This window comes from Aeromonas sp. 603757 (genome assembly GCF_049171255.1).
Taxonomy (GTDB): domain Bacteria; phylum Pseudomonadota; class Gammaproteobacteria; order Enterobacterales; family Aeromonadaceae; genus Aeromonas; species Aeromonas veronii_A.
This window is the reverse complement of the sequence record NZ_JAAKOE010000010.1, coordinates 56,670-158,463: the sequence shown is the minus strand read 5'-3', so window position 1 is coordinate 158,463 and position 101,794 is coordinate 56,670. Positions and strand designations below refer to the sequence as shown.

Sequence of the window (101,794 nt, the reverse complement as noted above, 5' to 3'; positions counted from 1 at the left end):
TTAGAATACCGGCCTGTCACGCCGGGGGTCGCGGGTTCGAGTCCCGTCCGCTCCGCCACTAATTTGAAGGCCTTCCCTGATGGGAAGGCCTTTTTGCTATGGGTGGTTTTGTCCAGTGGCCACAGATTTGTACGCAAGAATCAACACAAAGCCCGGTTTCATAACCGGGCTTTGGTGTTTTTAGCGCCTTAAACCACCAATATCTGGCTTTTCTCTGCCAAGTAAGAGTGCCAGATAGCCGGTTATTCCCGCCATTTTCGGGCTATATCCGGGCCTTATCAGCCATTTGAACGAGTCTACAAGGGGTCAAATCAGGCTTCTGCCGCTTGCTGACTAAAGGGCAGTCCCATATTTACCACCTCCGCTTCCATCTGCACATCGATCTTGAAGCCAAGCCGTTTGGCTAGGTTGGGAATACCGAGATTGCCGGATTCATCAGGTACAGTTCAAGCAAAGAGACCTTCCCGACGGGAAGGCCTCTTTGCTTTATCTATCAACTGATTACCATCACTCGGTTGATTTATCAGGGCTTCTCTTTGTTGCCAATGCTCAGGCCGAGCTTGATGGAGAGGGCCGCCAGTAACAGCAGCATCATGATCAGGGAAAAGAAGTTGCTGCCAAGCTCCGGGTATTGCACCTTGAGCAGAGCGGAGTGACCGAAGACACCGATAAAGAAGCAGAGCAGGGTACAGATGGGGGTGTTGCCCACCATGGGTTCATGGCGATAGTGCTGGAACAGCTGATAGGCCGCCAGCCAGAGGGCAATCAGCGGGAAGAAGGAGAAAGGCACGACCGAGTTGGTCAGCACGGCCAGAGAGGCATCGCCACAGATACCAATCAGCATGGCCATGGCAAGCGGTTTTTTCGGGATCATAAGCTGTTCAGGCATGTCGTTCTCCATCCTGTGGTCATGGGTGAGGTTCACGGCGCTTCTGGTTTTGTACCTCGGCGCCCATGGCGATCATCCGCAGTTGGCGAATTGTTCGGTCGGAGAGTGCACGGCACTCTTCGCTGGTCATGTCGAGTGCATCGGCACCGGCACTGAAGACGATGGTGACCATGGCTTCTGCCTGGATGTAGGCATCTTCCCGTGGTGCTTCTGTGGTGGCTTCCAGATAATCGGTCAGCTCTGCGATAAAGTGCTGGATTTCGCGAGCTACCGCCTGGCGAAAGGCGGCCGAGGTGCCGGAGCGTTCCCGCAGCAGCAGCCGAAAGATGTTGGGGTTGTTCTCGACAAACTCCATAAAGGTCTGCACCGAGGTGCTGATGACACTGCCACCACCGGCAATGCGCTGGCGTGCCTGGCGCATCAGTTGGCGCAGGGTGAGACCTCCTTCGTCAACCAAGGTCAGGCCCAGTTCCTCCATATCGCGAAAGTGGCGATAGAAAGAGGTGGGCGCGATACCCGCTTCGCGAGCGACTTCCCGCAGGCTGAGATTGGAGAAACTTCGGTTGGCGCACAGTTGGCTGAATGCAGCATCAATCAATGTACGCCGTGTTTTTTCTTTTTGTTGAGCGCGAATACCCACGAAATCAGTCACCTTCAGCTTAACGAGGCCAAATGATAACCCGAAGGCGCCTTCGGATCAGGTTTGTATCCTACTTTTTTACCATTGACCATGGCGAAGTTGCCATGGAAAATGGCTAACAGCTGTTCGCTGAAAGGATGCAAGAAGATGGCTAAACCCCCGATTATTATCACCAATACCCTGTTGTTCTCCCTCTCCGGACTGGTCGCTCTGGTTGCCGTGCCTTGGTATGGCATGAGCCACGGTTACGATATCTGGCAGTGGGTCACTTTCCTGCTGCTGTTCTGTTTGAGTGGTTTATCCATCACTGCGGGTTATCACCGCCTCTGGTCACACAAGACTTATAAGGCGCATCCTGCGTTGCAGTGGCTGTTTGCGATTGGTGGTGCGCTGGCGCTGCAGAATTCGGCCCTGCACTGGTCGGCCGATCACCGCCGTCACCATCGTCATGTGGATGACAACGATAAAGATCCCTACAGCGCGGGGCGCGGTTTCTGGTATTCGCACATCGGCTGGATGTTGCGAGAGCATCAGGGAGATCGCTATGGTGATTACAGCAATGTGCGAGACCTGCAAAACAACCCGGTGGTCGCGTTTCAGCATCGTCACTATCTGACGCTGGCACTGGCGGCTAATCTGGGGCTGCCGCTGCTGCTTGGCCTGTGGCACGGGGACTTGCTCGGCATGTTGCTGTTGGCGGGCGTGCTGAGGATGGTGATGACTCACCACACCACCTTCTTCATCAACTCTCTGGCCCACATCTGGGGCAGTCAGCCCTATACCGATCGCAATACTGCTCGCGATAACGGCATCCTGGCTTTTTTCACCTTTGGCGAGGGGTACCACAACTTTCACCATCTGTTCGAGCATGATTACCGCAATGGCATTCACTGGTGGCAGTTCGATCCGACCAAGTGGTTGATCCGGTTCGCCTCCTGGTGTGGCTTGGCGGCAGACCTTCGTTCCGTGCCGGAAGAGCGGATTGAACAGGCGAGGCTGGAGATGCAGTTGAAACTGGCCCAGGCGCAACTCTGCAAGCAGGATGACCGCGAGTTGTGGCAGGCACTGTTGCAGGAGGAGTATTCGAAGCTGAGCCAGCAGCTGCAGCATTACTACGCTAGTCGAAAGCGTCTGCTGGAGCAGCGCAAGCGCAAAGCGCTGGCGCGCTATGACCGTCTCAAGCTGCAATTGGAGTACCGTGCCCTGCGGGACAGCTTCATCACTGGTAAGCGCAACTGGAGCCGCCTGCTGGCAGGCATTGCATGATGCCTTGCCGGGGTATCACACAGACTAAAAGAGAAGACCGCCTGCTGGCGGTCTTCTCTTTGGTATGCATGTTTGAACGGGCTAGTTGGTTTGGCTCTGCTGTTGCTGCAACTGATCCAGTGCCTGCTGCTCCTGCTGGCTGAGACCCAGCTGTTCACAGGCCTGCTCAAAGCTGATCCCCAGATAGCGCATCATGATATCCAATAACGGGAGGGCTTAGTTGGCTTGGCTCTGCTGTTGCTGCAACTGATCCAGTGCCTGCTGCTCCTGCTGGCTGAGACCCAGTTGTTCGCAGGCCTGCTCAAAGCTGATCCCCGGATGGCACATCATGATATCCAATAACGGGAGGGCTTAGTTGGCTTGGCTCTGCTGTTGCTGCAACTGATCCAGTGCCTGTTGCTCCTGCTGGCTGAGACCCAGCTGTTCGCAGGCCTGCTCAAAGCTGATCCCCAGATGGCACATCATGATATCGATGGCGGGCAGATAGTTTTTCATAGCTTCTTCCATGGTGATCCTCCAGACCCGTCACTTATGCCCTGAACCACTCGGGGCGGCAATTAGACTTTAGGCTTAGTCTGCCCATTTGCTAAGCACCCCTGCCACTGGGGGAGGGAATTTGTTACCCTGTACCATGATAAAAACGGTTGCCGTATGACTGCGAGCAACAGGTGAGGAGCAGGGCATGTTATTGAGTTTCTTGGTCATCGCTTCAGGTTGGTGGCACATCCGTGCTGCCTACGGTTCAGACAGCCGCCAGTTCTATATCAGCAAGCCGCTGACCATGCTGTTTATCATCGCGTTGGCGTTCGGCTACCAGAGTTATGACCACGACGGTTCCCACGCCTGGATCCTGCTCGGCCTCTGCCTCTCGCTGGCGGGCGATGTGCTGCTGATGCTGCCAAGCGATCGCTTCATTCAGGGGTTGGCGGCATTTCTTGTCGCGCATCTCTGCTATATCGTCGGTTTTGCCCAAGGGCCGTTGTTGCTCAATCTGGTGGATGGTTTGCTGCTGTTGCTGATCGCTGGCATGGTTTTTGGCCTGCTGTGGGGCAAGCTGGGGGAGATGCGGATCCCGGTCTTCTGCTACATGCTGGTGATCATCGGCATGGCCTGGGTGGCCGCCGGTGCCTGGCACGCCTCTCTCACTGCCGGTTCTGCCGCCGCTCTGGTGGGGGCGCTGATGTTCCTCTTCTCCGACAGCATGCTGGCGCTCGATCGCTTCCGCCGCCCCTTTCCCCACGCCCGCGCCTGGGTGATGAGCAGCTACTTCGCGGCGCAATTCCTGATTGCAGGGTCGCTGGCGGGATAACGTCTTCTGGTTGAGTGCAGGTAACAGATAACGAAAAACGGGCATTGGCCCGTTTTTCGTTTTATGCCCGGCGTTTTTCACGCCTCTAGCGGTTCGGCATCCGCAGCCCGTGGGGCGGGGGATTTGAGCAACAGCATCAGTGCGCTGGCGATCAGCAGGAAGATCCCCATGATGTAGAACACCTGGTTGTAGGCCATGATGGCCGCCTCCCGGTTGATGGTATTGGCCAGCATGGCCCGTGCTTGCTGCTGGGCAATCTCGGGGCCTGAACCCTGCGCCATCATGCTCTGGGCCAGTTGCAGCAGATAGTTTTGCCCCTCGATACTGCTGGCGGCCAGAGTGCCGCCAATTTGCAGCACATGGGTGCGGGTATCGTTATCGAGCATGGTCGCGATGATGGCGATACCGAACGCACCACCCAGGTTGCGCAGCACGTTGAGCAGGGTCGAGGAGGAGGGGATCTCGTCGTGGCTCAGGCTGGCGGTGGCGACCAGGGAGAGCGGCACCATGATGAAGGGCTGCCCCAGCGCCCGCACGATAAGCGACTGGATCAGCTGCGGCCCGGCGTAGTCGGCACTCATGTTGACGTTCATAAAGCAGCTGACGGCGAAGATCAGGAAGCCGAAACTCACCAGATAGCGCGGGTCTATCTTGTGGGTCAGTTTGGGCACCAGCGGCAGCACCAGCAGTTGCGGTAGTCCCATCCACATCAGGACTTCGCCGATTTCCAGAGCGTTGTAGTTGTGGATCTGGGTCATGTAGAGCGGCAGCACATAGATAGATCCCATCAGCGCCATGCCGAGGATCAGATAGGCGAAGCAGGCCAGCGCGAAGCGCGGGTTGTGCAGCAGCCGCAGATTGACCAGCGGGTGACGGCGGATCAGCTGGCTGATGACGAAGAACACCAGCGCCACTGCCGAGATGACCGCCAGTCGCACGATGAAGCTTGAGCCGAACCAGTCTTCCCTGTTGCCCTCTTCCAGTACCACCTCCAGCAGGCCGAGGCCAAGTGCCATGGTGACAATCCCGATGAGGTCTACCCGCTTGATCACGGCCCAGTCCACCGGTTTTTTATCCAGCCCGTGGGCCAGCATGGCCATCACCAGCAGTCCCGGCGGCACGTTGAGATAGAAGATGTAGTGCCACGACATCTGCTCGGTGAGCCAGCCGCCGAGGGTCGGACCGATGGCGGGGGCGAAGGTGGCACAGAGGCCAAACAGCGCCATGCCGGTGGCCCGCTTTTGTAGCGGCAACAGGGTGACGATGAGGGAGAAGGCCATCGGGATCAGCGCCCCGCCGGTGAAGCCCTGCAGCGCCCGGAAGACGATCATGCTGGTGAGGTTCCAGCTGAACGAGCAGAGCACGGAGGCGGCGATAAACGCACTGGTGGTCCAGAGTAGGTAGCGGCGCACGCTCAGCCCCCGGCTCAGCCAGCCGCTCAGGGGGATGGCGATCATCTCCGCCACCAGATAGGAGGTGGAGATCCAGGAGCTTTCGCTCAGGGTGGCCGACAGGGCCCCCTGAATATCCTTCAGGGAGGCATTGGTGATCTGGATATCGAGGATGGCCATGAAGGCGCCGATAAGCCCCCCCATGACCGCGATCCAGTTGCGACGTGGAATGGGTTCCATCAGTTGGCAGCCACCACGGGCTCAGGAGTGCGGGTATCCACGATCACTTCGGTGGAGAGACCCGGCAGCAGCTTGCCTGCCAGCGGGCCTGGCTCGGGGATGCGGATCTTCACCGGTACCCGCTGCACGATTTTGGTGAAGTTGCCGGTAGCATTCTCCGGTGGCAGCAGGGCGAACTTGGCACCGGTGGCCGGGGCCAGGCTGTCGATGATCCCCTCGACCGGTTGATCCGGGTAGGCATCGAGCACCACTTCGACCTTCTGGCCCGGCTGCATATGGGCGAGCTGGGTCTCCTTGAAGTTGGCCTCGACCCACACCTGCTGTAGCGGCACCAGGCTGGCGACCTGCATACCGGACTGGACGTAGAGGCCTTCCCGCAGGCTGCGCTTGCCGATGATGCCATCGGCCGGTGCCCGCAGTTCGGTGTAGCCGAGCTCCAGCTTGGCCTGCTCCAGTTGCGCTTCGCTCAACGCCAGCTTGGCCAGATTCTGTTTACGTTCGGCATCCAGTACCAGCAGTCGTTCACGGGCCGCTTGCAGGGCTGCTTGGGCCTCCCGGGCTTGCGCCTGATTGACCTGCAGGCCGGCACGCACCTCGTCCAGACTGTCTTGCGAGCTGTAGTGGCGCTGGTTGAGCTGACTGATCCGGTTGACCTGCTGGCTGGCACGCAGCTGTTCGGCATTGGCGGAGGCGACCTTGGCCTCGGCCTGCTGGATCAGGCTCAGTTGTTGGGTGCGGGTGGCGGCCAGATTTTCGGCCGTCGCCTGATTGAGGCGCAGGTCGGCTTCGGCCTCCGCGACCCTGGTCTTGTATTCGCGATCATCGAGACGGGCGATCAGTTGGCCCGCTTTGACCGGCTGGTTGTCGGTGACCAGCACTTCGCGGATATAGCCGGGCAGCTTGGAGCTGATCCCGGTCACTTCACTTTGCAGATAGGCGTTGTCGGTGCTTTCAAAATAGCGGCCGTGAAGATACCAGTAACCGGCGAACAGCAGACCGAGCAGCGCCAATATCATGGCTGCCAGCAGGGGAATTTTTTTGTGTTGACTCATTTTTGTGATTCCTGAACTTAAGGGGCGCAGGCTAACACTGGTCAACTGTTTCGATTAGTATTGGTTCACGAGATATACAGTTTCACTGGTGCAACAATGGATCTCAATGCCGCGTTAATTCTGGTGCGTATCGTCGACAAGGGCTCGTTTACGGGGGCTGCCCGCGAGCTGGGGATGACCAAGGCGATGGTCAGCCGCCGCATCGCCGAGCTGGAACAGCGGCTCGGAGTGCGTCTGCTTTATCGCTCCACCCGTCAGCTCACGTTGACCGAGGAGGGGGAGAAGTACTACCTGCACTGCAGCAAGGCGGTCGATGCCCTGACCGAAGCCGAGCTGATGCTGAGCGCCAGCCAGCAGGAGGTAACCGGCACCCTCAAACTGGCGGTGCCTATCGAGACGGGGCAACTGGTGGTCGGGCGCCTGGTCGCCAAGTTTTTGCAGGCCTATCCCGCCTTGCAGGTGGAGCTGGAGCTGACCAACCGGGTGGTGGACCCCATCAGCGAAGGGCTGGATGCGGTGGTGCGGATTGGCGACATGAGCGACTCCAATCTGGCGGCGCGCCGACTCTGGAGCACTGGAAGGCTGCTCTGTGCCAGCCCGGACTATCTGGCCCGTAGTCCGGTCATCGAGCGGCCAGAGGATCTGGCCAACCACGAGCGGGTGACGGTGAGCAGCGGATTTCTCGCCTCTCACTGGTGCTTCGAGCTGGATGGCAGAGAGGTGTTGGTTGACCCCCCATCCCGTTTCCGGGTCAATAATATTACCTGTGCCCGGGAGGCGGCGAAGGCGGGGCTGGGGTTGGCCTCGTTACCCGCTATGCTCTGTCAGGATGAGCTGGCCAGCGGCGAATTGGTGATCCTGCTGCCAGAGTGGCAGCAGCCCAGGGTGCCGATTTATTTGCTGTTTCCGGAGCGGCAACTGATGCCGCGCAAGTTGCGGGCCTTCATCGATTTCATGATTGAGAACGGCGCCGAGTTTGGCATCGACAAGCTGTTGTAAGGGGGAGCTATGGATAACTGGATCAATCTCTATCGCGCCTCACACACCCTGGAGGCGCACGCGTTGAAAGGGGCGCTGGAGGCGGAAGGGGTGCTGGTGCGCCTCAATGGCGAGGGGCTGTCTGGCGCCCTTGGCGAGCTGCCGGTCGACATGTTGCAGGTGACCCTGATGGTGCGGGCCGAGGATCGCAGCAAGGCAGGACGGGTCATCGAGCGTTACCAGCAGCGTCAGGGAAACGGCTGGCTGTGCGGCCAGTGCGGGGAGGAGAACGGCGCCAACTTCGACGTCTGCTGGCGCTGTCACCACGATCCCCACGACAGCTGATCTTTCTTCCGCTAGCGCGGCGGGAACTCGATATCTTCCCCTGCGCTGGCATCGTGATAGGTCGCCAGATCCAGCTCGTTTTCGCTGCGGGCGATCAGCACCGATACCAGAATATCCCCCGATACATTGACCGTGGTGCGCGCCATGTCGAGGATCCGGTCAATGCCTGCAATCAGTGCCACCCCTTCCAGCGGCAAGCCCACCGCCGTCAGGGTCAGGGTCAGCAGCATCAACCCGGTGCCAGGGGTACCTGCCGTACCGATACTGGCCAGGGTGGCGATGCTGATGATGGTCAGATAATCGACCATGTGCAGATCCACTCCGAATGCCTGAGCCACGAACAGCGCAGTCACTCCCTGATAGAGGGCGGTGCCATCCATGTTGATGGTGGCGCCGATGGGCAGCACCTTGGCGGTGATGGCGGGGGAGACTCCCAGCCGCTTCTCGGCGCATGCCAGACTGATGGGCAGGGTGGAGTTGCTGGAACTGCTGGTAAACGCAACCGCCTGTGCATCAACGATGCTCTTGAAGTAGTGCAGCGGATTGAGCCGTGCCAGCAGGAGCAGCAGGCCGCTGTAGACCCCGAGCACGTGCAGCAGGCAGCCGAGGTAGACGGCGCCGATCACCTTGAGCAGTGGCAGCAGCAGATCGAGGCCGTACTTGCCGGTCATCCAGGCCATCAGGGCGCAGACACCATAAGGGGCGAGCGCCATCACCATCTGGGTCAGCTTGAACATCCCCTCGGCCAGCGAGGTGAAGAAGAGGATGGCGGGGCGGCCACGGCGACCGCTGGCATTGAGGGCGACCGCCAGCGCCACCGCAAAGACGATCACTTGCAGGATCTTGCCATCCACCATCGCCTGTACCGGGTTACTCGGCACCAGATGGCTCAGCACGCTGGCCAGGGTGGGTGGTTCCGACATGCCGACCCGCTCATAGGGGCCCATGTCGGCGCCCATGCCGGGCTCCAGCAGCCAGCCCATCATCAGGCCTATGCAGATGGCGATGGCGGTCGAGCAGAAGTAAAGGCAGATCGCCTTGCTGCCGATGCGATCGAGGGCCTTGCCCTTGAGCAGCGAGGTGAGGCCGGCGATGACCGAGCAGAAAATGAGGGGCACCATCAGCATCTGGATGGTGTTGACAAACAGGACGCCAAGGGGCTTGAGCAGCAGGGCTTGCTCTTCAAAGCCGACGCCCAGACCCACCCCTGTCAGCATGCCGATCAGGGTCTTGAGCCAGAGTGGTCGGCGGGTCCAGATCTGCCAGGGCTTGAGAGCCTCTCCATGGAACAGCATGACGCCAATATCCTTATACATTGTCTGCGATGGCCAAAAAGGGGCGCCAGTGTAGCGATCCCTGACGCGGGTTGCCACATTATCGACAAAGCGGTGGCGGTGACCACTCCCCTGACCAGGTAATGCGCAATTTATTGGCCTATATCAAGATCCCTCCGGGCGGGGAGATGTTTAATTGGCATTAAATATGTTCATTATTGAGGTGAGAGATGTCGCAATCGGTTCATGGTCACGAAGTGATGGAGATGATGTTGGCACAAGGGGGGCAATTTACCCGTGCCAGCCTGAAACAGGCGATGGCCGAGCGGTTCGGTGCCGAGGCCCGTTTTCATACCTGCCGCGCCAGCGAGATGGATGCGGAAGCGCTGATCGACTTTCTGGCTGCCCGCGGCAAATTCATCGACTCGGTCGAGGGTTTCCAGACCCGCGCCGACAAGATCTGCAACCACGGTTAATCCCGCTGCGAGCGCATCATGGCGCTCGCTCAATTCTTCGCCCTTTGCTATATTTCGCCCCTTCTCTTTTCCCTATTCAGGGCGTAGCCCGGGCGTTGTATGGATACTTTCTCTGCCGCAGTCATGCTGTTTCTGATCATGGACCCGCTGGGCAACCTGCCGGTCTTCCTCTCTATCCTGCGTCATATCGATCCCAAGCGACGTCGCAAGGTGATGGTGCGCGAGCTGCTCTTCTCGCTGGCCATCATGATGCTGTTCCTGTTCGTCGGTCAGCAGATCCTCGGCTTCCTCAACCTGCGGCAGGAGGCGGTCAGCATTGCTGGGGGCATTATCCTGTTCCTGATCGCCATCAAGATGATCTTCCCGAGTGAAGGGGGCGTGACCGGGCTGGCGGCGGGCGAGGAGCCCTTCCTGGTGCCGATGGCGATCCCGATGATCGCCGGTCCCTCGATCCTCGCCTCCTTGATGCTGCTGGCCAATCAGGAGCCCAGCCGGATGGTGGACTGGTCGCTGGCGCTCTTTATGGCCTGGGCTGCCAGCGCGGTGATCCTGATGTTCTACGAGGTATTCAACAAGCTGCTGGGTGAGCGGGGACTCACTGCGGTGGAGCGGTTGATGGGTATGCTGTTGGTGATGATCTCGGTCCAGATGCTGCTGGACGGGGTACATCACTATCTGGCAGTGACCGGCCAAGGCTGAGCGGTTTACATCTTGAAGTGAATGAAACGGGGCTACGCAGAGCCCCGTTCTTTTCTTCCTGCCGAGAGGGCGTGTCGTCACTCGTGAGTGGTCGCTGCGGGTTCCAGTTTGCTCATGATGAGGGAGAGCAGCAATTCCCGCAGCCAGCGGTGGCCCGGATCCTCGCTGTGACGCTGATGCCAGATGAGCAGATGGGAGATGCTGTCCAACCCGATGGGCAGCGGAAGCTGCAACAGCGGATAGACCTGGGTAGCGTGGCGAGCGTAGAGCCTGGAGAGGGTCACTATCATGTCGGAGTGCATCCCCATCCGCAGCGCCGCCTCGAAGGAGGGCACGGTTGCCTCGATACGCCGGTAGAGATCCTGCTCTGCCAGCTTGTGATCCAGCATCCAGCGGTCCCGTCCCTCGCAGTAAGTCTGCACATGGGGATAACTGAGGTAGTGCTCCAGATTCCAGTTGGGCTCTCGCAGCGCGGGGTGGTGCTGCTGCACCAGACAGGTGAGGTCATCGACCGCCAGCACTCGCTGACAGATGCTGTCGGGCAGGGTATCGAGCCGATAATCGGAGCTGATGCAGTTCTCCCGCACCGCGAAGGCGATGTCCACCTGTCCCTGACTCATCTCGGTCAGACTGTTCTCGGTCCACTCCTCGTAACGCAAGCGGATCCTTGGTGCCTGCCGCTTCAGCTCGCTCAGGTAGAGCGGGGCAAACAGGGTAAAGGCGCTGTCCATGCTGGCGATGACGAACTCTCGCTCCGAGCTGGCGGGGTCGAACTCGGGCGGCTGGATCAGGTTATCCAGCGACAGCAGGATGGGTTGCAACTGCTGCTGCAGTGCAAGGGCACGGCCGGTGGGTTCCAGCCCGTAGGCAGATCGGATGAAGAGGGGATCATTGAAGGTATCGCGCAGACGGCCGAGGGCTTTACTGACCGCGGACTGGCTCAGATGAAGGCGGCGTGCCGCCTTGCTGCCGTTGCGCTCTTCCAGCAATACCTGCAGGATAATCAGCAAATTGAGGTCGATGCGACCCAGTTGTTCCAGCAGCATGATATGAATCCTCTTCAATTCTAAGATGAATTTATACCATTTGTTTTCATATCTTGGCGATCTTATCCTCGAATGGTCTCAGGTTCGCATGAACCACTGGTACAGGATGTAGCGGTTGAGGGGACATGTAGCACAATCAATATGGCGACCTCAGGGTCGCCCTATTTTTTGGCTATGATTTATTTGCTCACTTGCACCTGCCTTGATTTTGCCCAACAATCCCTGCGCTCTATTTTGATACAAGTAACAGATATCTCTTTGTGAGGGAGTATCCCTATGGGACTCGGTGGAATTCATATCTGGCATATGCTGATCCTCTTGCTGGTCGTTGTGCTGGTCTTCGGCAGCAAGCGTCTTGCCAGTGCAGGTGAGGATCTGGGGACCGCCATCAAAGATTTTCGCAAGGCGATGCGTGACGACGCAAATCATCCGAAATAAGCAGTAGGAGTAGAAAATGTCTGTAGACGAGAAAGTTGAACTGAACGAAACCTGTGACAGCTGCGGCTGTTTTGCCGAGATCGGCACCATCATCGGCGAAGGCGACGATGTGATGGAGCTGGTTATTGAAGCCGCGGCCGAGGCGGATGCCCGCGCCAAGCTGGCTGCCTATGAAGCACTTGCCAAACAGGTCACCGCCGAAGCTCAAGTGAGCAGCGAACTGACCCAGGGCGCCAACGGCGTGATCCTGAAAGCCCGCCTGCAATTCACCTGCACCGCCGAAAAACTGATTTTCGAAATGCGGGCCCGCTCTATCTGAGTTGTCTGATAACGCGGCAGGTTTGCCTGCCGTGTTGACCCTTCTGCTGTGGGTCGGCGTTCTATAGTTACTCTATCCCACAGACGTTTTGCCCGGCGCGAGTCGGCCAACAGAAGGCGTAAATATCATGACGCAGCGATGGATCTCTGCCCCCAATCCCACCCTCTATCGTGATCCGTGCTGCCAACAGGCAGCAGGCGTGACCTCAGCACAGGGGCAGCCATCGTGATGCGACGCTGGATTTGGGCTCTGCTGGCCCTCTGCTGTTTTTCCCTGCTGGCGGCTGAGCTCAAGCCGGTGCGTTTGCCCCAACCCGGGGACCTCGAAAGCATTCTGCAAAAGCGCGAACTCAGGGCTCTGGTGGTCTATGAGCGCGGTTTCTATTTTCTCGATCGCGGCACCCAGTACGGCATTCTGGTCAATCAGCTGCAAGGATTCGAGCGCTGGCTGAACAACACCTATCTCGCTAAAGAGAAGGTCAAACTCAAGGTGGTCTACATCCCGGTGCGGCAGGACAAGCTGCTGGACTATCTGACCGAGGGGCGTGGGGATCTGGTGGCGGCGACCATGACGGTGACCCCGACCCGGCGTGAACAGGTGGCCTTCTCCCGGCCGCTCATCTCTTCCATCGAGGAGTGGGTGGTTAGCCAGAACAGCCTGCCCGCCTTCAGCCGCATTACCCAGCTCTCCGGCAGGCGGGTCTGGGTGCGGGCCAGCTCCAGCTACTACGAGAGCTTGCGCCAGCTCAACTGGTTGTTTCGCGAGTTGGGGCTGCCCCCCGTCTATATCGAGACGGTGCCCGAATATCTACAGGATGGCGATCTGCTGGAGATGGTGGCCGCCGGCATTATTCCCCTGACGGTGACCGACAGCTACAAGGGGCGGATCTGGCTGAGTGGCATGATCTCCGGTCTCAAGGCTCACAAGTTGATCCCCCTGCGCAGCAACGGCACCAGTGGCTGGGCGCTGCGCAAGAACAGCCCCGAGCTGCTGAAAGCGGTCAATGGCTATCTGGCGAGCGTCAGCCGCAACAGCCTCTACAGCGACATGACCCTGCGCCGCTTGCTGGTTCGCAGCGATCAGATGAGCAATATCCTGGCGCCGGATCCTATGGGGCGCCTCGCGACCATTCGCAAGGTGCTGGAGAAGTACGCCAATCAATACGATCTCGACTGGCTGATGCTGGCGGCGCTTGGCTACAAGGAGTCCGGCCTCAATCCCAAGGCGCGCTCGCCCAAGGGGGCCGTGGGCCTCATGCAGTTGCTGCCCAGTACGGGGCGGGAAGTCGGCATCAACGGCGCCAGACTCACCACGCTGGAGGGAAATGTGGAGGCCGCCTGCCGCTACATGCGGTTGATCCTCGATACCTACTTCAATGATCCCAAGCTGGATCGGCTCAACCGCCACCTGTTTGCCCTCGCCGCCTACAACGCTGGGCCGAACCGGGTGCAGGCGCTGCGAGGCAAGGCGGAGAAACTGGGACTCGATCCCAACGTCTGGTTCGGTAACGTGGATCAGCTGGTGGCCAACGAAGTCGGACAGGGGCCGATCAACTATGTCGGCACCATCTACAAGTACTACGTGGCCTATCGTTTCAGCCTGCCCCAGATCGAGGGCAAGGCTGCCGCTATCGAAGCGGCTCAGCCCTGAGCCGGTTGACCGGCAGGGTCGCCTGCACGGTCGGCAATTGCCAGCCACCGTCCCTGTGTTGCAAAAACCAGTGAGCAGGGCCGGTGGCCGGGATGAGATCTGGCTGGCTGAGCTGGCCCAGATAGCGCAACATCGGGGTATCATGCAGTTCCATCAGCAACTCCTTTTGAATATGTGAAGAGGCTCGCCAGCGTTATGACACCCGGCCATGACAGCAGGATGACACCATGATCCCCGGATCCTTTGCCCTGATCGACGATCCCCAGCTGGCGCTCAAGGTGCGTTGTCACTGGATCCGCCATGCCCGCGAGCGGATCCAGGCGCAGTACTACAGCTGGGAGGAGGACAGCAGCGGCAAGCTGCTGCTGAGCGAGCTGCTTCACGCCGCCCGGCGTGGCGTCAAGGTACAGCTGCTGGTGGATGATCTCTATGCCGGTGACAACCGCTTTCTGGAGATGGTGGCTCACTACCCCGGGATCGAAGTGCGGCTGTTCAACCCCTTCTGGCTGCGGGGCTGGCGCCCGCTGGCACTGCTGCTGGAGGGGCTGCTCAGCTTTCGCCGCATCAACCACCGGATGCACAACAAGCTGCTGCTGGTGGATGGCAAGCTGGCGCTGATCGGCGGGCGCAACATCGGTGATCGCTACTTCGGTCTGGATCCGCAAGCCCCCTTCGTGGATCTCGATCTCGCCTGTCAGGGGGGGCTGTGCCAGCAGATGGCGCAGGGGTTCGAGCAGTTCTGGCACAGCCGCTGGAGTCACCCCATCCGCCATCTGCTGCGCCGCGAGCTGCTGCCCGCCGAAATAGAGGTGGTCAACGACTTCCTGTTCACCATGACGGATCCGGCGGTGGCGACGGTCTATGATCTGCCCGCGGCGCTGTTTGACGAGAGCGATGTGCCGCTGCAATGGCATGAGGGGCGGGCCGAGGTGTGGTTCGACCGTCCCGGCAAGGGGCTCATCTCCCGTCCCACCACCGCCCGTCAGCTCTGGCGCCAGCTGGCTGACAATCCCGGCTCGCTGGGGTTGGTGACCCCTTACCTCATCCTTACTCGCGGGTTTCGGCACCGTCTGGCGCGGCTACGCCAGCAGGGGGTCGCCATCGACATTCTCACCAACTCGCTGGCCAGCACCGATGTGCCGCTGGTCTATGGCGCCTATCAGCGCTATCTCGGCTGGTTGCTGCGCCGCGGGATCCGGGTCGCCGAGTTTGATCATGGTCACGGCAGCCTGCACGCCAAGCTGATCCTGCTGGGGAAGGAGCGGGCGCTGTTTGGCAGCCTTAATCTCGATCCCCGCTCGCTGTTTCTCAATACCGAACTGATGCTGCATCTGCACTGCCTGCCGATCTGCGAGGCGCTGCGAACGTGGCTGGCTCGCTGGCAGGAGCAGGCCGGTGGATTGCCGCGCAAACCCGAGGGGTGGCCAAGGCGACTGATAGCTCGCCTGAGTGACTGGTTGCCCCTGCGCCGTTGGCTGTAAGGCAGCCATTTTTTGTGCGAGATCTCGCAAAGCCTTGTAAGCCATTGCTGATGCCCTTTGCGGGTGAATAACCATGCATGAATCTATCTTTCTGTTTTATAACAATTTAGTGGTGATGATAAGGCTGTTTTTTGTACTCTGATGTGAATGGAATTAGCATAAAAACGTTTTTTATTTTGTTTTTATGCGTAATATTTCAGTTGCAAGGACAAACACGGCGGCTTGTCTGCCGTGTGGACGAAGGTTGTAACGGGTAGCTGGCCGGTTGCATTGCTGCAATTGGCGCGCACTTAAGATGGGTCGCGAACTATCGGAAAGTGAAACAGAGACCTGGCGTGGCCGGACTCCAATATGGAACATGCTATTTGCGAGGGGGTGACATGGACATGTCACCCCACTTTTTTGGTTCTTTGGCGAGTCTCGAGCCAATGAACGTTGGCCGCCAGGGGGCTGGTAAATAGCCTGACACGATATGGACCACTCTCGACCGCATTGAATCTCGGCAGCCCAGATGAATGTAAAAAGGCCCCCTTGCATTAGCGAGGGGGCCTTTTTATCGGCCTGCGATCAGTGGGCTATCAGCCCTTGATGCGCTCGATGCGGCCGCCCAGACCCTGCAGCTTTTGCTCGATGTCTTCGTAGCCACGGTCGATGTGATAGATACGGTCGACGATGGTGGAGCCTTCGGCCACGAAGCCGGCCAGCACCAGACTGGCGGAGGCGCGCAGATCGGTCGCCATCACCTGGGCACCCTTGAGCTGCTCGGTGTCACGGCAGATCGCCACATTGCCCTGCAGTTCGATGTCTGCACCCATCCGTACCAGTTCGGGAACGTGCATGAAGCGGTTCTCGAAGATGGTCTCGGTGACCATGCCGGTGCCTTTGGCAACGGCGTTCAGCACGGTGAACTGTGCCTGCATGTCGGTCGGGAAGGCCGGGTAGGGGGCAGTCTTGATGGTGACCGGCTTGAGGGTGCGGCCAGTCATGTCGAGGGTGATCCAGTCTTCACCCTTCTCAATCAGTGCACCAGCCTCTTCCAGCTTGACCAGTACCGCTTCCAGCAGGGTCGGATCGGTCTTGCGGCAGGTGATCTTGCCGCCGGTGACCGCTGCGCCCACCAGGAAGGTACCGGTTTCGATGCGGTCAGGCTGCACGCTGTAGTTGCCGCCGTGCAGACGCTCGACACCGTCGATGGTCAGGGTGTCGGTGCCCGCACCCTGAATCTTGGCACCCAGGGTATTGAGGAAGTTAGCCAGATCGACCACTTCCGGCTCGCGCGCGGCGTTTTCAATCACGGTGCGGCCATCTGCCAGGGTCGCAGCCATCATCAGGTTTTCGGTACCGGTCACGGAGACCATGTCCATCAGGATGTGGGCGCCTTTCAGGCGACCATCGACACGGGCCTTGATGTAACCATCTTCGATGGTGATCTTGGCACCCATCAGCTCCAGGCCGTGGACGTGCAGGTTGACCGGACGGGCACCGATAGCGCAACCGCCTGGCAGGGAGACGTCAGCTGCGCCGAAACGGGCAGCCAGCGGGCCCAGCGCCAGAATGGAGGCGCGCATGGTCTTCACCAGCTCGTAGGGGGCGACATGGTTGTTCACCGCACCGGTCAGCACGGTGACGTTGCCGTTGACCTTGGTGGTCGCGCCCAGCATCTCCAGCAGCTTGATGGTGGTGCCCACATCTTTCAGGCGCGGCACGTTGGAGAGGTGAACCTCTTCATCACAGAGCAGGGTCGCGAACAGGATCGGCAGCGCGGCGTTTTTGGCGCCGGAGATGGTCACTTCGCCGTTGAGAGTACAACGACCATCGATTTTGAATTTGTCCATTTTTACTTCGTTACCAAATCAGGAGGGCAATAGGAATTTACGTTCGCGTTTCCACTCGGCGTCGGTGAACGCCTTGATGGAGAGGGCGTGAATGGCGTTGCTGGCGATCTTGTCCATCAGCGGGGCATAGATGGCCTGCTGCTTCTTGACCCGGCTCATGCCGTCAAACATGTCACCGACGGCGATCACTTGGTAGTGACTACCGTCCCCTTTGACATGGACTTCGGACAATGGCAGAGCCTCAAGGAGTATCGCTTCAATTTCAGAGACTTGCATTATGCGTCCTCAGTTGTGAGCGGGGTTGACTGAAACAGCCCGGCCACCCCGTAGAGGTTGGCCAGGGTATAGAAATCACTGGAGGCGCCCACCAGTTGCGGTGTGGCGCCTCGCGCTAATACGGCTTTGGCCCATTTGACCAGCAGGGCCAGTCCGGCAGAGTCGAGGGTGGTGACGCCGCCGAGCTCAAGCTGGTCGTCCTGCCACCATTCAGCGCGGCGTTGCCACAGGTCATTGACCTGTGGCGCCTGCAGCTCACCGCTGAGGGTCATGGTTTGAGTACCAGCGGCTTGGCGTTGTGCTCGCGCAACTGGGCGATCACCGCATCGATGCCGTTCTGGCGGATCAAACCGCCCAGCTCGCTCTGCTTGGCGGAGAGCAGGCTGATCCCCTCTGCCACCATGTCGAAGGCTTTCCACTCGCCGGTCTTGTTGTTCTTGCGCAGCTTGAACTCGAGGAAGATGTCCGGCTTGCCGGCCTCTTTCACGCTGACGTTGACGGCGGTGATATTGCCGCTGGGGGCTTTGCCCGGCTCGACCTTGACGGTCTGCTTGTCAAAATGGGCCAGCGCATCGGCGTAGGAGCTCACCATGTACTCGGTGAACACCTCGACGAAGGCATTGCGCTGCGCTTCGGTGGTCTCTTTAATCTGGTTGCCAAGCACCTTGTAGGCGGCGAAGCGGTTGTCCACATAGGGCAGCAGCTCTTCGCGGATGATCACCCGCAGGTGATCCGGATTGCTTTTCACCTGGGCCTGATCGGCCTTCAGGCGGGCAAAGGTCTGCTTGGCAGCCTGATCCACCAGTGCGTTGGGGTCGGTGGCATCGACTGCGGCCTGGGCAGACAGGGAAAAGAGCATGCTGGTCATCAGACCCAGCAGCAGAGCGATTTTCTTGAACATGGTTACTCCTTCTTGCTGTCTGATTTGCTGTCGGAGGATTGGCTGTAGAGGAACTTGCCAATCAGATCTTCCAGCACGATGGCGGATTTGGTGTCTTCAATCAGGTCGCCATCCTTGAGCATCTCGGTGCCCATCTCCTCGTCGGTAAAGCCGGGGGCCAGACCGATGTACTGCTCGCCGAGCAGACCGGAGGTGAGGATGGAGAGGGAGCTGGTATCGGCAAACTCGCCAGCGCTCTTTTGCATCATCAGGGTGACTTCGGGCACCTGGGTTTTCGGGTCCAGTACGATGTCGCTGACCCGACCAACCACCACGCCGCCGACCTTGACCGGCGACCGGACTTTCAGGCCGCCGATATTATCGAAATGCGCGCGCAGGGTATAGGTTTCTCCTTCCGGTTTGAAGCTCAAACCGGCCACTTGCAGGGCCAGTGCCAGAATGGCACCGATGCCAGCCAGCATGAAGGTGCCGACCAGGAATTCTACTTTGCTGAACTTCATCTTTACCTTATCCAAACATGACTGCAGTGAGTATAAAATCCAGGCCGAGCACGGCGAGGGATGAGTGGACCACGGTTCGGGTCGTGGCCTGACTGATCCCGGCCGAGGTCGGCTTGGCATCATAGCCGTTAAAGAGCGCAATCCAGGTGACCACCAGGGCGAAAATCAGGCTCTTGATGGCGCCCTGCATGATGTCTTCATGCCAGTCGACGGAGGCCTGCATGGCAGACCAGAAGCCCCCTTCGTCCACGCCGAGCCAGTCCACACCAACCAGCTTGCCGCCGAAGATGCCGATCAGGCTGAACATAAAGGCCAGCAGCGGCATGCTGATGACGCCAGCCCAGAAGCGGGGGGCAACCACCCGGCGCAGCGGGTCGACCGCCATCATCTCGAGGCTTGAAAGCTGCTCGGTGGCCTTCATCAGGCCGATTTCAGCGGTCAGGGCCGAACCGGCACGGCCGGCAAACAGTAGCGCCGTGACTACAGGACCCAGCTCCCGCAGCAGGGAGAGGGAGACCAGCGGTCCCAGACTCTGCTCGGCGCCGAAATCCTTCAATACGTTGTAACCCTGCAGCGAGAGCACCATGCCGATGAACAGGCCGGAGACCAGAATGATGGCCACCGACTGCACACCCACCACATAGAGCTGCTGGACAAGCAGCGGGAAGTGCTTGCGCGGCTCGGGTTTGCCCGCCAGCGCATGGAACAACATGATGGTGGCGCGACCGACGGAGCTGATAAACCGCACTCCGACCCGCCCCAGCTTGCTTATTTGACTTATCAACATCACAGATCCTGTAGCAGATCGCCTGCCGGAAAATGAAACGGAACAGGACCATCGGGCAATCCTTTGAGGAATTGCTCGACTTCGGGATTGTGCTCCTCGCGCAGTTGGTCCGGCGTGCCGTGTGCCACCACCTTGCGATTGGCAATGATGTAGGCGTAATCGGCGATGCTCAGCACCTCTTTCACGTCGTGGGTGACGATGACGGAGGTGATACCGAGGGCATCGTTCAGCTCCTTGATCAGCTTGACCAGCACCGCCATGGTGATGGGGTCCTGCCCGACGAATGGCTCGTCATACATGATGAGGTCAGGATCGAGCGCAATTGCCCGTGCCAGCGCCGCCCGGCGCGCCATGCCGCCGGAGAGCTCGGAGGGCATCAGTTTCGCCGCGCCGCGCAAGCCCACCGCCTGCAGCTTCATCATGACGATGGTGTGGATCAGCTCCTCCGGCAGGCCGGAGTGCTCTCGCAGCGGGAAGGCCACGTTGTCGTAGACCGTCATGCCGGTAAACAGGGCGCCGCTCTGGAACAGCATGCTCATCCGCTTGCGCACTTCATAGAGGCGCGAACGGGAGAGGGTGGGGATGTCTTCCCCGTCAAACAGAATGTGACCGGACTCCGGCTTGAGCTGGCCACCGATCAGCCGCAGCAGGGTGGTTTTACCGATGCCGCTCGGGCCCATGACGGCGGTCACCTTGCCACGAGGAATGGTCAGGTTGATCCCGTCATACAACAGCCGATCTCCGTGACTGAAGGTCAGGTCGGAGATGGTGATCAGGTCATTGTTCAAACAATTGTCCATCCGGTGTAAATGAGGTGCGAATTTTATGGGGTAGTCTAGGTCTAAGCAACAGCAAGGAACAACTATTGAACAGGCTGCAAGCCCATTTGCACGACAGTTTTCTGTAACAAAGTGCGTCATCGAGAGCGGGACTTGCCATCCGATTCGCTTATCCGGGCAGACTTTTTTATAATCCCGCAGCTAATTTCGGCCCGGAGCTGTGTCTTTATGTCTGTAAAGCCTGAGAAAGTGTCTGAACTGTTCGATTTTCGTCGCAGTGCCCGCGCGGTGCTGGACACAGAAAAGCAAGCCATTGATGGACTCTATCAGTATCTGAACGACGCCTTCGACAAGGCGTGCGAAATGGTGCTGCGCTGCGGTGGCAAGATAGTGGTCACCGGCATGGGCAAATCGGGCCATATCGGCAGCAAGATCGCCGCCACCCTCGCCAGCACCGGCACACCGGCCTTCTTCCTTCACCCGGGAGAAGCGAGTCACGGCGATCTGGGGATGATCTCCAGTGGCGACCTTATCATCGCTATCTCCAACTCCGGCGAGAGCGACGAAATCCTGGCTCTGCTGCCTGTGCTCAAGCGCCGCGGCATTCCGCTCATCTGTATGACCGGTAATCCCGCCTCTACCATGGCCAAAGAGGCCAATGTGCACCTGTGCATCAAGGTGGAGAAAGAGGCCTGCCCGCTGGGTCTGGCGCCCACCTCCAGCACCACGGCAACCCTGGTGATGGGCGATGCCCTGGCGGTCGCCCTGCTGGAAGCGCGCGGTTTTACCGCCGATGACTTCGCGCTTTCGCACCCGGGCGGTTCCCTTGGCAAGCGTCTGTTGCTGCGGGTTGGCGACCTGATGCACAGCGGTGAGCTGTTGCCCCGGGTAGGGATAGATGCCACCATCAGCCAGGCGCTGCTGGAAGTGAGCCGCAAAGGACTCGGTATGACGGCTGTGGTCGATGGCAATGGCCTGCTGGCCGGGCTCTTTACCGATGGCGACCTGCGCCGCATTCTTGACCAGCAGATCGATATCCATCACACCCCCATCAGCCGTGTGATGACGGGCAACTGTGTTACCGTAGGTCCAGAGATGATGGCTGCAGAAGCCGTCAAGCTGATGGAAACGAGAAAAATCAACGGATTACTGGTCGTGGATGAAGAGAAACGCCCGCTCGGCGCCTTCAACATGCACGACCTGCTGAAAGCCGGAGTAATTTGATGCAAAACGTACCGACCCTCTATGGTCCGGTGACGCGCAGCCAGTTCGACAAGGCGGCGCAAATCCGCCTGCTGGTGTGCGATGTGGACGGGGTGCTCTCCAACGGCCTCATCTACATGGGAAACAACGGCGAAGAGCTGAAAACCTTCTGTACCCGCGATGGTGCGGGCATGCGAGCACTGCTCAATGCCGGGATCGAGATCGCCATCATCACCGGGCGCAACTCCCGTATCGTCAGCGATCGGATGAAAAGCCTGGGGGTGGCTCATGTGGTGCAGGGGGCTGATAAAAAGCTGCCTCACTTCGAAGCGCTGCTGGCTAAGCTGGGGCTGACTGCTGAACAGGCCGCCTATATGGGCGATGACACCATCGATCTGCCGGTGATGGCCGCCTGCGGCCTGGGTATCGCGGTGGCCGATGCCCATCCGCTGGTGCTGAATCGTGCCGATATGGTGACCCGGCTTGGCGGTGGCATGGGCGCGGTGCGCGAGGTGTGTGACCTCATTTTGCAGGCGCAGGGCCACGACGATTATCAGCCCGAGGCCTCGGTATGAGCAGACAGACCCTGTTGTTTGCCCTGCTGTTTCTGGTCGCGCTGGTTGCCTGGCAGTTGGGCAAGGTTGAGCTGGTGCCTGAGAGCGCCGTCAAAATCGAAAACTATCAGCCGGATTTTGTCGCCAAAGATCTGGTGACCACCCGTTTTGATATCAACGGCAAGCGCACCGAGCGGCTGGAGTCGACCTACGCCGAGTATTATCAAATCCTCGAGCAGGCCACTTTCGACAAGCCGGTGGTCTACATGTATGACGATCAGGGTGCCGCCGAGTGGAAGGTGACCGCCGAAACCGGCGTGCTCAACACCGGCGACAACGTCATCCTGCGGGACAAAGTGCATCTGGATGGTCTGCTGCCCACCTCTTTCATCTCCACACTGGATACCCCCTATCTGGAGCTGGATCTGGTGACACAGGATGTGCGCAGCAACCGAGAAGTGAACATTCTGGGTCGGGATTTCCAGACCCAAGGGGTTGGCCTCAAGGGCCATCTGGACCGCAAATATTTTGAGTTACTGGATCAAGGCCATGCCATCTATTTCAATGAAAAACGCTAATCTGGCCCTCGCAGCCCTGTTGTTGTGTGGTGCGGTGACTGCCAAAGAGTCCGACTTTGCCGAGAAGGTCTACGTCGATGCCGTCAAACAGGTGGCCGAGATGCAGGACAACCGCATCACCTTCGAAGAGGATGTGACCATCAATCAGGGCACCATCCGGATCAAGGCTGACAAGGTGGTAGTGACCCGTTCCGGCGAGAAAGGGGCCGAGGTGATGACTGCCTACGGCAAGCCCGCCACCTTCTTCCAGATCCTGGATAACGGCAAGCCGGTCAATGCCCACGGCAATACCATCCGCTACGAGCTGAAGAACCGTCTGGTGACCATCACCGGCAACGGTCAGCTCAAGCAGGAAGATAGCCAGGTCAATGGCGATCTGATCCGCTACGACATCGTCAAACAGAAGATGATTGCCGAGAGCAAGAGCCCGAGCCAGCGGGTCAAAACTGTATTCCTGCCGGATCAGGTAGAGAATTTCGATAAGCCCGCCGACCAGAAGAAGCAGGGAAAATAAGCCATGGCAGTGTTAAAAGCAGTGGGTCTGCAGAAGAGCTACAAGCGCCGCATGGTGGTGAGTGACGTCAGCCTGGAAGTGGGCACCGGCCAGATTGTCGGCCTGCTCGGCCCCAACGGGGCGGGCAAGACCACCTCCTTCTACATGATCGTGGGGCTGGTGCAGCGCGATGCCGGTCTCATCACCATCGACGATCAGGACATCAGCCTGCAGCCCATGCATGTGCGGGCGCGTAACGGCATCGGTTACCTGCCGCAGGAGGCCTCCATCTTCCGTCGCCTGTCGGTGTTCGACAACCTGATGGGCGTGATGCAGACCCGCAAGGGGTTGAGCCGTGAAGAGCGTGAAGACAAGGTTCAGCAACTGCTGGAAGAGTTCAATATCACCCACATTCGCGACAACCTGGGGCAGAGCCTCTCCGGCGGTGAGCGCCGTCGGGTCGAGATCGCCCGTGCGCTGGCGGCCGAGCCGCGTTTTATTCTGCTGGATGAACCCTTTGCAGGGGTTGACCCGATTTCTGTGATAGACATCAAGAAGATCATTCAGCATCTGAAAGATAGAGGCCTTGGCGTCTTGATTACCGACCACAACGTCAGAGAGACTCTGGACGTATGTGAGAAGGCCTATATCGTCAGCCACGGCAAGATGATTGCCGAAGGTGCACCGGCTGACATCCTTGCCGATGAGCAGGTCAAGCGCGTCTATTTGGGCGATCAATTCAGTCTATAGTAAGGGGGCATGCCTTCATTTCCTTTGACGAGTGCCTCGCTGAACATAAGGATATCCCGACGTAGATGAAGCCGACATTACAGTTGCGTCTCGGTCAGTCCCTGACCATGACGCCGCAATTACAACAAGCGATTCGTCTGCTCCAGCTCTCCACTCTGGAACTTCAGCAGGAAATTCAGCAAGCGCTCGAAAACAACCCTCTGCTGGAGCAGGAAGAGAGCGAGGCGCAAGAGACCAGTCCGGAAGCGCCGGTCGATGCCAGCCAGCTGGATTCCAGCGATGCCATGGCTCAGGAGCAGATGCCGGATGAGTTGCCGGTGGATACCACCTGGGACGAGGTTTACTCTGCCGGCACCGCCCAGAGCGCGGGCCCCATCCACGATGGGGAAGATAGCGTCTATCAGGGTGAAACCACCGAAAACCTGCAGGATTATCTGCTGTGGCAGATGCGACTCACACCGTTTAGCGATGTGGATGCCGCCATCGCGCTCGCCATCATCGATGCCATCGACGAATCAGGTTATCTGACCGTTGCGCTGGAGGATATCCAGGCTGCCGTCACCAGCGATGACGTAGAGGTGGAGCTCGATGAGGTCGAGGCGGTACTCAAGCGGGTGCAGCACTTCGATCCGGTCGGTATTGCTGCCCGTTCTGTGCAGGAGTGTTTGCTGATCCAGCTGGATCAGTATGACCCGCAGACCCCCTGGCTCAACGAGGCCAAGGAGGTGATCCTCGAGCACATGGAGCTGCTCGGCAACCGGGATTACCGCACCCTCGCCCGCAAGACAAAACTCAAGGAGAGCGACCTCAAGGAGGTGCTGGATTTGATCCAGCTGCTGGAGCCGCGCCCCGGCAATGGCATCATCCAGAGCGACTCCCAGTACGTGATCCCCGACGTCTCCGTGGTCAAGAAGGGCAGCAAGTGGGTGGTCGAGCTCAATCCCGACTCTGCCCCCCGCATCCGGGTCAACGAGACCTATGCCGCCATGGCCCGCAACGCCCGCAGCAGCACCGACACCCAGTTTATCCGCTCCCATTTGCAGGAAGCCAAGTGGTTCATCAAGAGCCTGGAAAGTCGCAATGACACCCTGCTGAAAGTGGCCAGTTGCATTGTCGAGCAGCAACAGGGCTTTTTCGAGTATGGTGAAGAGGCGATGAAGCCGATGGTGCTCAATGACATCGCCGAAGCGGTAGAGATGCATGAGTCGACCATCTCCCGGGTGACGACCCAGAAGTACATGCATACCCCCCGTGGTATCTTCGAATTGAAGTTTTTTTTCTCCAGCCATGTGAACACCGAAGGAGGAGGAGAGTGCTCATCGACCGCAATTCGCGCGCTCATCAAGAAGCTGGTCACGGCAGAGAATCCTGCCAAGCCGTTAAGTGATAGCAAGATCGCGGATTTGCTGGCCGAACAGGGTATTATGGTGGCGAGACGCACGATCGCTAAGTATCGCGAATCCTTGTTTATCCCACCTTCCAATCAGCGCAAACGCCTGGTTTAGGCAAACAAAAGGATGATGTTATGCAAATTAACCTGACCGGACACCATGTCGAGATCACCGAAGCTCTGCGTGATTATGTGAATAACAAATTTGCCAAACTCGAGCGTCACTTCGACCACATCAACAATGTTCATGTGGTGCTTAGCGTGGAAAAACTGAACCAGATAGCGGAAGCCAAATTGCACGTCAGCGGTGGCGAAGTGTTTGCCAACTCTGAACATGCCGATATGTATGCTGCGATAGACACCTTGCTCGACAAGCTGGACAGGCAGATCATCAAGCACAAAGATAAGTTAAACAAAAAATAACCATGCAACTTGAACACATACTGAGTCGGGACTGCACCAAGAGTGCAGTCCCTTGTACCAGCAAGAAACGCGCCCTCGAAATCATCAGCGAGCTGGCCGCCGAACGCCTTGGCACCTCCCGTCAGGCGCTGTTTGAATGCTTGCTGGCCCGCGAAAAAATGGGTAGTACCGGGATCGGTGCCGGTATTGCGATCCCCCACGGTCGCATTGACGATGAGTTCCCGCCAACCGCGATCCTGATGACCTTTGCCGACCCTATTCCTTTCGACTCCATCGACAATCAACCGGTTGACCTGCTGTTTGCCTTGCTGGTGCCGGAAAGCGAGTGCAAGCAGCATCTCAAGACCCTTTCTCTGATGGCTTCCAAGCTGGGTGACAAGGCGGTTTGCCGCCAGTTGCGTCAGGCAACCAGCGACGAAGAGCTCTATCAGATCATGACCTCGGCCTGACAGCAGGCCAAGGATGAGACACCCGTTTTGGCGTGAGGGAACAAGATGCAGTTAATCGTGGTAAGTGGACGTTCGGGCTCCGGTAAAACGGTAGCCCTGCGAGTGCTGGAAGATCTGGGTTACTACTGTGTGGATAACCTGCCGGTCAATTTGCTGCCCCAGCTGATTGTCTCGGTGGAGAGCCAGTACGACAAGCTGGCGGTCAGTATCGATGTGCGCAACCTGCCGAGCGATCCGGAGAAACTGGAAAATCTGCTGGCTCAGGTGCGCAATGAGGGGCGGGTTGAGTTCTCCAGCTTCTTCTTCGACGCCGACAACGGCACCCTGCTCAAGCGCTATGGCGAGAGCCGCCGTTTGCACCCCCTCTCACGCAACAAGCTGTCGCTGGATGAGGCGATTCGGGAGGAGACCCACCTGCTGGCGCCACTCTCCTCGACCGCTGACCTGCGCATCGACACCACCACCCTCAGCATTCATGACCTGAGCGAGCTCATCAAGACCCGGGTACTCGGCAAGAAAGAGAACGAGCTGGTGCTGGTGTTCGAGTCGTTCGGCTTCAAGTACGGCATTCCCAAGGATGCTGACTTCGTGTTCGATGCCCGCTTCCTGCCCAATCCGCACTGGATCCCCGAGCTCAAGCCGTTCACTGGTAAGGATGAGCCGGTCGCCAACTACCTCTCGGCGCAGGCTGACGTAATGCTGTTTACCCAGCAGATCGAGAACATGCTGGTGACCTGGTTGCCCCATCTGGAGCGCAACAATCGCAGCTACCTCACGGTCGGCATCGGTTGCACCGGCGGTCAGCACCGCTCGGTCTTTATTGCAGAACGGCTGGCCAGTGCATTCCGTTTGCTTGGCAAGAACGTGCAGATCCGCCACCGCACTCTTGACAAGAGTGCCCCCCAATCCTGACGGACCAATAGGACGACCCGATGACTGTTTCCGCCTCGGTTGAAGTGAAAAACAAGCTGGGTATTCATGCCAGACCTGCCATGATGCTGTTCGAGTTGGTGCAGGGTTTCGATGCTCACGTGCTGCTGCGCAATGAAGATGGTGTGGAGGCCGATGCTGACAGCATCATCGGCCTGCTGATGCTGGATTCCGCGCAAGGGCGGCAGGTGGAAGTACAGGTTGAGGGCCCCGAAGAGGTCGAGGCCCTGGCCGCCGTGGTGGAGCTGTTCACCTCTGGCTTTAATGAGGAGTAGTCACTCCTCGTTCTTCTTCTATTCCTTTCACTTGTATTCGGTCGCGCTATTGCGGCATGACATGGCTGACTATGTAGTTCCATGGAGAAATGAGAGTTAGGCGCAGCCTAACAGGCTGCAGGCTGATGCAATAGACCTTTGCCGCGTTAGCTGGCCGATGAGACATTGCTGACTCCAGCCCGGTTCTGATAGCGCACATCCTCTTCAATGGTGACCACCACTTCCAGCGGCTTGCCGGAGCGTAACACCGATATGGTCAGCTTGGTGCCGGGGCGGCTCTCGGCGATCTTGTCCAAGGCGGCTCTGGGACCGCTGATGGCTTCGCCGTTGATCTTGAGCAGCACATCCCCTCGTTGCAGACCGCCTTTGGCTGCTGGACCGTAGGGATCCAGACTCTTCACTACCAGACCACGCAGATCGCCGAGATTCATCATCCGCGCGATTATCGGGTTGATCTCGACGCTGGATATCCCAAGGTAGCCGCGAATGACCCTGCCATTGGTGATCAGCTCATCCATGATCCGCTTCGCCAGCCGGTAGGGGATGGCAAAGCTGATGCCGTAGCTCTCCTGATTGCCGTTGAGGTGATAAGTGGCGGTGTTGATGCCCACCAGATCGCCACGGCCGTTGACCAGCGCGCCACCCGAGTTGCCCTCGTTGATGGCGGCATCGGTCTGCAGCAGATCCTGCCGGCCATTGCTGTCCGGCCCCATGCTGGAGAGACCGGTGCGGCCAGTCGCGCTGATGATGCCCTGGGTGATGGTCTGGCCGACGTTGTAGGGATTGCCGATGGCGAGTACTACATCGCCCACTTCTGGCAACCGCTCCGGATCTTGCGGGATTACCGGCAGGTTATCTGACTCGATATAGAGCACGGCAAGGTCGGTAAGCGGGTCTGTGCCGACCAGCTCGGCACTGAAAACCCGGCCATCCTGCAGGGCTACGATGATCTGGTCGGCGTCAGCGATGACGTGGTAGTTGGTCAGCACGTAGCCGCGCTGGGTCATGATGACGCCGGAGCCCAGTCCTTGTGGACGCAGTTCCCCCTGATTGCCCTGGTTGGGAGCAAAGCTGCGGGTGTAGATGTTGACGACGGCGGGGCCGGCCCGATGAGCGGCATAGGAGAAACTCAGTTCTCGGGCATTGGTGATGAGCCCCGGGAGTTGGGCGCCACCGCGAAAATTGGGAAACAGCAGCAACAGCAGCACCGCGACGGTCAAACCGAAACCGACAGACTTGCCCAAGTAACTGACTAAAGGGGAAATTTTCATGTCATTCTCATCCGTACAGGCTGCGGGCAGAGAATAACACTATCGATGGATAAAAATCACCCGCGGCGAAGGCCGCGGGTGATAGAGAGGTTGTTGAACCATCAGGGGGTTAGCGGATCACCAGATAGAGCGAGGAGTCGCCGCGCTGGATATTGAGCGCCAGTACGTCAGGCTTGTTCTTGAGCGCCTTGCTCAGCTCGCCCAAGGTGTTGATGCGCAGACGGTTGACCCCGATGATGATGTCCCCCTTCTGCAGGCCGGAAGCGGCTGCCGGAGAACGGGGATCAATGTCGGCCACGGCGACGCCGGAGACCGGATCGGTAGTGGTGCTCAGCTTGGCCCCTTCCAGTGCCGGATGCAGCGCGCTGGCGCGCACTTCGCTGTCATCGGCCTGCTTCAGGGTCACTTTGGCCGTTTGTGACTTGCCATCGCGGATCAGTCCCAGCTCGACCTGCTTGCCAGCGCCCATGGTGGCGATCTTGGCACGTAGCTCGCCGAAGGAGCGAACCGGCTTGCCATCGATGCTGACGATGATATCGCCCGCCTTGATGCCCGCCTTGTCTGCGGCGGAGTCAGGCATGACCTGGTTGACGAAGGCGCCATCCTTCTTGTTGTAGCCGAAGGTCTTGGCGATGTCTGAGGTGAGTTCGGTACCGGTAATGCCCAGCTGACCGCGACGCACTTCACCGTACTTGACGATCTGCTCGGTCAGATCCCGCACCATGTTGGAGGGGATGGCAAAGCCGATGCCGATGTTGCCGCCGTTCGGGCCCAGAATCGCGGTGTTGATACCGATCAGCTCGCCACGCAGATTGAGCAGGGCACCGCCCGAGTTACCTGAGTTGATGGCCGCATCGGTCTGGATGAAGTTTTCCAGATTCTCGATGTTGAGGCCGCTGCGACCGAGCGCGCTGACGATACCTGAGGTAACGGTCTGACCCAGACCAAACGGGTTGCCGATTGCCAACGCATAGTCACCCACCCGCAGCTCGTCGGAGTCGGCGAACTTGATCTGCACCAGATCCTCGGCCTTGATTTGCAGCAGGGCGATGTCGGACTGCTTATCTTCACCGATCTTCTTGGCCGCATATTCACGACCATCCTTCAGAGTGACCTTGATCTCGTCCGCCTCGTGAACCACGTGGGCGTTGGTGATCACGTAACCCTTCTTGGCATCGACGATGACACCGGAGCCGAGTGCCTGGAACGGCTGCTCACTCACCTGTTCATCGGGCATATTGGGACCGAAGAAGAAACGGAATTGTTCCGGCAGACGCTGGCGGGTGATCTTCTTGCCGGAGACAGAGATATTAACTACGGCAGGAGTGACCTGTTCGAGAACGGGGGCCAGACTTGGCATCTCCTGATTAGAGCCTAACAGGGAAGGCAGTGCGGCCTGAGCAGGGGCCGCAGACATGGCGATACCGACGCTGAGGGCTAGCACACTGAGCATGGAAAGAGGTTTACGCATATGAAAAACAGCTCCCAGAAAAAGTTGCATTGCAATCGTCAAGGTCAGACCACAGGGCTGGCCAATTAGTTCCGCGAGGAACTAATTTGGTTGTTTGAGCAGTCCGGAAGAGGCGCCGGCATAGTCGCGAGGCGGTACGCCCGGCTCATCTGCTTCTTTGGTTGGGGCTTCTTCTACCAATGATTCACGGAACAGCGGTTCCTGTGCCTTGGCCAGGAATTTGCTCTGCTCGGCCATGTGGCGATAGAGGGTCTGATACTGCTCGGCCAGTTGCTCCATCAGCGCGGCGCTGTCGGCGAAGTGGGTATTGATTTGGCCCTGATAGCTTTCAAGCTCCTTGTGGGCCTTTTTCAGTTCCTGTTCCAGACGGCCGGCATCGCGGCTGCGTACCGAAAAACGGCCGAGAACGATACCGATAATCAAGGCCGCGACAGCCAGCAGGATCCCAGTTAACAGACTCATAGATGCTCCTTGTTACAGCTAAAACAGAGTGGGTTTATGCGGTCGTCATAACCGCCATGCCTTGATGGCACTATACCGTGCGTCCTGAGGCCGTGATACCATTTTGTCCTCGATTCAGGGACTTGGAGAGGCGCTCAAGGATGACACCGCAGCAAAAATACCAGCAGGATCTGCTGCGCCCCGGCTTTGTGGCCGACCCCGCGCAGGGGATGGCCATTAGCAGGCTGGAGCGACTGTATCAGGATTTGCTACGGCGCCCGACTCCGACCAGATCTCGAGGGTTGCTGGGTTGGCTGCAAAAGCCCAAGCAGCCGGAGCCCGTCCTCGGTATCTATATGTGGGGCGGAGTGGGCCGAGGCAAGACCTGGCTGATGGATACCTTTTTTGACAGCCTGCCGGGGACGCGCAAGATGCGCAGCCATTTCCACCGTTTCATGCACCGCATTCACGATGAATTGCAGGGGTTGAGCGGGCAGTCCGATCCCCTCAAACTGGTGGCCAGCAAGCTTGCCAGCGAGACAGACATCATCTGTTTCGACGAATTTTTTGTCTCCGACATCACCGATGCCATGTTGCTGGGCACGCTGTTTCAGGAGCTGTTTGGTCACGGTGTTGTGCTGGTCGCCACTTCAAATATTCCGCCGCAGGATCTTTATCGCAACGGGCTGCAGCGAGCCCGTTTTCTGCCAGCTATCGAGCTGATCGAGCGTCATTGCGAGGTACTTAACGTAGATGGCGGTATCGACTATCGCCTGCGTACGCTGGAACAAGCGGAGATTTATCACTGCCCGCTGGACTTGCAGGCAAAAGCCAATCTTGACCGCTATTTTCAGCAATTAACCGGTGGGCACACGGCTTGCGAGGGGACGTTCGAGGTCAATCATCGTCAGCTGACGTCGCTCGGAATGGGGGAAGGGGTGCTCTATATGGAATTTGAGCAACTTTGCTGTACTCCCCGCTCCCAGAGCGACTATATCGAGCTGGCCAGACTGTTCCATACTGTTCTGCTGGCCAATGTGCAGCCAATGGGCACAGGCACGGATGACGCGGCTCGCCGCTTCATTGCCATGGTCGATGAGTTTTATGAACGGCACGTCAAGCTCATCATGTCGGCGGCGGTTCCCATGGCAGAACTCTACGGTGAAGGGCTGCTGAATTTCGAATTCCAACGCTGTCTTTCACGGCTTCAGGAAATGCAATCGCACGAATACCTTGCCAGAGTGCACCTTCCTTAGTCACAATACCGCGCCTGCCAGTCGGATGGGCATCTGCGGCAGGTAGGGCCGGGCGACATTTGCTGGTTTCATGGCAGTGAAATTAGCAGGTGATATTTAAGGCAACTTCACTTATAATCGCCCGGCCCACGTTACAGCTGTCGATAAGACAGCAACACTTTAAGCTTTACTTGTATTCGAAGGGGTACAGGTAGGCCATCGTTTGTTGTTTGTGGGAGAGCCCCCATAAACAATTGGGTCTGTAACAGGTAATTGGGTTTAACTTAATGAAAACTTTCGTTGCCAAGCCAGAAACCGTAAAACGTGACTGGTACATTGTGGACGCAGAAGGTAAAACTCTGGGTCGTATCGCAACCGAGATCGCTGCTCGTCTGCGTGGTAAGCACAAAGCTGAATACACTCCGCACGTTGACACCGGTGATTACATCATCGTTGTAAACGCTGAGAAGGTACGTGTTACCGGTAAGAAAACTACCGACAAAATGTACCACGCTCACTCCGGTTTCCCGGGTGGTATCAAGTCAATCAGCTTCGACAAGCTGATTCAGCGTAAACCGGAAATGGTAATCGAAGCTGCTGTTAAAGGCATGCTGCCGAAAGGTCCTCTGGGCCGTGCCATGTTCCGTAAACTGAAAGTTTACGCAGGCGCCGAGCACGCTCACGCTGCTCAGCAACCTCAAGTACTGGATATCTAATCGGGAACTGGCAACATGGCAGAAAATCAATACTACGGTACCGGCCGTCGCAAAAGCTCCACTGCTCGCGTATTTATCAAAGCGGGTAGCGGTAAGATCGTAATCAACCAGCGCTCCCTGGAGCAGTACTTCGGTCGTCCGACTGCCCGCATGGTAGTTCGTCAGCCGCTGGAACTGGTTGAGATGACCGAGAAACTGGATCTGTACATCACCGTTAACGGTGGTGGCATCTCCGGTCAAGCTGGTGCGATCCGCCACGGTATCACTCGTGCTCTGATGCAGTACGATGAAACCCTGCGTTCCGAACTGCGTAAAGCAGGCTTTGTTACTCGCGATGCCCGTAAGGTTGAGCGTAAGAAAGTCGGTCTGCACAAAGCTCGTAAGCGTCCGCAGTACTCCAAGCGTTAATTCGCTTTCGGTGCTCACTCTTTCGAGTGTCAAAAAAGCCTGGCAACCGCCAGGCTTTTTTTATTAGTAATATTACCGACATCAATGCTAACCACGCGTCACAAAAGACAAAAAATTGTTTCTTTATTGTTTTTATTGCTCACCGCTCTTTCTTGTCAAGTTGTTATCTTTTCTTTAAAATTTCCCCTGTTTTCTGTGGCAATTGTAAATCCAGCTTCCGCCGCTGTTGTCACGGGAAAAATGGGGAACAGGGACACTATAAGAATGTGCGGAGTCCACATGGGAGAGTTTTTGGATGAGCAATGCGCCAGTTGATACCGGTCGCCGCAGATTTCTTACCTGGTCAACGGTTGCCGTTGGTGGGGTAGGAGCTGCGTTTACCGCAGTGCCGTTTATAAAGTCATGGAATCCGAGTGCCAAGGCCAAAGCAGCCGGTGCACCGGTTGAAGTCGATATCAGCAAGTTGGAACCGGGTCAGCTCATCCGTGTCGAGTGGCGTGGCAAACCCGTCTGGGTGGTGAAACGCACCAAGCAGACGCTGGATGCCCTGGCAGCACATGATGACAAGTTGCGGGATCCCTCATCAGAAGAGCCGCAGCAGCCTGACTATGCCCATAACGGGTACAGATCGATCAAGCCCGAAATTTTTGTCGCGGTCGGTATCTGCACCCATCTCGGGTGTTCACCTTCTTATCTGCCTGACAGTTTTGGTGAGCAGGTGCAGGGGGTTGCGTCCGGCTTCTTCTGCCCGTGTCATGGCTCCAAGTTCGATATGGCTGGCCGTGTGTTCCAGGGGGTGCCTGCACCACTGAACCTGGTTATTCCGCCGTATCAATTCATTAACGACACCACCATTCTGGTCGGTGCCGATGGCAAGGAGGCCTGATCATGTTGAGCAAACTGATGGGCTGGATTGACGATCGCTTTCCGCTTACGGCCATGTACAACGACCACATGGCCAAGTATCCGGCTCCGAAGAACCTGAACTTCTGGTATTTCTTCGGTTCGCTGGCCATGTTGGTGCTGGTTAACCAGATCATCACCGGCATCTGGCTGACCATGAACTACAACCCCTCTGCGGAAGGTGCGTTTGCCTCCGTCGAGTACATCATGCGGGATGTGGAGTATGGCTGGCTGCTACGTTACATGCACTCTACCGGTGCCTCTGCCTTCTTCGTGGTGGTCTACCTGCACATGTTCCGAGGTATGATTTACGGCTCTTACCAGAAGCCGCGCGAGCTGCTGTGGATTTTCGGCATGCTGATCTTCCTGGTGCTGATGGCGGAAGCCTTTATGGGCTACTTGCTGCCCTGGGGACAGATGTCATTCTGGGGGGCCCAGGTCATCATCTCGCTGTTTGGTGCCATTCCGGTCATCGGTGACGATCTTACCCTGTGGATCCGTGGTGACTACGTTATCTCTGGTGCGACCCTGAACCGCTTCTTCGCGCTGCACGTCATCGCGTTGCCGCTGGTTTTGGTGATGCTGGTTGCCATGCATATCCTGGCGCTGCACGAAGTCGGCTCCAACAACCCGGATGGCATCGATATCAAGAAGCACAAGGACGAGAACGGCTGGCCGCTGGATGCGGTGGCGTTCCACCCTTACTTCACCGTCAAGGATATGATCGGTGTGGCCGGCTTCCTGTTCTTCTTCTGCGCCATCATCTTCTTCAAGCCGGATATGTGGGGTTACTTCCTCGAGAAGCCGAACTTTGAAGTGGCCAACGGCCTGAAGACTCCGGCTCACATCGCGCCTGTGTGGTACTTCACCCCCTTCTACGCGATTCTGCGTGCGGTACCTGACAAGCTGCTTGGCGTCATCATGATGGGCCTCTCTATTGTGGTGTTGTTCCTGCTGCCCTGGCTGGATCGCTGCAAGGTGCGTTCAGTACGCTATCGCAGCAAGCTGCACAAGCTGAACATCGCCCAGTTTGTGGTCTGCTTCATCATTCTGGGGGTGCTGGGTGTACTGCCGTCGACGCCGACTCTGACGCTGGTTGCCCAGATCTGTACCTTGGGTTATTTCGGTTTCTTCGTGCTGTTGTTCTTCTACAGCAAAAACGAACGCACCAAGCCGCTGCCGGAGAGGGTGACATTTAAATGAAAAAAATAATATTTGCAGTGCTGACCCTGCTGCCCTCTCTGGTGTTTGCCGCTGGAGGTGCGGTTGCACTGGACAAGGCCAATTACGATCTGAGTGACAAGGCATCCCTGCAACGCGGAGCGGCCACCTTCATGAATTATTGTGCCGGCTGCCACTCTACCCAGTACCAACGTTACAACCGGGTTGCTGCCGATCTGGAGATCCCTGAGGATCTGATGAAGGAGAACCTCATTTTCACCGACGCCAAAGTGGGTGATCTGATGAAGAGTGCCATGTCCGAGAAGGATGCCGCTAAGTGGTTTGGTGCACCGCCTCCCGACCTGACTCTGGTAGCCCGAGTACGTGGTGCGGACTGGATTTACACTTATCTGCGTTCTTTTTACGTGGATCCGACCCGTCCGTTTGGTGTGAATAACGTGGTGTTCCCGTCAGTGGGCATGCCCCATGTGCTGGAGCCGCTGCAGGGGACTCCCCGTGCCGAGTTCGCGACTCACATGGTCGATGGCGTCGAGACCCAGCAGGTTGTCAGCATCAAATCTGACGGCAACGGTGAAATGGATGACGAAGAGTATGATAAGACGGTACTGGATCTGGTAAACTTCTTGGTCTACTCGGCTGAACCGGTACAACAGGAGCGTGAACGCATGGGCTTCTGGGTGCTTGGTTTCATCGTGATCTTCTTCATCTTCACTGTGCTGTTGAAGAAGGAATTCTGGCGCGACGTTCACTAAGCGACCAGATCCGGGTAATATAATGCACGGCAATGAAGACCAAGATGCTTCATTGCCGTTTCTGCTTTTTTATGACGGGAGGGTTCAATGGCTGTAGCTGCCAATAAGCGTTCGGTAATGACGCTGTTTTCCGGTGCCAACGATATGTTCAGCCATCAGGTGCGTATTGTCCTGGCGGAGAAGGGTGTTAGTGTGGATATCTGTCAGGTTGACCCAGCCAATCTGCCGGATGAGCTGGCCGAGCTGAACCCGTACAACTCTGTACCGACCCTGGTTGATCGTGAGCTGGCACTCTACACCTCACGCATCATCATGGAGTATCTGGACGAACGCTTCCCGCATCCACCCCTGATGCCTGTTTATCCGGTTGCGCGTGGTAACAGCCGCCTGATGATGCACCGCATCGAGCTGGACTGGTATTCCCTGGCTGACAAGATCATGGCCGGTACCGATGCAGAAGCAGCACGCAACGAACTGCGTGACAATTTGCTCGCTATTGCACCGATCTTCGGTGAAATGCCCTATTTCATGAGCGAAGAGTTTGGTCTGGTAGATTGCTATATGGCTCCGTTGTTGTGGCGTCTGCCGAGCCTGGGTATCGACTTGACCGGTCGTGGCGCCAAAGAGCTGAAGGCCTACATGGTTCGTCTGTTCGAGCGTGAGTCCTTCCAGGCATCCCTGACCGAAGCCGAACGCGAGATCCGTGCTGGCGTATGAGCATGGAACCGACAATGACGCCGAGTCGCCCGTACCTGTTACGGGCGTTCTTTGACTGGTTGCTGGATAACGATCTGACTCCCCATCTGGTGGTCAACGTCAACATTCCCCATGTGATGGTGCCGATGCAGTTTGCTCAGGACGGGCAGATTGTGCTGAATATCGCGCCCCGTGCCGTGATGCAATTTCACATGGATAATGAGGCAATCAGCTTCAGCGCCCGCTTTGGCGGGGTATCCCAACAGGTCTATATCCCGATGGCGGCCGTGCTGGCTATCCATGCTAGGGAGAACGGCGTGGGAACCCTGTTCCCCCCCGAGCCTGGTTACGATATCTGGCTGGAGCAGGCCGAAGCACCGGTGGAGCCAGAGCCGGAACCGCCGCGTCCAAGCGGTCGTCCGACCCTGAAAGTCATCAAATAAAAAAACGCAGCCAATTGGCTGCGTTTTTCATATCCGTAATTATCAGTTCTGGGCGTATTCGAATGCCTTGATGACTCGCTTCACACCGCTAACGTGGCGAGCGATGTTGACCGCCTGCTCTCCCTCCTGACGGGTGACAAGACCAATCAGGAATACTTCGCCGTTTTCGGTGACCACCTTGACCTTGGCGCTATCGAAGTTTTTGGTGCCGAACATGTCGGCTTTCACCTTGGAGGTGAGCCAGGTGTCATTGCTGCGTGTGGTCAGGCTGACTGGCTGACCAAGGCGTAACTCGTTGTAGACGTGGCGGACCCCCTCGATGCGGCCAACAATCTTGCCTGCTTCCAGCTTGTAAACGTCAGAAGGTGTCTGACCGACCAGCAGCACGCGGCCATTGTTGCTGTAGACGCTGATCTTGCTGGCTGCGCTGAGCGGTTTGTTGTCGGCCAGCAGATTGGCTGCTTTCAGCTCGATGCTCTGGTCATCCCACTGGGCGCTCATGGTACGGCGGTCGCCAGAAACCTTGGCGGTACCAGCTGCTCCGCCAACCACCACGGCAGCACAGCCCTGCAATAGCAAGGCGCTGGCTAGCAGGCCAAGGATGAGTATCTGCTTGTTCATGGTTTCAATCTTCCTGTTGCGGGAAAAGAGTCTGGTCGATGAGATCACACAGACAGTGCAGGGTCAACAGGTTGACCTCAAGAATACGGGGGCGGCGGGCAGAGGGTACTCGGATCTCCACATCGTTTGGCCCCAGCAAGCCAGCCATTTCGCCACCGTCGCCGCCGCTCAGCACCACTATGGTCATGTCGCGGGAGAGAGCTGCCTCGGCCGCCTTGATCAGGCTTCGGCTGTTGCCCGTGGTGGTGATGACCACCAGAATGTCGCCAGGCTGGCCCAGCGCGCGGATCTGCTTGGCGTAGACCTCTTCAAAACCATGGTCGGTGGCGATGGCGCTGATGGTCGCCATGTCCGGGGTCAGAGCCATGCCGGGAAGAGAGGGGCGCTGGGTCTCGTAGCAGTTGACCAGCTCGGAGATGAACAGTTGCGCCAGTGCGGCAGAAGGACCGTTACCGCATGCCAGCACCTTGTGGCCATTGAGCAGGCAGATGGTGATCATCTGGGCTGCAGTATGGATGGCATCCGGCAGCGCCTCGGCGGCGGCTATTTTGGTCTGGATGCTTTCGGTGTAGTTCTCTTTGATGCGGTCAGTCATAGGGTCCTCTTAAAATGCGTTCTGGATCCAGGCTGGCTGGTCACCCTCGAACGCAATCACATCGAATCGGCAGGCCTGATTGGCCTCGTTGATGGCATGTTGCTTCAAATAGTGGCGCGCTGCCAGCATGATCTTGCGCTGTTTGCTATGGGTGACCGAGCTGGCGGCCCCGCCATGGCTGCCGGTGGCCCGGTAGCGCACCTCAACAAACACCAGGGTCTTGCCCTGGTGCATGATGAGATCTATTTCACCGCCACGACAGCGGTAGTTGCGAGCTACCGGTTGCAGGCCCTGGGCCTGCAACCAGCGTTCAGCGACTTGTTCAAAGTGCTGTCCCTTGCTCGTTGGTGAGGGGAACAGGCTCGGCAACTGCTGGCGCACCCGTTTCCATAGTTCCTTCATTGGAGGGCTCCTCCAGTTGCTGAACGGCGTTCTCGTCGACCAGTTTGCCGTTCTGGTAAGTACCCCAGCTCAGCATCCGCACGATATTGCCCTGGGCATCCACGCTCAGCTGACCACTCATGCCGGCCTGCTGCATGCCACCCACCTTGCGCATCTGCTGCAGGTTCTCAGCCAGGCTGACGGCATCGTAGCCCATGGCAAACAGACGCAGCAGGTCACCCTGGGTCTGCGGCCAGAGCAGGGCGATCTGCTCGCGCTGTTTCTCGTAGCCGCCCAGCAGCAGCGGCATATCGGCGATATGCATGCCGTTGAGCTCGGAGGCGACCTCGGTGGCTGCGCTGTCGTAGCCGCGGGAGCTGGTGTAGATGGGCAGGCTGCCCATCGGATTGACCGAGACATCCACGTAGGGCTTGATCATCCGGGTTTCCAGGCTGTTGGCCACCACATAAACGGCATCGATGCTGCGCGGTGCGGCATCAGAGAGTTGCACTACTTCGCCAGCACGGGCGGTAGAGCGGCCGCTCAGGGCATTCTTGACCATCCCCTGTACTTCGTTGCGGGCACCGAAGGTGGCAACCACCGGCTTATCCTGGCTCAGGGTGGCCCAGCTCTGCTCGAACGCCTTGATACTGCTGTAACCGATCCGCCCCTGAGCGGCGATCAGCAGCGGTTTGCGGTAGCCCTGGGTGTAGAGGTACTGGGCTGCCTGCGCGGCATCTGCGGCGGCAGAGAGGGAGAAGTAGTAGGTGGTGTCGTTGACGATCGGCTTGTCCAGCTCGTTGAGCGCCAGTACCGGCACGGTCGGATTTGCCTTTAGCAGCTCCTCGACCCGGTCTTTCAGCAGCGGGCCGATGATCATGTCTGCCCCTTCCTGAATCGCCTGCTTATAAAGGTCGCCGGTCGACTTGCTCTGGGTGTCGTAGAAGTTCAGGGTGAATTGCCCCTGATTTTCCTTATAAGACATCAGCATACCGTTACGGATGGCGGCGCCCTGCGGCTCCAGATTGCCGGAGAGGGGCAGCAGCACGGCGATCTGTTGCACCGAGGTGCTGGCAGTGGCCGCCAGATCGCCCAATCCTGCCGGCATATCCTTCTGGGCTGGATGGTTGGGGAAGTCGCGCTTCCAGCCTGCCAGCTGGCGGGCCAGCAGGTTCGGTTGGGCGCCAAACTCGTTGACCAGTGCCGCCAGTCGCAACCAGCCGGTGGTCACATCAGGGGCCGGAGCCTCTTCCAGCGCTTGCAGGGTGGAGGGGGTCATGCTTTTGAGCAACGACCAGATTTGCTGATGGTTGGTCGCCTGCTCGCTCTGATTGAGGTAGGGCTCCAGTGCAATCAACGACTTGGCTGCGCCAAACTTGTTGTTGATGTCGAGTTGCAGCACTACGCGCTGGCGATACCAATCCTTTTGGGTATCGGCATCCAGCAGCACCTCGGGTTTGCCTTCCAGCAGGATCAGCGCCTGATTGGCGTGGCCTTGCGCCAGCAACAGATGGGCTTGCAGCAGTTGCAACTGCGCCTTCTGGGCGGGGTCCTTGGCCTGCTTCTGCAATTGCTGGAACAGTGCCGAGGCTGGTTTGGTCTGGCCCAGTGCCAGATAGCTGCGTGCCGCCAGCATTTGCCAGGTAAAGGCTTCGGCCGGCTTGGCGGGGTCCACCTGCTCAAGATACCACTGGGCATTCTTGGTCAGATTGGAAAACGCAGAGGGCATGCCTGACTGCCCTGACGGTTGATTGGGCTCCGACGCACAGGCTGCGAGCAGTACTGCCGCGAGTATGATGCCGAAGAGTCGTGATACACTTAGCTGCTTTGTAACCCGGTTCAAGTTCATTCCCCGACCAGTGTTGAAGTTCCCCATAGTGTAAACGGGCCAATATGGCGACACAATTGTCGGGGCACTCGGAGATCCCATGAGTGACATCCCAACCCTGTATATAGTCCCCACTCCGATCGGCAATCTGGCGGACATCACCCAGCGTGCATTGGATATTTTACGCAGTGTCGATCTGGTGGCAGCCGAAGATACCCGTCATACCGGTATCCTGCTCAGCCACTACCAAATCTCGGTGCCGACCTTCGCCCTGCACGATCACAACGAGCAGCAGAAAGCCGATGTGCTGATCGGCCGGATCAAAGAGGGCAAGAGTGTTGCGCTGGTCTCCGATGCTGGCACCCCGCTCATCAGCGACCCCGGTTATCACTTGGTCACCCGCTGTCGTGAAGCTGGGGTCAAGGTGGTGCCGCTGCCCGGTCCCTGTGCTGCCATCACGGCTCTGAGCGCGGCCGGTCTGCCCACCGATCGCTTTGCCTTTGAGGGCTTCCTGCCCGCCAAGAGCAAGGGGCGTGACGATCGCCTGCAAGCCGTTATTGAAGACACCCGCTCGCTGGTGTTCTACGAATCCCCGCGCCGTGTGCAGGATACAGTGGAAGCGATTGCTCGCATTCTCGGTGAGCGTCAGGTGGTGGTGTGCCGCGAGCTGACCAAGACCTTCGAGTCGATCCACGGTCTGCCAGCCTCTGAAATGCTGACCTGGCTTGGTGAGGATGACAACCGCTGCCGCGGCGAGATCGTGCTGGTCGTGGCTGGCGCCTCCAAAGAAGAAGAGGATCTGCCCGCCGAGGCGATCCGTACTCTGGGTCTGCTGGTGACCGAACTGCCACTGAAAAAAGCGGCCGCCCTGACCGCCGAGATCCACGGCGTGAAGAAGAATGCCCTCTATAAATACGGTCTCGAGCACTATTGAGTCGGTCAATAGGTCATCAGACTGTTTTTTGACCTGCGCAATCCCCTGTATCGACAATCAGTCAGCCTGTAAACGGGGGCCAAGCGCGATAAATGGCTGTAAACGGGAATTGCCGGTTTACCCCGTACGTATCGCAAGGGTATAATCCGCGCCTCGGAGTTGGCTGGGCAATCGCTGCTTCGTCGTTGTGTCCCTCGGGACAGACGGGCGGAGGGGAGGAAAGTCCGGGCTTCACAGGGCAGGGTGCCAGGTAACGCCTGGGGGGCGCGAGCCTACGACCAGTGCAACAGAGAGCAGACCGCCGATGGCCCGCAAGGGATCAGGTAAGGGTGAAAGGGTGCGGTAAGAGCGCACCGCGCGACTGGCAACAGTTCGTGGCACGGTAAACTCCACCCGAAGCAAGACCAAATAGGCCCCTATTGGCGCGGCCCGCGTTGGGGGCGGGTAGGTTGCTTGAGCCAGCGAGCGATTGCTGGCCTAGAGGAATGATTGCTACCCGGGGCAACCCGGTACAGAACCCGGCTTACAGGCCGACTCCGACCTCATTCCGTAGAGCCCCGCGATTTATCGCGGGGCTCTTTTTTATGCATGAGAAAATATGGCTTCGTTGGCAGGATATTTTCGGCCTTGTCATTTTGAATGAAATTATATGTTTTAAATCAATCGAATAGTTTCGTATTTGGCACGATGGCAGCGATAGATGGTGATAGAACCCAGGATGATTGTTCGCACCCGCATATTGTGTGTGTTCTCAGTTCATTCACTTATTTCAATTAATCACCAGAGCCTAAAGCCAAATAACTTGTGGAAAATCAACCCACTCAATCTGCGGTATGCAAATGCTGCGTCAATATGTTCCCTCTGCCCCATCTCCTTGCTTGAAAAGCCCCCTGCACGTCCTTAAACTTCAAGGTGGGGAAAAGTGGATCAAAGTGGTTTTTAGAGGGGCAATCAGCCTCCTCATTCACCTTCAGGGACAGCAATTTGTTGCGTGGCGCTCATGCCATCAGCCTGGACAGTAAAGGGCGGTTGGCGATTCCGACCAAATTCCGTGACTGGCTGCGCGACGAAAGCGACGGCCAGCTGGTCTGCACCATCGATATTGCCCATCCCTGTCTGCTGCTTTATCCCCTGAACGAGTGGGAAGAGGTCGAGCGCAAGCTAAAGACCCTCTCCAGCATGAATCCTCAAGAGCGCCGTTTGCAGCGGCTGCTGCTGGGTCATGCAACCGAATGCGAGCTGGATGGCAATGGCCGTCTGCTGCTCAGCCAGCCACTGCGTAACCATGCGGGGCTGGACAAGAAGATCATGTTGGTGGGCCAGCTCAACAAATTCGAGCTGTGGGATGAAGCCCGCTGGCAGCAACAGGTCAATGACGACATCTTGGGTCTGCCCGGGGACGATTGGGCAAGCTCACCACGACTACAGGATTTCTCTTTATAAATGACCCAAGCCGCTGAACACATCACAGTGCTGCTGCACGAAGCCGTCGAAGGTCTGGCCATCAAGCCGGACGGTGTCTATGTCGACGGTACTTTTGGCCGTGGTGGTCATTCTCGTCTGATCCTGCAGCATCTTGGCCCCAATGGTCGGTTGATCGCTATCGACCGCGATCCCCAGGCGATCGCCGAGGCCGCCAAGATCCAGGATCCCCGCTTCGAGATCGTCCATGGCCCCTTCTCCGGTATCACTCGCTATCTGAGCGATCGTGGTTTGCTTGGCAAGGTGGATGGCTTTCTGCTGGATCTGGGGGTCTCCTCACCCCAGCTGGATGATGCCGAGCGCGGATTCAGTTTTATGAAAGATGGTCCGCTCGATATGCGGATGGACCCCACTTCCGGCCAGAGCGCCGCCGAGTGGCTTGCCAAGGCCGATGTGGATGATATCGCCTGGGTGCTGAAGACCTTCGGTGAGGAGCGCTTTGCCAAGAAGATCGCCCGCGCCATCGTCCACGACCGGGTGACCGAGCCTTACGTGCGTACCCGTCAGCTGGCTGAGATGATTGCCCGGGTCAATCCGAGCAAGGAGAAGGGCAAGCATGCGGCAACCCGCAGTTTCCAGGCCATCCGCATCTATATCAACAGCGAGCTGGACGAGATCGAAACCGCGCTCAACGGTGCATTGGACGTGCTGGCACCACATGGCCGTCTGTCTGTGATCAGCTTCCACTCGCTGGAAGACCGGCTGGTGAAACACTTCATTCGCAAGCACGAGAAGGGGCCTGAAGTGCCCTACGGCATTCCCTTGACCGAGGCCCAGCTGGCTGGCGGTCGCAAATTGAAGTCGGTCGGCAAGGCGCTCAAGCCTTCTGATCATGAGGTCTCTGAAAACACCCGTTCGCGCAGCTCGGTGCTGCGGGTCGCCGAGCGGCTGGCGGAGTAAGCGATGAGCGAAGTACGTGTCCACCTAGCCAAGGAGATCGTTGCCGATCTCTGGCGGCACAAGCTGCAGATTTTTCTGTCGGTTGCCGTACTGGTGACCGCGTTTGCCGTGATCCTGGTGACCAACATGACCCGTGGCCTCACCGCCAAACAGAATGACCTGATGGCGGAAGAGGATCGCCTCAATATCGAATGGCGCCACCTCTTGCTGGAGCAGGGCACTCTGGCGGAACACTCCCGGGTCGCCACGCTGGCCATGGACAAGTTGCAAATGGGTCGCCCTCTGGTGACCACCGAGAAGGTAATTACTCTGCCATGAAACGGAAGGCTACAGCCAAAACCGCTAAAGCGAACGTTAAAGCGCCATCTATCTATCCGTGGCGCTTCCGCACGCTGGTCGTATTCATCGGCATCGCCTTTGTCGGGCTGATCCTCCGTCTGGCCTGGATCCAGGTGATCAATCCGGATCGTCTGCGTCAGGAGGGGGACATGCGCTCTCTGCGAACAACCTCCACCCAAGCGGTGCGCGGCATGATCACCGATCGCAATGGTGAACAGCTGGCTGTTTCCGTTCCGGTCGAGGCGGTCTGGGCCGATCCCAAGACGGTGCACGAGTCCGGCGCTATCCACAATGAGCGGGCCTGGATGGCGCTCTCAGCAGTCCTCAAAATCGATATCAATACTCTCAAGCAACGTATCGCCAACCCCAGCAAGCGCTTCGTCTATCTGCAGCGTCAGGTAACGCCCGCTGTCTCTGAATACATCAAGGGGCTCAAGCTGGGTGGTGTCTATCTGCGTCCCGAGTCGCGCCGCTTCTATCCGACTGGCGAAATCAGTGCCCACCTGGTGGGGGTAACCAACATCGATGGCAACGGGATCGAGGGGATCGAGCGCAGCTACAACGAGTGGCTGACGGCGACACCGGGCGAGATGCGGGTGCGCAAGGACCGGCAGGGCAGGGTCATCGAGCGTCTTGGTATCGTCAAAGAGGGCAAGAACGCCAACGATCTGCAGCTCAGCATCGATCAGCGGGTACAGGCTCTGGCCTATCGGGCGCTCAAGCGAGCAACCGACGAGAACAAGGCAACGTCCGGCTCCATGGTGATGCTGGATATCAAGACCGGCGAAGTGCTCGCCATGGTCAATACCCCCTCCTATAACCCGAACAACCGCGGCCAGTATCAGAGTTTCCGGGTACGCAACCGGGTGGTGACCGATACCTACGAGCCGGGCTCCACAGTCAAGCCGCTGATTTTGCTAAGTGCTTTGCAGGCGGGTGTCACCAGCTGGAAGGATTTCATTCCCGGTGGTCCGCTCTTTATCGGTGCCAAGCAGATCAAGGACGTCAGTATTCACAAGGCGACCAACCTTTACGATATCCTGCGCTACTCCTCCAACATCGGCATGTCGCGCATTGCCCTGCGGATGCCGGCCCAAGAGATGATCAACACCCTCAGTATGTTCGGTTTCGGTATGGATACCGGCAGCGGACTGATGGGCGAGAGCGGTGGTATGTTGCCTCAGCGTCGGCGCTGGTCCGATATCGAGCGGGCGACCCTTTCGTTTGGTTATGGTCTGCGGGTTACCCCGCTGCAACTGGCTTCCGCCTACGCCACCCTGGCCAACAAGGGCAAGCGAGTGCCCATCTCCATCGTCAAGGTGACCACGCCGCCCAAGGGTGAGCAGGTGATCGATCACAACAACGCCTCCGCCATGCTGCAGGCGCTGGAGTACGTAGTCGACAACGCTATTCCCAAGGCCAAGATTCCGGGTTATCGGGTCGGTGGCAAGAGTGGTACCGCCAAGGTCGCAGTTGCCGGAGGCTACGGCAAGGATTACATGGCCTGGTTTGCCGGTTTTGCCCCTGCCAGTAATCCCCGTTTCGTCATGGTGGTGGTGATTAACGAGCCAAAAGGTAGTGCCTACTATGGCGGTGCCGTGGCGACCCCGCCGTTTGCAGAGGCCATGGGCGGGGTACTGCAACTCTTCAATATTCGTCCTGATGCGGTGCCCACAGCGGTGCCCGCCAAACTTGCCCGTACGGAGGCTCCTCTTGTCCCGCGCACTTGATGCATTACTGCGCCCCTTCGGTATTCAGGCGCCGGCGCTCACTCTGACCGATATCCAGCTGGATAGTCGGCGGGTCAGGCCCGGCACGCTCTTCGTGGCCATTTGCGGTCATCAGGTGGATGGCAGACGGTTTATCGAGCAGGCGGTGGCTCAGGGAGCGACCGCTGTTGTGTTTGAGGAGGATGGTGAATTTATCCCACCATCGACTCCGGTTCCCTGTATCGGGATGCGGGATCTGCCCGCTCACCTCTCTGCTCTTGCGGGCTATTTCTACGATCAGCCAGCCCAAAAATTGGATCTGGTCGGGGTCACCGGCACCAACGGCAAGAGCACTACGGCACTGCTGGTCGCCAACTGGCGCACCCTGCTGGGTGGCAAGGCGGGTGTGATGGGGACCATCGGCAACGGCCTGTTTGGCAATTTGATCGAAGCGGAAAATACCACCGGCAGCGCCGTGCAGGTGCAAGCCAATCTGGCTGCGCTGCAAGCGCAGGAGGCGGATCTGGTGGCGATGGAGGTCTCCAGCCATGGTCTGGTGCAGCATCGTGTTGCCGCACTGCCTTTTGCCGCTGCCGTTTTCACCAACCTGAGCCGGGATCACCTCGATTATCACGGCACCATGGAAGCCTATGGTGCGGCCAAAGAGCAGTTGCTGCAGCTGGTCGATGAGTCGAATGCGGTGATCAACCGCGATGACGAGTTGGGTGCCAAGTGGCTCGGAAAATACCCGGCAGCGGTGGCGTTTAGCGTTAATGGCCCGATTGAACACCATTCTGGCCGTCAATTAACGGCGCAGCAGCTCGATTTTCACCAGCAAGGTTTTCGCGCGCAGATTAACTCCAGCTGGGGGAATGGTGTATTATCCGCCCCCTTGCTCGGGCGCTTCAACGTCAGCAATGTGCTGGCCGCGATGGGCGTGATGCTGGTGCTCGGTTACGACTTCCACGAGCTGCTGGCAACGGCCCCGAAATTGCAGCCGGTAACCGGTCGCATGGAGTGCTTTGGCGGTGGTGATACGCCGCTGGCGGTGGTCGATTACGCCCACACCCCGGACGCTCTGGAGAAGGCATTGCAGGCCCTGCGGGTGCACTGCACAGGGCAGCTCTGGTGTCTGGTTGGTTGTGGTGGCGACCGCGATCGCGGCAAGCGCCCCATGATGGCCGCCATGGCCGAGCAGTATGCGGATCGCGTGATCCTGACCGACGACAATCCCCGTACCGAGGAGCCGGCCCGGATCATGGCCGACATGGTGGCGGGTCTTCGCGATCCTGCTGCGGTGCAGGTGGAGCACGACCGGGTCAAGGCGATTGCGCTGGCCATCGGTCAGGCGAGCAAACAGGACATCATCCTGGTGGCCGGTAAGGGTCACGAGGATTATCAGATCATTGGAACCGACAAGCGGCACTACAGCGACCGGGAAACCGTTGCGGCCGCCTTGCACACATTATTGGAGTCATTCAAATGATGACCCTCAGGCTTGCCGAGCTGGCTCAGGTACTCGATGCCCGTCTGATTGGTAACGATGGCGAGATCAGCGTCGTCAGTACCGACACCCGTACTCTGGGCGCGGGTGCCCTGTTCGTTGCCCTGCGCGGCGAGCGCTTCGATGCCCACGATTTTTGCGAGCAGGCCGTTCAGGCAGGGGCCTCTGCCCTGCTGGTCGAGCGTGAGCTGCCGCTGGCCATCCCCCAGCTGGTGGTGACCGACAGTCTGAAAGGACTGGGCCGACTCGGCAAGCTGGTACGCGAGCGCATCAACCCGAAAGTGCTGGCCATTACCGGCAGCTGCGGCAAGACCACGGTGAAGGAGATGGCAACCGCCATCCTGCGCAACGAAGGGGAAGTGCTGGCCACCGCTGGCAACTTCAACAACGAGGTGGGCGTGCCGCTCACCCTGCTGCGCCTCGAGCCGCAACACCGGTTTGCAGTGATGGAGCTGGGTGCCAACCATCCGGGCGAGATCGCCTGGACTACCTCGCTGGCCAAACCCGATGCCGCCATCATCAACAACGTGGCGGCGGCCCATCTGGAGGGCTTCGGCTCGCTGGAAGGTGTGTTCCACGCCAAGAGCGAAATTTTTGAGGGGCTGAGCGAGGGCGGCACGGCCATCGTCAACGCCGACAACGAATTCTGGCCGAAGTGGCGGGAACGCGGCATTCAGTGCGCCTTCTCCATCGACGATCAGAGCCAGCCGTTCCACGCGCGCAACCTTGTGCTCAACGAACAAGGCTGCGCCGAGTTCGTGATGGTGACCCCGCAGGGTGAGCTGAGCCTGACTCTGGCGATCCCGGGTCGCCACAACGTGGCCAATGCGCTGGCTGCTGCTGCCGGTACCCTGGCACTCGGTGCTTCTCTGGCCTCGGTCAAAGCCGGTCTGGAGCAGATGGCTCCGGTCAAGGGACGCTTCTGTGTTCAGCACTGGGGCGGTCTGACCCTGGTGGATGATACCTACAACGCCAGCGTGGAGTCCGTGCTGGCGGGCATCGATGCCTTGACCGCCATGAGCGGCTTTAAGGTGCTGGTGTTTGGCGACATGCGGGAACTGGGTGAGGAGTCTGCCGAGCAACATGCCCGGGTTGGCCGTCATGCCCGCGAGTGCGGTCTGGATGCCGTGCTGACAGTAGGGGAACATAGTCGCTATACCGCAGATGCCGCGGCTGGCCGACATTTCGATAACAAGGCGTCGTTGTTTGAAGTGCTTGCGCAAATGATAAATACACATCAGGAAATTTCGATTCTGGTCAAGGGTGCCCGTGGCTCCCGCATGGAAGATATCGTCGAGATGGTCAAAGGCCATCAGGAGTCAGCCACATGCTAGTCTGGCTGGCCGAACTGCTCACCCCGCACTTCACCTTCTTCAACGTCTTCTCCTACCTGACGTTTCGCGCCATCCTGTCGATCATTACCGGTCTGGGAGTTGCGCTCTGGATGGGGCCGCGCCTCATTCGTCGCCTGCAGATCCTGAAGTTCGGTCAGGTGATCCGCAACGATGGTCCCGAGTCCCACCTCAGCAAGCGGGGCACTCCGACCATGGGTGGTCTGATGATCATTGCTGCGATTTTCACGTCTGTGCTGCTCTGGTGCCGCCTCGACAACCCCTATGTCTGGCTGGTGCTGTTTGTGCTGGGTGCCTATGGCGCCATCGGCTTTGCCGACGACTACCTTAAGGTGGTGCGCAAGAATACCGACGGCCTGATCGCCCGCTGGAAGTACTTCTGGCAATCCGCCGTTGCGCTGGGAGTGGCTGTATTCCTCTACGCCACGGCCACCCATGATGGTCAGACCCAGCTGGTGGTGCCCTTCCTCAAGGATGTGATGCCGCAACTTGGCCTGATGTTTATCCTGCTCACCTATTTCGTCATTGTTGGTACCTCCAACGCGGTCAACCTGACCGATGGTCTGGATGGCTTGGCCATCATGCCGACCGTGATGGTGGCGGGCGGCTTTGCGTTTATCGCCTGGGCAACCGGCAACGTCAACTTCGCCAGTTACCTGCATATTCCCTATGTTCCCTATACCTCCGAGCTAGTGATCGTCTGTACTGCCATCGTCGGGGCAGGTCTGGGCTTTCTCTGGTTCAACACCTATCCGGCACAGGTCTTCATGGGGGACGTCGGTTCCCTGGCATTGGGCGGCGCGCTCGGCACCATCGCCGTGCTGGTACGCCAGGAGTTCCTGCTGGTGATCATGGGCGGTGTCTTCGTGATGGAGACTGTCTCGGTGATCCTGCAGGTGGGGTCTTACAAGCTGCGCGGCGTGCGGATCTTCCGCATGGCGCCGATCCATCACCACTACGAGAAGAAGGGCTGGCCGGAGCCGCGCGTTATCGTGCGTTTCTGGATCATCACCCTCGTGCTGGTGCTGCTGGGTCTTGCCACCCTGAAGGTGAGGTAAGGCCATGGTCATCGTTATCGGACTCGGCAAAACCGGACTCTCCTGCGTCGACTACTTCCTCGGCCGTGGTGTCACCCCACTGGTGATGGACACTCGCGCCAACCCGCCCGGCAAGGATCAACTACCTGCCGAGGTGGAACTCATTTACGGGCTGGATGGTGAGCGACTCAAACAGGCGCATATGATCGTCGCGAGCCCGGGCATTGCCCTGGCTACCCCTGAATTGAAAGCGGCTGCCGAATGTGGTGTGCAGATCGTCGGCGATATCGAGTTGTTCGTTCGCGAGACCGAGACACCGGTCATCGCCATCACAGGTTCCAATGGCAAGAGCACTGTCACGACCCTGGTGGGTGAGATGATTGCCGAAGCCGGGCTCAAGGTGGGCGTGGGCGGCAATATCGGTACGCCTGCGCTGGAGCTGCTCAAGCAGCCGATGGATCTCTGCGTACTGGAGCTCTCCAGCTTCCAGCTGGAGACCACTCACAGTTTGCGTGCTGCTGCCTCTGTGGTGCTGAACCTCTCTGAAGATCACATGGATCGCTATCAGGGTATGGCCGACTACCGCGCCGCCAAGATGGAGATCCATCAGCACTCCAAACACATTCTGGTCAATCGCGACGATCCCCAGACTTTGCCCGATGTGGGTCAGGTGTGGCAGAGCTTCGGTCTTGACTGCAATGGCTATGGCCGCTGCCTGCTGGATGGCCGCTACTGGTTGACCCTGCACGGCGAGCCGCTGCTGGCGGTGGACGAGATGAAGATCGTCGGTGCCCACAATCAGGCCAACGCGCTGGCCGCCATGGCGCTGTGCGATGCGGTCGGCATTCCCCGCGCTGCCCAGCTCACCGTGCTGCGCCGCTTTGAAGGCTTGCCCCACCGTGCCCGTTTCGTGCGCGAAGTGAACGGGGTGCGCTGGATCAACGACTCCAAAGCCACCAACGTGGGAGCTACGCTAGCTGCCGTTGCCGGTGTGCGCGAGTCGGTCAAGGGGCGCCTGTTGCTGCTGGCCGGTGGTCAGGGCAAGGGGCAGGATTTTGGCCCGATCCAGGCGCTGCTGGGCAACCAGATCGATCACATGTACTGCTTCGGTCAGGATGCCGAGGTGCTGCTGGCGCTGGGCGAGCAGACCGAACGGGTGGCCGACCTGGCCACTGCGGTTGCCAAGGCGGCTGCCGATGCCAAGCCCGGTGACTGGGTGCTGCTGGCGCCAGCCTGTGCCAGCCTCGATCAGTTCAAGTCGTTCGAGGTGCGTGGCGATCGCTTTACCGAGATGGTGATGGCGCTATGAATGTCCTTCGCGCAGCCGCAGGTCTGTTCCAGCGCTGGCTATTGCCGGCGCGCCCTGCCGGCCTCTATGACCGGCAGTTGGTGTTGCTGGCGCTCTCCCTGATGGCGGTCGGGGTGGTGATCGTGGCATCAGCCTCGATCCCGGAGGGGATCTCCCTGGGGGATGATCCCTTCATGTTTGTGAAGCGTCACGCCATGTTTCTGGTGATGGCGCTCGGTATCTCCTGGTTTGTGTTGCAGGTGCCGATGGCGCGCTGGCAGGAGTACAACGGACCCATGCTGTTGCTGGCCATTCTGCTGCTGGTACTGGTGCTGGTGGTCGGGCGCAATGTCAACGGTGCGGTGCGCTGGCTGCCACTGGGCCCCTTCAACCTGCAGCCGGCCGAGTTTGGCAAGCTGGCCCTATTCGTCTATCTAGCCGGTTATCTGGTGCGGCGTCAGAACGAGGTGCGTGAAGCCTGGCTTGGCTTCCTGAAGCCCTTGGCAGTATTCGGGGTGTTGGCGATCCTGTTGCTGCTGCAACCGGATCTGGGGTCGACCGTGGTGATGTTCGTCACCTCGTTCGGCATGCTGTTTCTGGCTGGCGCCAAACTGTGGCAGTTCATGATCCTTATCGGTGGCGGTCTTGGTGGGGTGATCATGCTGATCATCGTCGAGCCATACCGGATGCGTCGGGTGACCTCTTTTATGGATCCCTGGGCCGATCCGTTTGGCAGTGGCTACCAGTTGACCCAGTCGCTGATGGCGTTTGGCCGTGGCAGCTGGTTTGGCGAAGGGCTCGGCAACTCCATCCAGAAGATGGAGTACCTGCCGGAAGCGCATACCGACTTCGTGTTTGCGATCCTCGGCGAAGAGCTGGGTTACGTCGGGGTACTGGGCGCCCTGTGTCTCATCTTTGCGTTGGCGATCAAGGCGTTGAAGCTGGGGCATCGCGCCCTGCAAGCCGACCGCCTCTATGATGGCTATCTGGCTATCGGTATCGGCATCTGGTTCAGTTTCCAGACTTTCGTCAACGTTGGCGCAGCCAGCGGCATGATGCCGACCAAGGGGTTGACCCTGCCGCTGGTCAGTTACGGTGGCTCGAGTCTCATCATCATGACAGTGGCGGTGAGCATGTTGATTCGAATCGATTTTGAGTTGCGTCAGGCGACTGCCCAGGCGCGCGTGCGGGAGGTTTAGTGAGCAAGACTCTGTTGGTGATGGCAGGTGGTACCGGGGGGCATGTCTTTCCCGGTCTGGCCGTGGCCGATCGCCTGAAGGCCCAGGGCTGGACTGTCCACTGGCTCGGCACTGCCGACCGGATGGAGGCGGAACTGGTGCCAGCCCACGGTTATCCCATCTCCTTCATCGATATTCAGGGGGTGCGTGGCAACGGCATCAAGCGACTGCTGGTGGCGCCCTATCGCATCGTCAAATCGATCCTGCAGGCGCGTCAGGTACTCAAGACCGTTCGTCCTGATGTGGTGCTCGGCATGGGCGGTTTTGCTTCCGGCCCGGGTGGCGTGGCTGCCTGGTTCTCCGGCATCCCGCTGCTGCTCCATGAGCAGAATGCCGCTGCCGGCATGACCAACAAGCTGCTGGCCCGTATCGCCAGGCGGGTGTTGATGGCATTTCCGGGCGCCTTCGCGCCGAGCCGCCGTACCGCCGTGGTAGGCAATCCGGTGCGTCCCGAAGTGGTCGCCCTGCCGGATCCGCAGCTTCGCAGCGAAGCCGAGCCGCTGCATCTGCTGATCGTCGGTGGCAGCCTGGGTGCCCGGGTGCTCAACCAGCAGGTACCCGCTGCGGTGGCGGCGGCTGGTGTGCCTATCGAGGTGCGTCACCAGTGTGGCAAGGGCAATGCCGAGACGGTGTCTGCTGCCTATGCCCAGCACGGCATCAATGCCGAGGTGAGTGAATTTATCAAGGATATGGCCAGCGCCTACGCCTGGGCCGACCTGGTGGTCTGCCGTGCCGGTGCCCTGACCGTTTCCGAAGTGGCTGCCGCCGGTGTGGCCGCCATTTTCGTGCCATTGCCCCATGCGGTGGATGATCACCAGACCCGTAACGCCTTGACCCTGGTCGACGGCGGTGCAGCCGAGTTTCTGCCCCAGTCCGAGCTGAATACCGCATCGCTGGCGGCGCGCCTGACCTGGTTGGCTGGTCGCCGGGAGACCCTGTTTAACATGGCGAAAGCGGCTCGCCGCGTCGCTATCACCGATGCGGCCGAGCGGGTTGCAGATGAGTGCAAACAGCTCGCAACCGGGCAGCGTGGTAAAGATTAATGAGCAAGGTTGCAGTGGTGACACCGTGCAACCTTGTACCTGTATGTATTGATGCCGCTGTGCAGCCGAGCTTTGACGGTACATGGCCTGCGGCAGACTAAAGAGACGATTATGACCAAGGTTGAACTGGCAAAACTGCGTACTGTGATCCCCGAAATGCGCCGCGTGCGTCGCATCCACTTTATCGGCATCGGTGGTGCCGGTATGGGCGGGATCGCCGAAGTGCTTGCCAACGAAGGGTATCAGGTAACGGGTTCGGATCTGGCTCGCAATGCTGTGACTGAACGGTTGGCCGGACTGGGCGCTCACATCTTCGTCGGTCACAGTGCCGAACACGTTGAGGGTGCCAGCGTGGTGGTGGTCTCTACCGCCATCAAGCAGGACAACCCGGAGCTGCTGGCCGCCCGCGAGCTACGTATTCCGGTGGTTCGTCGCGCCGAGATGCTGGCCGAGCTGATGCGTTTCCGCCACGGTATCGCCATCGCCGGTACCCACGGCAAGACCACCACCACCAGTCTGGTGGCGAGTATCTATGCCGAAGCCGACCGCGACCCGACCTTCGTCATCGGTGGCCTGCTCAACAGTGCTGGCACCAATGCCCGCCTGGGCAGCAGCCGCTACCTGATTGCCGAGGCGGACGAGAGCGACGCCTCTTTCCTGCATCTGCAGCCGATGGTCTCTATCGTGACCAACATCGAAGCGGATCACATGGACACCTACGGCGGTGACTTCTCCAAGCTGAAGGCCACCTTCATCGAGTTTCTGCACAATCTGCCCTTCTACGGACTGGCGGTGGTCTGCATCGATGATCCGGTGATCCGTGGCATGTTGCCCGAGATTGCCCGTCCGACCCTGACCTATGGCCTCTCCGACGATGCCGATGTGCAGGTGCTGGATTTTGTCCAGACCACCAACCACAGCTGCTTCCGTGTTCGCCGCAAAGAGGCGGGCGAGCTGCAGGTGACCCTCAATTTGCCGGGTATTCACAACGCATTGAACGCTGCAGCGGCGATAGCTGTCGCGACAGAGGACGGTGTTAGCGACGAGGCCATCATCTCTGCACTGGCCAAATTTGAAGGGGTCGGTCGTCGCTTCCAGCAGTATGGCGAGTTTGAAACCGGTCGCGGCAAGGCGATGCTGGTGGACGATTACGGACACCACCCGAGTGAAGTGAAGGTCACCATCAATGCCGCCCGTGCCGGTTGGCCCGAGAAGCGTCTGGTGATGGTGTTCCAGCCCCACCGTTATACCCGCACCCGCGACCTCTACGAGGACTTCGCCGATGTGCTCTCCAAGGTTGACGTGCTGGTGATGCTGGAGGTTTATGCTGCCGGTGAGGAGCCGATCCCGGGCGCTGATGGACGGGCACTGTGCCGCTCCATTCGCTCGCGTGGCAACCTGGAACCCATCTTCGTCGCTACACCGGATGACGTGCCAGCCGTGCTGGCCGACCTGATCGGCGAGGGGGATTTGGTGCTGACTCAAGGCGCCGGGAACGTCGGGGCACTGGCCCGTCGTCTCGGAGAGATGAAATTGAGCATAGATAGCATGAAATCTGGCGCCTGAGGGCCCAATGAGTATTTTGACCGCCAAGCCGGGGCCTATATAATGGCGAACCGGTCTGTCAAAGGCCGGTTTAGCGCGTTACACGGGGATCGATCGGGTGGAGGCAAGGGCACAGGGGCGCACCAAGGGTGGCTTCATCGCAGGGGTAGCGTTTTTCCTGCTGGTGATATGGGGCTGCTACCGGACGGCGCTGGATGTTAAAGGTTGGCTGACAGATGCCAACCGGTTGCCCATGAGCGAGCTGTTGCTGCAGGGGCAACACCAGTATTTGCAAACTGAAGAGCTGCGGATGGCCGTGCTGGATGGCGCCGAGCTGCGCAACTTCTTCGAATTGGACGTCAATGAATTGCAGGCAAGGCTCAATGCCTTGCCATGGGTGGCCTCGGTATCGGTACGCAAGAAGTGGCCGAACAAGATCAAGGTCTACCTGACGGAACAGGACGTAGCGGCGCGCTGGAACGGCAACCGCTTCGTCAACACCAAGGGCAAGGTGTTCAGCGCCCCGGATCGGGTCAAGACGCCGCTGATGCAGTTGTCGGGGCCGGATGATCAGGCCGCCCGGGTGTTGAAAGAGAGTCGGCAGTACGAGTCGCAACTGGCTGCCAAGGGATACAAGTTGCTGGGGGTGAATCTGACCCCCCGCCATGCCTGGGAACTGACCCTGGATGGCAATATCAAGCTGTTCCTGGGACGCAATGACATTGCGCTCCGGTTGCAGCGGTTTATCGATGCCTTCCCGGTTATCGAACCCCGTGCGCAAGTCGCCTACGTGGATCTTCGATACGACACCGGAATGGCAGTTGGCTGGAAGAAGAGCGAAGAGAAAGTGCATGACCAACACCGCAGATAGGAATTTGATTGTCGGACTGGATATCGGCACAACCAAGGTGGCGGTTCTGGTCGGGGAAGTATTGCCGGACGGTGAACTGAACGTCATCGGTATGGGCAGTCACGCTTCTCGCGGAATGGAGAAGGGCGGGGTCAATGACCTCGACTCCGTGGTCAAGTCACTGCGCCGCGCGGTGGAAGAGGCCGAGATGATGGCAGATTGCCAGATCAGCTCGGTCTATCTGGGGTTGTCCGGCAAGCATATCGACTGCCGCAACGAGACCGGTATGGTGCCCATCTCTGATGAAGAGGTGACGCAGGAGGATGTGGACAACGTGATCCACACCGCCAAGTCAGTTCGCCTCTCCGACGAGCTGCGCGTGCTGCATGTCCTGCCTCAGGAGTTTGCGATCGATTATCAGGAAGGGATCAAGAATCCGGTCGGCCTCTCCGGTGTGCGGATGGCGGCCAAGGTTCACCTGATCACCTGCCACAACGACATGGCTCGCAACATTGAGAAGTGTGTGGAGAAGGTCGGTTTGCGTGTGGATCAACTGATCTTCTCCGCGCTGGCCTCCAGCTATGCCGTGTTGACCGAAGACGAGAAAGAGCTGGGTGTCTGCGTGGTGGACATCGGTGGCGGCACCATGGACATGTCGCTGTTTACCGGCGGTGCCCTGCGCCACACCAAGGTGATCCCGTACGCTGGCAGCACTGTGACCAGCGACATCGCCTATGCCTTCGGCACGCCGCCGCTCGACGCGGAAGCGATCAAGGTGCGCTACGGTTGCGCCCTCGGTCGTCTGGTCAGCAAGGAAGACAATATTGAAGTACCCAGTGTCGGCGGTCGCCCGGCGCGCAGCCTGCAACGGCAGACACTGGCTGAAGTGATTGAGCCCCGTTACACCGAGTTGCTCTCCATGGTGAATGATGAGCTGGTGCGGGTACAAAGCGAGTTGAAAGCGCAGGGGGTCAAGCATCAGCTGGCAGCCGGTGTGGTCTTGACCGGCGGCGCTGCCCAGATTGAAGGCATTGTGGAGTGTGCAGAGCAGATCTTCCAGAGCCAGGTCCGGGTGGGAGAGCCCATGAACATACGTGGTTTGAGTGATTACGTGCAGGCACCGGTGTACTCGACTGCGGTCGGGTTGCTGCAGTACGGCCGCACCCATCAAGCCACAGGTAGCAACAAAGAATATGCCGCCAAGGCAAGCGTCGGTGGCCTGGTCAAACGGGTTAGCAACTGGCTGCGTGGCGAGTTCTAAGAATTTTGCTGAGTCAGGCAAATAAAGCGGAGAGACAACATGTTTGAATTTATGGATAGCCACACTGACGAAGCCGTCATTAAAGTGATCGGTGTAGGTGGCGGCGGCGGTAACGCTGTCGAGCACATGGTTCGTCAAAATATTGAGGGTGTTGAGTTTATTACCGTCAACACCGATGCCCAGGCACTGCGTAACTCCAGCGCCAACACTACCCTGCAGATCGGCGGTGGCATCACCAAGGGTCTGGGTGCCGGAGCCAATCCGGAAGTGGGTCGTGATGCGGCCATGGAAGATCGCGAAGCACTGCGTGAGCTGCTGACCGGTTCCGACATGGTGTTCATCGCCGCCGGTATGGGTGGTGGTACCGGTACCGGTGCTGCGCCGATCGTGGCCGAAGTGGCCCGCGAGATGGGCATCCTGACCGTTGCTGTGGTGACCAAGCCGTTCTCCTTTGAAGGGAAGAAGCGGATGGGCTTCGCTGCGCACGGTATCGAAGAGCTCTCCAAAAATGTTGACTCCCTGATCACCATCCCCAACGACAAGTTGCTGAAGGTGCTGGGTCGCGGTATCTCCCTGCTGGACGCCTTCAAGGCTGCCAACGATGTACTGCTTGGTGCGGTACAGGGCATTGCCGAGCTGATCACCCGTCCGGGCTTGATCAACGTCGACTTCGCGGACGTGCGTACCGTAATGCGCGAAATGGGTACCGCCATGATGGGTACCGGTTCCGCCTCCGGTGATGACCGTGCCGAAGAAGCGGCCGAGAAAGCCATCTCCAGCCCGCTGCTGGAAGACGTGGATCTGGCCGGTGCCCGTGGCATCCTGGTCAACATCACCGCCGGTATGGACATGACCATCGAAGAGTTCGAAACCGTGGGTAACGCGGTCAAGGCCTTCGCTTCCGAGAACGCCACTGTAGTTGTGGGTACCGTAATCGATCCGGAAATGCACGACGAGCTGCGTGTGACCGTGGTTGCTACCGGTATCGGTGCCGAGCGCAAGCCGGACATCACTCTGGTTAAGAGCAGCCAGGTGCAAGAGCGTCCGGTGCGTCAGCCGCTGGTTAGCGACATGATGCAAGGCCGCGTGATGGACGAAGCCCCGGCCAAGGTGGTCAACGCCGAACCGCAAGCCCGTCGTGAACCGGATTACCTGGATATTCCGGCGTTCCTGCGCAAGCAGGCAGACTAAGCCTCTTATGGCTCTTGTTTGTTTGTTGTTCAAGGAATGTGCTAAGATGGCCTGCCAACGACCATCTGGTCCGGATTTTAAGCTGTTTAGGGTACACCCATGATTAGACAAAGAACCTTGAAAACGAGTGTACAGGCGACTGGTGTCGGCCTGCATTCGGGCCGGAAAGTCACCATGACGTTCCGTCCGGCGCCTGTGAACACAGGAATCGTTTACTTGCGTACCGACCTGAATCCTGTGGTGGAGCTGCCAGCCAATGCCGATCAGGTGCGCGATACCGTGCTCTGTACCGCTCTGGTCAACGAAGCCGGTGTCCGTGTCTCTACCATTGAGCACCTCTCCGCCGCGCTGGCCGGGATGGGGATCGACAACCTCTATGTCGAGGTTGACGCGCCCGAGATCCCGGTGATGGACGGCAGTGCGCATCCCTTTATCTACCTGCTGCAGGAAGTCGGGATCCGTGAGCAGAATGCTGCCAAGCAGTTTGTGCGGATCAAGAAGAGCATCCGGGTTGAAGACGGCGACAAGTGGGCGGAATTCCACCCCTATCGCAACGGCTTCAAGATGGATCTCGAGATCGATTTCCAGCATCCGGTCTTTGAAGGTCGCAATCAGCGTTGCGTACTGGATTTCTCCGGTGCCTCCTTCGTGAAAGAGATCAGCCGTGCCCGTACCTTCGGGTTCATGCGTGATATCGAGTACCTGCGTTCCCAGAACCTGGCGCTGGGCGGAAGCCTGGAAAACGCCGTGGTACTGGACGACTATCGGGTGCTGAACGAAGACGGTTTGCGTTATGAGGACGAGTTCGTCAAGCACAAGATGCTGGACGCGATCGGTGACCTCTACATGTGTAACCGCAGCATCATCGGTGAGTTCCGTGCCTACAAGACCGGACATGCCCTGAACAACAAGCTGCTGCGTGCCTTGCTGGCCGAGCAGGAGGCTTGGGAACTGGTGACCTTCGAGGGTGAGGGCGACAAAGCGCCTATCGCTTACTACGATAACGGTCTGGTTCTGGCCTGATAGCTGTGCAACGGAACGTCGGTCCTCTCTCCGCACCGACGTTCCGTCATTTGTTTACTCCATCCTTTAATACCGATTATCTCCCGGTTTTATTTCCCGTGCAGGCTCCTGGCCGCACCTGACCGAGCAGACTGATTTCTATGAGCATTACCCTGATCCTCCACGGCAAGCAGCGACGCAAGTTGCACCTGCCCAAACAACGTCTGGCCTGGGTCGGCGGTATTCTCTTCTCCCTGTTGGCCCTTGGTGGTGGTTGGCTCTGGCAGAGCTGGCACCAGAAAATGGAGGCGCTGGAAGTGGCGCTTGCCGTTGCCGAGCAACAGTCCGTTGACCAGAGTGGTGACGAAGCCCGTGAACAGTTGGCGATGCTGGCTGCTCAGGTGGGCACCATGCAGGGTCAGCTTGGCCGTCTCAATGCCCTCGGTGAACGATTGACCGAGCAGGCCGATCTCGATCCGGACGAGTTCAATTTCAAAGAGCTGCCCCCCATGGGCGGCCCTTCTTATGATGAAGAGCTGGAAGTGAGCCTCAACGAGCTGCAAGCCTCGATGAAACACCTCAGTCAGCAGCTCAGCAGCCGTGAAGAGCAGCTGTCGGTACTTGAATCTTTCATCATGAATCACCATATCACCGATGCCGGTTTTATTTCCGGCACGCCAGTCAAACAGGAGCGAGTTTGGGTCTCGTCCGGGTTTGGTGGACGGGTCGACCCGTTCAACGGGCGTGCCAAGATGCACAAAGGGGTCGATTTCCGTGGCAAACCGGGAACCCCGATTCTGGCCACCGGGCCCGGCATTGTCAGCTGGGCGGGCCGTCATCCGGAATTTGGCAATATGGTGGAGATTAATCACGGCAATGGCCTGGTCACCCGCTATGCCCACAACTCCAAGTTGCTGGTCGAGGTGGGCACCCTGGTTGATCAGGGTCAGAAGATTGCCTTGATGGGACGCACCGGTCGCGCGACCGGGGTTCATCTGCATTACGAAGTGTTGAAAGATGGTCGTCAGGTCAACCCCGCACGCTTTCTCAGTGCCAGCCGGGGTTAGGTTTTTTTCTTCAGGTTCCAGTGACGGAACGCTTTTATAACCAGAAATAGTTGGTACCCATGATTAGCACACTGCTTACCAAGATTATCGGCAGCCGGAACGACAGAACGCTCAAGGCTTTGCGCAAAATTGTAAAACAGATCAATGCCATGGAGCCGCAGTTCGAGGCTCTCTCCGATGCCGAGTTGCAGGCCAAAACGGCTGAATATCGTCAGCGTATCGAGCAGGGTGAGACCCTGGAGCAGTTGCTGCCGGAAGCGTTCGCGACCGTGCGTGAAGCCTCCAAGCGGGTGTTTGGCATGCGCCACTTCGACGTGCAGCTGATCGGCGGCATGGTGCTGAACTCCAACCGCATCGCGGAAATGAAAACCGGTGAAGGTAAGACTCTTACTGCGACTCTGCCAGCTTACCTGAACGCCCTGAGTGGCCGTGGTGTGCACGTGGTGACGGTGAACGACTATCTGGCCAAACGTGACGCTGAGGCAAACCGCCCGCTGTTTGCCTTCCTCGGCATGACCGTCGACTGCAACGTGCCCGGTATGGATGCGTCCCAGAAGCGTGACGCCTATGCCGCAGACATCACCTACGGTACCAACAACGAATTCGGTTTCGACTACCTGCGCGACAACATGGCGTTCTCGCCGGAGCAGCGTGTACAGCGTCCGCTCAACTATGCGCTGGTGGATGAAGTTGACTCGGTGCTTATCGATGAAGCCCGGACTCCGCTGATCATCTCCGGTCCGGCCGAAGATAGCTCCGAGCTCTATATTCGCGTCAACAAGCTGATCCCGCTGCTGGTCAAGCAGGACAAGGAAGACACCGAAGAGTACACCGGCGACGGTCACTACACGGTGGACGAGAAGAACCGCCAGGCGCTGCTGACCGAAAACGGTCAGATCTTCGTGGAAGAGCTGCTCAAGAAAGAGGGGCTGCTGGACGAGAACGACTCCCTGTTCTCCGCCTCCAACATCAGCCTGCTGCACCACGTCAATGCGGGTCTGCGCGCTCACACCTTGTTCGAACGCAACGTCGACTACATCGTCCAGAAAGACGAGATCGTCATCGTCGACGAGCACACCGGCCGTACCATGCCGGGTCGTCGCTGGTCCGATGGTCTGCATCAGGCCGTTGAAGCGAAGGAAGGGGTGAAGATCCAGAACGAGAACCAGACGCTGGCATCCATCACCTTCCAGAACTACTTCCGTCTCTATAACAAGCTGGCGGGCATGACCGGTACTGCAGATACCGAAGCCTTTGAATTTCAGCAGATTTATGGCCTGGATACCGTTGTTATCCCGACCAACAAGCCAATGGTGCGTAAAGACATGGGCGATCTGGTCTACCTGACCGCCAATGAGAAGTATGCCGCCATCATCGAAGATATCCGTCAGTGTGTGGCCAAGGGCCAGCCTGTACTGGTTGGTACTGTCTCTATCGAGAACTCCGAGCTGCTCTCCGGCATCCTGACCAAGGAGAAGATCCCGCACAAAGTGCTGAACGCCAAGTTCCACGCCATGGAAGCGGAGATCGTCGCCCAGGCCGGTCAGACTGGCGCGGTCACTATCGCCACCAACATGGCCGGTCGTGGTACCGACATCGTGTTGGGCGGCAACTGGCAGGCAGAGATTGCCAAGCTGGAGAACCCGACCAGCGAGCAGATTGCAGAGCTGAAAGCCGCCTGGCAGGTGCGTCACGATGCGGTGCTGGCCGCCGGTGGTCTGCACATTATCGGCACCGAGCGTCACGAATCCCGTCGTATCGACAACCAGCTGCGCGGCCGTTCCGGTCGTCAGGGCGACCCGGGTTCCTCCCGCTTCTACCTCTCCATGGAAGATACTCTGATGCGGATCTTCGCCTCCGATCGCGTCACCGGCATGATGAAGAAGCTGGGTATGGAAGAGGGCGAAGCCATCGAACACCCCTGGGTCACCAAGGCGATCGAAAATGCCCAGCGCAAGGTGGAAGGTCGCAACTTCGACATCCGCAAGAGCTTGCTGGAGTTTGACGATGTGGCCAACGACCAGCGCAAAGTGGTTTACGAGCAGCGTAACGAGCTGCTGGATACCAACGATATCTCCGAGACCATCCACGTTATCCGTGATGATGTCTACGGCAGCGTGATTGACGAGTACATCCCGCCCCAGTCTCTGGAGGAGATGTGGGATGTGCCGGGTCTGGAAGCACGCCTGAAGGCCGACTTCGCGCTGGATCTGCCGCTGCAGCAGTGGCTGGCGGAAGATGACAAGCTGTATGAAGAGAAGCTGCGCGAGCGCATTCTGGACGAAGCCACCAAGCTCTATGCCCACAAGGAAGAGCTGGTCGGCAAAGAGGTGCTGCGCAACTTCGAGAAAGCGGTGATGTTGCAAACTCTGGATGGCCTCTGGAAAGAGCATCTGGCGGCCATGGATCACCTGCGTCAGGGCATCCATCTGCGCGGCTACGCCCAGAAGAACCCCAAGCAGGAGTACAAGCGCGAATCCTTTGATCTGTTCACCCAGATGCTGGAAACTCTCAAGCGCGACGTGGTCAGCATCCTGAGCCGTGTTCAGGTGCAGGAGCGCGATGTGGAAGCGATGGAAGAGCAGCAGCGCCAGCAGGCGGAAGCCGCTCCCCGCACCTATACCCACGCCGCTGCCGAGAGCCAGCTGGCCGATGAACAGGCTGCGGGCGAAGAGGGTCACACCACCTTCGTACGCGACGAGCAGAAGGTCGGTCGAAACGATCCCTGCCCGTGTGGTTCCGGCAAGAAGTACAAGCACTGCCACGGTCAGTTGACCTGATCGACGCTATGCCATAACAGGCGGGCCAAGAGCCCGCCTTGTTATTGGTGGCAACAAGCGAACAGAGGTAATTGATGGAACAGAAAAAACGGATCTGGGTGGCGGTTGGTGTCATCGAGAATGAACGGGGCGATATCTTCATCGCCAGACGCTCCTCCGATCGCCATCAGGGGGATCGCTGGGAGTTTCCCGGTGGCAAGGTGGAGTCCGGTGAGGATCTGCTGACTGCGCTGGATCGGGAGCTGTGGGAAGAGATCGGCATCCGGGTATTGGATTGTGCCCCCTTTATGGAACTGCAGCACGACTACCCCGAGAAGCAGGTGTTGCTGGATATCTGGAAGGTGACCCGTTTCAGCGGCGAGCCGTTCGGCAAGGAGGGGCAGGAGTGTCTGTGGGTGCCGGTGGCCGAGCTGCACAACTACCACTTTCCCGATGCCAACGGTCCGATTGTCGCGCGGCTTCAAGGCCTGCTGGTTTGAACCGGTTGCAAAAACAAGCATCAAAAAAGGGCCCATCGGCCCTTTTTTATTTTATAGCGGAGAGTGACCAGGGGCTTATAGCCACTGATCGCCCTCTTCCTGCTCTGGCAGCAGATCCGGGTTGATCTCCCCGGGTATCCGTTTCTCTTCATCAGCCCACTCGCCGAGATCGATCAACTGGCAGCGTTTGCTGCAGAAAGGTCGGAACGGACTCTGCGAGCCCCACTCCACTTCGCTCTGACAGGTCGGACACTTTACCTTGGTGACCATAAGCCCTCCTTAGCAGCAGGCGAGCTGGAATGGCACGTCGCCAATCGGCTGTTCTGCGGTGGGCAGAAAGCGCAGGGCGAAGCGGTTCTTGTGGCCGCTCAGGGTTGGGTAGCAGAACAGATTGCCCGGCAGCTTGATGCGGATCAGCTCGGCGCTCTCGGCGGTGTCCTGGAAGAAACCGTTGCTGGCAACCTGCTCGCTGAAGCTGCCCGATTCACGCCACAGACGCAGCAACAGGGTGATGGCGTTCATCAGCAGGGTGATGTCGCTAAGCCAGCCCTGCATCTGCTGGTGACGGGTGATGGCCGGGGTTCCGAGCCAGTGGTGCAGCTGGGGCACGTCGAAGGCACACAGACCACCCGGGATGGAGAAGCGCTGGCGAATGGAACCGAGCAGACGATCCTCTTTCAGGCGGGCTCCCGGGCGTGGCGAGTTGAGCAGGTTGCGGGAGAGCTGGCTGCTCTCTTGCTGCATCTGTTTGATCTGCTCCAGATCGACGTCGGGCAGGCTGGCCCAGTGGCTCAGACGTTGGCCGAGACGCTCCAGATCCTTGATAAGGTCAGCGCGCAAGTCACCACGCTCCAGCAGCTCCTGCAGATCGAACAGCCCTTTGAAGAAGGCGATATGGGCCCAGGATTGCTCGCTCTCCAGATTGTCGCGAATTTGGGAAAACAGGGACTCCAGACGCAGGTAGGTCCGGCTTTTTTCATTGAGGGGAAAATCGTAAATCATGCCTAATCCTGGCCAGCCATAAACCGGCCTAGTGTACTCACTGTTGACGGGGTTGTTGAGAGGCAAATGCCAGATATGTCTCGTGCAGTGCCAAAATCCGCGTTTTTATCGCCATTTCGCTGCCATTGGCGTTCTCGATGACATCATCCGCCGCAGCTAGCCGTTCTTTCCGGCTGGCCTGTGCTGCGATGATGGCTCTGGCCTGCTCGGTGCTGACGCCATCACGACGGCAGGTGCGCTCAATCTGGGTCGCTTCGTCCACATCGATCACCAGCACCCGGTCGGCGAGGCCGGTGAGTTTGTTCTCCACCAGCAGCGGCACCACCAGCAGGCAGTAAGGAGAACTGGCTGCGGCACACTGGCGCAGCATTTCACTGCGAATCAGCGGATGGAGCAGAGCATTGAGCCACTCCTTGGCCTGTGGGTCGCTGAAGACCCGCTCGCGCAGGGGGCGACGGTCGAGTTGACCGCTCGGATCAATAACATCCGGGCCAAAATGGTCGGCGATGGTGGCAAGGGCCGGGGTGCCCGGCTCTACGACCTCGCGGGCGATCACATCGGCATCCACCACCTCGATACCCAGTTCGGCAAACTGATTTGCGATGGTGGTCTTGCCACTGCCGATACCGCCTGTGATAGCAACTACATACATGGGGGGCCTCTTGCTCAAAGCAGGGTAGAGAGATACCAGTTGGTGATGGTATCGCCCCACAGCAGGGCAATCCAGCCCGCGATGGCGAGGTAGGGGCCGAAGGGGATGGGCTTGCCCTGATGGTGTTTGTGCAAGGCGATCAGGCTGATGCCGATCACGGCGCCGACCAGGGATGAGAGCAGCAATATGATCGGCAGCGCCTGCCAGCCGAGCCAGGCACCCAGCGCCGCCAGCAGCTTGAAGTCGCCATAGCCCATCCCCTCCTTGCCGGTGAGCAGCTTGAAGGCCCAGTAGAGGCTCCAGAGCACCAGATAGCCGACCATGGCGCCAATCACGGCATCCGCCAGCGGTACGAAGCCACCTGCCAGATTGAACAGCAGACCGCCCCACAGCAGGGGCAGGGTGAGCTGATCTGGCAGCAACATCTTGTCGAGATCGATAAAGGTGAGGGCCACCAATACCCAAGTCAGCAGCAGGGCGGCCAGTGTGCCCCAGCCCGGCGTTATGACCATGGCAACGGCCACCGAGAGCAGGGCTGTTATCAGCTCTACCAGCGGATAGCGGGCCGAGATGGGCGCCTGACAGTCGCGGCAACGCCCCTTGAGCCAGAGCCAGCTCATCAGCGGAATGTTCTCGATGGCGGTAATGGGGTGACCACAGTGAGGACATGCGGAGCGCGGTACCATCAGGTTGTAGCGCTCTGGTGCGATGGCCTCTTCGTCGGGGGAGAAGTAGCTGCGATACTCGGCCTGCCACTCTCGCTCCAGCATGATGGGCAGGCGGTGGATCACTACGTTAAGGAAGCTGCCGATCATCAGGGAGAAGAGAAAAACCAGCGAAAAAAAGATCCATGGCAAGCCGTGAGCCAGCTCGAGAAGAAGTGTCATAACCAACCGTCAGTTATTGAATGAGTGAAGGGCATGGCTTTGGCTCCATGCCCTGATGAATCAACCCACCACGTCGCCAAGTTTGAAAATGGGCAGGTACATGGCGATAACCATGCCGCCGACCAGCACCCCGAGCACCACCATGATGAGGGGTTCCAGCAGGCTGGTAAGGCCATCGACCAGGTCGTCCACCTCTTGCTCGAAGATGGTGGCAACCTTGGAGAGCATATCATCAATGGCACCGGACTCCTCGCCGATCATCACCATCTGGATCACCATGTCCGGGAAGAGATCGACGGTGCGCATTGCCACGTTGATCTGCATACCGGCCACCACCTCGTTGCGAATGGCCATAACGGCGGTGCGATAGACATAGTTGCCGGAGGCACCGGCCGCCGAGATGAGTGCATCCACCAGCGGGATACCGGCCGAGAAAGTGGTTGAGAGTGTGCGGGCAAAGCGGGCCATGGCCGCCTTGTGCAGGATCATACCGACCACCGGGATGGTGAGCACAAACTTGTCGGTATTGTCCCTTACCTTCTGGGAGGCGCGCCAGGCGCGTACATAGAGGAAGATGGCGAGCGCAGCTCCGCCAAAGAAGACATACCACCAGTTCTGCATAAAGCGTGAGATGCCGATGACAAACTGGGTGAACACCGGCAGCTCGGCGCCAAAGCTCTTGAAGATATCCTCGAACTGGGGGATGACGAATAGCAGCAGGATGGAAGTCACCACTATGGCCACCAGAATAACCATGGTGGGATAGAACATGGCCTTCTTGATCTTCGACTTGAGCGCTTCCGACTTTTCCCGATAGGTGGCGATACGGTCGTAGATGGTCTCCAGCGCACCGGATTGCTCCCCCGCCTCAACCAGATCGCAGTAGAGATCGTCAAAATGGCGAGGGTGGCGGCGCAACGCCTCCGACATGGGGGTTCCGGTCTCAACATCGGAGGCGATCTCACCCATCAGCTCGCGCATGGCGGCTTTCTCGTGGCTGCGGGCGATGATCTGCAGGCTTTGCACCAGCGGTACGCCGGCGGAGAGCATGGTGGTGATCTGGCGGGAGATAATCGCGATATCCATCGGCTTGATCTTGGCACCGCCCTTGGAGAAGAGCCCCTGGGATTTTTTGGCCACCTTGGTGACGTTTACCCCCTGCTTGCGCAGCTCCGCCTTGACGGTATTGATGCTGTCAGCCTGCAGCTCGCCGGAGACCTTCTGCCCCTTGCGATTGACCCCGTGCCAGCGGAAGGCGAAGACTTTTTTCGGGGTGTTGTTCTTTTTCGTTAGGGTTGCCATCTTTGCATCCTGCAATTGGGCGGATGGTCAGGGAGCCCCTGAACCATCTGACCTGATAAATATCCTCAAACGGCTTGGCACCATCTGGTCGCTTGCTGGTAGATCATCTTGCTCGCATCTTGGCGAGGTTTAATTGGTGGTGACCCGGTTGACCTCGGCAAGGCTAGTGACACCGAGCCGTGCCTTCTCCAGTCCCGAGGTGCGCAGGGTGCGCATGCCCTCTTTCTGGGCAATCGCCGCAATTTGCAGGGAGTTGGCCCCCTGCATGATCAATTTTGCGATATTTTCCGACATTAGCATGATTTCGTAGATGCCGACTCGCCCCTTGTAGCCACCGGAACACTCCTTGCAACCAACCGGTTTGAACAGTCGCAAGCCGGCTGCCAGCTGCTGCGGGGTAAAACCCAGCTCCAGCAGCTCGGCTTCCGGCACCACCTCCGGCGCCTTGCAGTGATCACACAGCTTGCGGGCCAGCCGTTGGGCCATGATCAGGGTGACCGAAGAGGCGATATTGAAGGCCGGAACCCCCATGTTCATCATCCGGGTCAGGGTTTCGGCTGCCGAGTTGGTGTGCAGGGTTGAGAGCACCAGGTGGCCGGTTTGTGCAGCCTTGATGGCGATCTCGGCGGTTTCGAGATCCCGTATCTCCCCCACCATCACCACATCCGGGTCTTGCCGCAAGAAGGAGCGCAGGGCGCTGGCGAAGGTGAGCCCCGCCTTGGGGTTGACCTGCACCTGGTTGACGCCCGGCAGGTTGATCTCCACCGGATCTTCAGCGGTGGAGATATTCACCTCGGTGGTGTTGAGAATATTGAGGCCGGTATAGAGCGAGACCGTTTTGCCCGAGCCGGTGGGGCCGGTCACCAGGATCATCCCCTGTGGTTTCGAGAGGGCACGCAGGTACTGCGCCTTCTGGCGGTCGTCGAAGCCGAGCTGCTCGATATTGAGGCGGGCCGCCGAAGAGTCGAGCAGACGGATAACGATCTTCTCCCCCCACATGGTGGGCAGGGTGTTGACCCGCATATCCATCGACTTGTTGCGCGACAGTTTCAGTTTTATGCGGCCATCCTGCGGCAGCCGCCGCTCGGCGATATCGAGCCGCGCCATCACCTTGAGGCGGGCAGAGAAGCGGTTGGCCAGATTGACCGGCGGGGTAGCGATTTCGTGCAAAATACCATCGATGCGAAAGCGCACCCGATATTTGAACTCATAGGGCTCGAAGTGCAGGTCGGAGGCGCCGCGCTTGATGGCATCCATCAGGATCTTGTTGATGTACTTGACGATGGGGGCGTCGTCATCGGCGGTATTGACGCTCTCGTCGAGCCGGCTGCTCTCGTCGCTTACCTCGAGGTCGGAGATCTCGGCCTCGTCGATATCCTCCATGCCGAGGGCGTCGTTTTCGCTCTCCAGCAGCTTGCCGATGGCGGCGGTGAGCTTGTTCTCCTCCACCAGCAGCGCCTCGGTATGGAGCCCGAAGCTGAAGCCGAAGTCCTCCAGGGCCGAGACATTGGTCGGATCCGACATGGCGATATAGAGGGTGTGGCCCTGGGTGTAGATGGGCAGGACGTGGTGCTTCTCAATCAGCTTCTGATTGAGGTACTTCTGCGGGATCTCGGCCAAATCGAAGGCGGCAAGATCCAGCAGAGGTACCCCATACTCCAGCTCGCAAAAATCGGCGAGCGCTTTGCTGTCGAGGATGTCGTTTTCTATCAGAAAGGTCACAAAGGGTTTGCGCTGGGCCTTGGCCTGGCTCAGATAGCGCTGGGAATCCTCTTCACTGATCAGTGAAGAGGCGGCCAGGCTTAACGCCAGGCCGCTATTGGGACTAGAAGTCATGTGTTAACACAGTGCAGTATCAGAACAGACTGCAGCCCATGTAACTTTATTGGTTGTTGCATCCATGGTTGGCGTTAATGTGTAAGTTTCACCGCTTAGCCCGTTAGTTGATACTGCTGTTGCGGTAATAACACCATCAGCGGTCGTAATAGAGTCAACTAATCCTACGCCTGGAGTTGCGATATCGGTTGGGATCCCATTTCCACCGCCATCACACCCAGTGACAGTACCGAGGTTGGCTGCACACACTTCAACAGCAACCTTGGCTGCTCCTGTCGCAGATATAATCTCTGTGAATTTGGCTTTTTTCGTGTAGTTCTGATACGCCGGCAGTGCGACTGCCGCCAGAATGGCCACGATCGCGACCACGATCATCAATTCAATAAGGGTAAAGCCTGATTGTTTCGTCATTTTGCTGTTCATGGAAAATATCCTTTTATCCTTGGTTCCTGGGAAGTGCCGGTGGAAAATCATCTGCACGTCAGTATCTTATCCGAGCTGTCAGGGGTGGCAACAGAGATTGTCCATTTTGTTAATTACACTTCTTTCATTTAGCAAAAACTTGATGCGTGTCATAAAAGAAGTGGCCTCCTATGACTCTTTCTGTGGCCGAGTTAGGGTCCGTCTGTACACTCCTTTGCCGAGGGACCCTGCATAAAGAAAAGGCGCCTCTGGCGCCTTTTGCAAGTTGTTTGTCCGGTTATATCGAGTGTTTGCTCAAGCCTGTGGGGGGCGTCTCACGGTTGAATAAAGCGCATGGAGAGATCGAGTGCCCGTACATGTTTGGTCAGCGCCCCGACCGAGATAAAATCGACGCCGGTGGCGGCAAACTCGGCCAGAGTGTCGAGGGTCACATTGCCGGAGACCTCCAGCTTGGCGCGGCCCTGATTGATGGCGACAGCTTCCCGCATCATGGCAACATCGAAGTTGTCCAGCATCACGATATCGGCATTGGCCGCCAGCGCCTGCTCCAGTTCTGCCAGTGATTCAACTTCCACCTCCACCGGTTTGCCCGGATTGAGATGACGAGCCTCATTAATCGCCTCGGCAATGCCGCCGCAGGCGAGGATATGGTTCTCCTTGATGAGATAGGCGTCATAGAGGCCGATGCGGTGGTTCTTGCCGCCGCCACAGGTGACCGCGTACTTTTGGGCGGTGCGTAGCCCCGGGATGGTTTTGCGGGTGTCGAGCAGACGGCAGTCGGTGCCCTCCAGCTCTGCCACATAGCGAGCGGTGAGGGTGGCGACGCCGGATAGGGTCTGGACAAAGTTTAGGGCATTGCGTTCGCCGGTCAGCAGCAGGCGGGCAGGGCCGTGGAGGCGGAACAGCTCCTGATTGGGGGAGAGCACTTCCCCATCCTGCACCTTCCACTCCACCTTCACTTCGCCACCGAGCTGGGCCTTCAGTTGCAGGAAGACTTCATCCACCCAGGGCTGGCCGCAGAACACGCCGGCCTCACGGGTGATGACCCGGGCGCTGGCCATCCGATCCGCCGGGATCAGCTGTGCGGTGATATCGGCGCTGGCGTCCGGTTGGTCCAGCGTGGTGAGGGCATCGCCCAGATCTTCGAGTAGTGCGGCGCGCACGGCGCGGCTGACATCCTGTTGAAACATGCCTTATTCCTGCAAGGGTCTGAGCAGCAGTTGCCGCTCCTTTTGAACCAGCTCCAGCCGACCGAGGGCGTTCATGCCAACCAGCACTTCGTCACCGTCTGCCGCCGGATTGATAAAGATGGCCAGATCGTACAAGGTCAATGGCCCCATCGCTAGTGTTTCGATGGTGCCGTTGCCAACCCGGATCTGCCCCGCGGCGGTATTGACCTGGCTGCTGCCATGAGCGGTCAGGCCGAGCCGCTCGGCAACCTGCTGCGGGATGGTGATGCGAGTGGCGCCGGTATCGAGCAGCAGTTGCACCGGCTGGCCGTTGATGGCACCCTCCAGACGATAGTGGCCGCTCTGGTCGGCCCGCAGCAACAGCTCGCCGCTGGCGGTGACGCTCGGTTGGTTGCGGGAGTGAAAATAGAGGGTCAGCAGGCCCATCAAAGAGAGCCAGGCCAGTAACCACATCCAGCGTGCCGTGTGCTGCATACCCCATCCATATCGAGCGGAAGATGACCCAGCCTAACATACCATTTCCCTTGGATTCAGTGAGTTGGTGCCGGGTTGCCTATCAGGTATCTTCGTTTTTTCGCCATTTATCAGCCAACTCGAGTAGCCGATGACTCAACTCGCTTCGCAACCTTGTTTCTCTATCGATGCCGCTGGCTGGTGCCAGCTGGCGCGCCGGGTGCCTTCTCCCCATCACAACGAACGGGCAGCGCCGGATGATATCTCCCTGCTGGTGGTGCATGGCATCAGCCTGCCGCCTGGGGAGTTTGGCGGTCCCTTTATCGACGATCTCTTTATGGGACGACTCGACCCGGAGGCTCACCCCTATTTTGCCGGTATCCATCAGTTGCGGGTTTCGGCTCATTGCCTGATCCGCCGTGATGGCGAGCTGGTGCAGTATGTGCCGTTTGGCGCGCGCGCCTGGCATGCGGGTGTCTCGAGCTGGCAGGGGAGGGAGGCGTGCAATGACTTCTCCATTGGCATCGAGCTGGAAGGGACCGACGAGACCCCCTATACCGAGGCCCAGTACCGGGCGCTGGCGGGGCTCACCCGAGCCATATCAGATCGCTATCCGGCGATTACCCACGAAAAAATTGTCGGCCATTGCGATATCGCACCAGGGCGCAAGACGGATCCCGGAGCCAGTTTCCAGTGGGATTACTACCGGCAACTACTAAACAGATAAAGTAAATATTCAAATTTAGTTTGGGTTTTAAAATCAATGGCTTGCCTATCTGGCAGGCCATTTTTGTCTCTGGTTGCGCAAATGTTATTTGTGAGCGAAGTCAAGAATATTGGTCAGACCATTTTCTATGAGCTAAATCATGTTTCCCCTGCTTTACCTCTTAAGTGGCAGGGCTGATTCTTGACTCAGATCATCTTTTGAGTGGACTTTTCAAAAGGCCTCTGCTAATTTTCGCCCCATCCATGAAATTGGTAATACCAATTTAACAAAGTAGCCTCATGCCCTATCGCAAGATTACGCAACCCAAGTTGGCCGACTCCATTGTCGCCGAGCTGGAACAGATGATTCTGGAAGGCAGCCTGCAGCCGGGACAGAAATTGCCTCCCGAGCGGGAACTCGCCATCCAGTTTCAGGTATCGCGCCCCTCCCTGCGCGAAGCCATCCAGCGACTGGAAGCGCGCGGATTGCTTTATCGCCGTCAGGGCGGCGGCACTTATGTGCAGAATGCCCTGAGCAAGGGGATCGCCGATCCTCTGTTCGAACTGCTCAGTACCCACCCGGAAGCCCAGTATGACCTGCTGGAGTTTCGCCACGCGCTGGAAGGCATCTGTGCCTACTACGCGGCCTTGCGGGGAACCGGGTCTGATTTCGAGCGTATTCGTCAGGTGCAAACCACTATCGAAGAGGCGGGCCAGCTGGGCTCGCTGGTGGCCGAATCGGCAGCCGTGACCCAGTTCTATCTGGCGGTGGCCGAGGCGTCCCACAACGTGGTGCTGCTGCACCTGCTGCGGGCCATGAGCCCGATGCTCGAACAGAACATTCTGCAGAATAACGAGATTTTGAATCGCCGCCCGGGAGTGGTAGCCAAGATACGTCGCCATCGCGCGAATCTGATCGAGGCTATTCTTTCGGGGGCTCCGGAGCGGGCCAGAACAGCTTGTCATGAGCATCTGGCCTTTATCGAGGACACCTTGTTGGATATGCAGAGGGAAGACAGCCGGATCCAGCGATCCATGCGTCGGATCCGTCAGCAGGAAAACTAATCCCACAAGGCTTTATTGTCGAATGCTTGCGCCCTTCGCCGTGCAATGCCGTGCAATCACAACAACATAGGAACCAGCCATGTCTGATATCCTGAAGAACGATGTGGACCCGATAGAAACGCTGGAGTGGCTTGCCTCTCTGGAATCCCTGCTGCGTGAAGAGGGTCCGCAACGCGCTCAGTTCATCCTTGAACAGTTGGCCGAGAAAGCCCGCGTAAGCGGTGTGGACGTGGCTGCCAAGGCAAATCGCGATTACATCAACACCATCCCGTCCAGCGACGAGCCGGACTACCCGGGTGACCTGGAGATGGAACGCCGCATTCGCGCCATCATCCGCTGGAACGCCATGATGATCGTGCTGCGCGCGTCCAAGAAAGACCTGGACCTGGGTGGTCACATGTCTTCCTTCGCTTCTTCTGCGACCATCTATGATGTCTGTTTCAACCACTTCTTCCGTGCTCGCAACGAGAAGGATGGTGGTGATCTGGTTTACTTCCAGGGTCACATCTCTCCGGGCATCTATGCTCGCGCCTTTGCTGAAGGTCGTCTGACCGAAGAGCAGCTGGACAACTTCCGTCAGGAAGTGGACGGCAAGGGTATCCCTTCCTATCCGCACCCGAAACTGATGCCGGACTTCTGGCAGTTCCCGACCGTCTCCATGGGTCTGGGCCCCATCGCCGCCATCTATCAGGCTCGCTTCCTGAAGTACCTGACCGACCGTGGTATCAAGGATTGCTCCGAGCAGACCGTTTACGCCTTCCTGGGTGACGGCGAGATGGACGAGCCGGAAGCCAAGGGTGCCCTGACTGTTGCCGTGCGTGAAAAGCTCGACAACCTGGTGTTCGTGGTCAACTGCAACCTGCAGCGTCTGGATGGTCCGGTTGTCGGTAACGGCAAGGTCATCAACGAGCTGGAAGGCCTGTTCGCTGGCGCCGGTTGGGATGTCACCAAGGTGATCTGGGGTCGCAAGTGGGATGAGCTGCTGAAGAAAGACACTTCCGGCAAGCTGATCCAGCTGATGAACGAGACCGTGGACGGTGACTACCAGACCATGAAGTCCCGCGACGGTGGCTACATCCGCGAGCACTTCTTCAATCGTTATCCGGAAACTGCCGCGCTGGTCAAAGACATGACCGACGAGGAGATCTTCGCCCTGAACCGCGGTGGTCACGATCCTCGCAAACTGTTCGCTGCGTTCAACAAGGCGACCCAGACCAAGGGCAAGCCGACCGTTATTCTGGCCAAGACCATCAAGGGTTACGGCATGGGTGAAGCGGCTGAAGGCAAGAACATCGCTCACCAGGTCAAGAAGATGGAGCTGGACTCCGTGCGTCACCTGCGTGACCGCTTCAACCTGCCGGTGGCCGACGAGCAGCTGGCCGATCTGCCGTACCTGAAGATCGAAGAGGGCAGTGAAGAGCACAAGTACCTGCATGCTCGTCGTGCAGCCCTGAAAGGCTATCTGCCGACCCGTCTGCGCGAAAGCACCACCAAGCTGGAAATCCCGGCGCTGGATGCCTTCGGCCCGCTGTTGGGCGAGCAAGCGCGCGAAATCTCCACCACCATGGCGTTCGTGCGTTCCCTAAACGTGATGCTGAAAGACAAGTCCATCGGCAAGCGCATCGTTCCGATCCTCGCTGACGAAGCCCGTACCTTCGGTATGGAAGGTCTGTTCCGCCAGATCGGTATCTACAGCCCGCACGGTCAGCAGTACACCCCGCAAGACCGCGACATCGTCTCCTACTACAAGGAAGACAAGCAGGGTCAGGTTCTGCAAGACGGTATCAACGAGCTGGGTGCCATGTCCTCCTGGCTGGCTGCTGCGACCTCTTACAGCACCAACGATTGCCCGATGATCCCGTTCTACATCTACTACTCCATGTTCGGCTTCCAGCGGATCGGCGACATGGCGTGGGCAGCCGGTGACCAGCAAGCCCGTGGCTTCCTGCTGGGTGCAACCTCCGGTCGTACTACCCTGAACGGCGAAGGTCTGCAGCACGAAGATGGTCACAGCCACATCCTGGCGAACACCATCCCGAACTGCATCTCTTACGACCCGTCCTACGCCTATGAAGTAGCGGTGATCGTACAGGACGGCCTGCGCCGCATGTACGGTGAGAACCCGGAGAACGTGTTCTACTACATCACCACCCTGAACGAGAACTATGCCATGCCGGCCATGCCGGAAGGCGCCGAGGAAGGCATCCGCAAGGGTATCTACAAGCTGGAATCCGTAGCCGGTGCCAAGGCGAAAGTTCAGCTGCTGGGTTGTGGTTCTATCCTGGGTCACGTGCGCAAGGCTGCCCAGATCCTGGCCAGCGAGTACGGCATCGGTTCCGATGTGTTCAGCGTCACCTCCTTCAACGAACTGGCCCGTGACGGTCAGGACGTGGATCGCTGGAACATGCTGCACCCGACCGCCGAAGCTCGCGTACCCTACATCGCTCAGGTACTGGGTTCCGAAGCCACCATCGCTGCGACCGACTACATGAAGTCCTTCGCCGATCAGGTTCGCGCCTTCGTGCCGACCGAGAACTACCGTGTGCTGGGTACCGACGGTTACGGCCGTTCCGACAGCCGTGCCAACCTGCGTCGTCACTTCGAAGTGAACGAGTTCTACGTGGTGGTTGCTGCTCTGACCGAACTGGCCAAGCGCGGCGAGGTAGACAAGCAGGTTGTGGCCGACGCCATCGCCAAGTACGGCATCGATGCCGACAAGGTCAACCCGCTGTACGCGTAAGTGGATCAAGGGTCGCGCCGTATGACGGCGCGACCCTGCCAGGATTTAAAACGGTTAACGCGAGATGTGCGTGGCGGCATCAGCCAGTCACGCGGATCGACGCAAGAGGATAAAGCACAATGTCCAAACAGATTATGGTGCCGGATATCGGCGCCGATGAAGTTGAAGTCACCGAGATCATGGTGGCCGTGGGTGACAAGGTCGAGCTGGACCAGTCCATCATCGCGGTAGAAGGCGACAAGGCCTCCATGGAAGTTCCGGCCCCGTCCGCCGGTATCGTCAAAGAGATCCTGATCAAGGTAGGCGACAAGGTTGCCACCGGTTCCCAGATCATGATCTTCGAAGCCGAAGGCGCTGCCGCCCCTGCAGAAGTGGCTGCACCGGTTGCTGCTGCACCGGCCGCCGCACCTGCCGCTGCCGTGCGCAAAGATGTGCACGTGCCGGACATCGGTGACGACGAAGTGGACGTGACTGAAATCATGGTTGCCGTCGGCGACATGGTAGAAGCTGATCAGTCCATCATTGCCGTGGAAGGTGACAAGGCCTCCATGGAAGTACCGGCACCGTTCGCAGGCCGCGTAGTCGAGATCAAGGTTGCCGCTGGTGCCAAGGTCTCTACCGGCTCTCTGGTGATGGTATTTGAAGTGGCTGGCGCTGCGCCTGCTGCCGTTGCTGCTCCGGCCCAAGCTGCCGCGCCCGTGGCTGCTGCCCCGGTTGCCGCTGCTGCCAAAGAGGTCAACGTACCGGATATCGGTGGCGATGAGGTGGAAGTCACCGAGATCATGGTTGCCGTGGGTGACAAGGTTGAAGCCGATCAGTCCCTGATCGCCGTGGAAGGTGACAAGGCCTCCATGGAAGTGCCTGCGCCGTTCGCCGGTGTGGTCAAAGAGATCAAGGTGAAGGCGGGTGACAAGGTCTCCACCGGTTCCCTGATCATGGTCTTCGAAGTAGCTGGCGCTGCTCCTGCTGCCGCGCCGGTTGCTCAAGCTGCCGCTCCGGTCGCCGCTGCCCCTGTTGCCGCTGCTCCGGCTCCGGTTGCCCAGGTTGCTGCCGCTGCGACCGATTTCGTTGCCAACGACGCTTATGTACACGCCTCTCCGGCGGTACGCCGTCTGGCGCGCGAGTTCGGCGTCAACCTGGCCAAGGTGAAAGCCTCCGGTCGCAAGGGCCGCATCGTCAAAGAAGACGTGCAAGCCTACGTGAAGGATGCCATCAAGCGTGCCGAGTCCGCTCCTGCCTCTGCCGGCGTAGCCGGTGGCAACGGTCTGGGCGTACTGCCGTGGCCGAAAGTAGACTTCAGCAAGTTCGGTGATGTGGAAGAGGTCGAGCTGACCCGCATCCAGAAGATCTCCGGTCCGAACCTGCACCGCAACTGGGTCATGATCCCTCATGTCACCCAGTTCGACGAAGCCGATACCACCGAGCTGGAAGCGTTCCGCAAAGAGCAGAATGCGATGCTCGAGAAGCAGAAGGCAGACGTGAAGATCACCCCGCTGGTGTTCATCCTGAAAGCCGCCGCCAAGGCGCTGGAAGCTCACCCGCGCTTCTGCAGCTCCCTGTCCGAAGATGGCAGCAAGCTGATCATGAAGAAGTACATCCACATCGGTGTGGCGGTAGATACCCCCAACGGTCTGGTTGTGCCCGTGGTGCGCGATGTTAACAAGAAGGGCATCATGGAGCTGTCTCGCGATCTGGCCGAGATCTCCAAGAAGGCCCGTGCCGGCAAGCTGACCGCTGCCGACATGCAGGGCGGTTGCTTCACCATCTCCAGCCTGGGTGGCATCGGCGGTACCAGCTTTACCCCGATCGTCAACGCGCCGGAAGTGGCCATCCTCGGTGTTTCCAAGTCCGAGATGAAGCCGAAGTGGAACGGCAAAGAGTTCGCGCCGCGCCTGATGCTGCCGCTGGCTCTGAGCTACGACCACCGCGTGATCGATGGTGCCGATGGGGCTCGCTTCATCACCACCATGAACGGCGTGCTGTCCGACATTCGTCGACTGGTCCTGTAAGTGAGAGGGCGGGCCCAGAGCCTGCCCTTTTTACTTCTCATTTCATTAACATGATCGTAAACTTGCCCCGTTTTTTTCACGGCTGCAGCCACCCGTTTCGGTATAAGACTGCGCTGTCCGGGGATATAAGAACGACAAAGAGGTCATGATGAGTAAAGAAATCAAAACCCAGGTCGTAGTACTGGGTGCTGGCCCTGCCGGTTATTCCGCTGCTTTCCGTGCAGCCGATCTGGGTCTGGATACCATTATCGTCGAGCGTTACTCCACCCTGGGTGGCGTCTGCCTGAACGTGGGCTGCATCCCCTCCAAGGCGCTGCTGCACGTTGCCAAAGTGATTGAAGAAGCCAAGGCGCTGGCCGAGCACGGCATTGTCTTCGGTGCACCGCAGACCGACATCGACAAGATCCGTCTGTGGAAAGAGAAGGTTATCAACCAGCTGACCGGCGGTCTGGCTGGCATGGCCAAGATGCGTAAAGTTCAGGTTGTTAACGGCTTGGGTAAATTTACCGGCCCGAACACGCTCGAAGTGACCGGGGAAGACGGCAAGACTACCGTGACCTTCGACAACGCCATCATCGCGGCCGGTTCCCGTCCGGTGAAGCTGCCGTTCATTCCCCACGATGACCCGCGCGTATGGGACTCTACCGATGCGCTGGAGCTGAAAACCGTTCCTGGCAAACTGCTGGTTATCGGTGGCGGCATCATCGGTCTGGAGATGGGTACCGTTTACTCCTCTCTGGGTTCCGAGATCGACGTGGTGGAATTTGCCGACCAGCTGGTTCCGGCTGCCGACAAAGATATCGTCAAGATCTACACCAAGCGCGTTGCCAAGAAGTTCAACATCATGCTGGAGACCAAGGTCACCGCAGTTGAAGCGCGCGAAGACGGCCTGTACGTCTCCTATGAAGGCAAGCACGCTCCGGCCGAGCCGGTTCGTTACGACAACGTGCTGGTTGCCGTAGGTCGTGTGCCGAACGGCAAGATGCTGGATGCCGAGAAGGCTGGCGTTGCCGTGACCGAGCGCGGCTTCATCGAGGTGGACAAGCAGCTGCGTACCAACGTGGCGCACATCCACGCCATCGGTGACATCGTGGGTCAGCCGATGCTGGCACACAAAGGTGTTCACGAAGGTCACGTTGCCGCCGAAGTCATCGCCGGCAAGAAGCACTACTTCGACCCGAAAGTGATCCCGTCCATCGCCTACACCGAGCCAGAGATGGCATGGGTTGGTCTGACCGAGAAGGAAGCCAAGCAACAGGGTCTGAACTTCGAAGTTGCTACCTTCCCGTGGGCAGCTTCCGGCCGCGCCATTGCATCCGATTGCTCCGACGGCATGACCAAGCTGATCTTCGACAAGGAGAGCGGTCGCGTCATCGGTGGTGCCATCGTGGGTACCAACGGTGGTGAACTGCTGGGTGAAATCGGTCTGGCCATCGAGATGGGTGCTGACGCCGAAGATATCGCGCTGACCATCCACGCTCACCCGACTCTGCACGAGTCCGTGGGTCTGGCTGCCGAAGTGTTCGAAGGCTCCATCACCGACCTGCCGAACGCCAAGGCCAAGAAGAAAAAGTAATCTTCTGCCATCTTCATGAAAAAGCCGCTCATTTGAGCGGCTTTTTGTTTTCGGGTTTGGCTAAGAGGTTAGCAGCGCCCCTTCTTGGCCTGACCGGGCGGGCAGAAGGTGCCGTAACCGCCACCACTGCCGTCACTGACCCGGATCCGGGTATCGTCTACGCTCACGTCGGCGCCGTGTACTCGTACCGGCCCGCTGCTGCAGGCGCTGAGCACTCCCCCCAGCAATATCATTACGATCAGCTTGCCCATAACTCCTCCTCATATTTCCCTGATTATGAGGCATTTCGAGAGCCGCATAACGGCGGTTGAATGGCCGTGCGTCACCGTTTGCCGTGGCTATGACAGAGGGCGCCGCAGCGCCCTCTGGTGAGTCTTCATAAGTGGGATGCAGACTACAGACGGAAGTTGCCGACCAGCTTGTCGAGTTGACCGGAGAGCTGCTGCAGGCTGCGGCTGGACTCGGTCAGCTGGTGGGCAATGTCGGCGGTCTCCATGGTGAGCTGGTTGATGTCCTCTACGTTACGGTTGATCTCGCCCACTACGCTGGATTGTTCCTCGGTGGCGGTGGCGACCTGGATATTCATGTCGTTGATCTGGGTGATGTGGGCGGTGATCTGGCCGAGGGCGGCGTTGGCCTCATCGGCCTGGCTCACTACCTCCAGACTCTGGTTGCGCCCCTGTGCCATGGCGCTGACGGCGCGGGCACTCTGCTCCTGCAAGCGGTTGATCATCCCCTGGATCTCGGCGGTCGAGGCGGCGGAGCGGTTGGCCAGATTGCGCACCTCATCTGCCACCACGGCGAAACCGCGACCCTGTTCACCGGCCCGTGCGGCCTCGATGGCGGCGTTCAGTGCCAGCAGGTTGGTCTGCTCCGAGATGCTGCGGATGGTTTCGAGGATGCTGCCGATGGAGTCGGTCTGGCTTGCCAGCGACTCGATAACCCCTGCCACCTGCTCAATCTCGCCGGAGAGGCCGACGATGCCGTGGCGCGCCTGCGCTACCACTACTGCCCCTGCATCGGCCTGATCGTTGGCCTGTCTGGCTACTTCTGCTGCCAGCGAAGCGTTACCGGCGATCTCGCTCACAGTGGCCCCCATTTCGTGGATAGCGGTGGCCACCTGCACGGTGCGATCGCGCTGGGCAGTACAGTTGTGCTGGGTCAGCTGTGCCTTGTTGGCCACCTCGTTGGCGGTGGCCGCGAGCTGGCGGGAGTTCTCCGCCACCTGCTCGATGGAGCCGTGGATCTTGGCGACGAAGTTGTTGAAGCCGGTCGCAACCTGACTCAGCTCGTCACGTCCTTCCACCTTGAGGCGCTGGGTAAGATCCCCATCGCCGCTGCCCAGCTCCTTGAACAGGCGGGCCAGTTCGTTGAGCGGGCGGCTGACCGAGCCTGCCAGCAGCATCCCCATCAGCCCCATGGCAAGGGCAATCACCAGCGAGATCATCAGGATCTCGTTGCGGGTCTGATCCAGCTCGGCATAGATCTCGGCTTCTGGCACCTGGGCCACCAGATACCAGTCGAGCAGCGGGATATAGCTGCTGGCCAGTACCATGGGCTCGCCATTGACTTCGGCGTTGATGACGGCAAAGGGACGTTTGGCCAGCAGGCTGCCGGTATCACCGCTGGCGATGCCGCCCAAGGTATCGCGTTCGATACGGTTGGCCTCGGGGTGCAGCTTCACCTTGCCGCTGCCATCGACCATAAAGACGATGCCGCTCTCTTCCAGCCGGAAGTTGGAAACCATGGTCACCATGGTATCGAGGGATTTGGCAAAGCCGGCCAGCCCGCGCCCGTTGAGCTGCTGGAAGTTGACGAACAGCTTCACCTCGCCGTTGCTCTCGCGGAAGATGCTGAGGGTCATCTCCTTCTGGCTCTTGGTGTAGTCATAGAACCAGGCGTCCTGCGCTGGGGTCAGGTTGCGCAGAAAGCCATCCTGGTTGTAGTAGGCTGCGGTCTGGCGATCGGCGAAGGAGGCGGTCACCAGACCATACTGGTTGGCCACATCCTTGAGCTGGTTGATGAGGATCGGCTCCTGCTCTTTGGGCATGCCCCGATCCACCCAGTCGAGAATGAAGCGGTCGGTGGCCAGTTGGCGGGCGGCCTGGGCGATGCCGTGGAGATCCTGTTCAATCTCCTTGCTGATCCGCTGGGTCAGGTTGGGGAGCTCCTGCTCGAACATCCGGTTTTCGATCAGTTGCTGGGCCGAGCGTTGACTGAAGTAGCCTACCAGCAGGCAGGAGACGACCACGGCCAGGGTGACCGTGGCCAGTATTTTCTGTTTAAGAGTGAGGGTTGCCAGCATAAAGGTGCTCAAAAGGTTGAGATTGACGACGCTCATATTAGCGGCAGCGCGGCGCTACCCATGAGGCTTGCAGCCCTTTATTTGCGGATTACGTTTGCGCTCACAGGGGCGGCGACTCGCCCCTTCGCCATGCAGCACAGGCGGGAGGCGGATTGACGGTTGCGCTAACTGCCGGGCCCCTTATAGTAGAGGCCATCCTTGGTGACTGACCCTCTGAATAATATGGAAAATATGATGCGCAGCTTAGGTGCGGGATGGACCCGTCTGCTTTTGGTGATGCTGGCGGCCTGCCCGCTGCTGGCTGTGGCGGCACAGGGGGAGCGCCCGAAAATTGCGGTGGTGCTCAGCGGCGGCGGTGCCAAGGGATCGGCCCATATCGGCATCCTCAAGGTGCTGGAGCAGAAACGGATTCCGGTCGACATCATAGTCGGCACCAGCATGGGCTCTTATGTGGCGGGGATGTACGCCATGGGGCTCAGTGCCGAGGAGGTGGAGCGCACTACCCTGGCCATCGACTGGAACAAGGGCTATCAGGACAAGGTGGGCCGCGACGAGCTGTCGTTGCGTAAAAAGCAGCAGAACGAGCAGTACCAGCTGCGCACCGATATCGGGGTGAATGGCGACACCACCCAGCTGCCGGACGGTTTTTTCCAGGGCCAATCCATGGCCAGCCTGCTGCGGGGGGCCACCTCCAACCTGCCGGTACAGGAGAGCTTCGACGATCTCCCCATTCCCTACCGCGCCATGGCGACCGACATGGAGACGGTCACCCCCTTTGTGCTGGATCACGGCAGCCTGGCCAAGGCAATGCAGGCCTCCATGTCCATTCCCGGTGCCCTCAAGCCGGTGGAGTGGGAGGGGCACATCCTGGCGGACGGCGGTAGCGTCAACAACATGCCGGTGGATGTCGCCAAGGCAATGGGGGCCGACGTGGTGATCGCGGTGGATATCGGTGCCAAGCTGCGTACCCGTGAATCACTCAAGTCAGGGTTGGCGATGATCGACCAGCTCACCACCTACATGACCCAGGTGGGTACCGACAAGCAGAAGGCGCTGATGGGGCCGAAAGACATACTGATCGCTCCCGAGTTTGGCGATATGGGGATCGCCGACTTTGCCCGCATGCCGGAGGGGATCAAAATGGGTGAGGCGGCGGCGTACAAGGCGTCGCTGCAACTCGATAAGCTGTCGCTCACCAAGGCGCAGTACAACGCCTATCGCAACCAGAAGCTGAGCCGCCGTGCCGAGCGAAGTGGTCAACCCGCCTACTTCATCGACAAGGTGGAGATCATCAACAAGTCGCGCCTCTCCGACGAGACGGTGCACGCCATGCTGAAGGTTCGGCCGGACAAGATCCAGACCAACGAGAGTCTGGAGGCTGGCATTCGCCGCCTCTATGCGCTGGAGTCGTTTGACCGCATCACCTATGAAGTGGAGGAGCGCGATGGGGAGAACGTGCTGGTAGTGGATGCCAGCGAGAAGAACTGGGGGCCTGGTTACCTCAACTTCCAGTTCGGTTTCACCGATGACTTCGAGAATACCTCCAACTACAACGTCGGCATGTCCTACACCCTCACCAACGTCAACGAGTGGGGGGCCGAGTGGTTGACCGAGGCATCACTGGGCACGGCCAAACATATCAAGACCGACTTCTATACACCGCTGGAGCCCTCCCAGACCTTCTATGGCGAGGCGAGCCTGGCCTATGACCAGACCCAGAGAAGCCTCTTTAATCCGGATCCGGACGAACCGATATTTACCTATCTCGATACCGAGTACTCCTTCTTCAGCGCCGATCTGGCGGTCGGCTGGAATCGTCAGCCCTGGAGCCGCCTGTCTATGGGGCTGGAAGGGCAGACGGGCAGTATCGAGATCAAAAACTTCAAAGAGCTGCAAGGGGATGCCACGGCGTGGGGCCCCTATGTCCGCTTTGAACACGACAATCTGGATAGCCGCTATTTCCCCTATCAGGGGGTGAAGTGGGATATGAAACTGGGCCACTCCCACGTCAGTGTGGATGGACTCGAGTCGGCAGATGGCCGCAGTGAAGGCTGGAATTATCAACTCTCCATGATCAAGCCCTGGTCATGGGACAGGCACAGCCTCAACCTGATCCTCGAAGGGGGTGGCTCGGGCAGTGAAGAGGTGGTGCCACTGCATATTCAGGATCTGGGCGGGCTGTTCCGCCTCTCAGGTTTCCAGCGCTACCAGCTGAGCGGTCGCTACAGCCTGTTTGGTGGCCTGCGTTACATCTATCGGGTGGCAGACAATGACTTCGGTGCCCTCAAGATGCCGCTCTATCTGGGCGGATCTCTGGAGCAGGGCGGGGTCTGGAACAAGGGGGAGGATATCAGTCTGGAGAGCTCGTTTACCGCCGGGTCGGTTTATGTCGGGGTGGAGAGCTTCCTCGGCCCTGTGTTCCTCGGCTACGGCATGGCGGAGGGGGGCAATGACGTCTTCTATCTGCAATTGGGCAGTACGTTCGAATAATGCCGAAATGATGCCAATTTGTTAACTCTGGTTGAGGGCGTTCAATTAATTTTCAAAAAACACCAGTCTGTTTAATTGGTTACGATTTTGTGGTGAATAAGCAAACAGGGTTTGGATTTTAATTAGTCGTTAAAACTTATATAGTGGGGAGCACCCTACGGGGTGTCCCGCAAGGACGATCGCCGCGAGCCTGGGCGAACCCCAAAAAAAGACCAAAGAGGAATTAGTCGTGCTTGAAACATATCGTAAACACGTCGCAGAACGTGCCGCCGAGGGCGTGGTTGCCAAACCTCTGGATGCAGAGCAGGTCGCCGCCCTGGTTGAGCTGCTCAAGAACCCGCCCGCTGGCGAAGAAGACTTTCTGAAAGAGCTGTTGTCCTCCCGTATTCCCCCCGGTGTTGATGAAGCGGCCTATGTCAAAGCCGGTTTCCTCACCGCTGTCGCCAAGGGCGAAGCCCACTCTCCCATCCTGACTGCCGCCGAAGCCGTTGAACTGCTGGGCACCATGCAGGGTGGTTACAACATTCAACCGCTGATCGACCTGCTGGATCACGCCACCCTGGCGCCGCTTGCCGCCAAGGGGCTCTCCCACACCCTGCTGATGTTTGACTCCTTCCACGACGTGGAAGAGAAGGCCAAGGCGGGCAATGTCCACGCCAAACAGGTGATGCAGTCCTGGGCTGATGCCGAATGGTTCCTCTCCCGCCCGGAGCTGGCCGAGAAGATCACCGTCACCGTGTTCAAGGTGACTGGCGAAACCAACACCGACGACCTCTCTCCGGCACCGGACGCCTGGTCCCGCCCGGACATTCCGCTGCACGCGCTGGCGATGCTGAAAAACGCCCGTCCCGGCATTACCCCGGACAAGGATGGCGCCGTCGGCCCCATCAAGACCATCGATGCCCTGAAAGAGAAAGGCTTCCCGCTGGCCTATGTGGGTGACGTGGTCGGTACCGGTTCTTCCCGTAAATCCGCCACCAACTCGGTGCTCTGGTTTATGGGTGACGACATTCCGTTCGTGCCGAACAAGCGCGCTGGCGGTGTCTGTCTGGGTGGCAAGATTGCCCCGATCTTCTTCAACACCATGGAAGATGCCGGCGCACTCCCTATCGAAGTGGACGTCTCCAAGCTGGAAATGGGCGATGTGATCGACATCTACCCCTATGCCGGCAAGATCTGCAAACACGGCACCGAACAGGTGCTGGCGCAGTTTGAACTGAAAACCGACGTGCTGATCGACGAAGTGCGCGCCGGTGGCCGTATCCCGCTGATCATCGGCCGCGGCCTGACCGACAAGGCCCGCGAAGCGCTGGGGCTGCCGTTCTCTACCGTATTCCGTCGCCCGCAGCCGGTGGCCGATACCGGTAAAGGCTTCACCCTGGCCCAGAAGATGGTGGGCAAGGCGTGCGGCGTGAAGGGCATTCGCCCGGGCACTTACTGCGAGCCCAAGATGACTACGGTCGGCTCCCAGGACACCACGGGCCCGATGACCCGCGACGAGCTCAAAGATCTGGCCTGCCTCGGCTTCTCCGCCGATCTGACCATGCAGTCCTTCTGCCACACAGCGGCCTATCCCAAGCCCATCGACGTACAGACCCACCACACCCTCCCGGACTTCATCATGAACCGCGGCGGTGTGAGCTTGCGTCCGGGTGACGGCGTCATCCACTCCTGGCTGAACCGCATGCTGCTGCCGGATACCGTGGGTACCGGTGGTGACTCCCACACCCGTTTCCCCATCGGCATCTCCTTCCCGGCGGGCTCCGGTCTGGTGGCTTTCGCCGCCGCTACCGGCGTGATGCCGCTGGACATGCCGGAATCCGTGCTGGTGCGCTTCAAGGGCGAGCTGCAGCCGGGCATCACCCTGCGTGATCTGGTCCATGCCATCCCCTACGCCGCCATCCAGAAAGGGCTGCTGACCGTCGAGAAAGCGGGCAAGAAGAACATCTTCTCCGGTCGCATCCTCGAGATCGAAGGTCTGCCGACCCTGAAAGTGGAACAGGCATTCGAACTGGCGGACGCCAGCGCCGAGCGCTCCGCTGCCGGTTGCACCATCAAGCTGGATAAAGAGCCGATTATCGAGTATCTGAAGTCCAACATCGTGATGCTGAAATGGATGCTCTCCGAAGGCTACGGTGACGTGCGCACCATCACCCGTCGCATCAAGGGGATGGAAGAGTGGCTGGCCAACCCGACCCTGATGGAAGCGGACAAGGATGCCGAGTACGCCGAAATCATCGAGATCGATCTGGCCACCATCAAGGAGCCGATCCTGTGTGCGCCGAACGATCCGGACGATGCCCGTCTGCTGAGCGACGTGGCTGGCGACAAGATCGACGAGGTGTTCATCGGTTCCTGTATGACCAACATCGGTCACTTCCGTGCCGCCGGCAAACTGCTCGAGAAGTATCAGGGCGAGCTGCCGACCCGTATGTGGATCGCACCGCCCACCAAGATGGACAAGGATCAGCTGACCGAAGAGGGCTACTACGGCATCTTTGGTCGCGTCGGTGCCCGCATCGAGATCCCGGGCTGCTCCCTCTGCATGGGCAACCAGGCGCGGGTAGCGGAAGGGGCCTCCGTGGTTTCTACCTCCACCCGTAACTTCCCGAACCGTCTGGGTAAAGGTGCCAACGTCTATCTGGCCTCAGCAGAGCTGGCCGCCGTTGCCGCCATCCTCGGCAAGATCCCGACCGTGGCGGAGTACCTGCAGTACGCCAAGGCGCTCGATGCCACTGCGGCAGATACTTACCGCTACCTCAACTTCAACGAGATCGCCTCCTACACCAAGAAGGCCGATGCGGTGATCCTGCAACAAGCTGTCTGAGTGAATGGCAGAGAGAGCCCTTTCAGGGGCTCTGTGTAGGCCAATAAAAATGCCGCGTAGCTACGCGGCATTTTTCATTTATGGGGATCTTGCATTCATACGGACGGTTAGAGTCGGGTCATCGCCTCTCTCTTGTCACCAGTCATAACGAAGTGAAGTTCCCCTCCGGCCCTGATCTCGCTGTGCTCGAAGGTCAGATCCCCCGATAGCGGCTTGTCGTTGATGGTGACAGACTTCACGTACTTGTTGTGAGGGCTGTTGTTGTCGGCGGTGATCCTGAAGGTCCCGTCCTTCACCGCGATCGTCACCTCATCGAACAGTGGGCGGCCGATGCTGTAGTGCAGGGAGGCAGGGGTCACCTGATAGAACCCCATGGCCGACATGATGTACCAGGCTGACATCTGCCCCACGTCTTCGTTGCCGATCAGGCCCGTTGGCTTGGTGGTATAGAACTCGTTCATGATCCGATCGAGATACTCCTGAGTTTTCCACGGTTCATCGGTCATGTTGTAGAGGTAGGGGATATGGTGGGATGGTTCATTGCCATGCATGTACTGGCCGATATAGCCAGTCAGATCAGGCAAGACCTCCCCGGTGTTTGATGAGCGGGCATTGAATAGTTCATCGAGATCCTCGCGCAGACCCTTTTCTCCACCCACTTCCTGTTTGAGCCACTGGAAGGCATGCAGTGGCTGGAATTTCCATTGCCAGCTGTTGCCCTCGGTGTAGGCGAACTCGTCCACATAGTAGGGATCAAACGGCAATAGCGGACAGACGCGCATCTCTACGCTGGTACCATCCGGCTTGTTGACCATTTCCAGCTTGCAGTCAGGTGATTTTTCATCGACTGGCTGATTGAATTGACTTGCCGGGCGGTGCGGGTTCCAGCTGTCAGGGTGGTTTTTGGGGCGGAAGAAACCAGTCTTGGCATCCCAGTGGTACAGGTAGTTGTCCGAGCGTTTGAGAAACTCCTGCTGAACCTTGTTGTTGCCCGCCATACGAGCGATTTCCGAGAGAGCCCAGTCACCATAGGCAAACTCCAGAGTGTAGGAGGCGGAGTTCCAATATCCCCAGTGTACATAGCCGTTCTGCTCATAAACCTCGAGCTGGGCAATGCTGGCTGCGCCGATGTTTTGGTCTTCGGTCCAGTCGGGGAACTCCTCCTTTTTGTGATAGCGAGCGGTAAATTCGGCAGCCTCCAACGCCTCCTGGGGATCCACATTCAGGCCCTTGGCCATGGCATCCGCGATGATGGAGATAGCAGGAAAGCCTATCATGGTGCCTGTGTAGTGACCGTGCAGCTCCCACTTGGGCAGAATGCCGCCATCTTTGTACTTGCGGATCAGGTCGTTGACATACTCCTCTGCTTTGCGGGGATTGATGATGGTCTGCAGCGGATGCTGGGCCCGGAAGGTGTCCCACATGGAGTAGACGGAGTAGTTGGGGATGGCCCCGGCATCCTTGATCTCCTGAGTGCGCATGGCGCGGTACTTGCCATCCACATCCTGGAAGATCATCGGTGCAATTTGAGAGTGATACATGGCGGTGTAGAAGATCTCTTTTTGAGTCTGAGTGCCCCCCCTCACTTTCACTTTTTCCAGCTCGCCATGCCAAGCCTGCTGGTTGCTGGCTACCTGCTCCTCGAAACCCCAACCCGGCACCTCGGTTTCCAGATTTTTCTGTGCCCCTTCAACCCCGGTGGGGGAGATCCCGACCTTCAGCTCGAGTGGTTGTTCACTGGGGCTGAAAGTCAGATATGCGATGGTTTTAGTTCCCCTGAATGCATCCTGTGTCAAGGTCGTTTCGGTTGTTACGCCATCGACAACGATGCTGGCTTTGACCACTGGCTGGCTGAATTTTGCGTAGAAATAGATGTGCTGGTTATTGGCCCAGCCATCCGAACTGCGCTTGCCGCGAATGGTGTATTCATCGACAAACTCGATATCACCAATAGTGGTACGATTACCCCAGCTCTTATTCAGGGTATGATCAAGGTCGATTTTAATTGCAGGGGTGCTGCCTTTGGTGAAGGTATATTTGTGATATCCAACCCGGGCTGACGTTGTTAACTCTGCCTTGATTTTTCCATTGTTAAGAATGACGGAGTAGTAGCCCGCCTCTGCTTGTTCATTGGATTTGTCAAATGTGTTGTAAGTAGTGTCGTTTTTATCGGTAAACGGCAAAACTAGAATATCACCAAGATCAGTAATGCCAGTGCCTGACAAATGGGTGTGAGAGAAGCCATAAACTGGAATATCTGATCGCTTGCCATGGTCAAAATAACCTGCCGCAGAGCCCCACCCCTCCATCTCTGTATCAGGGGAGAGCTGCACCAGCCCACCCGGGTAGACGGCTCCTGGAAAGGTATGGCCATCTGCACCGGTGCCGATCAATGGGTTTATATACCGGATGAGCGATTTATCAGGTGTCGGACGAACGTTGTCAGAAATGGTGGTCGAATCACTATCACAGCCAGATAGTGCTATGGTGAGAGCTATGACCAGTGGCGTTAGTTTACTTTTCATGACCTGACTCCTTGGCAAGGTTATATCATTTATGATTGTGCAATATCTTTCTTCGCCAATATTTGGCAACGGTTGATGTGGTTATGGATAGGATTCCAATATCTACAGGTGAGTTTAATGGTTGGCAAATATCATCATTTGATGTTCTTTGTTTTGGTGAGTTGATATTAAGAGTATGTTGATTGAACGAGTAGATTAATTATGTTGCATTTACTGGATTATTATGACGGTTATTCAGTAGTGTGAATTAGATCACCAATGCTATTCAGGAAGGTTTTTCTAGGTTATTTCCAACTGGCAGAGTGAACCTTTCCGGCAAGTAGTTAACCTTTGCTGCGGGACGGTTGGGAAATGGATTGCAAGAGCAGAAGATGCGTCAGATGAGTTTGAACCGTTCGGGGCCTTTTGCTGCAGCGTTCATTCCTGAGTAAACCTTATAGTTCGTTTTATACACGCTTTACGTTATGTTGTCTGGTTATGACCGGTCGCGAAAATAGTGCTTTGCTATCGGTGTGAGTTAACTTCTTTTTTCTTTGGCTTGTGCGGGCTGGCCCGACGAATTGCGGCGTGGTTCTTTATGTTTCTGTTCAGGATCGATCTCTCCCGAACCGGGTTACGCTTCGGCGGTGCCTTGCTGGTCTTTACCCTGCCGCTGCTGGTGGGAGCTTGGCTCATCCACAGCAATTATGTGCAGGAGCTGAAAGCGGAATCCAGCGCCTCGGCCCACAAGGCCAGAACCCTGATGGAGTCGATGCTGGATCATGCGGAGCAGGCCAATCGCTCCGTGCTGCCCTTGGTGAATGCTCCCTGTCGCGACAACCTGCTGGTGCTGCGCAAGAAGGTCGCCATCGAGCCTTTCCTGCGTTCGGTCAATCTGGTGCGAAACGGCATCATCAATTGCACTTCGCTGTTTGGTGAGGCCAATGATGCCGATGACGGCTCCATCTACACTGGCCGCAAGCTGCTGCTGATGAGTGGCAACCGGGTGCGGCAAAATCACCCGCTGTTGGTGGTGCGCACCGAACAGGGGAAGGATGCCGCCTTGAGCGCCATCGACAGTACCCAGCTCAGCTTCATGCTCTCCATGAGCGGAAAATCCAGTGCGCTCTATCTGCAGGTGGGGTCGGCCTGGCTCAATGAGTCTGGCCGCTATCTGAGCGAGGCGCCCACCCTCCATCGCGGGATCAGCCAGGCCCTCACCTCATCCCATTATCCTTTCACCATCCATGCCGGTTATGCCATGCCGGTCTACTGGAAGTCGCTGTGGGCCGCGCGGCATGTGGCGCTGTCGTGGCTGGCGGTTTCCTCGCTTTTGCTGGCCTGGCTGGTGTGGTGGGTGCTGGGGCGGCCCGGCTCGCCAACAGATGAGTTGCGACGTGCCCTGCGGGCCAGGGAGTTTGTTCCCTATCTGCAGCCGCTGATTGCCAGCCACGACGGCAAGATGATGGGCGCCGAGGTGCTGATGCGCTGGGAGCATGTCAATGAAGGGGTGATCCGGCCCGATCTCTTTATTCCCCAAGCGGAGGAGTCGGGACTGATCGTTCCCATGACCACCCATATCATGAAACAGGTGGCGACAAGGTTGAACCGCTCTCAGGAGCAGTTGCCCGACGGGTTTCATATCAGCTTCAACATCAGCGCCGCCCATTGTCACGATTTTGCCCTGCTGGCCGAGTGCCGCGCCTTTCTCGGTCACTTCCTCCCCGGCAAGGTGGTACTGGTGCTGGAGCTGACCGAGCGGGAGCTGTTGATGTCAGATCCCCAGACCCTCTCCCTGTTCCGCCAGCTGGACGAGATGGGGGTCAAACTCGCCATCGACGACTTTGGTACCGGCCACTCCAGCCTGGCTTACCTGCAGCAGTTCCATGTGGATTACCTCAAGATCGACAAATCCTTTATCGCCCGCATCGGTACCGAGTCGCTCTCGGAACATATCGTGGACAACGTGATCGATCTGGCGACCCGGCTGGGTCTGGCGCTGGTGGCGGAAGGGGTGGAGAGCGAGCGTCAGGCTGACTACCTCAGGGCCAAAGGGGTCGATTATTTACAGGGATACCTGTTTGCCCGCCCCATGCCGCTGCGCCAGTTCTGCGAGGAGCTGCTGCCGGAAGAGGCACAAACCCGTCAGCCAGATGGGGTGCGAGGCATCCCGAACGCCACCTGATCTATCGGTGACAGACGGGCGGACAAGTTCCCGTCTGGCAGGGTAGGGGAGTGCTCTCTCCCTATCCCCCCTCGAGTGCAGGGGCTTGTTTTTCATGCCTTGCGGCTCGCTTTTCGGTAGAATCAGCGCTCATTTTGACGTCAGTAAAAGATGAGGCGCGGTATGACGGTTCAGTTCCAGGCATTTCACAGCATCAAGGCGATCGGTAATCGGGAGGTGCTGTTCAACTGGTCGAGAACCAATCCCCTCGGAGCGCTGGATCAGGTGTGGCGCCCGAAAAGCCGCGACGAGCTGCAAGCGCTGCTGCGGGAACACCCCGAGCGCAAGCTGCGCCTTATCGGCTCCGGCCTCTCCTTCGAACCCATCCACAGCGTTTATGCCGAGGGCAGTCAGGCGCTGCTGGTGGACTTGCACCACCTGCGCGGCCAGCTGGCGAAAACGGCCGATACCGTGACCTATCAGGCGGGGACGCCGCTCGATACCGTTTATGCCGAGCTGATCGCCATGGAGCGGATGCTGCCCGCATCCCCGGGCGTTATCGGCATCCAGACCCTGGGCGGCGCCCTCAGCACCGGCACCCACGGTCAGGGGCTGCACCAGTCAGCCCTGTGCGATGCGGTGGAGGCGATGACGGTGATGCTGGCCAGTGGCGACATCATCCTGGTGGATCGCACCGACCCGCGCTTCGGTGCCTTCGTGATGGGGATGGGGATGCTCGGCATCCTGCTCGACGTCACCCTGCGTACCGTACCGAACCGCATCATGCGCTGCACCAAGTTCACCACCGATTACCCCTTCCTCCTGGAGCACAACGAGCGGCTCAACCGCGAGCACGGCTTCGTGAAGAGCTGGTGGTTTGCCTGGACCGGCGAGAGCCACATCTGGCTGGTGGATCCCGCCTCCGATGAGGAGGTTGCCCGCTACCGCGCCGGTGGCAGCGAGCCGCTGCTGCTGGATGGCGATATCGACGCCCGCATGAACGCCACCATTGATGCCACCTTGCAGAAGATGGCGAAAGATACCAAGGATGAGGCGCTGGCGGGGGAGCACTTCGAGACGGTGCGCCGCTTCAAGGATGCCTCCGATCTGGTGGGCAACGTCTACCAAATTCTCTGCAAGGGGATCCCGGCCCCCCAGATCAACTGTGAGGTGGCGGTGCCGCTTAATCGCATGAACGAGGCGCTGGAGACCCTGCAAGCGTGGCAGCAGGCCAATCCGGGCGTGCTGCACTACCCCTTTATCCTGCGCTGCACCGGCCCTTCCGAGGCCTGGCTCAGCGCCGCCTACGGCCAGCCGGTCTGCTGGATCGGTTTTCTGGTCTATCTGGCGGCGGACGGCACCTTCGTCAACGGCTCCATGGAGCAGATGCGCGAGCTGCAACAACTGCTGGCGCCGCTTGGCGGCATTCCCCACTTCGGCAAGCATCTGGCGATGGATCTCTACGACTTCCCGACCCTGCTGCCACGCTGGAACGACTTCGTGGCGTTGAAAGCCGAGCTCGACCCCCACGGCCGCTTTGAAAACCGCTGGCTCAGCGACCTGTTTGCCAACCGGTAAGGATCTGACATGACCGATATGCAAGATACCCGTATCCCAGTGACCCTGCTGACCGGCTTTCTCGGCAGCGGCAAGACAACTCTGCTCAACCACTGGGTCAAGCAGCCGGAGCTTGGCGAGTGCGCCGTGCTGATCAACGAGTTCGGCTCGGTGGGGCTGGATCACCATCTGGTGCAACAGGTGGATGAGCAGGTGATGCTGCTCGACTCCGGCTGCATCTGCTGCTCGGTGCAGGGCTCTCTGGTGGAGGCGCTGCAGGGGCTGTTTATGAAGGCCATCCAGCGCAAGATCAAACCGTTCAAGCGGCTGATTATCGAGACCACTGGTCTGGCGGATCCGGCCCCCGTGCTTTTTACCCTGCGCGAAGAGGGCTTTATCGCCCAGCGCTACCGCTTCGATGGCACTGTCACCGTCGTGGATGCCGGCCATATCGAGCAACAGCTGGCGGCTCAATATGAAGCGGTGAAACAGGTGGCGCTGGCGGATCTGCTGGTGGTGAGCAAAGGCGATCTGGTGGATGACGAGCAGCTGGCACGGGTCGAAGCCCAGTTGGCGGCACTCAATCCGGCGGCCCCGATCCAGCAGGTGACCAATGGTGAACTGTCGCCAGCAGTGCTGGAGAAGCTCGGCGTCTACAACGAAGCGGCAGGGCGCGATGTGCGCCAGCTGCTGGCCTGGCTGCGCACCGAATCCCCCAAGCAGGGGCTGGCGTCACCGATGCAGCCGAAGATGCAACCGTTCGCCGCCAAGGTGGGCACAGCAGCGCCCACCCACTTCGAGCACGGCAACATCGAGAGTTTCTCCCTGCGTATCGGCGAGCCGCTCAAACCCTCTCGCTTGCTGGCCGCCATCGATGCGGTGCAGGCCCAATATGGCGATGCCCTGCTGCGCCTCAAGGGGATTTTGCAGCTGGAAGGGGAGAGCCAGCCGGTGGTGATCCACGGCGTCCACGGCCAGCTCTATCCGCTGCAGGCGCTGGGCGACTGGCCGGAGGGCAAGGCCCAGTCCCGACTGGTGTTTATCGTGAAAAGTCAGGACAAGGCCGGTATCGAGCAGCTCTTTATGGCGACCTTAAAGGCCCCCGAGCCCACTCTGGAAGAGCGGCTCAAAGCCATGCTGGGTCAGCCCGACAACTGATCTTGCGCGTTGCAGCTCTCCTGCATCAGGTCAGGACGGCGACGGTTGAACAGCACAAACGCCACCGGCACAAAGTAGAACGAGAGCAGGGTCGCCAGCGCTGTGCCACCGGCGATGGCGATGGCAAAGGGTGGCCAGAAGCCGCCGCCCCCCAGCAATAGCGGGATGAAGCCGCCCACTGTGGTGATGGTGGTCGAGACGATGTGGCGGCTGCAACCGGCCACCAGATTACGGATCTGCGGCAGATTGCCCTGTTGTGCCAGCGGGTCTGCCTTCAGCTCGGCCAGAATGACGATGGCGGCGTTGATGGCCAGCCCCATCAGTCCTAGCAGGGCGATGATCACCGTAAACCCGAAGGGGTAGCCCAGCAGCCAGACCCCCAGCAGCCCGAGCCCCGCCGACTGGATCGCCACCAGGGTGACGATGCCTGCCAGCCGGAACGAGTTGAAGCTGAGCACCAGCACGGCCACCAGCAGCACGGCAACCAGGCTGACGTGCGCCATCAGATTGCCCACCGATTCATCCCGCTTGGCGGCTTCTCCGCCAAACTCCAGTCGATAGCCCGGCGGCAACGCCAGCGTCTTGGCGGCCAGCCTCTCTTTGACCTGCTCCAGCACGGTTTGCGGCAGTACGTCGACCGCCAGATAGGCCTCCAGCACATTGACCCGCTCACCATCCCGACGGCTGATCTCCCCCCAGCTTGGCAGCAGCTCGGGAGTGGCCAGTGCCCGCAAGGTGAGATTGGCTGCCCCTTGCTGGCCGGTGCCGGTGAGCGACAGCGGCACATTGAGCAGCGCATCCGGATCCTGACGCAAGGGCTCGGCCAGTCGCACCCGAACCGGGATTGACTCGGTGCCTTCCAGCACAGTGCCGCCCAACCTGCCATCCAGTGCGCCCGCCAGCCGGGAGGCAACATCGGTCAGGCTCATGCCTGCCAGTCGGGCGGCCTCCTCATCGACCTGCAACCAGAGTTTGGGGGCCCCTGCCTGCAAGGTGGCGCGGGTCTGCACCACGGCCGGGGTATTGGCGAGCAGACTGCGCAGCTCCTCTCCCAGACGGTGCAGCTGTTCGAGGTCGGGGCCAAACAGCCGCAGTTCGACCGGGGCATTGAAAGGCGGCCCCTGTTCCAGCTTGCGCACCAGGATCTGCGCTTCGGGAAATTTTGCATCGAGCCGCTGCTGCAGTTGTGGAATGAGCCGCTCGGCAGCATCGGCATCCTGCAGGGTGATCATCCCCTGGGCGTAATCGGCCCGCCCCTGTTTTCTGGGCACCAGGTTGTAGTAGAAGCTGGGGGCGTTGTCGCCCACCACCCAGTCCTGACGAACCAGCTCGGGGAGGCTGGCCAGCTCGACGGAGATCCCCAGTGCCAGCTCGCGGGTGCGCGCCAGGCTCGCCTGTGGGGATAGGCTGGCCTCGATGTGGATCATGTCCCGGTCGGCAGGGGGAAAGAACTGTTCGGTGATGCGGCCCGCCACCCAGAAACCGAGCAGGGGCAGCAGACTGACCAGCAGCAGGGTGCGCCAGGGGTGAGCCAGCGCCATGGCGATGCTCTGCTGGAAACGGGCGCTCACCCGGGGCAGGTGCAAGCCATCCTGATACCAGCATCCTCCTTGGTCACTGCCAATCCAGCGGGCTGCGAGGCCAGCCACCAGGGTGTGGGCGATGAGGTAGGATCCCAGCAGTGAGCAGATCACCGCCCAGGCGATACCGCCGACAAACTCGCCTGCGGGGCCCGGCATCAGAATGATCGGCATAAAGGCGAGCATGGTGGTGAGGGTGGAGCCCAGCAGTGGCAGCCAGAGGTGGCCGATGGCTTCCAGTGCGGCGGCACTCATGGCCATGCCGTGGCGGCGCTGATATTGCACCCGATCCGCCATGACGATGGCGTTGTCCACCATGATCCCGAGCGCCACCACCAGACCGGTGACCGACATCTGGTGAATGGGCAGATTGATCAGGTTCATGCAGGCGAAAGAGAACGCCACGGTAAGCGGCAGCGACAGGGCCACGATAATGGCGGCCTTGACTCCCAAGGTCACCAGCAGCACGGCCACTATGATGAGGAAGCCCTGCACAATGTTGATGAGCAGGGTGTCGAGCCGCTGATCGGTATAACGCTGCTGATCGAAGCTGGTGACGAGACCTATATTATCCGGCAAGTCCTGTTCCAGCTGGGCCAGCATGGTATCGACCCGTGCCGACCAGAGGTCGATGCGGTGATCCTGTGCCATGCGCAGACCGACCACCACGGCCCGCTCACCATTGGCAAAGGCCAGCTGGCTCTCCGGCTGGTGCAGGGTACGTCTTACCTCGGCCAGATCGCCAAGGCGCAGGGTCTGGCCCTGCTCGCCGGTACGCAGCGGGATCTGGCGGATCCGCTCCAGGGTATCGAGGGCACCGCGGATCTCCACCTGAAAGCGATTGTGGCTGCCCTGCAGCTCCCCGGCGGCCACTTTGGCATCGGCACCACTCAGCGCCTGGGCAAGCTGTTCGCCACTCATGCCGCTGGCACTGAGGGCGAGGGGATCGAACCGTACCTCGATCTCCTCCTGCGGTGCCCCGACCCGCTCGACGTATTCGGTACCCGGCAGCTGGCGAGCCCGGCGTTCCAGCTCGGCGCTGTAGCGGGCGAGGCGATCCAGCTGCGGCTGGCCCGGCCCGCGCCAGACCACATTGACCAGCCGGGTGAAGGGGTAGCCTTTCTCGTCATCCAGCTTGGGGGCACTGGCGCCGGCTGGCAGTCCGGCGGCAAGATCTGCCAGCCGGTCACGGACTCTGGACCAGACAGGCTCGACATCGCTGACCTCATCCTTGAGCTCCAGATTGATGATGGAGAGACCGGGGCGAGAGCTCGACTCGATCAGCTTGATCTCGCTCTGGGCCCGCAGCCGGTTCTCGATGGGCTCGCTCACCAGCGCTTCCACCCGTTCGGCGCTGGCCCCGGGGAAGTGGGTAACCACGCTGGCAAAACGGCTGGTGAGCTGGGGATCTTCGGTTCTGGGCAGGGTCTGCAATGCCGCAAAGGCGGCCGTCAGCAGCAGTGCGACCGTCAACAGCAGCAGTCGGCCATTCTCGATAAACGGGCGGATCATGACTGTGGCTCCGGATGCGCCGCCTGATGATCCACGCTGGTTGTCAGGGTGACCTGCTGGCCCGGCACCAGTTTATGCAGGCCATCGGTCACCAGCTGTTCTTGTCCGTTCAGGGCACCACTGATCCAGGCCCGCTCGCCATCTTGCTGCAGCAGGGTGACGTCCCGACTGACCACTCGGGGTGGCGTTTCGTCGTTGAGCAGGTAGAGGGTCCAGCTGCCGCGCAATCCCTGGGTCAGTGCGGTGAGCGGCACTTCGTAAGCGCGGGTGGGCTCGCGGGTCTGATGCAGCAGGGTGATCAGTTGCCCCTCTGCCAGTTGTTCGCCGCCCCGGATCAGCTGGAAGCGGGCGGTGCGGGTGTGGGTCTGCCCGTCCACTTGTACCCCCAGATTAAGCAGGCGCCCCTCCAGTGATTGCTCCCCGCTTTGCAGGGGGTAGTGTTGGCCGACGATCAGGGACTCGGCCTGTTTCACCGGCACGCCGATATCGGCCTCCCACTGGCCGCTGCGGGTCAGGGAGAAGAGAGGCTGGCCTGCGGCTACCACGGCCCCCAATGCCTGCTCGCGGCTGACCACAATCCCGTTGAAGGGGGCGCGCAGCTGTGATTTCTCCTGTTTGACCCGGTTGGCTTCGAGGGCGGCGGCCAGCTGGTTGGCGCTTGCCTCCAGCATGCGGACTTTGCCTTGCTGTTCATCCAGCGCCTGACGGGAGCTGAACTGCTGCTGGCGCAGGGCGGTGAGTCGATCGAGCGTCTGCCGGGCAAGGGTCAGCTCGGCCTCGTTCTGGGCGGCCCGGGCGGCCAGCTCTTTGGCTTCCACTGCCAGCAGCCGGGTGTCCAGTGTGGCGAGCAGTTCGCCGGCCGCGACCGGCTCTCCGCGTCCCTTGTGCAGAGTGGCGATCCGCCCTGCCAGCTCGAAGCCTATCTGGCTGTGCTCGGGGGCGATCACCCGGCCATTGAAGCGGTGCAGCACCGGGTAGTGATCGCTGGCTTGCAGCGGCTGGGCGATCACCCGGGTCAGGGCGGGTGTTTCTTCTGACTCAGTGACCGGGCTGCAGCCACTCAGTAACAGCGCCAGCAGGATTAAGCAAAGTGTCATGACATCATCCTCTGGTTGACATAACATCAAATCACACCGGTGAGTCTAGTTTTTCGAAACTAGACTGTCCAGTTTGATTGTGGAGGAAAAATGAACATTTCACCCCGTAGTCAGCAGAAGCGGGCTGCGATCCTCGATGCTGCCGGGCGGCTCTTCTGTCAGCACGGTCTGCATCTGGTCAGCATGGACATGGTGGCCAGTGAAGCGGGCGTCTCCAAGCAGACGGTCTACAGCCATTTTGCCAACAAGGAGTCGCTGTTTGCCGAAGCGGTGGGCAGCAAGTGCGTCAGCAGCGAGCTGATGCCGGAGGTGTTGCTGCGTGGCAACAATGTGCGGGAGAGCCTGATTGCCTTTGGTCGCAGCTTTCGCAAGTTGATCCTGAGCGATGATGCCATCAATATCTTTCGCACCTGCATCAGCTGCAACGATGCCCAGCTGGCCACCCTTTTTTTCGAGGCGGGCCCGCTCTACGTGACCGAGATGCTGTCCAACTGGCTGGAGCAGCAGAAGCAGCAAGGCCTGCTGTGCCATCAAGACAGCGAACAGGCCGCCTTGCAGCTGTTGCTGATGTGGCAGGGCAAGGAGCGCATGCTCCGTGAGCTGGGTCTGCCGCTGACCCAGAGCGCTGCCGAGCAGGATGCCTGGACCCTGAGTTGTGTCGATCTCTTCCTGACCGCCGCCGCTCCCCCGCAAAAATAATGGAGGTGGCAATGAGCCACACAGTGACAGATGCCCAGCGCAAATGGCTGCCCCTGCTGGCGGCGGTCGGTTTCTTTATGCAGGCGCTGGATGGCACCATTCTCAACACCGCCCTGCCCAGCATGGCCGAGACCTTGGGAGAGAGCCCGCTGCAGATGCAGTCGGTGATCATTGCCTACATGCTGACGGTGGCGCTGCTGATCCCGGCCTCCGGCTGGCTGGCAGACAGATTCGGTACCCGCCGCATCTATCTGGCCGCCATCTCGCTCTTTACCCTCGGCTCGCTCGCCTGCGCCGCCTCCAATTCGCTCTCCATGCTGGTGGTCGCCCGGGTACTTCAGGGGATTGGCGGTGCGCTGCTGATGCCGGTGGGACGGTTGGCGGTGCTGCGGGTTTATGACAAGCACGAGCTGCTGCGGGTGATGTCGTTTGTCACCATCCCGGGGCTGCTCGGCCCGCTGATGGGGCCGGCGCTCGGTGGCTGGCTGGTGGAAGTGGCGAGCTGGCACTGGGTGTTTCTCATCAACCTGCCGGTGGGGTTGCTCGGCTTTATCGCCAGCTGGCACTTTATGCCGGAGCTGCGGCAGCAGACCGCCCGGTTCGACTGGCAGGGATTTGTGATGTTCAGCGTCGGCATGGTGCTGGTGTCGGTCGGCTTGCAGGGGCTGGGGGAGCACAGCATCTCGACCGGTTGGGCGCTGTTTGCACTGATCTTCGGCTTGGCGGCGATGGCGAGCTACTGGCTCTATGCCGCCAATGCACAGCAGCCGCTCTTTAGCCTGAACTTATTCAAGACCACCACCTTTGCCATCGGCATCTGGGGCAACCTGTTTGCCCGCCTCGGCAGCGGCGCCATGCCCTTCCTCACCCCGCTGTTTCTGCAACTGGGGCTCGGTTTCTCCCCGAGCAAGGCGGGGATGACCATGATCCCCACCGTGATTGGCGCCATGCTGACCAAGACGCTGGTTAACAAGCTTATTCCGAAGGTGGGCTATCGCCGCATTCTGATCGGCAACACCCTGTTGCTGGGGGCGATGATCGCCAGCTTCTACTTTATCGACAACCAGCTCCCCTACGGGGTCTTGCTGGGCTGGCTGGCGATCTTCGGCGCCATCAACTCGCTGCAGTTCTCCGCCATGAACACTCTCACGCTGCAAGATCTCAGCCCGACCCTGGCCAGCAGTGGCAACGGTCTGCTCTCGGTAGTGATGCAACTCTCCATGAGTTTGGGGGTGGCGATTGCCGCCAGCCTGCTCGGGCTCTTCTCGGCGGGCACCTCAGCGGGCACCTTAGTGGCCGAGGGTCAGTGGCTGGCCGGGTTCCACCTTACCTACCTCTGTGTCGGGTTGCTCTCCATGCTGGCGGCGCTGATCTTCGCCCAGCTGGCGCGCGATGGGGCTACGCCGTCGGCGCGGGCAGATAGCTGACCTCGCAGGGGAGCTGCGCCAACACTTCGGCCAGATGCTCGGTCGCCAGCAGAAAGGTCTGCTCCGGGTGGCCCGGAGTCCAGGTGAAGGCGGTGTGGTTGAGCAGTTGCGGATCCACCAGTAGCGGAATATCGGCGCGGGGCAGGAAGGGGCAGACCGCTCCCGGCAGGCAGCCAATCTCCGCCTGCATCTCTTCGGCGGTGCAGATGGAGGGCTTGGCACCGAGTGCGGCCTTGACCGCCTTGTTGTCGAGCCGTCCGTCCCTGTGGGTCAGCAGCAGGGCGAAGCGGCCATCCTTGAACTTGAGAAACAGGGTCTTGCTGAACTCCGCCTGCCAGCCGAGGCGGGCCTTGACCTTTTCATCGGTGGCGTAGTCGAGGATGGGTTCATGCTCATAGCGCTGGTGGGGCAGTTCTGCCAGCAGTTGGCAGTTGAAATGGTGAATGGTATCGAGTGGCATGGGGTTCTCCTGTAGTGGGCGCTATCCTGCCAGCCTCGCAGGGTCAGGCCCAATGACACTTTCTTATCCGTGATAAGCAACCCTGTCTGTGCAAACAACAAGGGCGCCGTGAGGCGCCCTTGCGGATCAGTGATGCTGCAATTCGCACGCTTCCCAGTGAAAGGGAATAGGGCACAGCTGCTGGGAGGCCTTGTCATAGGCTTGCCACAGCTCGCCCATGGTGCGGCCATCGACGGGGTGGCGCAGTTTGGGGGCCAGCTCGGCCAGTGGCCAGAGCACGAAGGCGTTGGTGAGCACTTCACCGCGCGGCAGCACCAGCGGGGTGTCGCAGACCAGATCGCCATAGAGCAGCAGATCGAGATCCAGGGTGCGCGGGGCGAACTTCTTGGCATCCGGCTCGCGGCCGTGGGCGAACTCCATGGCCCGCAGTCGCTGGCAGACGGTGGTCAGCGGCAGATCGGTCTCGGCAGCCGCCACCAGGTTGTAGAAGGGGCGGCCGTTGAAGCCGACCGCCTCGCTCTCGAATACCCGGGAGACCCGCAGCTCGCCAAACTCGGCGTGCAGGGCATCGAGCCCGGCGCGAATATGGCGCTCTCGCTCGATGTTGGAGCCGA

General features: G+C 59.1%; 97 protein-coding genes and 1 other RNA gene (1 of these 98 running past the window's edge). 60 read left to right on the top strand and 38 right to left on the bottom strand.

What is annotated here, in order from left to right:
* Nucleotides 1-523: 523 nt before the first annotated feature.
* On the bottom strand, nucleotides 524-889 hold the full coding sequence (locus tag G5332_RS11855) for a YijD family membrane protein (protein ID WP_139442142.1): 366 nt from the start codon (nucleotides 887-889) through the stop codon (nucleotides 524-526).
* Nucleotides 890-908: 19 nt separating this feature from the next.
* Nucleotides 909-1,529, bottom strand: coding sequence for an HTH-type transcriptional repressor FabR (gene fabR / locus G5332_RS11850; RefSeq protein ID WP_005339921.1), 621 nt, complete (start codon nucleotides 1,527-1,529; stop codon nucleotides 909-911).
* 147 nt (nucleotides 1,530-1,676) lie between these two features.
* Here fabR and G5332_RS11845 point away from each other — a divergent pair, with 147 nt between their 5' ends.
* Nucleotides 1,677-2,795, top strand: coding sequence for a fatty acid desaturase (locus G5332_RS11845; RefSeq protein ID WP_421172525.1), 1,119 nt, complete (start codon nucleotides 1,677-1,679; stop codon nucleotides 2,793-2,795).
* Between the two features lie 351 nt (nucleotides 2,796-3,146).
* On the opposite strand, the gene G5332_RS11840 is transcribed toward G5332_RS11845, so the two are convergent.
* On the bottom strand, nucleotides 3,147-3,290 hold the full coding sequence (locus tag G5332_RS11840) for a hypothetical protein (RefSeq protein ID WP_162182404.1): 144 nt from the start codon (nucleotides 3,288-3,290) through the stop codon (nucleotides 3,147-3,149).
* A gap of 187 nt (nucleotides 3,291-3,477) precedes the next feature.
* On the opposite strand from G5332_RS11840, the gene G5332_RS11835 reads away from it, so the two are divergent.
* A complete protein-coding gene (locus G5332_RS11835; protein WP_421172524.1) occupies nucleotides 3,478-4,104 on the top strand; it encodes a lysoplasmalogenase in 627 nt (208 codons plus the stop codon).
* A 77-nt stretch (nucleotides 4,105-4,181) separates the two neighbouring features.
* Here G5332_RS11835 and G5332_RS11830 read toward each other — a convergent pair whose 3' ends face one another.
* Together G5332_RS11830 and G5332_RS11825 are read right to left on the bottom strand one after the other, a co-directional pair.
* A complete protein-coding gene (locus tag G5332_RS11830; protein WP_421172523.1) occupies nucleotides 4,182-5,735 on the bottom strand; it encodes a DHA2 family efflux MFS transporter permease subunit in 1,554 nt (517 codons plus the stop codon).
* On the bottom strand, nucleotides 5,735-6,787 hold the full coding sequence (locus G5332_RS11825) for an HlyD family secretion protein (protein ID WP_021231553.1): 1,053 nt from the start codon (nucleotides 6,785-6,787) through the stop codon (nucleotides 5,735-5,737). The genes G5332_RS11830 and G5332_RS11825 overlap by 1 nt, the downstream gene beginning before the upstream one ends.
* Before the next feature lie 96 nt (nucleotides 6,788-6,883).
* On the opposite strand from G5332_RS11825, the gene G5332_RS11820 reads away from it, so the two are divergent.
* Both G5332_RS11820 and G5332_RS11815 read left to right on the top strand, forming a co-directional pair.
* Nucleotides 6,884-7,786, top strand: coding sequence for a LysR family transcriptional regulator (locus G5332_RS11820; RefSeq protein ID WP_019444678.1), 903 nt, complete (start codon nucleotides 6,884-6,886; stop codon nucleotides 7,784-7,786).
* A gap of 9 nt (nucleotides 7,787-7,795) precedes the next feature.
* Nucleotides 7,796-8,110, top strand: coding sequence for a DUF2007 domain-containing protein (locus G5332_RS11815; RefSeq protein ID WP_005339933.1), 315 nt, complete (start codon nucleotides 7,796-7,798; stop codon nucleotides 8,108-8,110).
* 11 nt (nucleotides 8,111-8,121) lie between these two features.
* On the opposite strand, the gene G5332_RS11810 is transcribed toward G5332_RS11815, so the two are convergent.
* Nucleotides 8,122-9,405 carry a dicarboxylate/amino acid:cation symporter gene (locus tag G5332_RS11810; RefSeq protein ID WP_421172522.1) on the bottom strand — a complete coding sequence of 428 codons (1,284 nt, stop codon included), beginning with the start codon at nucleotides 9,403-9,405 and terminating at the stop codon, nucleotides 8,122-8,124.
* A gap of 209 nt (nucleotides 9,406-9,614) precedes the next feature.
* Here G5332_RS11810 and G5332_RS11805 point away from each other — a divergent pair, with 209 nt between their 5' ends.
* The gene (locus G5332_RS11805; protein WP_421172521.1) at nucleotides 9,615-9,860 is read left to right on the top strand and encodes a YecH family metal-binding protein; all 246 of its coding nucleotides are present in this window, start codon (nucleotides 9,615-9,617) and stop codon (nucleotides 9,858-9,860) included.
* A gap of 99 nt (nucleotides 9,861-9,959) precedes the next feature.
* Nucleotides 9,960-10,559: a YhgN family NAAT transporter gene (locus G5332_RS11800; RefSeq protein ID WP_040069536.1), complete on the top strand. Its 600-nt coding sequence runs from the start codon at nucleotides 9,960-9,962 to the stop codon at nucleotides 10,557-10,559.
* A 77-nt stretch (nucleotides 10,560-10,636) separates the two neighbouring features.
* Here G5332_RS11800 and G5332_RS11795 read toward each other — a convergent pair whose 3' ends face one another.
* Nucleotides 10,637-11,605 carry a LysR family transcriptional regulator gene (locus G5332_RS11795; protein ID WP_005348538.1) on the bottom strand — a complete coding sequence of 323 codons (969 nt, stop codon included), beginning with the start codon at nucleotides 11,603-11,605 and terminating at the stop codon, nucleotides 10,637-10,639.
* Nucleotides 11,606-11,881: 276 nt separating this feature from the next.
* On the opposite strand from G5332_RS11795, the gene tatA reads away from it, so the two are divergent.
* The 3 genes from tatA (at nucleotide 11,882) to G5332_RS11780 (ending at nucleotide 14,012) form a co-directional block, all read left to right on the top strand.
* The gene (gene tatA, locus G5332_RS11790; protein ID WP_005339944.1) at nucleotides 11,882-12,043 is read left to right on the top strand and encodes a twin-arginine translocase TatA/TatE family subunit; all 162 of its coding nucleotides are present in this window, start codon (nucleotides 11,882-11,884) and stop codon (nucleotides 12,041-12,043) included.
* A 16-nt stretch (nucleotides 12,044-12,059) separates the two neighbouring features.
* Nucleotides 12,060-12,362: a YfcZ/YiiS family protein gene (locus tag G5332_RS11785; RefSeq protein WP_101531245.1), complete on the top strand. Its 303-nt coding sequence runs from the start codon at nucleotides 12,060-12,062 to the stop codon at nucleotides 12,360-12,362.
* Between the two features lie 228 nt (nucleotides 12,363-12,590).
* Nucleotides 12,591-14,012: a transglycosylase SLT domain-containing protein gene (locus G5332_RS11780; RefSeq protein ID WP_227341810.1), complete on the top strand. Its 1,422-nt coding sequence runs from the start codon at nucleotides 12,591-12,593 to the stop codon at nucleotides 14,010-14,012.
* On the opposite strand, the gene G5332_RS11775 is transcribed toward G5332_RS11780, so the two are convergent.
* The gene (locus G5332_RS11775; RefSeq protein ID WP_005339947.1) at nucleotides 13,990-14,166 is read right to left on the bottom strand and encodes a hypothetical protein; all 177 of its coding nucleotides are present in this window, start codon (nucleotides 14,164-14,166) and stop codon (nucleotides 13,990-13,992) included. The genes G5332_RS11780 and G5332_RS11775 overlap by 23 nt on opposite strands.
* Nucleotides 14,167-14,239: 73 nt before the next feature.
* Between G5332_RS11775 and G5332_RS11770 the strand changes: the two genes are divergently transcribed.
* Complete coding sequence (locus G5332_RS11770; RefSeq protein WP_421231511.1) at nucleotides 14,240-15,493, top strand: phospholipase D-like domain-containing protein; 1,254 nt, start codon at nucleotides 14,240-14,242, stop codon at nucleotides 15,491-15,493.
* Between the two features lie 578 nt (nucleotides 15,494-16,071).
* Here the strand turns inward: G5332_RS11770 and murA are convergent.
* The 7 genes from murA to mlaF are packed head-to-tail and all read right to left on the bottom strand — an operon-like array spanning nucleotide 16,072 to nucleotide 20,592.
* On the bottom strand, nucleotides 16,072-17,328 hold the full coding sequence (gene murA, locus G5332_RS11765) for a UDP-N-acetylglucosamine 1-carboxyvinyltransferase (protein ID WP_005336355.1): 1,257 nt from the start codon (nucleotides 17,326-17,328) through the stop codon (nucleotides 16,072-16,074).
* Nucleotides 17,329-17,346: 18 nt separating this feature from the next.
* The gene (ibaG, locus tag G5332_RS11760; protein WP_005306001.1) at nucleotides 17,347-17,604 is read right to left on the bottom strand and encodes a BolA family iron metabolism protein IbaG; all 258 of its coding nucleotides are present in this window, start codon (nucleotides 17,602-17,604) and stop codon (nucleotides 17,347-17,349) included.
* The gene (locus tag G5332_RS11755) at nucleotides 17,604-17,876 is read right to left on the bottom strand and encodes an STAS domain-containing protein (protein ID WP_005336352.1); all 273 of its coding nucleotides are present in this window, start codon (nucleotides 17,874-17,876) and stop codon (nucleotides 17,604-17,606) included. Before G5332_RS11755 ends, ibaG begins: the two co-directional genes overlap by 1 nt.
* On the bottom strand, nucleotides 17,873-18,505 hold the full coding sequence (locus tag G5332_RS11750) for an MlaC/ttg2D family ABC transporter substrate-binding protein (RefSeq protein WP_005336350.1): 633 nt from the start codon (nucleotides 18,503-18,505) through the stop codon (nucleotides 17,873-17,875). Before G5332_RS11750 ends, G5332_RS11755 begins: the two co-directional genes overlap by 4 nt.
* Nucleotides 18,506-18,507: 2 nt before the next feature.
* On the bottom strand, nucleotides 18,508-19,005 hold the full coding sequence (gene mlaD, locus G5332_RS11745; protein ID WP_421172519.1) for an outer membrane lipid asymmetry maintenance protein MlaD: 498 nt from the start codon (nucleotides 19,003-19,005) through the stop codon (nucleotides 18,508-18,510).
* Between the two features lie 7 nt (nucleotides 19,006-19,012).
* A complete protein-coding gene (gene mlaE / locus G5332_RS11740; RefSeq protein WP_005336345.1) occupies nucleotides 19,013-19,792 on the bottom strand; it encodes a lipid asymmetry maintenance ABC transporter permease subunit MlaE in 780 nt (259 codons plus the stop codon).
* Nucleotides 19,792-20,592: a phospholipid ABC transporter ATP-binding protein MlaF gene (gene mlaF / locus G5332_RS11735; protein ID WP_005336343.1), complete on the bottom strand. Its 801-nt coding sequence runs from the start codon at nucleotides 20,590-20,592 to the stop codon at nucleotides 19,792-19,794. The genes mlaE and mlaF overlap by 1 nt, the downstream gene beginning before the upstream one ends.
* 207 nt (nucleotides 20,593-20,799) lie before the next feature.
* On the opposite strand from mlaF, the gene G5332_RS11730 reads away from it, so the two are divergent.
* The 10 genes from G5332_RS11730 (at nucleotide 20,800) to npr (ending at nucleotide 27,616) form a co-directional block, all read left to right on the top strand.
* Nucleotides 20,800-21,795 (top strand): KpsF/GutQ family sugar-phosphate isomerase, encoded by a 996-nt coding sequence (locus G5332_RS11730; protein ID WP_421172518.1) that lies wholly within the window; start codon nucleotides 20,800-20,802, stop codon nucleotides 21,793-21,795.
* A complete protein-coding gene (gene kdsC, locus G5332_RS11725) occupies nucleotides 21,795-22,349 on the top strand; it encodes a 3-deoxy-manno-octulosonate-8-phosphatase KdsC (protein WP_199415645.1) in 555 nt (184 codons plus the stop codon). Before G5332_RS11730 ends, kdsC begins: the two co-directional genes overlap by 1 nt.
* Nucleotides 22,346-22,906: an LPS export ABC transporter periplasmic protein LptC gene (gene lptC, locus G5332_RS11720; protein WP_005336338.1), complete on the top strand. Its 561-nt coding sequence runs from the start codon at nucleotides 22,346-22,348 to the stop codon at nucleotides 22,904-22,906. Before kdsC ends, lptC begins: the two co-directional genes overlap by 4 nt.
* Nucleotides 22,893-23,420 carry a lipopolysaccharide transport periplasmic protein LptA gene (gene lptA / locus G5332_RS11715; RefSeq protein ID WP_040068817.1) on the top strand — a complete coding sequence of 176 codons (528 nt, stop codon included), beginning with the start codon at nucleotides 22,893-22,895 and terminating at the stop codon, nucleotides 23,418-23,420. Before lptC ends, lptA begins: the two co-directional genes overlap by 14 nt.
* Before the next feature lie 3 nt (nucleotides 23,421-23,423).
* Nucleotides 23,424-24,149, top strand: coding sequence for an LPS export ABC transporter ATP-binding protein (gene lptB, locus G5332_RS11710; protein ID WP_005336333.1), 726 nt, complete (start codon nucleotides 23,424-23,426; stop codon nucleotides 24,147-24,149).
* Between the two features lie 65 nt (nucleotides 24,150-24,214).
* Nucleotides 24,215-25,654 carry an RNA polymerase factor sigma-54 gene (locus tag G5332_RS11705; protein ID WP_005336331.1) on the top strand — a complete coding sequence of 480 codons (1,440 nt, stop codon included), beginning with the start codon at nucleotides 24,215-24,217 and terminating at the stop codon, nucleotides 25,652-25,654.
* Between the two features lie 20 nt (nucleotides 25,655-25,674).
* Nucleotides 25,675-25,962, top strand: coding sequence for a ribosome hibernation promoting factor (gene hpf / locus G5332_RS11700; RefSeq protein ID WP_005336323.1), 288 nt, complete (start codon nucleotides 25,675-25,677; stop codon nucleotides 25,960-25,962).
* 2 nt (nucleotides 25,963-25,964) lie between these two features.
* Complete coding sequence (ptsN, locus tag G5332_RS11695; RefSeq protein ID WP_005336322.1) at nucleotides 25,965-26,411, top strand: PTS IIA-like nitrogen regulatory protein PtsN; 447 nt, start codon at nucleotides 25,965-25,967, stop codon at nucleotides 26,409-26,411.
* A gap of 45 nt (nucleotides 26,412-26,456) precedes the next feature.
* Nucleotides 26,457-27,323 carry an RNase adapter RapZ gene (gene rapZ / locus G5332_RS11690; RefSeq protein ID WP_040068818.1) on the top strand — a complete coding sequence of 289 codons (867 nt, stop codon included), beginning with the start codon at nucleotides 26,457-26,459 and terminating at the stop codon, nucleotides 27,321-27,323.
* Nucleotides 27,324-27,343: 20 nt separating this feature from the next.
* Nucleotides 27,344-27,616 (top strand): PTS phosphocarrier protein NPr, encoded by a 273-nt coding sequence (gene npr, locus G5332_RS11685; RefSeq protein ID WP_005336318.1) that lies wholly within the window; start codon nucleotides 27,344-27,346, stop codon nucleotides 27,614-27,616.
* 146 nt (nucleotides 27,617-27,762) lie between these two features.
* Here the strand turns inward: npr and degS are convergent, their stop codons facing one another.
* The 3 genes from degS to G5332_RS11670 all read right to left on the bottom strand — a co-directional run bounded on the left by degS (nucleotide 27,763) and on the right by G5332_RS11670 (nucleotide 30,820).
* Complete coding sequence (degS, locus tag G5332_RS11680; RefSeq protein WP_266134915.1) at nucleotides 27,763-28,887, bottom strand: outer membrane-stress sensor serine endopeptidase DegS; 1,125 nt, start codon at nucleotides 28,885-28,887, stop codon at nucleotides 27,763-27,765.
* 109 nt (nucleotides 28,888-28,996) lie between these two features.
* Nucleotides 28,997-30,358, bottom strand: coding sequence for a Do family serine endopeptidase (locus G5332_RS11675; protein ID WP_216952220.1), 1,362 nt, complete (start codon nucleotides 30,356-30,358; stop codon nucleotides 28,997-28,999).
* A gap of 81 nt (nucleotides 30,359-30,439) precedes the next feature.
* Entirely contained in the window at nucleotides 30,440-30,820 is a 381-nt protein-coding gene (locus tag G5332_RS11670; RefSeq protein WP_216952219.1) for a YhcB family protein, read from the bottom strand.
* A gap of 140 nt (nucleotides 30,821-30,960) precedes the next feature.
* Between G5332_RS11670 and zapE the strand changes: the two genes are divergently transcribed.
* The 8 genes from zapE (at nucleotide 30,961) to G5332_RS11630 (ending at nucleotide 37,134) form a co-directional block, all read left to right on the top strand.
* Nucleotides 30,961-32,055: a cell division protein ZapE gene (zapE, locus tag G5332_RS11665; RefSeq protein ID WP_421172516.1), complete on the top strand. Its 1,095-nt coding sequence runs from the start codon at nucleotides 30,961-30,963 to the stop codon at nucleotides 32,053-32,055.
* 266 nt (nucleotides 32,056-32,321) lie between these two features.
* Entirely contained in the window at nucleotides 32,322-32,750 is a 429-nt protein-coding gene (gene rplM, locus G5332_RS11660; RefSeq protein ID WP_005341737.1) for a 50S ribosomal protein L13, read from the top strand.
* 15 nt (nucleotides 32,751-32,765) lie between these two features.
* Nucleotides 32,766-33,158 carry a 30S ribosomal protein S9 gene (rpsI, locus tag G5332_RS11655; RefSeq protein ID WP_005336286.1) on the top strand — a complete coding sequence of 131 codons (393 nt, stop codon included), beginning with the start codon at nucleotides 32,766-32,768 and terminating at the stop codon, nucleotides 33,156-33,158.
* A gap of 295 nt (nucleotides 33,159-33,453) precedes the next feature.
* Nucleotides 33,454-34,044: a ubiquinol-cytochrome c reductase iron-sulfur subunit gene (gene petA / locus G5332_RS11650; RefSeq protein ID WP_216952217.1), complete on the top strand. Its 591-nt coding sequence runs from the start codon at nucleotides 33,454-33,456 to the stop codon at nucleotides 34,042-34,044.
* A 2-nt stretch (nucleotides 34,045-34,046) separates the two neighbouring features.
* The gene (locus G5332_RS11645; RefSeq protein ID WP_005341735.1) at nucleotides 34,047-35,264 is read left to right on the top strand and encodes a cytochrome b; all 1,218 of its coding nucleotides are present in this window, start codon (nucleotides 34,047-34,049) and stop codon (nucleotides 35,262-35,264) included.
* Nucleotides 35,261-35,995, top strand: a complete 735-nt coding sequence (locus tag G5332_RS11640; RefSeq protein WP_201938939.1) for a cytochrome c1 — start codon at nucleotides 35,261-35,263, stop codon at nucleotides 35,993-35,995. The genes G5332_RS11645 and G5332_RS11640 overlap by 4 nt, the downstream gene beginning before the upstream one ends.
* An 87-nt stretch (nucleotides 35,996-36,082) precedes the next feature.
* Entirely contained in the window at nucleotides 36,083-36,712 is a 630-nt protein-coding gene (gene sspA, locus G5332_RS11635; RefSeq protein ID WP_005336279.1) for a stringent starvation protein SspA, read from the top strand.
* Nucleotides 36,709-37,134 (top strand): ClpXP protease specificity-enhancing factor, encoded by a 426-nt coding sequence (locus tag G5332_RS11630; protein ID WP_041234002.1) that lies wholly within the window; start codon nucleotides 36,709-36,711, stop codon nucleotides 37,132-37,134. Before sspA ends, G5332_RS11630 begins: the two co-directional genes overlap by 4 nt.
* Nucleotides 37,135-37,176: 42 nt before the next feature.
* Here G5332_RS11630 and dolP read toward each other — a convergent pair whose 3' ends face one another.
* From dolP to G5332_RS11610, 4 genes are read right to left on the bottom strand one after another with little or no spacing between them, the layout of a single operon-like run.
* Nucleotides 37,177-37,755, bottom strand: coding sequence for a division/outer membrane stress-associated lipid-binding lipoprotein (dolP, locus tag G5332_RS11625; protein WP_227341815.1), 579 nt, complete (start codon nucleotides 37,753-37,755; stop codon nucleotides 37,177-37,179).
* A 4-nt stretch (nucleotides 37,756-37,759) separates the two neighbouring features.
* Nucleotides 37,760-38,350, bottom strand: coding sequence for a D-sedoheptulose-7-phosphate isomerase (locus tag G5332_RS11620; protein ID WP_005341724.1), 591 nt, complete (start codon nucleotides 38,348-38,350; stop codon nucleotides 37,760-37,762).
* A 9-nt stretch (nucleotides 38,351-38,359) separates the two neighbouring features.
* Complete coding sequence (locus G5332_RS11615) at nucleotides 38,360-38,752, bottom strand: YraN family protein (RefSeq protein ID WP_421172515.1); 393 nt, start codon at nucleotides 38,750-38,752, stop codon at nucleotides 38,360-38,362.
* Complete coding sequence (locus G5332_RS11610; RefSeq protein ID WP_421172514.1) at nucleotides 38,673-40,460, bottom strand: penicillin-binding protein activator; 1,788 nt, start codon at nucleotides 40,458-40,460, stop codon at nucleotides 38,673-38,675. Before G5332_RS11610 ends, G5332_RS11615 begins: the two co-directional genes overlap by 80 nt.
* Before the next feature lie 199 nt (nucleotides 40,461-40,659).
* Here G5332_RS11610 and rsmI point away from each other — a divergent pair, with 199 nt between their 5' ends.
* The 20 genes from rsmI to mutT all read left to right on the top strand — a co-directional run bounded on the left by rsmI (nucleotide 40,660) and on the right by mutT (nucleotide 63,560).
* Nucleotides 40,660-41,493, top strand: coding sequence for a 16S rRNA (cytidine(1402)-2'-O)-methyltransferase (gene rsmI, locus G5332_RS11605; protein WP_047438714.1), 834 nt, complete (start codon nucleotides 40,660-40,662; stop codon nucleotides 41,491-41,493).
* Between the two features lie 155 nt (nucleotides 41,494-41,648).
* Nucleotides 41,649-42,035, top strand: an RNA gene (gene rnpB, locus G5332_RS11600) — RNase P RNA component class A.
* Between the two features lie 442 nt (nucleotides 42,036-42,477).
* Nucleotides 42,478-42,936 (top strand): division/cell wall cluster transcriptional repressor MraZ, encoded by a 459-nt coding sequence (gene mraZ / locus G5332_RS11595; protein ID WP_013723406.1) that lies wholly within the window; start codon nucleotides 42,478-42,480, stop codon nucleotides 42,934-42,936.
* On the top strand, nucleotides 42,937-43,875 hold the full coding sequence (gene rsmH, locus G5332_RS11590; RefSeq protein WP_421172513.1) for a 16S rRNA (cytosine(1402)-N(4))-methyltransferase RsmH: 939 nt from the start codon (nucleotides 42,937-42,939) through the stop codon (nucleotides 43,873-43,875).
* 3 nt (nucleotides 43,876-43,878) lie between these two features.
* Nucleotides 43,879-44,193 carry a cell division protein FtsL gene (gene ftsL, locus G5332_RS11585; RefSeq protein WP_216952213.1) on the top strand — a complete coding sequence of 105 codons (315 nt, stop codon included), beginning with the start codon at nucleotides 43,879-43,881 and terminating at the stop codon, nucleotides 44,191-44,193.
* The gene (locus G5332_RS11580) at nucleotides 44,190-45,944 is read left to right on the top strand and encodes a penicillin-binding transpeptidase domain-containing protein (protein WP_216952212.1); all 1,755 of its coding nucleotides are present in this window, start codon (nucleotides 44,190-44,192) and stop codon (nucleotides 45,942-45,944) included. Before ftsL ends, G5332_RS11580 begins: the two co-directional genes overlap by 4 nt.
* Nucleotides 45,877-47,409, top strand: a complete 1,533-nt coding sequence (murE, locus tag G5332_RS11575) for a UDP-N-acetylmuramoyl-L-alanyl-D-glutamate--2,6-diaminopimelate ligase (RefSeq protein WP_421231507.1) — start codon at nucleotides 45,877-45,879, stop codon at nucleotides 47,407-47,409. Before G5332_RS11580 ends, murE begins: the two co-directional genes overlap by 68 nt.
* Nucleotides 47,406-48,761, top strand: a complete 1,356-nt coding sequence (locus G5332_RS11570) for a UDP-N-acetylmuramoyl-tripeptide--D-alanyl-D-alanine ligase (RefSeq protein WP_421172511.1) — start codon at nucleotides 47,406-47,408, stop codon at nucleotides 48,759-48,761. The genes murE and G5332_RS11570 overlap by 4 nt, the downstream gene beginning before the upstream one ends.
* On the top strand, nucleotides 48,755-49,837 hold the full coding sequence (gene mraY / locus G5332_RS11565) for a phospho-N-acetylmuramoyl-pentapeptide-transferase (RefSeq protein ID WP_005341701.1): 1,083 nt from the start codon (nucleotides 48,755-48,757) through the stop codon (nucleotides 49,835-49,837). The genes G5332_RS11570 and mraY overlap by 7 nt, the downstream gene beginning before the upstream one ends.
* Nucleotides 49,838-49,841: 4 nt before the next feature.
* Nucleotides 49,842-51,125 (top strand): UDP-N-acetylmuramoyl-L-alanine--D-glutamate ligase, encoded by a 1,284-nt coding sequence (gene murD / locus G5332_RS11560; RefSeq protein WP_421172510.1) that lies wholly within the window; start codon nucleotides 49,842-49,844, stop codon nucleotides 51,123-51,125.
* Nucleotides 51,122-52,303, top strand: coding sequence for a cell division protein FtsW (gene ftsW / locus G5332_RS11555; RefSeq protein ID WP_421172509.1), 1,182 nt, complete (start codon nucleotides 51,122-51,124; stop codon nucleotides 52,301-52,303). Before murD ends, ftsW begins: the two co-directional genes overlap by 4 nt.
* The gene (gene murG / locus G5332_RS11550; RefSeq protein ID WP_421172508.1) at nucleotides 52,303-53,385 is read left to right on the top strand and encodes an undecaprenyldiphospho-muramoylpentapeptide beta-N-acetylglucosaminyltransferase; all 1,083 of its coding nucleotides are present in this window, start codon (nucleotides 52,303-52,305) and stop codon (nucleotides 53,383-53,385) included. The genes ftsW and murG overlap by 1 nt, the downstream gene beginning before the upstream one ends.
* Nucleotides 53,386-53,496: 111 nt before the next feature.
* Nucleotides 53,497-54,951: a UDP-N-acetylmuramate--L-alanine ligase gene (gene murC, locus G5332_RS11545; protein WP_005336150.1), complete on the top strand. Its 1,455-nt coding sequence runs from the start codon at nucleotides 53,497-53,499 to the stop codon at nucleotides 54,949-54,951.
* Nucleotides 54,952-55,048: 97 nt separating this feature from the next.
* On the top strand, nucleotides 55,049-55,801 hold the full coding sequence (locus tag G5332_RS11540; protein ID WP_421172507.1) for a cell division protein FtsQ/DivIB: 753 nt from the start codon (nucleotides 55,049-55,051) through the stop codon (nucleotides 55,799-55,801).
* Complete coding sequence (ftsA, locus tag G5332_RS11535; RefSeq protein ID WP_005336148.1) at nucleotides 55,782-57,041, top strand: cell division protein FtsA; 1,260 nt, start codon at nucleotides 55,782-55,784, stop codon at nucleotides 57,039-57,041. The genes G5332_RS11540 and ftsA overlap by 20 nt, the downstream gene beginning before the upstream one ends.
* Before the next feature lie 39 nt (nucleotides 57,042-57,080).
* Nucleotides 57,081-58,232, top strand: coding sequence for a cell division protein FtsZ (ftsZ, locus tag G5332_RS11530; protein ID WP_005336147.1), 1,152 nt, complete (start codon nucleotides 57,081-57,083; stop codon nucleotides 58,230-58,232).
* Nucleotides 58,233-58,331: 99 nt separating this feature from the next.
* Nucleotides 58,332-59,255: a UDP-3-O-acyl-N-acetylglucosamine deacetylase gene (lpxC, locus tag G5332_RS11525; protein WP_005336146.1), complete on the top strand. Its 924-nt coding sequence runs from the start codon at nucleotides 58,332-58,334 to the stop codon at nucleotides 59,253-59,255.
* Nucleotides 59,256-59,395: 140 nt separating this feature from the next.
* The gene (locus tag G5332_RS11520) at nucleotides 59,396-60,301 is read left to right on the top strand and encodes a M23 family metallopeptidase (RefSeq protein WP_005356628.1); all 906 of its coding nucleotides are present in this window, start codon (nucleotides 59,396-59,398) and stop codon (nucleotides 60,299-60,301) included.
* A 59-nt stretch (nucleotides 60,302-60,360) separates the two neighbouring features.
* Nucleotides 60,361-63,081, top strand: a complete 2,721-nt coding sequence (gene secA / locus G5332_RS11515) for a preprotein translocase subunit SecA (RefSeq protein WP_204482309.1) — start codon at nucleotides 60,361-60,363, stop codon at nucleotides 63,079-63,081.
* A gap of 74 nt (nucleotides 63,082-63,155) precedes the next feature.
* Entirely contained in the window at nucleotides 63,156-63,560 is a 405-nt protein-coding gene (gene mutT / locus G5332_RS11510; protein WP_227341823.1) for an 8-oxo-dGTP diphosphatase MutT, read from the top strand.
* 75 nt (nucleotides 63,561-63,635) lie between these two features.
* Here the strand turns inward: mutT and yacG are convergent, their stop codons facing one another.
* The 9 genes from yacG to G5332_RS11465 all read right to left on the bottom strand — a co-directional run bounded on the left by yacG (nucleotide 63,636) and on the right by G5332_RS11465 (nucleotide 71,326).
* A complete protein-coding gene (gene yacG, locus G5332_RS11505) occupies nucleotides 63,636-63,830 on the bottom strand; it encodes a DNA gyrase inhibitor YacG (protein WP_216952204.1) in 195 nt (64 codons plus the stop codon).
* A gap of 9 nt (nucleotides 63,831-63,839) precedes the next feature.
* Nucleotides 63,840-64,562 (bottom strand): cell division protein ZapD, encoded by a 723-nt coding sequence (zapD, locus tag G5332_RS11500; RefSeq protein ID WP_227341824.1) that lies wholly within the window; start codon nucleotides 64,560-64,562, stop codon nucleotides 63,840-63,842.
* A 37-nt stretch (nucleotides 64,563-64,599) separates the two neighbouring features.
* On the bottom strand, nucleotides 64,600-65,214 hold the full coding sequence (coaE, locus tag G5332_RS11495; RefSeq protein ID WP_421311261.1) for a dephospho-CoA kinase: 615 nt from the start codon (nucleotides 65,212-65,214) through the stop codon (nucleotides 64,600-64,602).
* Between the two features lie 14 nt (nucleotides 65,215-65,228).
* Nucleotides 65,229-66,101, bottom strand: coding sequence for a prepilin peptidase (locus G5332_RS11490; RefSeq protein WP_227341826.1), 873 nt, complete (start codon nucleotides 66,099-66,101; stop codon nucleotides 65,229-65,231).
* Nucleotides 66,102-66,161: 60 nt separating this feature from the next.
* Entirely contained in the window at nucleotides 66,162-67,403 is a 1,242-nt protein-coding gene (locus G5332_RS11485) for a type II secretion system F family protein (RefSeq protein WP_227341827.1), read from the bottom strand.
* 129 nt (nucleotides 67,404-67,532) lie between these two features.
* The gene (gene tapB, locus G5332_RS11480; protein WP_216952199.1) at nucleotides 67,533-69,239 is read right to left on the bottom strand and encodes a PilB family type IVa pilus assembly ATPase TapB; all 1,707 of its coding nucleotides are present in this window, start codon (nucleotides 69,237-69,239) and stop codon (nucleotides 67,533-67,535) included.
* Nucleotides 69,240-69,242: 3 nt separating this feature from the next.
* Entirely contained in the window at nucleotides 69,243-69,662 is a 420-nt protein-coding gene (locus G5332_RS11475) for a prepilin-type N-terminal cleavage/methylation domain-containing protein (RefSeq protein ID WP_421259505.1), read from the bottom strand.
* Nucleotides 69,663-69,976: 314 nt separating this feature from the next.
* Nucleotides 69,977-70,852 carry a carboxylating nicotinate-nucleotide diphosphorylase gene (gene nadC, locus G5332_RS11470; protein ID WP_421259506.1) on the bottom strand — a complete coding sequence of 292 codons (876 nt, stop codon included), beginning with the start codon at nucleotides 70,850-70,852 and terminating at the stop codon, nucleotides 69,977-69,979.
* A gap of 3 nt (nucleotides 70,853-70,855) precedes the next feature.
* Nucleotides 70,856-71,326 (bottom strand): retropepsin-like aspartic protease family protein, encoded by a 471-nt coding sequence (locus G5332_RS11465; RefSeq protein ID WP_040068932.1) that lies wholly within the window; start codon nucleotides 71,324-71,326, stop codon nucleotides 70,856-70,858.
* Nucleotides 71,327-71,456: 130 nt separating this feature from the next.
* Here G5332_RS11465 and ampD point away from each other — a divergent pair, with 130 nt between their 5' ends.
* The 5 genes from ampD (at nucleotide 71,457) to lpdA (ending at nucleotide 79,400) form a co-directional block, all read left to right on the top strand.
* The gene (gene ampD, locus G5332_RS11460) at nucleotides 71,457-72,032 is read left to right on the top strand and encodes a 1,6-anhydro-N-acetylmuramyl-L-alanine amidase AmpD (RefSeq protein WP_421172503.1); all 576 of its coding nucleotides are present in this window, start codon (nucleotides 71,457-71,459) and stop codon (nucleotides 72,030-72,032) included.
* A 278-nt stretch (nucleotides 72,033-72,310) separates the two neighbouring features.
* On the top strand, nucleotides 72,311-73,075 hold the full coding sequence (pdhR, locus tag G5332_RS11455; RefSeq protein WP_005336127.1) for a pyruvate dehydrogenase complex transcriptional repressor PdhR: 765 nt from the start codon (nucleotides 72,311-72,313) through the stop codon (nucleotides 73,073-73,075).
* 79 nt (nucleotides 73,076-73,154) lie between these two features.
* A complete protein-coding gene (gene aceE / locus G5332_RS11450; RefSeq protein ID WP_421172502.1) occupies nucleotides 73,155-75,815 on the top strand; it encodes a pyruvate dehydrogenase (acetyl-transferring), homodimeric type in 2,661 nt (886 codons plus the stop codon).
* Between the two features lie 119 nt (nucleotides 75,816-75,934).
* Complete coding sequence (gene aceF, locus G5332_RS11445; RefSeq protein WP_421172501.1) at nucleotides 75,935-77,824, top strand: pyruvate dehydrogenase complex dihydrolipoyllysine-residue acetyltransferase; 1,890 nt, start codon at nucleotides 75,935-75,937, stop codon at nucleotides 77,822-77,824.
* A 148-nt stretch (nucleotides 77,825-77,972) separates the two neighbouring features.
* The gene (gene lpdA, locus G5332_RS11440) at nucleotides 77,973-79,400 is read left to right on the top strand and encodes a dihydrolipoyl dehydrogenase (RefSeq protein WP_005341659.1); all 1,428 of its coding nucleotides are present in this window, start codon (nucleotides 77,973-77,975) and stop codon (nucleotides 79,398-79,400) included.
* Between the two features lie 68 nt (nucleotides 79,401-79,468).
* On the opposite strand, the gene G5332_RS11435 is transcribed toward lpdA, so the two are convergent.
* Nucleotides 79,469-79,651, bottom strand: a complete 183-nt coding sequence (locus G5332_RS11435) for a hypothetical protein (RefSeq protein WP_005341657.1) — start codon at nucleotides 79,649-79,651, stop codon at nucleotides 79,469-79,471.
* Between the two features lie 143 nt (nucleotides 79,652-79,794).
* A complete protein-coding gene (locus G5332_RS11430; protein WP_421172500.1) occupies nucleotides 79,795-81,705 on the bottom strand; it encodes a methyl-accepting chemotaxis protein in 1,911 nt (636 codons plus the stop codon).
* A 234-nt stretch (nucleotides 81,706-81,939) separates the two neighbouring features.
* Here G5332_RS11430 and G5332_RS11425 point away from each other — a divergent pair, with 234 nt between their 5' ends.
* Nucleotides 81,940-84,195 (top strand): patatin-like phospholipase family protein, encoded by a 2,256-nt coding sequence (locus G5332_RS11425; RefSeq protein WP_227342969.1) that lies wholly within the window; start codon nucleotides 81,940-81,942, stop codon nucleotides 84,193-84,195.
* 229 nt (nucleotides 84,196-84,424) lie between these two features.
* Nucleotides 84,425-87,022, top strand: coding sequence for a bifunctional aconitate hydratase 2/2-methylisocitrate dehydratase (acnB, locus tag G5332_RS11420; protein ID WP_005355080.1), 2,598 nt, complete (start codon nucleotides 84,425-84,427; stop codon nucleotides 87,020-87,022).
* A 107-nt stretch (nucleotides 87,023-87,129) separates the two neighbouring features.
* On the opposite strand, the gene G5332_RS11415 is transcribed toward acnB, so the two are convergent.
* Nucleotides 87,130-89,547: a GH92 family glycosyl hydrolase gene (locus tag G5332_RS11415; protein WP_216954456.1), complete on the bottom strand. Its 2,418-nt coding sequence runs from the start codon at nucleotides 89,545-89,547 to the stop codon at nucleotides 87,130-87,132.
* Between the two features lie 577 nt (nucleotides 89,548-90,124).
* On the opposite strand from G5332_RS11415, the gene G5332_RS11410 reads away from it, so the two are divergent.
* The 3 genes from G5332_RS11410 to G5332_RS11400 all read left to right on the top strand — a co-directional run bounded on the left by G5332_RS11410 (nucleotide 90,125) and on the right by G5332_RS11400 (nucleotide 94,405).
* The gene (locus tag G5332_RS11410) at nucleotides 90,125-91,711 is read left to right on the top strand and encodes an EAL domain-containing protein (RefSeq protein WP_005355079.1); all 1,587 of its coding nucleotides are present in this window, start codon (nucleotides 90,125-90,127) and stop codon (nucleotides 91,709-91,711) included.
* A gap of 162 nt (nucleotides 91,712-91,873) precedes the next feature.
* Nucleotides 91,874-93,268 (top strand): D-arabinono-1,4-lactone oxidase, encoded by a 1,395-nt coding sequence (locus tag G5332_RS11405; protein ID WP_421311260.1) that lies wholly within the window; start codon nucleotides 91,874-91,876, stop codon nucleotides 93,266-93,268.
* Between the two features lie 9 nt (nucleotides 93,269-93,277).
* Nucleotides 93,278-94,405 (top strand): CobW family GTP-binding protein, encoded by a 1,128-nt coding sequence (locus tag G5332_RS11400; protein ID WP_258721559.1) that lies wholly within the window; start codon nucleotides 93,278-93,280, stop codon nucleotides 94,403-94,405.
* Here G5332_RS11400 and G5332_RS11395 read toward each other — a convergent pair.
* Nucleotides 94,390-97,497, bottom strand: coding sequence for an efflux RND transporter permease subunit (locus G5332_RS11395; RefSeq protein WP_421311259.1), 3,108 nt, complete (start codon nucleotides 97,495-97,497; stop codon nucleotides 94,390-94,392). The genes G5332_RS11400 and G5332_RS11395 overlap by 16 nt on opposite strands.
* Nucleotides 97,494-98,594 carry an efflux RND transporter periplasmic adaptor subunit gene (locus G5332_RS11390; RefSeq protein ID WP_421249809.1) on the bottom strand — a complete coding sequence of 367 codons (1,101 nt, stop codon included), beginning with the start codon at nucleotides 98,592-98,594 and terminating at the stop codon, nucleotides 97,494-97,496. Before G5332_RS11390 ends, G5332_RS11395 begins: the two co-directional genes overlap by 4 nt.
* 90 nt (nucleotides 98,595-98,684) lie before the next feature.
* Between G5332_RS11390 and G5332_RS11385 the strand changes: the two genes are divergently transcribed.
* Nucleotides 98,685-99,293 (top strand): TetR/AcrR family transcriptional regulator, encoded by a 609-nt coding sequence (locus tag G5332_RS11385; protein ID WP_005355070.1) that lies wholly within the window; start codon nucleotides 98,685-98,687, stop codon nucleotides 99,291-99,293.
* Nucleotides 99,294-99,304: 11 nt separating this feature from the next.
* Nucleotides 99,305-100,720 (top strand): multidrug transporter subunit MdtD, encoded by a 1,416-nt coding sequence (gene mdtD, locus G5332_RS11380; RefSeq protein ID WP_421172494.1) that lies wholly within the window; start codon nucleotides 99,305-99,307, stop codon nucleotides 100,718-100,720.
* Here the strand turns inward: mdtD and G5332_RS11375 are convergent.
* Together G5332_RS11375 and folK are read right to left on the bottom strand one after the other, a co-directional pair.
* Nucleotides 100,692-101,180: a YbaK/EbsC family protein gene (locus G5332_RS11375; protein ID WP_005336108.1), complete on the bottom strand. Its 489-nt coding sequence runs from the start codon at nucleotides 101,178-101,180 to the stop codon at nucleotides 100,692-100,694. The two genes, mdtD and G5332_RS11375, sit on opposite strands and share 29 nt — an antisense overlap.
* Before the next feature lie 126 nt (nucleotides 101,181-101,306).
* A protein-coding gene (folK, locus tag G5332_RS11370; RefSeq protein WP_107684303.1) for a 2-amino-4-hydroxy-6-hydroxymethyldihydropteridine diphosphokinase crosses the window boundary here: on the bottom strand, nucleotides 101,307-101,794 show its 3' portion. It continues 22 nt past the right edge of the window; the window shows 488 of its 510 coding nt (coding positions 23-510); its start codon lies beyond the right edge, outside the window; the stop codon is at nucleotides 101,307-101,309.

What these genes read in the sequence shown, in the direction of transcription:
- G5332_RS11820 (WP_019444678.1), top strand. Translation starts at nt 6,884, where the DNA reads ATGGATCTCAATGCCGCGTTAATTCTGGTGCGTATCGTCGACAAGGGC.
- G5332_RS11615 (WP_421172515.1), bottom strand. Translation starts at nt 38,752, where the DNA reads ATGAAGGAACTATGGAAACGGGTGCGCCAGCAGTTGCCGAGCCTGTTC.
- G5332_RS11430 (WP_421172500.1), bottom strand. Translation starts at nt 81,705, where the DNA reads ATGCTGGCAACCCTCACTCTTAAACAGAAAATACTGGCCACGGTCACC.
- nadC (WP_421259506.1), bottom strand. Translation starts at nt 70,852, where the DNA reads ATGTTTCAACAGGATGTCAGCCGCGCCGTGCGCGCCGCACTACTCGAA.
- mlaD (WP_421172519.1), bottom strand. Translation starts at nt 19,005, where the DNA reads ATGAAGTTCAGCAAAGTAGAATTCCTGGTCGGCACCTTCATGCTGGCT.
- G5332_RS11435 (WP_005341657.1), bottom strand. Translation starts at nt 79,651, where the DNA reads ATGGGCAAGCTGATCGTAATGATATTGCTGGGGGGAGTGCTCAGCGCC.
- G5332_RS11780 (WP_227341810.1), top strand. Translation starts at nt 12,591, where the DNA reads ATGCGACGCTGGATTTGGGCTCTGCTGGCCCTCTGCTGTTTTTCCCTG.
- ftsL (WP_216952213.1), top strand. Translation starts at nt 43,879, where the DNA reads ATGAGCGAAGTACGTGTCCACCTAGCCAAGGAGATCGTTGCCGATCTC.
- G5332_RS11800 (WP_040069536.1), top strand. Translation starts at nt 9,960, where the DNA reads ATGGATACTTTCTCTGCCGCAGTCATGCTGTTTCTGATCATGGACCCG.
- dolP (WP_227341815.1), bottom strand. Translation starts at nt 37,755, where the DNA reads ATGAACAAGCAGATACTCATCCTTGGCCTGCTAGCCAGCGCCTTGCTA.
- G5332_RS11755 (WP_005336352.1), bottom strand. Translation starts at nt 17,876, where the DNA reads ATGACCCTCAGCGGTGAGCTGCAGGCGCCACAGGTCAATGACCTGTGG.
- G5332_RS11390 (WP_421249809.1), bottom strand. Translation starts at nt 98,594, where the DNA reads ATGACACTTTGCTTAATCCTGCTGGCGCTGTTACTGAGTGGCTGCAGC.
- lpxC (WP_005336146.1), top strand. Translation starts at nt 58,332, where the DNA reads ATGATTAGACAAAGAACCTTGAAAACGAGTGTACAGGCGACTGGTGTC.
- pdhR (WP_005336127.1), top strand. Translation starts at nt 72,311, where the DNA reads ATGCCCTATCGCAAGATTACGCAACCCAAGTTGGCCGACTCCATTGTC.
- murD (WP_421172510.1), top strand. Translation starts at nt 49,842, where the DNA reads ATGGTCATCGTTATCGGACTCGGCAAAACCGGACTCTCCTGCGTCGAC.
- G5332_RS11840 (WP_162182404.1), bottom strand. Translation starts at nt 3,290, where the DNA reads ATGAAAAACTATCTGCCCGCCATCGATATCATGATGTGCCATCTGGGG.
- G5332_RS11835 (WP_421172524.1), top strand. Translation starts at nt 3,478, where the DNA reads ATGTTATTGAGTTTCTTGGTCATCGCTTCAGGTTGGTGGCACATCCGT.
- G5332_RS11395 (WP_421311259.1), bottom strand. Translation starts at nt 97,497, where the DNA reads ATGATCCGCCCGTTTATCGAGAATGGCCGACTGCTGCTGTTGACGGTC.
- G5332_RS11630 (WP_041234002.1), top strand. Translation starts at nt 36,709, where the DNA reads ATGAGCATGGAACCGACAATGACGCCGAGTCGCCCGTACCTGTTACGG.
- G5332_RS11375 (WP_005336108.1), bottom strand. Translation starts at nt 101,180, where the DNA reads ATGCCACTCGATACCATTCACCATTTCAACTGCCAACTGCTGGCAGAA.
- G5332_RS11675 (WP_216952220.1), bottom strand. Translation starts at nt 30,358, where the DNA reads ATGCGTAAACCTCTTTCCATGCTCAGTGTGCTAGCCCTCAGCGTCGGT.
- rapZ (WP_040068818.1), top strand. Translation starts at nt 26,457, where the DNA reads ATGCAGTTAATCGTGGTAAGTGGACGTTCGGGCTCCGGTAAAACGGTA.
- mutT (WP_227341823.1), top strand. Translation starts at nt 63,156, where the DNA reads ATGGAACAGAAAAAACGGATCTGGGTGGCGGTTGGTGTCATCGAGAAT.
- petA (WP_216952217.1), top strand. Translation starts at nt 33,454, where the DNA reads ATGAGCAATGCGCCAGTTGATACCGGTCGCCGCAGATTTCTTACCTGG.
- kdsC (WP_199415645.1), top strand. Translation starts at nt 21,795, where the DNA reads ATGCAAAACGTACCGACCCTCTATGGTCCGGTGACGCGCAGCCAGTTC.
- G5332_RS11785 (WP_101531245.1), top strand. Translation starts at nt 12,060, where the DNA reads ATGTCTGTAGACGAGAAAGTTGAACTGAACGAAACCTGTGACAGCTGC.
- lptA (WP_040068817.1), top strand. Translation starts at nt 22,893, where the DNA reads ATGAAAAACGCTAATCTGGCCCTCGCAGCCCTGTTGTTGTGTGGTGCG.
- npr (WP_005336318.1), top strand. Translation starts at nt 27,344, where the DNA reads ATGACTGTTTCCGCCTCGGTTGAAGTGAAAAACAAGCTGGGTATTCAT.
- G5332_RS11730 (WP_421172518.1), top strand. Translation starts at nt 20,800, where the DNA reads ATGTCTGTAAAGCCTGAGAAAGTGTCTGAACTGTTCGATTTTCGTCGC.
- G5332_RS11570 (WP_421172511.1), top strand. Translation starts at nt 47,406, where the DNA reads ATGATGACCCTCAGGCTTGCCGAGCTGGCTCAGGTACTCGATGCCCGT.
- G5332_RS11620 (WP_005341724.1), bottom strand. Translation starts at nt 38,350, where the DNA reads ATGACTGACCGCATCAAAGAGAACTACACCGAAAGCATCCAGACCAAA.
- G5332_RS11845 (WP_421172525.1), top strand. Translation starts at nt 1,677, where the DNA reads ATGGCTAAACCCCCGATTATTATCACCAATACCCTGTTGTTCTCCCTC.
- rsmH (WP_421172513.1), top strand. Translation starts at nt 42,937, where the DNA reads ATGACCCAAGCCGCTGAACACATCACAGTGCTGCTGCACGAAGCCGTC.
- lpdA (WP_005341659.1), top strand. Translation starts at nt 77,973, where the DNA reads ATGAGTAAAGAAATCAAAACCCAGGTCGTAGTACTGGGTGCTGGCCCT.
- zapD (WP_227341824.1), bottom strand. Translation starts at nt 64,562, where the DNA reads ATGATTTACGATTTTCCCCTCAATGAAAAAAGCCGGACCTACCTGCGT.
- G5332_RS11405 (WP_421311260.1), top strand. Translation starts at nt 91,874, where the DNA reads ATGACGGTTCAGTTCCAGGCATTTCACAGCATCAAGGCGATCGGTAAT.
- G5332_RS11580 (WP_216952212.1), top strand. Translation starts at nt 44,190, where the DNA reads ATGAAACGGAAGGCTACAGCCAAAACCGCTAAAGCGAACGTTAAAGCG.
- G5332_RS11490 (WP_227341826.1), bottom strand. Translation starts at nt 66,101, where the DNA reads ATGACACTTCTTCTCGAGCTGGCTCACGGCTTGCCATGGATCTTTTTT.
- murA (WP_005336355.1), bottom strand. Translation starts at nt 17,328, where the DNA reads ATGGACAAATTCAAAATCGATGGTCGTTGTACTCTCAACGGCGAAGTG.
- degS (WP_266134915.1), bottom strand. Translation starts at nt 28,887, where the DNA reads ATGAAAATTTCCCCTTTAGTCAGTTACTTGGGCAAGTCTGTCGGTTTC.
- mdtD (WP_421172494.1), top strand. Translation starts at nt 99,305, where the DNA reads ATGAGCCACACAGTGACAGATGCCCAGCGCAAATGGCTGCCCCTGCTG.
- G5332_RS11485 (WP_227341827.1), bottom strand. Translation starts at nt 67,403, where the DNA reads ATGGCAACCCTAACGAAAAAGAACAACACCCCGAAAAAAGTCTTCGCC.
- ftsW (WP_421172509.1), top strand. Translation starts at nt 51,122, where the DNA reads ATGAATGTCCTTCGCGCAGCCGCAGGTCTGTTCCAGCGCTGGCTATTG.
- rsmI (WP_047438714.1), top strand. Translation starts at nt 40,660, where the DNA reads ATGAGTGACATCCCAACCCTGTATATAGTCCCCACTCCGATCGGCAAT.
- G5332_RS11750 (WP_005336350.1), bottom strand. Translation starts at nt 18,505, where the DNA reads ATGTTCAAGAAAATCGCTCTGCTGCTGGGTCTGATGACCAGCATGCTC.
- mraY (WP_005341701.1), top strand. Translation starts at nt 48,755, where the DNA reads ATGCTAGTCTGGCTGGCCGAACTGCTCACCCCGCACTTCACCTTCTTC.
- murE (WP_421231507.1), top strand. Translation starts at nt 45,877, where the DNA reads ATGCGGTGCCCACAGCGGTGCCCGCCAAACTTGCCCGTACGGAGGCTC.
- G5332_RS11825 (WP_021231553.1), bottom strand. Translation starts at nt 6,787, where the DNA reads ATGAGTCAACACAAAAAAATTCCCCTGCTGGCAGCCATGATATTGGCG.
- G5332_RS11830 (WP_421172523.1), bottom strand. Translation starts at nt 5,735, where the DNA reads ATGGAACCCATTCCACGTCGCAACTGGATCGCGGTCATGGGGGGGCTT.
- G5332_RS11770 (WP_421231511.1), top strand. Translation starts at nt 14,240, where the DNA reads ATGATCCCCGGATCCTTTGCCCTGATCGACGATCCCCAGCTGGCGCTC.
- G5332_RS11465 (WP_040068932.1), bottom strand. Translation starts at nt 71,326, where the DNA reads ATGCAGCACACGGCACGCTGGATGTGGTTACTGGCCTGGCTCTCTTTG.
- mlaE (WP_005336345.1), bottom strand. Translation starts at nt 19,792, where the DNA reads ATGTTGATAAGTCAAATAAGCAAGCTGGGGCGGGTCGGAGTGCGGTTT.
- G5332_RS11705 (WP_005336331.1), top strand. Translation starts at nt 24,215, where the DNA reads ATGAAGCCGACATTACAGTTGCGTCTCGGTCAGTCCCTGACCATGACG.
- yacG (WP_216952204.1), bottom strand. Translation starts at nt 63,830, where the DNA reads ATGGTCACCAAGGTAAAGTGTCCGACCTGTCAGAGCGAAGTGGAGTGG.
- zapE (WP_421172516.1), top strand. Translation starts at nt 30,961, where the DNA reads ATGACACCGCAGCAAAAATACCAGCAGGATCTGCTGCGCCCCGGCTTT.
- coaE (WP_421311261.1), bottom strand. Translation starts at nt 65,214, where the DNA reads ATGTATGTAGTTGCTATCACAGGCGGTATCGGCAGTGGCAAGACCACC.
- rpsI (WP_005336286.1), top strand. Translation starts at nt 32,766, where the DNA reads ATGGCAGAAAATCAATACTACGGTACCGGCCGTCGCAAAAGCTCCACT.
- ftsA (WP_005336148.1), top strand. Translation starts at nt 55,782, where the DNA reads ATGACCAACACCGCAGATAGGAATTTGATTGTCGGACTGGATATCGGC.
- murC (WP_005336150.1), top strand. Translation starts at nt 53,497, where the DNA reads ATGACCAAGGTTGAACTGGCAAAACTGCGTACTGTGATCCCCGAAATG.
- G5332_RS11385 (WP_005355070.1), top strand. Translation starts at nt 98,685, where the DNA reads ATGAACATTTCACCCCGTAGTCAGCAGAAGCGGGCTGCGATCCTCGAT.
- G5332_RS11475 (WP_421259505.1), bottom strand. Translation starts at nt 69,662, where the DNA reads ATGAACAGCAAAATGACGAAACAATCAGGCTTTACCCTTATTGAATTG.
- G5332_RS11610 (WP_421172514.1), bottom strand. Translation starts at nt 40,460, where the DNA reads ATGCCCTCTGCGTTTTCCAATCTGACCAAGAATGCCCAGTGGTATCTT.
- sspA (WP_005336279.1), top strand. Translation starts at nt 36,083, where the DNA reads ATGGCTGTAGCTGCCAATAAGCGTTCGGTAATGACGCTGTTTTCCGGT.
- lptB (WP_005336333.1), top strand. Translation starts at nt 23,424, where the DNA reads ATGGCAGTGTTAAAAGCAGTGGGTCTGCAGAAGAGCTACAAGCGCCGC.
- G5332_RS11805 (WP_421172521.1), top strand. Translation starts at nt 9,615, where the DNA reads ATGTCGCAATCGGTTCATGGTCACGAAGTGATGGAGATGATGTTGGCA.
- ptsN (WP_005336322.1), top strand. Translation starts at nt 25,965, where the DNA reads ATGCAACTTGAACACATACTGAGTCGGGACTGCACCAAGAGTGCAGTC.
- aceF (WP_421172501.1), top strand. Translation starts at nt 75,935, where the DNA reads ATGTCCAAACAGATTATGGTGCCGGATATCGGCGCCGATGAAGTTGAA.
- hpf (WP_005336323.1), top strand. Translation starts at nt 25,675, where the DNA reads ATGCAAATTAACCTGACCGGACACCATGTCGAGATCACCGAAGCTCTG.
- G5332_RS11775 (WP_005339947.1), bottom strand. Translation starts at nt 14,166, where the DNA reads ATGGAACTGCATGATACCCCGATGTTGCGCTATCTGGGCCAGCTCAGC.
- mlaF (WP_005336343.1), bottom strand. Translation starts at nt 20,592, where the DNA reads ATGGACAATTGTTTGAACAATGACCTGATCACCATCTCCGACCTGACC.
- G5332_RS11520 (WP_005356628.1), top strand. Translation starts at nt 59,396, where the DNA reads ATGAGCATTACCCTGATCCTCCACGGCAAGCAGCGACGCAAGTTGCAC.
- G5332_RS11415 (WP_216954456.1), bottom strand. Translation starts at nt 89,547, where the DNA reads ATGAAAAGTAAACTAACGCCACTGGTCATAGCTCTCACCATAGCACTA.
- G5332_RS11640 (WP_201938939.1), top strand. Translation starts at nt 35,261, where the DNA reads ATGAAAAAAATAATATTTGCAGTGCTGACCCTGCTGCCCTCTCTGGTG.
- rplM (WP_005341737.1), top strand. Translation starts at nt 32,322, where the DNA reads ATGAAAACTTTCGTTGCCAAGCCAGAAACCGTAAAACGTGACTGGTAC.
- G5332_RS11410 (WP_005355079.1), top strand. Translation starts at nt 90,125, where the DNA reads ATGTTTCTGTTCAGGATCGATCTCTCCCGAACCGGGTTACGCTTCGGC.
- G5332_RS11810 (WP_421172522.1), bottom strand. Translation starts at nt 9,405, where the DNA reads ATGCTGTTCCATGGAGAGGCTCTCAAGCCCTGGCAGATCTGGACCCGC.
- G5332_RS11645 (WP_005341735.1), top strand. Translation starts at nt 34,047, where the DNA reads ATGTTGAGCAAACTGATGGGCTGGATTGACGATCGCTTTCCGCTTACG.
- tatA (WP_005339944.1), top strand. Translation starts at nt 11,882, where the DNA reads ATGGGACTCGGTGGAATTCATATCTGGCATATGCTGATCCTCTTGCTG.
- G5332_RS11795 (WP_005348538.1), bottom strand. Translation starts at nt 11,605, where the DNA reads ATGCTGCTGGAACAACTGGGTCGCATCGACCTCAATTTGCTGATTATC.
- lptC (WP_005336338.1), top strand. Translation starts at nt 22,346, where the DNA reads ATGAGCAGACAGACCCTGTTGTTTGCCCTGCTGTTTCTGGTCGCGCTG.
- ftsZ (WP_005336147.1), top strand. Translation starts at nt 57,081, where the DNA reads ATGTTTGAATTTATGGATAGCCACACTGACGAAGCCGTCATTAAAGTG.
- ibaG (WP_005306001.1), bottom strand. Translation starts at nt 17,604, where the DNA reads ATGCAAGTCTCTGAAATTGAAGCGATACTCCTTGAGGCTCTGCCATTG.
- G5332_RS11670 (WP_216952219.1), bottom strand. Translation starts at nt 30,820, where the DNA reads ATGAGTCTGTTAACTGGGATCCTGCTGGCTGTCGCGGCCTTGATTATC.
- tapB (WP_216952199.1), bottom strand. Translation starts at nt 69,239, where the DNA reads ATGACTTCTAGTCCCAATAGCGGCCTGGCGTTAAGCCTGGCCGCCTCT.
- G5332_RS11400 (WP_258721559.1), top strand. Translation starts at nt 93,278, where the DNA reads ATGACCGATATGCAAGATACCCGTATCCCAGTGACCCTGCTGACCGGC.
- secA (WP_204482309.1), top strand. Translation starts at nt 60,361, where the DNA reads ATGATTAGCACACTGCTTACCAAGATTATCGGCAGCCGGAACGACAGA.
- G5332_RS11855 (WP_139442142.1), bottom strand. Translation starts at nt 889, where the DNA reads ATGCCTGAACAGCTTATGATCCCGAAAAAACCGCTTGCCATGGCCATG.
- ampD (WP_421172503.1), top strand. Translation starts at nt 71,457, where the DNA reads ATGACTCAACTCGCTTCGCAACCTTGTTTCTCTATCGATGCCGCTGGC.
- G5332_RS11815 (WP_005339933.1), top strand. Translation starts at nt 7,796, where the DNA reads ATGGATAACTGGATCAATCTCTATCGCGCCTCACACACCCTGGAGGCG.
- G5332_RS11425 (WP_227342969.1), top strand. Translation starts at nt 81,940, where the DNA reads ATGCGCAGCTTAGGTGCGGGATGGACCCGTCTGCTTTTGGTGATGCTG.
- aceE (WP_421172502.1), top strand. Translation starts at nt 73,155, where the DNA reads ATGTCTGATATCCTGAAGAACGATGTGGACCCGATAGAAACGCTGGAG.